Below are 115,343 nucleotides of genomic sequence, written 5' to 3' on the forward strand. Positions count from 1 at the left end.
CTTGTATTTTTATTGCATTCTATGTGTGAAAAGACGTCATAGAGGCACTTCTCCATGTAAATAAGGAGGACCATTTATGGAGGATGCAGTTAACGAGTACCTATTATCATTTATTGATCCGAAAGATAAATTAATTCTGGAAATGGAAGAATATGCAACAGAAAATCATGTGCCGATTATGGATCGACTTGGAATGGAATTTATGCTGCAATTTTTACGTTTAATTGGACCGAAAAGCATTTTAGAGCTTGGTACGGCAATTGGCTATTCTAGTATTCGTATGATGCAAGCTATTCCAAATTCACGTATTGTGACAGTTGAGCGCAATCGTGAACGATATGAAAAAGCACTTGAATATATAGAGCGTTCCCCAGTAAAAGAACGTATTTCAGTTATATACGGTGATGCGTTAGAAACGGGCGAACAAGTAAAAGAACACGGAACATTTGACGTTATTTTTATTGATGCAGCAAAAGGACAATATCGTCGCTTTTTTGACTTATATGAACCGTTATTAAATCCTGGTGGCGTAATTATTTCAGATAATGTTATGTATCATGGACTTGTAACGACTAAAGAGAAGATTGAAAACAGACGTACACGTGGTTTAATCCGTCGTATTAAGACGTACAATGAATGGCTTATGAACCATGAAGGATATGATACAACGATTTTCCCAATTGGTGATGGAGTAGCTGTTAGTAAAAAGAGAGGGTGACCGAGGTATGAAGAAACCTGAATTGTTAGTAACGCCAAAAACATTGGCGGATATCGAACCTCTTGCGAAAGCAGGGGCAGATGCGGTAATGATCGGTGAGCAAAAGTTTGGTTTACGTTTAGCAGGGGAATTTGCACGTGAAGACGTAAAACAAGCTGTTCATATTGCGCATGAAAATGGTGTGAAAGTATACGTAGCAATGAATGCTATGTTCCACAACGATAAAGTAGAAGAGTTAACAGATTATGTTGCATTTTTAAACGAAGTAAATGTAGATGCGATTGTTTTCGGAGATCCAGCGGTATTAATGGCCGTTCGCGAAGTAGCGCCAAATATGCAGTTGCACTGGAATACAGAAACGACAGCAACAAACTGGTTTACTTGTAACTACTGGGGACAAAGAGGAGCAAAACGTGCTGTATTAGCTCGTGAGCTTAGCTTAGATGAAATTGTTGAATTAAAAGAAAATGCTGAAGTGGAGCTTGAAGTACAAATTCACGGTATGACTTGCATGTTCCAATCGAAGCGTTCACTAGTAGGAAACTACTTTGAGTATCAAGGACGTAATCTTGACATTGAAAAGAAAAAATATGAAGAGAATATGTTCTTATATGATCCAGAGCGTAACAATAAATATCCAATTTATGAAGATGAAAATGGTACTCATATTATGAGCCCAAATGATATTTGTTTCATCGATGAATTAGAAGAACTAATCGATGGTGAAGTAGATAGCTTTAAAATCGACGGTGTACTAAAAAGTTCTGAATACATTATCGAAGTAACGAAAAAATATCGTAAAGCAATTGATTTATGTGTAGAAGATCGTGATGCGTATTATGACGTGAAAGACGACTTATATAAAGAGATAGAAGAAATGCAACCAGTAAATCGTCCGTTAGATACAGGATTCTTCTTTAAAGAAACGGTTTACTAAACGAGGAGGGTGTAGGACATGACTGTACAAGAAATTTCACGAGTGATCGATGGCAAACGCGTTATTGTGAAGAAACCTGAACTGTTAATCCCCGCGGGTAATTTAGAAAAATTAAAAGTAGCTATCCATTACGGGGCAGATGCTGTATATTTAGGTGGACAAGAATTTGGTCTTCGTTCGAATGCAGGTAACTTTACGCTGGAAGAAATGGCAGAAGGCGTTGAATTTGCAAAGAAATATGGAGCAAAAATATATGTAACGACAAATATCTTTGCACATAATGAGAATATGGACGGGCTAGAGGAATATTTAAAAGGGATTGAAAAAGCTGGCGTAACGGGAATTATCGTTGCCGATCCGCTTATTATTGAGACGTGTAAACGTGTAGCGCCTTCTGTTGAGGTGCATTTAAGTACACAGCAATCACTATCCAACTGGAAAGCAGCACAGTATTGGAAAGAAGAAGGTTTACATCGTCTTGTATTAGCTCGTGAAGCAAGCTATGAAGAAATGAAAGAAATTAAAGAAAAAGTGGATATTGAAATTGAAGCATTCGTCCATGGTGCAATGTGTATCGCTTATTCAGGAAGATGTACATTAAGTAACCATATGACAGCGCGTGACTCTAACCGTGGTGGTTGTTGTCAGTCTTGTCGCTGGGACTACGATTTAGTTCAAACAGTATCACAACATAAAGATGCAAAAGAGCTGCCTCTATTCCAAGAAGAAGATGCTCATTTTGCAATGAGTCCAAAAGATTTAAATTTAATTTTATCAATACCGAAAATGATTGAAATTGGAATTGATAGCTTAAAGGTTGAAGGACGTATGAAATCAATCCATTATGTAGCGACTGTAGCAACTGTATATCGCAAAGTAATTGATGCGTATTGTGCGGATCCAGATAACTTTGAGTTTAAACAAGAATGGTTAGATGAGCTTGATAAATGTGCAAACCGTGATACAGCTCCTGCATTCTTTGAAGGGGTTCCAGGACATCAAGAGCAAATGTTTGGAAATCATAGTAAGAAAACAACGTATGATTTTGCTGGTTTAGTGTTAGATTATAATGAAGAAACGGGCATCGTAACGATTGAGCAACGTAATCATTTCAAACCAGGACATGAAGTGGAGTTCTTTGGACCAGAAATAGAAAACTTTACGCAAACGGTGGAGAAAATTTGGGATGAGGATGGAAACGAATTAGATGCAGCGAGACATCCGTTGCAAATCGTGAAATTCAAAGTGGATCAACCAGTGTATGTGAATAATATGATGCGCAAAAGCATACTTCAATAAGAAAGAGTGATAGTCGAATGGGGACGAATAAGCCTGTTGTAATTGGAATTGCTGGTGGTTCGGGATCAGGTAAAACGAGTGTAACGAAAGCGATTTTTGACCATTTTAAAGGTCATTCTATTTTAATCTTAGAGCAAGATTATTATTACAAAGATCAAAGCCATTTACCAATGGAAGAGCGTTTAAAAACAAATTATGATCATCCGCTTGCGTTTGATAATGATCTGTTAATTGAACATTTGCAGCAGTTGCTTGCATATGAGCAAATTGATAAGCCTGTATATGACTATACATTGCATACGCGTTCAGAAGAAGTCATTCCAGTTGAGCCGAAAGATGTAATCATTTTAGAAGGAATTCTTATTTTAGAAGACCCACGTCTTTGTGAGTTAATGGACATTAAGCTATTTGTTGATACAGATGCGGACCTTCGTATCTTACGCCGCATGCAGCGCGACATTAAAGAGCGTGGTCGTACGATGGATTCAGTTATTGATCAATACGTAAATGTTGTACGTCCAATGCACAATCAATTTATTGAGCCTTCTAAGAAATTTGCGGATATTATTATTCCTGAAGGTGGACAAAACCACGTTGCAATTGATATTATGGTGACAAAAATTGCAACAATTCTTGAACAAAAAGTAAATTTGTAATAGCATAGTAAAAGATATACGATAGGAAGGGATTTTTTCCCTTCCTATCGAATACAATGAAACATGCAACCTCATCTATATATAGGTGAGGGCATATTTATATCAACTTTCCATACATATCTTCTTTATATAAAGAAGAATTGGAAATACGGGGTTGTATGTGACAACTCCGCTAGTGCAGGCGTGCTAGAAACCTCCGCTCTACATATAAGCGGGGGAGTTTTCATATGGAACTCCTCTTTTTTCGGGGGATTGGTATATAAAAGGAGTGGAAAATATGGCAACAGAAAAAACATACCCTATGACGCAAGAGGGTAAGCAAAAGCTAGAGAACGAACTTGAGGATTTAAAAACGGTAAAACGTAAAGAGGTTGTAGAGCGCATTAAGATTGCACGTAGCTTCGGAGATCTTTCTGAGAACTCTGAGTACGATGCGGCGAAAGATGAGCAAGCGTTCGTAGAAGGACGTATTACACAATTAGAAAACATGATTCGTAACGCAGTTATCATCACAGATAACGGCGAAGAATCTACTGTTGTTACATTAGGTAAAACAGTAACATTTAAAGAATTACCAGGTGGAGATGAAGAATCTTACACAATCGTAGGTAGCGCAGAAGCAGACCCATTTGAAGGAAGAATTTCTAACGATTCTCCAATCGCAAAAAGCTTATTAGGTAAGCAAATTGGTGAAAAAGTAGCAATTCAAACACCAGGTGGAGAAATGCAAGTAGAGATTATCTCTGTAAAATAAAAAAAGATTCTCCCTCGGGAGAATCTTTTTTTATTTTATCTGTAGAATGGAAAAATGTATGGACATTCGAATGATTCGACAGGAAATGTCAAAAAAATACTTTAAGCTTTGATATCATAATTAGGGACTATAGGTTTTAATAGGGAAAAGGGGCTAATTATGAAACATAAAATCTTTACAGGGCTGGTTTGTAGTATATCTATATTAGGGCTCGTTGCATGTGGAACGAATGAGGAAACTACATCATCAAAGGGCGAAAAAATAAAGCAAGAAGAAAAAAAGGATACTAGAGCAACTGAGGGTTCAAAAAGCGTAGAAAATCCACAAGATAAAAAGGAATTTGATGATTTTGATGTAGCATATCAATTAGCTATTGTGATGAAAATATTTCAAAATGTAACAATTAAGTATGATTATGCGATTGGGAATCCAGATTATTTATTGCGAGACTCAATGGACCAAAAAACAATAGATGACATGAAGAATATGTTGCAAGAACAGGCGAAGAATAATGATAAAATTTTAAAGAATGAAGTAAATCAAGCATATACATATTTGAAACAATCGAAAGTAAGTAATAAAGATGATATTCAAAAAATAATAGATGCAGAAAATAATTACTTACAAATTGTAGATAAAATGATTGCTTGTATTGATTCTGTAACAGTCGAGAATGCTAAAGAAAAAAGAAGTGAAATGAATAATTTAAGTGAGGAATATTTAAAAGTAGCGGCTAACGTAACCACTACTGTAATTGAAGTTGCCAAAAACACTGGGGTGAATGAAGCAGAATTTAAATCGCTTCTTATGAAATTTCTAGAGCAGCCAAAGAAGCAATAACAGCTTATGTAATATGTATTTTTGTTTTGTAGCTTGTATAAATAAAATGGTACCTCGTCTAAACTACAATAGACGAGGTGTTTTTTATGAAAATAAAACGGAGAATTACAATTGTATTAATTTGTTTTATATGTGTTATGTTTTTATTACTTTGTCGTTTAATTCAAATACAAATTATAGATACAGAATCATTTACAGATCGCAAGATTAATTTAATTGAAAAAAGTGTTACGCAACGGACGCAATCTATTACGATAGATGATGGAAGAGGGCGTTTTATATATCAGAACGGTAAGGAAATAGATGAGGAAAAGTATCCGGTATTAATTATTTTTCCATTTTTACAAATAAAAAATGGCATGTTAGAGAAAATTGCGCATATCATTGGTTTGTCGAGACAAGAGATCGAAAATCAAATGAAAGATAAGAAAAATGCCTTTGTATTGCAAAGAGGAACTGGTCCATTTCGATTGACACAAGAGCACATGGAAAAGGTGAATCAATTAAATGTATTAGGTGTTGTAGCAGCCGAAGTTCGATTAAAGCAAACTGGAGCGATGAATCATTTAATTGGCGATGTGGGAGAGAATGAACAAGAATTTCAAAAGCGATACGGAGAAGTGAAAAAAATTTCAAAGCAAATGCCAATCGGTATTTCTGGATTACAGCAATCATTTGATGAATTTCTATTGACTGATGGAGAGGCAAAAGTATTGTATCAAGTGGATCGACAAGGAGAACCGATTTTTGGAAAACAAGCAAAATATACTTCACCTGGAAATCCATTTTATCCAGTTACGATTCAAACTACGTTACATAAAGAATTGCAGCAAAAAGCAGAAGAGGCAATTGAAGAAAGTGAAATAAAGAAGGGGGGATTAGTATTACTTGATGTAAAGAAGAATGAAATTTTGGCGATGGTCAGCAAACCATCTGTACAGATGAAAGACAAAAATTTATATAAGACTACACTTGAGAATCAAATGTTAACACCACATTTTCCGGGCTCTGTTTTTAAAACAGTAGTTGCAGCAGCAGTGATTGATCAAAATGTGAATGTGTTTAACCGCACATTCAATTGTGATAAAGATTTATATGGTGAAAACCGTCCACAAGTTATGATGGGCACAATTAGTTTTAAAGAGAGCTTTGCTAGAAGCTGTAATAGGACATTTTCAGAGTTAGGTAATGAGCTAATGCAAAAGGATAGGGAGGTGCTAGAAACTTACGTAGCGGCTTTAGGGGGCGCTGAAAAGGTTGGATGGAAAGGTTCAGTGTTTCATACAGCGCATTTTGAGCAAATGCCTGAGGAGAAAGGTGCTACTATTTGGCGGAGTGAAGTAAATAAGAATAGTAATAAAGCGATAGCACAAACAGCAATTGGACAGAAAGATGTACGTATATCACCTTTAGCGATTGCAAATATGATGGCGACGATTGCTAGAAACGGAGAAAAGATGGAAGTGAAAGCTGTTGAGAAAATAGTGTATAAAAATGGAACGGATTTTTTTACATTTGAAAACCATACATTAAATGGAAAACAGCTTTCGTATGAAACAGTGAAAACATTACAGGAGTTATTAAGGAGTGTTGTAACGGCGGGAAAAGGAACAGGAGCAGCATTCAGGTCGTTACCATTAAGTGTCGCTGGAAAATCTGGGACAGCACAAACAGGAAAGGGAACGAAAGTGAATCGCTGGTTTGCAGGTTATTTTCCATATGAACACCCAAGATATGCTTTAGTTGTCGTTGATATAGAAACTGATAGTAATGTAAATAAAGTTACACCTGTTTTTAAAGATATTGTAGAGGAAATCTATCGATTAGAGAATGAAAAGTAATCTTGCAATTTATAGTAAAATGTTTTCATTTCATGAAAATATTATTGTAAATGTTCAACCTTTCTAGATTTAATGTTACAATAGCAAGTATGAAAAACTGCATGGAGGTTTGAAGAATGGCAGGAGGATCTAGATTCCAACAGAAACAACAAAAACGTCGTCAAAACGGTGTTTTAAATATTGCAATTGCTATTGTGTTACTGTTAGTAGCTATTGTAGCATATCAATTGTTTGTTCCTAATACGAAAGAGCAAGCAACTTCTACTGAAAAGAAAGTATCTCAGCAAACAACAAAGAATGAGAAATCTGGAAAATCAGAAGATAAAGAAGCTACTAAGAAAAAAGAGCAAGCAGAAGCTAAACAAAAGGCTGAAGAAGAGAAGTTAAAAGCTGAAGAAGAAAAGAAACAAGCTGAAGAAGAAGCTAAATCTAATGAAAAAGTAACAGCTGAAAAAACACAGCCAAAGGCAACAGATGCTTATACGAAATCTTCTTGGAAGCCAGTAGGTACAGAGCAAGGTGCAACACCTGCGATGACGTTTAAAAAAGGTACAGCAGATTGGAATGAGATGAATCAAGCGATTTCAGCTGCAATTGATGTTCCGGTAGAGCAATTAGTTATTCATAGAATCGGAAATAACGGTAAAAATAAAGCTTACGGCAACGTACAAGATAAGCAATCAGGTAAAAAATATTATGTAAATATTGATTGGGTAGACAATGAGGGCTGGAAACCAGTACTTGTTCAAACGCTAAACTAAAAAAGAGAAGCTCCTTAGGAGCTTCTTTTTTTTTAGTTAGCGTAATTTTTTTAACTTAAAATGAACAACGGCGCTATAATACGGTCTTTTGCTTTCGGGATCCATAACCATTTGATGTGAGATATGATGAACTTCAAGCATAAGTGCTTTATTATTATCGATTTGTTCACTAATTTTTCGTTCTAAAGAAGCCAAGTCTCCCGCTTCAAAAAATTCTACTTTATCTTCTAACATTTCAAAGGTAAATGACATGAAGACGACCCCTCTCCTATGTAATCACCTATAGTGTAACAAACAAAAGAAGGAAATACCATGTGCATTTCAATTGACATTTTTAGAAAGAGGGCATATTATACTGATAAAACCGATAAGAAAAAGGGGAATTTTTATGGGTACAGAATTTAATGGTTTATTTGATGAGTGGGCTCATACGTACGACTCATTCGTACAAGGTGAAGATATACAATATAAAGAAGTTTTCGCCCGTTATGAGGACATTTTAGAGGATGTAGTTAACAAGTCATTTGGTAATGTATTAGAATTTGGTGTTGGTACTGGCAATTTAACAAATAAATTATTGCTTGCTGGTCGCACAGTTTACGGTATAGAACCGTCACGTGAAATGCGCATGATTGCTAAAGAGAAGTTGCCAAAAGAGTTTTCCATTACAGAAGGTGATTTTCTTTCGTTTGAAGTCCCAAATTCAATTGATACCATAGTAAGCACCTATGCATTTCATCATTTAACAGATGATGAAAAAAATGTAGCGGTTGCGAAGTATAGTCAATTGCTAAACAAAGGTGGTAAAATAGTGTTTGCTGATACGATATTTGCAGATCAAGATGCATATGATAAAACTGTTGAAACAGCAAAACAAAGAGGTTTTCATCAGTTAGCGAACGATTTGCAAACAGAATACTATACACGTATTCCTATCATGCAGTCTATTTTTGAAAACAATGGCTTCCATGTAACGTTTACGAGATTAAATCATTTCGTTTGGGTAATGGAGGCAACTAAGCAATAGAAAGAGGGATTAGATTGAGAATTGCTGTAATTGGAGCAATGGAAGAAGAAGTACGTATTTTACGTGACAAATTAGAACAAGCAGAAACAGAAACGGTTGCAGGTTGTGAATTTACGAAAGGACTATTAGCGGGACATGAAGTAATCTTGTTAAAGTCTGGTATTGGTAAAGTAAATGCAGCGATGTCAACGACAATTTTATTAGAAAAATATAAGCCTGAAAAAGTAATCAATACTGGTTCAGCTGGTGGATTCCATCACTCTCTAAATGTTGGAGATGTCGTTATTTCAACAGAAGTTCGTCACCATGACGTAGACGTAACAGCATTTAACTATGAGTATGGTCAAGTACCAGGAATGCCGCCTGGATTCAAGGCTGATGAGGCATTAGTTGCATTAGCTGAAAAATGCATGCAAACAGAAGAAAATATTCAAGTTGTAAAAGGTATGATTGCAACAGGCGATTCATTTATGAGTGATCCGAACCGTGTTGCAGCCATTCGTGATAAATTTGAAGATCTTTATGCAGTAGAAATGGAAGCAGCAGCTGTTGCACAAGTATGCCACCAATATGAAGTTCCGTTTGTTATCATTCGTGCACTTTCTGATATTGCTGGTAAAGAATCCAATGTTTCATTTGATCAATTTTTAGATCAAGCAGCTCTTCATTCTACAAACTTTATCGTAAAAGTACTAGAAGAGTTAAAGTAATGTAACAAAAAGGCAACTGTCTCATATAAAGAAAATACATACAGTTGCCTTTTCTTTATTGGCAAATAAGGGGGAGAACACGATGAATGTATATCGTGGAGTTCATGAATTAATTGGTCATACACCAATTGTAGAAATTACTCGCTTTTCACTTCCTGAAGGGGTCCGTTTATTTGCAAAGCTTGAATTTTATAACCCAGGCGGAAGCGTTAAGGATCGTTTAGGAAGAGAATTAATCGAAGATGCGCTAGAAAAAGGGCTTGTTACCCAGGGCGGAACAATTATTGAACCGACAGCTGGAAATACTGGTATTGGACTGGCACTCGCAGCGTTACAACATGATTTACGCGTCATTGTTTGTGTACCAGAGAAATTTAGTATCGAAAAACAAGAATTGATGAAAGCACTAGGCGCAACGGTTGTGCATACACCGACTGAGCAAGGAATGACGGGTGCAATTGCAAAAGCAAAAGAATTAGTAAATGAAATACCGAATTCATACTCTCCAAGTCAGTTTGCGAATGAAGCAAACCCTCGTGCTTATTTCAAAACACTAGGTCCTGAACTTTGGTCGGCACTTAACGGAGAGATTAACATATTTGTTGCAGGAGCAGGAACTGGTGGTACATTCATGGGGACTGCATCTTATTTGAAAGAAAAAAATGTAGATATAAAAACCGTTATTGTGGAACCAGAAGGATCCATTTTAAATGGTGGTAAAGCTGGTTCTCATGAAACAGAAGGGATTGGCCTTGAATTCATTCCGCCATTTTTGAAAACATCTTATTTTGATGCAATTCATACAATCTCTGATCGAAATGCATTTTTACGAGTGAAGGAATTAGCGCAAAAAGAAGGACTGCTTGTTGGAAGCTCTTCAGGAGCAGCATTTCATGCGAGTTTACTTGAAGCAGAGAAAGCAGCGCCAGGTACAAATATTGTAACGATTTTTCCTGACAGTAGTGAGCGCTATTTAAGTAAAGACATATACAAAGGATGGGAATAAAAAATGAGAGCAAAGACAAAGTTAATTCATGGTATTCGCATAGGAGAACCTTCAACTGGATCTGTAAATGTACCGATTTATCAAACGAGTACGTACAAACAAGAAGCAGTTGGTAAGCATCAAGGATATGAATATTCACGTACAGGCAACCCAACACGTGCAGCTTTAGAAGAAATGATTGCTGTATTAGAAAACGGTCATGCTGGTTTTGCATTTGGTTCAGGAATGGCTGCTATTACAGCTACAATTATGTTGTTCTCAAAAGGTGACCACGTTATTTTAACAGATGATGTGTATGGTGGAACGTACCGCGTTATCACGAAAGTATTAAACCGCTTCGGTATTGAGCATACATTTGTAGATACAACAAACTTAGAGGAAGTTGCAGAAGCAATTCGTCCAAATACGAAAGCGGTTTATGTGGAAACACCAACGAACCCATTACTGAAAATTACTGATATTAAAAAAATATCTACTCTTGCGAAAGAGAACGATTTATTAACAATTATTGATAATACATTCATGACGCCATATTGGCAGTCGCCGATTTCTTTAGGAGCAGACATTGTACTTCACAGTGCAACAAAATATTTAGGAGGTCATAGTGACGTAGTTGCAGGTCTAGTAGTTGTAAATAGCCCGCAATTAGCAGAAGACCTTCACTTTGTACAAAACTCAACAGGAGGCATTCTTGGCCCGCAAGATAGCTTCTTACTACTACGTGGTTTAAAAACATTAGGAATTCGTATGGAAGAACATGAAACGAATTCACGCGCAATTGCTGAGTTTTTAAATAACCATCCAAAAGTAAATAAAGTATATTATCCAGGTCTTGAGTCACATCAAAACCATGGCTTAGCAACAGAACAAGCAAATGGATTTGGTGCCATTATCTCATTTGATGTAGATAGCGAAGAAACTTTAAATAAAGTACTTGAGAAATTACAATACTTTACACTGGCTGAAAGTTTAGGAGCAGTGGAAAGTTTAATTTCTATCCCATCTCAAATGACACATGCATCAATCCCAGCAGATCGTCGCAAAGAATTAGGTATTACAGATACATTAATTCGAATTTCTGTCGGTATTGAAGACGGCGAAGATTTAATTGAAGATTTAGCACAAGCGTTAGCATAAAAAAAATGCACTGCTAATATAGAGCAGTGCATTTTTTGAATTATTTTGTGAAAAATTTCACAAAATAGACATACACAAATGAAATGATTTCATGTATATTGAATTCATGAAGTGTTACTCACGAACAAACTTGTGAAAAGTTTCACAAACAATGAAGTTCATGTAGGAAAGCAACTCTATTTTTTTTGCGCTAATCGGGACTAATTATGACCTATAGGGTCTTATTTAGTCCAGGATAGCAGAATAGGAGGAATTTACATGGTAGTCAAAGAGAAAGTTGTAAATGAAATGCAGGAAGTAAAAGAGATGATTGATACGTTAGTGAATAACGGTCGGAAGGCTTTACAAGCATTAGAAAGTTTTACACAAGAGCAAATTGACAACATTGTTCATGAAATGGCATTAGCAGGTGTTGATCAACATATGCCACTTGCGAAGTTGGCTGTTGAAGAAACAGGTCGTGGTGTATACGAAGATAAATGCATTAAAAATATTTTTGCTACTGAATATATTTGGCATAGCATAAAGAAAGATAAAACAGTAGGGATTATTCACGAAGATCCTCATGAAGAAATAATAGAAATTGCGGAGCCCGTCGGTGTAGTAGCTGGGGTAACGCCAGTAACGAATCCAACATCGACAACAATGTTTAAAGCATTAATCGCGATAAAAACGAGAAATCCAATTATTTTCGCATTTCATCCTTCAGCACAAAACTGTTCTATTGCAGCGGCGAAAACAGTATATAATGCAGCGGTGAAGGCAGGGGCACCAAAACATTGTATTCAGTGGATTGAGAAACCTTCTGTCGAAGCAACAAAACAATTAATGAATCATGAAGGTGTTGCGCTTGTTTTGGCAACTGGAGGGGCTGGTATGGTGAAATCAGCATATTCTACTGGAAAACCAGCGCTAGGTGTAGGTCCTGGTAATGTACCATGTTATATAGAGAAATCAGCACATATAAAACGAGCTGTTAATGATTTAATTTTATCGAAAACATTTGATAACGGTATGATTTGTGCATCGGAACAAGCGATCATTGTCGATAAAGAAATCTATGATAGTGTGAAAGCAGAAATGATGGAGAACAGTTGTTACTTTGTAACAGAAGAAGAGAGAGAAAAATTAGAAAAACTTGTTATTAATGAAAATACATGTGCAGTAAATAGTGATATTGTTGGGAAATCGGCACAGTATATTGCTGAATTAGTAGGAATTACTGTACCTGCAGATACAAAAATGCTTGTAGCTGAAATACGAGGCATCGGAGCTGCGTATCCACTATCTCGTGAGAAGCTGAGCCCAGTATTAGCTTGTGTAAAAGCAAACTCATTAGAAGAAGGATTTACATATTGCGAAGAAATGTTGAATCTTGGTGGATTAGGCCATTCAGCAGTCATTCATTCGGCAAACAAAGAAGTGCAAAAACAATTTGGATTACGTATGAAAGCTTGCCGTCTTATTGTAAATGCACCTTCATCACAAGGTGGAATAGGGGATATATATAATGGATTTATTCCATCACTTACGCTTGGCTGTGGTTCCTACGGTAAAAACTCAGTTTCTCAAAACGTAACAGCGACGCATTTATTAAATATAAAAAGGTTGGCAAATAGAAAAAAGAATATGCAGTGGTTCAAATTACCACCAAAAATTTATTTTGAAAAACATGCGACAGCATATTTAGCAAATATGCCTAACATTTCACGTGCATTTATTGTAACGGATCCAGGAATGGTTGAGCACGGATATGTAGATACAGTCGCGCACTATTTACGTAAACATGCAAACGATGTGAAAGTTGAAGTTTTCTTTGAGGTCGAGCCAGATCCATCAGATGAAACTGTGTTTAAAGGTGCGGAAATGATGAGAAGTTTTCAGCCAGATGTAATTATCGCGCTTGGTGGTGGTTCAGCTATGGATGCAGCAAAAGGTATGTGGCTATTCTATGAGCATCCTGAAACAACATTTTATGGCATTAAACAGAAGTTTTTAGATATAAGAAAACGTACATGTAAATATCCGGGATTAGGAAGTAAGGCGCAGTTTGTTGCCATTCCAACAACATCTGGAACAGGATCAGAAGTGACACCATTTGCGGTTATTACAGATAAGAAAAATAATATAAAGTATCCACTCGCGGATTATGAGTTAACACCAGATGTAGCAATTGTTGACCCGCAATTTGTAATGACAGTACCACCTCATGTAACAGCAGACACTGGGATGGACGTATTAACGCATGCAATCGAGGCGTATGTGTCTGTTCTGGCAAATGACTATACAGATGGATTAGCATTAAAGGCAATTGATCTCGTATTTAAATATTTACCGAGAGCATATAAAGATGGAAATGATGAAGAAGCACGAGAAAAAATGCATAATGCTTCCGCAATCGCAGGGATGGCATTTGCAAATGCTTTCCTTGGTATTAATCACAGTTTAGCACATAAAATTGGACCGGAATTCCATATTCCACACGGACGTGCAAATGCCATTCTTATGCCGCACGTAGTCCGGTATAACGCTATTAAGCCAAGAAAACACGCATTGTTCCCAAAATATGAGCACTTTGTAGCGGATGAACGATATGCTCATATTGCGAGAATGCTGGGGCTTCCAGCAAGCTCAGCGGCAGAAGGTGTGGAATCACTCGTTCAAGCAATTATTGTACTTGGAAAAAGCTTGAATATTAATATGAGTATTGCAGGACAAGGGGTTGATAAAGCGCAATTTGAAGGTGCTGTTGGAGTATTAGCAGAAAGAGCTTTTGAAGATCAATGTACAACTGCGAACCCAAAATTACCGCTCATTTCAGAACTAAGAGAAATTTATATGGAAGCATATAAAGGTGTGTAATAGATATGAAAGAGTCGCAATGAAGCGACTCTTTTTCTTTTGGAAAACATCTCCCTCACTGGCTGTATTTACTTGTCTTTAAGTTTAATAGAATATGATACAGTGAAATGGAGGAGTGAGAATATAATGAAAGAATTACAAGACAAAATAGAAGATTACACAAGGTTTGGACAAATCCTTCTCGCTGTAAGTACATTGTTAATGGTTGGCTTATTGATTCCAAATGGAGCAAAAGAAACCATACAATTTTTCGTTATGATGGGGAGCATCGTTATATTTTTAAGTTCATCATTCTTTTTCTTTCAGCGTGTGAAAGTGATGCGAGACGAGTTAGAGGGAAACGAATGTGAATAATATTGATAAATAGAGCGTTACAAAAAGAAGGAATCTTTTTGTAACGCTTTTTGTTTTTTCTAGAAACTGTATGCGTTTTATATTGACAATGATAATCCTTATCAATTAAAGTATAATAGTAGTTAATGATTATCATTATCAATTAGAGGTGAAAGAATGAAAAAATCTATTGCGCTATTCACAGCGATTTTATCTATTTTTTTCTTATTAATAGGTTGCAGTGCAAAAGGAGACGAAAAATCATCTGCAACAAAAACAGAAAAAGGAAAAGAGAAAATCGAAGTTACCGACCTGTCAGGAAGAAAGGTAACATTCGATAAAGTACCAGAGAGTTTTGCAACATTAAGTATGGGAGATATGGATATTATTCATGCTTTAGGCGGAAAAATAGTAGGTCGTCCGGATGCAAAAATAACTCTTCCAGAGGATATAAAGAAAGTACAAGTAATCGGGAATGCACATCAGCCGAATTTTGAGCAAATTGCTAGTTTAAAGCCTGACGTACTTATTGCTAACAATGGGTTCCAAAAGAATGTTCCAACGGTTGAAGGACAAGGAACGAAAGTAATGATTTCTTCTGCGAATTCTGTACAAGATATTCAAAAGAATATTGAATTATACGGAACGATAATGAAGAAAGAAGATAAATCAAAAGAACTTAACCAAAAAATTAATGATCAAATGAAGAAATATGAGAAAAGGAGCGATGTGAAAGCATTGCTAGTGTATGGAGCACCAGGTACTTATTTAGCAGCATTACCAACATCTTTATCAGGTGATATTTTAGAAAAAACAGGCGGAAAAAATATTGCTGCTGATTTTCCAGAAATGAAGGAATATCCGCAATATGCGCAGCTAAGTGTAGAACGCATTATTGAGGCGAATCCTGATGTAATTTATTTAATTACACATGGGGATCCAAATAGTGTGAAAAAAGCATTCGAAGGCGAAATGATGAAAAATGAGGCGTGGAAAAATTTAGACGCAGTAAAACAAAATCGTGTAGTTATTTTGCCACCTGATTTATTTGGATCTAATCCTGGAACAAAAGTTACAGAAGCGATGGAATTTATGTATAAAAGTATACAAGATGTAAGGAAATGATAAGTATGGAAAGCAGTGAAGTAGTAAGGGAAAAGGAACATCCTTTTGCGAAAAAAAGATGGATCATAGCAGTTACTTTAGTTGTATTAACGATTTTAGGTCTTTTTTACGGCCTTTTCGCAGGAAGTTTATCCTTCTCTTTACGAGATATTCTGGTAGGGATGCAAGATGAAAGTTCGACAGTTCATCGAATTGTATGGGACCTTCGTATACCGAGAGTGCTCGTTGGATTTATAGTAGGAACATGTTTAGCGGCATCCGGTGCATTATTGCAAGGGGTTATGAGAAATCCTCTTGCAGACCCTGGTATTATAGGGGTTTCATCTGGAGCTGGTCTTGTAGCAATTGTAATTATGATTCTATTTCCACAGCATATGGCCTTTTTACCGCTAGGAGCATTTTTAGGAGCTTTCATCACAGCGATGATTATTTATGCTTTATCATGGCAAAAAGGGGCACCGCCTTCAAGAATTGTCTTAGTAGGTGTGTCAATTAATGCATTAATTGGTGCAGCAACGTCAGCGTTAATGTTATTACATAGTGACAAAGTACAATCCGTGTTACCGTGGTTAGCGGGTGGCATTGGTGGCGTGAGCTGGGCACATTTAAACATGATTATTTATTATGCAATATTCGCTATTATATTGGCCTTCTTTGGTATTAAACATATTCGGGTATTAATGCTTGGAGATGAAATGGCGAAATTATTAGGTTATAACGTGGAAAGAAGTCGGTTTTATTTAATAGTAGTAAGTACATTATTAGCTGGAATTGCGGTTAGTGTTTCTGGACTTATTGGATTTGTCGGCCTTGTTGTACCGCATATGCTACGTTTATTAGTCGGAAATGATTATAGATATTTGCTACCATTGTCATGTCTTGGTGGTGGGATATTACTTGTTTTCGCAGATGCGATAGCTCGAAGTTGGTTCGATCCAATCGAATTGCCTGTTGGTATTTTATTATCTTTCTTGGGCGGTCCGTTCTTCTTATATTTAATTCATAGAGGAGGCAAACAACGTGATTTCCGTTGAAAAAGTATTTTACGCACATTCCGAAAGATTTCAAATGCAAAATATGAATGTACATATTAAAGCTGGTGAAATCGTTAGTTTAATTGGACCGAATGGATCGGGGAAATCTACTTTGCTTCGTTTAATGGCAAGACTACTTAAACAAAGCGAAGGGGATATCATTTTAGATGGAAAAAGTATTCATACGATGAAAAGTGCCGATGTAGCGAAGCAATTAGCGATGTTACCACAAATGCATGATCATCAATTAGATTTAACAGTGAAAGAACTAATTGAATTCGGAAGAGGTCCCCATAAATCATGGAGTAGCCGCTTAAATAAAGAAGATGAAGAAATTGTTGATTGGGCATTGTCTGTTACAAATCTTGAAGGGTATGAATATCGCCTTTTACAATCTTTATCGGGAGGAGAAAGACAACGTGCCTGGATTGCAATGACGCTAGCACAACGTACAAATGTCTTATTATTGGATGAGCCAACAACCTTTTTAGATATCGTTCATCAGTTAGAAGTAATGGAACTTGTGAAACGATTAAATGAGGAGTTTGGGATGACAATTGTAATGGTTTTACATGATATTAACCAAGCGGCTCAATATAGCGATCGCTTACTCGTATTAAAGCGAGGAAAACTTCAGTATGACGGTGTACCAGAAGAAGTACTATGTCATGAAATGTTTCAACGTGTATTTGGCATAGATGTAGATATTTTTCAAGGAAGCGACAAGCCATTTTTCACACCGAAACGAATCTCTAAAAAAGGAGGAGTAAGATGCGAATCGAAGAACGTATTACCACTGAGTTAGTAAGGGAATTTGTTATGGCAGCCCACGGAGATTTAGAGAAAGTACAAGAATTGTTGGTTGAATCGCCAAGCTTACTGCATGCCGCTTACAATTGGGGCGGATCAGATTGGGAAAGTGCGTTAGGAGCAGCGGCACATGTAGGTCGTAAAGATATTGCTCTTTATTTACTAGAAAAGGGTGCTCGAATGGATATTTTTGCAGCAGCTATGCTGGGAGAATTAGAAGTTGTACAAGCTATTTTAGTAGCACAACCAGAAGCATTACGTGCATCTGGTCCACATGGTATTTCCCTTCTTCAGCATGCACGAATGGGTGGAGAAAAAGCACAGCGTGTATTTGATTACTTAACAGTGCTCTCTTAATGACCACAAAAGTTCTTATGTGCGGTAAACTTTTCACTTTCATATAATTGGAAAGTTTACCGCCCGTTAGAACGGGATAAGTATCTAGTGTATTTGAAAATCCTACCCCCCCCTCAATTGTAGTTTTCTTTATGCTAGTTATGATATGGATGCAGTAGATAATATTTGTCTACTGCTTTTTTTATTTTTCTTAAAGAATGAATATTCTGCACTTTGCGGCTGATTCATTTATAATAAATAGTAACATTTAGTATACATGCAAAATATGATCGTGTAATAAAGAACATAACGTTGGGAAGGAGTTTAAAAATGTTCCATACAGATCGCTTACAATTTCGTAAATATACAATGGATGATTTGCAGTTCTATGCTTCACTATGGGGGAATGAAAAGGTAATGCGCTATATTGGAAATGGGGCGTTAAAAACGTATACGCAATGTAAAAAAAGTTTGGAGGAGTGGGTGATTCCTAGTTATAAAAGTGGTCTCGGTTTATTCGTACTGATTGAAAAGGAAACAGGAATACGAATTGGTCATGCAGGGTTAGTAAAGCAGAATATAGATGGAAAAGAGGAAATTGAAATTGGGTATTGGTTACTTCCGCAGTATTGGGGAAAAGGATATGCGAAAGAAGCAGCGGCAGCATTTCGAGATTATGGTTTCCAAGCATTGCGAATAAATAGATTAATTTCTCTTATTAACCCGAACCATCCTGCTTCAATATTTGTTGCTAGAAAAACAGGGCTTAGTTATGAAAAAACAACTTCATTTCATGGGATGGATGTTCTCGTCTATTCCATTAAGCGGGTTGGATGAAAAAATATTTTTTAAAAGGTAAATTGCATCTTTTGAAGAATGGTATATAAAAATAAAGGGGGGATTAAATGTACATTTATCACAATGGATTGATTATTCGTGAGGGGACGAGTGGTGTACCAGCATATGCAATTAAAGCTTTGTTTGAAGATGCTGGTTGGAGCAATCATAATATCCCTTCTTGGCAAATTGAGAAATTCACGATAGCATTTGAAAATTCAACATGGGCTTTTACAATTTGGGATGAAGAAGAGATGATTGCTATGGTTAGAGTCATTTCTGATCAAATTATGGTCGCGAACATAGTAGATTTAGTTGTAAAGTGTGAGTATAGAGGAAAGGGATTAGGTAAGAAGCTTGTAGCTCTTTGCTTGCAAAAACTTCCTCACGGTGATTGGTTCGCACATACATCTGCGAATAATTTTGATTTTTATAGAAGTTGTGGTTTTGAGGTGAGAGAGTTATCAAGAAATGGAACATGTGCGTACTATGGATATCAAGGTGCAAAAAAAGACGGTCATCGATAAATGAGTGGAATGTAAAAAAATACAGTCGAGTAATACTAATTTTTTCATAATAGAAAATGAATTGAGACTCATTTTATGATAAAATGAAAGAAAATTCTGTTTATTATTAGGGGGATAAAAATGAGTATAACAGTTGGGGATGTATTTAAATATGAAAGAAGATTTACCGAGGAAGAAGTATTCGAGTTTGCAAATATTACAGGTGATAAAGGTAGGCATCATATGGAATATGATGAGAATGGACGATTAATGGTACATGGTTTATTGACTGCTAGCATTGGGACGAAAGTAGGCGAAGAGTTACATTACATAGCAAGAGAATTAGTAAGTGAGTTTATTAGACCAGTTTTTACAGGAGATACAATCACTTGTGAATTAACTTTAACAAGTATTGAACAAATGGAAGGATATAAAAAAGTTTCAATTGAGTCAGTATATCGCAATCAACATGAAAAGACTGTGCTAGTTGGGACAAGCTACGGGATAATACGAGAATAAAAAAGAAGCCTGTTTGAAGCAGGCTTCTTTTTTATCCCGCTTTAACAGGCAGTAAGACCCCCACCTCAAATCAGCGAAAGCAAAGAGGTAGGTGGGGGTCTTACTGCCTGTAAAAGTCCGATTGGTTCAACTAATAATCAGTGGGGGATGAATAAAACCCCCACTGATTAAAGTTTCACTTTATTGTTTAGTAAACGCGTTTTCGGTTTTCTGCATGACTAGAGATAAGTAATAATGCAGATTCTTCCCCTATATTACGAACAATATGAGGAACACATGCATTCCAGGAGAAAGAATCCCCTTCTTCTACAATTGCAATGTCTTCTCCATGTTGAACTTCTAGTTTTCCGCGTAATACAAGATGACACTCTTCTCCTTCATGAGCATTCGGTGAGTTTTCTTTCGGAAATCCAGCAGGAATTTCTACGAGATTTAGGCGAAGTCCACCTTGCTCTGCAACATGTTCAATTCTTTGTTCATCTTTTCCGTATACACTGTATTTACGCTCGACCTTTTTGACAACTTTCAATCGATCTTTTTGTTCTAACAATAAATAGGGAAGAGGAACGTTTAAAAAATTGGAGATTGTTTCTAAAGTTGAGATAGATGGTGATGTTTTATTATTTTCAACCTGACTCATAAATCCTTTAGAAAGACCTGTTCCTTCACAAATTTGTGCGATTGTTATGCCTCTACGTTGACGAATTTCACGTATTGCAGAACCAATATTCATAAAATCAAGCTCCTTTTTGTAAACAACTATTTGTATCATAGCAAAAAAAATATATTTTTTCCCAGTGAAAATGAATTGACGAATAAAAAAATTTAGTGTATGTTTTGTAATGTAAATAAAAGTTTTGTATAAGAAAACTATAAAGGAGAGAAAGAAATGAATCAACATATCGGTAACTTAATTATTCGTATCGTGTTAGGGGTAACGTTCTTTATGCACGGTTTAACAAAATTCCAATCGGGGATTGACAATATTGCAGGATGGTTCACAAGCATTGGTTTACCAGGAGGACTTGCATACGGTGTAGCAACAGCGGAATTAGTTGGTGGTCTATTGTTAATTCTAGGTTTAGGTGTAAGATATATTGGATTATTATTTGCACTTGTTATGGTTGGAGCGATTGTAAAAGTAAAATGGTCAGCTGGTTTATTAGGAGATGGAAAAAATCCTGGCTTCGAATTAGAACTTGCATTACTAGCAATGGGTGCGTACTTATTTGTTGCGAAAGCTGATGGTTTTGTAGATAATTTCTTAAAAGAGAAAATGTCAAAGAAGAACTAAATTAAATGGGGGGCTAACAAGATGAGTTTTCAACTTCATCCCGACACAACACTTGATGTTGTTCATTTATATGTATCAAATATAAAGAAATCACTAGAGTTTTATACAGAGGTACTAAGCATGAAAGTGCTAAAAGAAGAGGAAGCAGTCGTTACATTTGGGAATGAAAATGATGAACCACTCCTTATCATTGAAGAAAAGAAAGAAGCTTTTCCGAAACAAAGAGGAAGAACAGGGTTATATCATTACGCAATTTTATTACCAAATAGACAAGATTTAGCGAACATTCTCCGTCACCTTGTAGAGATGGTATATCCACTGCACGGTGGAGCCGATCATTACTTTAGTGAAGCTCTTTATTTAGCTGATCCAGATGGGAATGGGATTGAAATTTATCATGATCGTCAAAAAGAAGTTTGGCGTGATGAGAATGGAGAGCTACCATTTGTTAGTAACCCGTTAGCTGGTGAAGAATTATTACAGCAAGGAAGTGTATGGAATGGGTTCCCAGCTGGTACTGTGATGGGTCATATTCATTTACATGTGGCTGACTTAGAAGAAGCAAAACGTTTCTATGTGGATGGTCTTGGCTTTGAAGTGACGATCCCAGCTCGTAATGGAGCGCTGTTCGTATCGGCAGGTGGTTATCATCACCATATCGGTTTAAATACGTGGCAAGGTGAAGGGATACTACCGCAAATGCCAAATTCTGTTGGCTTGAAATATTTCACAATTGTATTAGCGGATGAAAAACAAAAAGAGCAAGTATGTGAAAGCTTAAAAAATATTGGCAAAATTGCTACGTACAAAGATGGAATATTACAAGCCCAGGATCCATTTGGACATTGTATCCATTTCAAAATTAAAGGAGAAGCCTAAAAAAGGCTTCTCTTTTTTACTTTCTTATAATTGCTTTTTCATTTTGAACAAATAGTTCATCAAATTGTTTTGCAAGCTCAAAATCTAGTTTCGTTAAACCTTTCGCATTCCAAGACGACAAAGTAATAATAACTGCTTTATACTGGATAAGGATAAAGGGGTGATGATTATGTTCTTCTGATAGTTTGGCAGCTTCAGAGACAAATTCGACTCCTTTTAAGTAATCGGAAAACATATATTTTCGTTCAATCCATTTCTCATCTTTTATCATCCATTTATCTAACTTCAATAATTCCTCTTGAACTTGTTCTTCAGTTAATCGTAGCATCATTTTTCACATCCTTTACCTTCAGTAACGCAAGCCCATTGTTAATAAGACGTGTTACAGCTTCGTCCGTTGTGAAAGTAGACAGTTGTTGTAATAATGCTGCTGATGTTTCGTGACCTTTGTTATGCTCTAAAAGTAATTCTAATGTTTCAAGGCGAAGTAACCATTCTTTCGGATAAAATGTATTTAATACCTCTTGAATTGCTATTAATTGATCGACATGGGTATCGTGTAAAATCCCTTCATTACGAATATCGCGAACTGTTTGATACAGACGATCTAGTTCAGTTAATGTAAGAGGTACTGGAGTTTCTTCTATTTCTTCATCCATTGGGAAAAACGATGCTGCATCTGCTGCACCTGGGAATACAGAAGTGATTGTTGAACCAACCGCCATATCAAATGCTCCCCATGAAGCGTCAAATAACAAACGATCTTGATGAGTAACTGTACAATCTGTAAATGAGATAAGAGCAATCTTATTATCATTCTTTACAATATCTGTTATTGTTCCTGTTACATGAATACCACTTGCGAAAGTAAGCTCTGCACTATTTCCAATTGTAATGCCTAGTAGTTGTAATTGTTCTGCTGTGCAATCTTCTAATGCAATATCTCCAGCTAATAATCCGACTGGTGTTCCGAATCCATCGCTATGCACGGAGGTAGAATGATTTGCTACCTGTTTATTATGAATTGCTAATGCGGTTGGAGAGCTTGTTCTCATGTAAATGATTTCACCAATATCATTTTTAATCGTCTCTGTAAATGTACCTGTAATTTGTAATCCACTACTTAGTTCAGCTGTTGCATGGTTTTCAGAGCGAATTGCTTTTTCTAGTCCTACTGTACCACCTGTTTTAAAGGCCATTGTTTCAGAGAATTTCTCAAGTGCTTCTGTTAGTTCTTCAAACGATTCACATACAAATAGTTGTGGTTGCATTTTTGTTACGTCATAAGTTGTTCCTGTACAAGCTTCAATGGAAAAAGGAACTTTTTCTACAGGGTCCGTTAAGCAATGTTTACTTTCGCCAACAGAAGAAAGGAGGCCAGCCCCATATATTTTTGGAGCGTCTATATTTCCAATTAATCCATATTCTACTGTCCACCAGAAAAGGCGTGAAATTTGCTCCGCTTCTGATAAGCCAGAAACTAATTTTTGTTTTTCGATTACCATATTTTCAGCAGCTTCAACTTCTTCAGGAGTAGAAGTAGGGCTTTCTTTTACAATCGTTAATGTACGAACGGCTTCAAATGCGTCATGCTCTTCTTTTGTAGAGAAAGCTTTTGCACCAATTTGTCCAAAGCGTTTTACATATTGTGCATATGTAGGGTCAAGTAGAATTGGTGCGTGTCCTGCAGCTTCATGAACGATATCAGGAGCCGGTGTATACTCGATATTTTCTATTTTGCGAATATCTGTTGCAATTGGTAATAATCCGTGACCTTGAAAATCAAAGAATGCTACGCCGGGAATGAGTCCGTCAATCGTTACAGCTCCCCAACCACTTGGTGCTAAACATTCATTCATTTCTTCTACCTTTGGAATCGCATCTATATTAATACCAGATGATTGCAGTCCATTCACATAGGATGGGTGAGCAACGTCTTTTAAGAAACTATGATTTTGTCTCATAATGTAACGCCAAACAGCGTGATTCACCGGTGTGTATTGATCGTAATGTTGCGTGGATACGAATGGTTTTAAATGTGATGGAATTTCTGTTTTCTTTGTCATTTAGACATCCTCCTTTTTTTCTATAAAATTGAATATCTGATTTGTATAGCTCGTACTAACCCCTTTTAAAATTGTAAGCGCTTATAATTTTATCATAAAATTCTGAATTATATAATATTTGTTTGCGTGAGAAATAGAAAAAGCCCCTATCGGAACATCCGGTAGGGGCGGAAGAATCGGGGTAATACCTTATTTCACTTCTAAATCAACATTTAACTTAGATGTATTTCCAGCTGCATCAGTTGCTACAATATGAATTGTATTCTTTCCTTCTTGTAATTGACTACGATCGAAATAAATGCTGTAATTTTTTTCCCAAGGATTTAAGAATGCACTTTCCCATACACCATTTCCGTTAATTTCATATTGCATGCTCACTGGAATACCAGGTGCTACCCAACCAGATTCTGTCATCCAATCTAGTAGGATATCCTCCACTTTTCCTGTGATTACAAGGTTTTCTTTGTCAACTTCGTATGTTAACTTAGGTGCAGTTCTATCAAGAAATACAGCAGCTGTTTGTTTTGTTTCCCCACCAGAATTAGAAGCAACTGCTTCAATTTGGTATAGACCGTCAGCTAACGGAGTACCATCTGCTTTTGTACCATTCCATTTGAAAGGTTTGTATCCAGCTGTTTCATTTTTAGCTTGATGGATAATCCCTTGGTATGTTACACGTTCTTTTGTAACTAAATTTGCATGCAATGTTACATCATCCACAGGTGCAACTAAATAGTAGTTGATGAGATTATCGTCTAATATTTGGTCACCATTTGGACTAAACGTAGAATTAATAATTTCGAGTCCATCTATACGTTTGTAATCTTTAGGATCGATACTAAATGTAAATGGAATGCGAGTTTCTTCCTTCTTACCTTGTTCTTTTACATACACATTCCCAGTATATACACCTTGGGGCAATGAGCTATCGACAGTGATAGTAAATGGTTTTTCGGTACTACTATTCGGCTGTATGCTAATCGATGAAGGTACAGAAGTTTTTACTTTTGTTTTTGTATTTGCATCTAGCAATTCCACACGAGTTGAAAAACTTTTCTTTTTACTAGATAGATTTTGTAATGTAATATTTTGCGTCAGTTTTACTTTGCCACTATTTGGCTTAATAAGACCGAAGCTGACATTGTTAGGTTTGATTAATACATCTGTTTGAGCTGCTTTCGGGATGTTAATTAGACCAGATCCTTGCGTCATAACAGGATATGTATTTTCATTCACATCTTTTAAGGTTTTTGCGGTATTGGCAAGGGATGCTTTTAATTGCTCTGTCGTCCAATCAGGATGCATTTGACGCAAGAGTGCAACCGCTCCAGCTACTTGAGGCGCAGCCATACTTGTCCCATTATGAGATTCATAGCCGCCTCTCGGTACGGTACTTGTAATTTGTACGCCAGGTGCAACGATATCTGGTTTTATAAGCCAACTTCCTTGTGAAGGTCCTCTGGAACTAAAGTTACCAATTAATTCAGTTGGAACTGGTTGTCCAATTTTTATATTTTTCTTACGCTTTGTAATTAAGTTTTTCAACTCTTCGCCATTTGCATTTGATAATTGCATAACTGGAAGGGCTAGGTTTTCACGTACGAAGTACTCAGGCATAATATTGATTTCTTTTTCATTAGAAATTAATAGTACACCAAGTGCACCAGCTTGCTTCGCTTGTTCTGCTTTTACTAGCGTACTAGAAGTTCCTTGTAGGACAAGGGCGAATTTTCCTTTTACATCTTGTTTTGCATAATCACTTGGCGAACCATATCCAACATATACAAGAGGCGAATCATTTCCTATTGGGAAATCAGATTTTGATAATGGTAACCCTTGATATGTTTTGCTAGAACCGGCTACTTGGAATGTTGGGAACGGGATAGAAACAGTAGATGCTCCAACTGATATAACACTACTTGCATTACCGGGTGCATCAACAGACCAAGGATGTGGTCCATCATTTCCATTTGAAACAACTGCAGTAACTCCAAGCTTTGCCGCACGCTCAAGCGTTAATGTTACAGGCTGATCAGGTGTATTTAAACTTTGTCCAATAGATAAATTTAAAACGTCAGCACCGTCTTGGATTGCTCGTTCAATACCTTGAATAATATCTTCTGTTGTACCAGTCCCACCATCATTCATTACGCGGTAAGCTAGAATAGAAGCATTTGGAGCAACGCCTTTAATTTTTCCGTTACCAGCAATAATTCCAGCTACATGAGTACCATGTACGTTACCATCCATCGGATCGTTATCTTCATCGACTGTGTCATATCCACCAATATAATTTGCTTTTAAGTCAGGATGCGTATAGTCTACACCAGAATCGATAATAGCCACTTTCATTCCTTTTCCATCAAGTGGTTTGCCAGATGGATCTTTTAAATTCCAAGCTTCAGGCGCACCAATTGTCGGTCCACCGATATTTGGTGCTTCTTCGTTAGTAGCACTTTTTGATGTTTCATGTAGTTTATATGTTAAGTTCGGATAGACTGCTTTTACTTCAGGTAAAGAAGCGAGAGCGGTAATTTGATCTCCAGGAACTGAAATAGAGAATCCAGAAAATAACGTATTATAAACTTCTTTAATTTTTGCACCAGGTGCTTTTTCTTTTATTTTCTTAGTCGTATCTTCTTGTGCTTTTTTTAGCTCAGCATGATAAGACTGCGCGTTACTATTTTGTAAATCTGGAGCATGCTGAATATTACCTTGTGCTGCGAGAGGTGCATGTTGCAATTCTACAATGACTGAAATTTCTTTTGCTGTTTTTGTTTCAACACTTTGAGCAATTTTATTTTCGCCCCACTGCTCAATTGTTGTTTTAAGTTGTGGACTAAATTGCTTCTCCTTTTGCAGTGATTCAGCATGGGCGCTTAAAGCTCCAAAACTTGAAAAAACGAGCGCCATACTTAATAGTGTAGATGTAGTTTTTTTCATTGAAACTCCCCCTAGTAAAAAAAGTGCCAATATTCCGAAAAGTCATCTTACAAATTTATTTCAAATTACATAATCGGATGTTAGCTAAACTATATTTTCGACATAATTCATACCAATCCTCTTTGAATTAAAAATTTCTTGGGAAATTTTTTCTGATTATGTCGAATGGTGATTTTTTACATATTGTAGATGAGAAGTGAGGAATGCTATGAGGGAAATGGAGGGGTGTTATGAAAAGGTTCATAGTAAGTGGTGGTGCAGTATTACTCATGTTTTTATGTTTAATCACTATTGTTAGCGCAGAAAATAATGAAGCGAAAATTGCTTTTATTCGTCATCATGACCTGTGGATTAAAGTGGATGGAAAAGAAAAACAACTTACAAAAGGAGAGTACATAACAGGGCCAAAGTGGTCACATGATGGAGAATGGATTGCCTATGCTAAAGGAAAGAAGCAAAACACATTGGAATTGTACCGACTGGAAGATGGAAAGAAAGTTAGGCCATTGCAATCTGAAGTATCAAATTATCAATGGTCACCGAAAGAGAATGTAATCGCATTTGTATTTGCGAATACACTAAATACATTTGACGTCCAAAAAAAGAATACTGATTTTGAAAATGTATCAGCTGGTGTAGGTGATTATGCATGGTATCCTGATGGGGAAAAGTTTCTTGTATCCTCTGAAGCATATTTACTTCCAACAGGATGGACGGGAGCTCAGTTATATGAAGTACAAAAAGATGCCCATATGAATCCGCATAAAATGAAACATTTATATGCATTACCAAATGCACATGATGATTTTTTAGCGCTAGTTGCAAGTGGATTTAAGTGGTCACCAGATCAAAAGTGGATCTCATTTTTAGCGGTACCGACAGCTTCATGGTCAGCTGATAGTAATACGCTTTGCTTAGTTCGTGCAGATGGCAGCCGATTTGAAAAAGTAGATCAAATGTTATTAAACACACAATGGTTCCAATGGGCACCATCAAAGAATATATTAGCCTATATTGAGGGAAGCGGGAGAGTGGCGTTAGAGAATAAACATTTAAAATTAAAAGAATTACCAGCACTTCAGCAGAGCATATTTACACCGAAAGGATTTGTCGATTGGGATTTCACATGGAAGAATGATCAAGTTATTGTCGTTTCAAGAGCAAAAGAGGCAGGGATAGAAACTCCGCCAGAAAAAAGGCCGCTACCATCTTTATATGAGGTCGATAGTACAAGCGATATACAACAACGAATCACAAAGCCACCTCATAAGCTAGGTGATTATCATCCGATTTTTATGAAGAAGAGCAATCAATTAATATGGATACGTTCTGACCGTAAAAAAGCTGACATATGGATAGCTCATAGCGATGGAAAACATGAAAAGAAGTGGATTGAAAATATAGATGTGCCAGAGTGGTACTATGAGAGATGGAATTGGGAAAATGTTATCTCGGTGAAAGAAGAATAAAAAACCTGCCTAAAAGATAATTTTAGGCAGGTTTTTTTATTGTTATTTATTTGTTTTATTTGGCTTTTTTTTCGCTGGGTTCCCGTTCCCTTGACGTTTTCTATTTTGTTCATCTTTTGCTTGTTTTTCATGCAGTGTATCTAAAAAATCATTCGAGTTACTCATTTTTATATCGCTCCTTTCATTTTGTCCTAATTACTATAACCATTTAGGAGGATAATCATGAGATAAAAGTTAAGCACTTAATTTTCTTCGATAATATATATAAAATATGCCATACGTAATAAATAGCATAAATAAAATTTGTAACTCTACATTTTCTTTTAAAATAGTTGCGACAGAAGATGGTAAGTAAGGTGATGTATTGTTTGTTCCTACACCTAACCATTTGTTTAAGAGGTTAATGATACAAAACATAAAGACACCAGATCAGCTTGCAATAATTGCTTTCTGCTTAATTTTTGTTTCCCGTTCATCATCTGTAATCCAAGGATTAGCAGCTTTATCACTACTGAAAAATCCGTTTATATATCCCCATATAATCGTTCCAATTAAGATGGTTAGCCATTTCATATTTGTGATTCCCTTCTCTCTTGTAAAAAGTATTTTACATATAAAAATTGTAATATTTTCCAACATGTTATGTCAAATGTTTTTTACACACTGGTTTTTTATATAGCAGGAATAATGGATGAAATAGGGAAGGAATTATGTTGAAAGATTTCATAGAGAGAGGAGGATGGGTATGAAACTCGTCTTTGTTCGGCACGGTGAAGGAGAACACACAAAGGACTTGCCGTCAAGTTTACAAGTGTTGAATCCCACATTAACGGAGGAGGGAAGGAATCAGGCTAAATTACTTCAATGCAATGTGCCATTGCAAGAAACGGATATATTAGTTGCTAGTCCTACCATTAGAACTTTACAAACGGCGACAATATGGAGTGAGAAAGTAGCTTGTCCAAAAATCGTCCATCCATATGTATCCCCGCGTATTTTTCCTTATCGAGAAGGGGCGAGAACATTACCATGTGATCGTATAGTAAATCAGGAAATGATAACAAAGTTATTTCCGCATTTTTCGATAGAGAAAAGCGCAAATAAGCAGTTGTGGATGGAAGGTATAAATATTATTTCAGAGAATCGTTTTCAGCAAATAGTAGAGGAATTTCTTATTTGGTGTTATGAGCTACGAGCTGAAAGGATTTGCATTGTATCTCACGACGGGACAATTACAGCGTATAGGCAATATTTACAGAAAGTCGTTTTAACTAGATCTGATTTTTTGAAAGAAACGGATATATATGAAATGGATGTACCTCTTAAAAGTCTGATTGAGGAGATCTAATTATAGGATGGAGGGTGTATGTTGAATGTTGCATTAGTAGTTGGATTTAATTCTGATTTAGAGGCGCAATCAATCCGAGCATCCCTTGAATATTTCGGGGCAAGAGTTGTAACATATTGGATTGGTAGACCGAAAGAATTTATCGATATTCTTTCTGGAAAGGGTTTATATAATGATATTAATTATGTTGTCTTTTGCTTTCATGGTGAGGAAGGAAAGTTTGTCATGGAAGAGTTAGGTGAAGATATATATGAACAAGATGAAACGAGGGGATACTTTGGTGCAGCCGAAATTTATAAATATGCAAAATTGCATAATACACATATTGTAAATAGTGGGTGTACGTTAGGGGAGCAAAAACTAGCAGAATCTTTTTTACGTAGTGGAGCGAAATCGTATATTGGATCGATAGATTATGTAGATGCGAATGCAGCACTTATGTTTACAATACGCTTATTTTACGGGGTTATTAACCATAAAAAAACGTTAGAAGAAGTATTTCAAGAAGCGAGTTTAATTGATAAGGAGACACGTACATTTCGATTCTATAAGTAGTGTGAAACACATTTGTTCTATATTCGAATAAATGTGTTTCACATTTAACTCACACTTTTTTTACATTTTTTTCAATGAAAATGATTATCAATTATGGTATGATATGTTCAAGTTTTTACAGGTAATAAAAGTTACTATATAAACGTTAGTTTGTAATATTTCATACGTATGTCACGAATTATTCATAATTAACGTTTGTAAAATAAGTAACTAATGTTATTATATTAACTGTAACTAACTTAATTACAACTTTAGGAGGAAGATATGGTTATTCAATTTTTAAGAGAAAACAAAGCAGTTTCTTTTGTGCTAGCAGTAATCCGAGTGTATCTTGGTTACACATGGTTAATGGCTGGAATTGGTAAACTACAAGGAAAAGGATTCGATGCAACGGGTTATTTACAAGGTGCAATTGAAAAATCTAAAGGAGCACAACCGGCTGTTCAATCCTGGTGGGCATCATTTCTACAAGATTTTGCAATTCCAAATGTCGATCTATTTAATACACTTGTAACGTGGGGAGAAATTTTAGTCGGAATCGGTTTAATTGTGGGCTGTTTAACAAAAACAGCGGTCTTTTTTGGCCTTGTAATGAACTTTTCCTATATGTTTAGTGGGTCAATTGGTGTGAACCCTGAAATGGTTATCTTATCTATGTTCGTTCTTGTTTCTGGTATGAATGCTGGAAAACTTGGACTTGACGGCTTTGTTATCCCAAAAGTTTTAGGATCAAAAACTCAAAAACGCCAAAAGCAAGCTGCTTAATATATGAAAACGGGTATCTCAAAATGAGATGCCCGTTTTATTTTTCAGTTATTATAGGATTTTTGTCGAAGAAATCTTTCACATACCCTACAAACTCCTGTGGTTCCTGACGAAATGGAGCATGATAACCTTTTTCGATAATATGGAAAGTACTATTTTTTAAGAATTGATGATATGTTTCTCCTTCTTTCCAAGAAACGCTACTATCATTCCTTCCCCATATAATTAAGGTTGGTTGTTTCATTTCATTTGCATTGATTTGAAGACGTCTAGGCCATAATTTCATTTTATTGTAATGCTCTTCATCATTACGTTTAAATTTCACTTTGCTCTCATCATAATCTGCAACATCAGAAACAGTATTTAAATCAGTTGATAATTGTGGCTTAGGAGACCCTTGTTTATTAACGAATGTATGAGGCCCGCCTGTAGCATCAGTTAAGATAAGGTGGGTAACTGCTTCAGGGTATAAATATGTTAAATTAAGAGAAATTTCTCCGCCCATTGAATGCCCCAGTATTGCGAATGAATCATAACCTAGTTTTTTCATTAATTTATAATACAAATTCGCATGAGTGGGGAAAGAATAATAAAAATCCATCGGCTTAGATGAGCGTCCGAATCCTAAAGCATCTACAGAAATAATTGTATGATCTTTTGCTAAGTCTGAGTAAATTTTTTGAAAACCATTTGACGATCCTCCAAATCCATGGATCATAAGTAAAGGTGGTTTTTCATTACCGATCTTTTTGAAGTAAATGGTTTGACCATCTATTTCTACCATTTTTTCCTCGGTAGCTAGTTTTGCTGTAAGTGTATTTTTAACTTGTTTTACTTGTTCTACTGGCTTTTCTGCTGCACTACATCCTACTAATAGTGTAAGAGTAAGACAACCTACCATAAAATAGCTAAATCGCTTCAATTAGGTGTCCCCTTTCTAACATAATGCTGTATCTATCATAGCAAATAGCATCTCACGATTTCCAGGAAGTTGGCTACCATTTTTTATCATAAGAGGTGAAAGGAGCGTTTCTTGGAAATTTTCTGTTTGAAGAAATTTGCGGAATGAAAATTGTGAATGTGGGACATCAATCCTTACTGTGCCATTCCAACATTCACATATGTTTTGTAGTAATTGAATAGCATCTTCTTCTCGTTTGGCGATAAGTGGATTGATACATAATATATTACCTTTTTGTATGCATAAGGAAAAAGCTTCTATACAGTTATGTCTTTCAATTTTAAAAGAGTGGCTCGTTCTTGGTAATAGTAATGAATAAAGTAAAGAACGATCGGCACCGGTTGTAATTTGATCGAGAGAAATAAGCGATATAAGGTCTTTCTCTTTTACTTGTTGTGTATGAGTGATATGTGTCTTAGTAGTTTGTTTTTCAAAACGATGAATCGTCGTTACTGTTTGAAATCCGCATGATGTATAAAGAGGCTCGCCAGCTTTTGTTGCAATCAGTGCAATTGGTTGTTTTGGGTGAGTGTGTTCTAAGCAGTGATTAAGCAAAATACGTCCGATGCCTCGGCCTTGAAAATTAGGATGGACGATTAACATACCAATAGTAGAAAAACTATTTTTAAAAGGAAATACTCCTCCAGCTGCAATCAGTTTATTTTCATACATATAACCGATAAATGTGCCGAGAGAAAGATACATTTCGAATTGTTTTTTCATAAATGCTTTATCTTGTAACCATCCAATAGCTTTGCAAAGGTCGAGTAAATCAAAAATAAAAGTTTCATCTAGCTTTATTATTTTCATAAATGTTCACCACATTTCTATTAATTTTCATAAAAGTAGATTAAAAATGTTAAATAAGAGATTTACGTTAAATGAAATCCAACTTGTTTATATTTTGATTGTAAAGGGGAAGATGGTTGGTATGAACAGACAAAGTTATACAAATTATAACTGATATTTACATAAGTTAACAAAAAATTTACATATAACTAATTTTCTCTTAATAGTCTTCTATTAAATTTGATAGTGGGAAATGAATAACCTAATTAGGGGGACAATACAGTGAAAAAGTTTGTAAAAAAAGCATGGCCATTTGCAGTTGTGGCATCATTAGCAGTTACTTCGGTAGCAGCATGGAATTTTACTCGTTCTAGCGAGGTTAATGCAGATGAGAATGGAAGCAATGCAAAGATTAAAAATGTTATCGTATTAATTGGAGATGGTATGGGTCCTTCATATATGACGGCTCATCGTTATATGAAAGATAATCCGAAAACATTCGAGATGGAATCTACAGAATTTGATAAGCATCTTGTAGGAACACAAAAAACATATCCAGAAGATGAACATGAAAATATTACGGACTCTGCATCAGCAGCAACAGCTATGTCTGCAGGGATTAAAACATATAATGCGGCAATTGCGGTTGATAACGATAAAGCGGAAGTGAAAACTGTTCTGGAGCAAGCGAAAGAAAAAGGAAAGTCAACAGGACTCGTTGCAACTTCTGAAATTACACATGCAACACCAGCTGCTTTCGGTGCGCATGATATTAGCCGTAAAAATATGGATGCAATTGCAAATGATTATTTTGATGAGAAAATTAAAGGGAAGCATAAAGTAGATGTTATGCTTGGCGGCGGCGTAAATAACTTTGTTAGAAAAGATCGTAACCTTACAGAAGAATTTAAGAAATCTGGTTATAGCTATGTAACAGATCGAAATCAATTGTTAAATGATAAAAATGATCAAATTCTTGGTTTATTTGCACCAGGTGGATTAGATAAAATGATCGATCGTAATGAGAAAACACCTTCATTAGAAGAAATGACAAATGCAGCAATTGAGCGTTTGAACAAAAATAAAAATGGTTTCTTCTTAATGGTTGAAGGAAGTCAAATTGACTGGGCTGGGCATGATAATGATATCGTTGGTGCAATGAGTGAAATGGAAGACTTCGAAAAAGCTTTTAAAGCAGCGATTGAGTTTGCGAAAAAAGATAAAAATACGTTAGTTGTTGCAACGGCAGACCACGCTACAGGTGGATTATCTCTAGGTGCGAATGGCGAGTATAACTTTAAAGTAGATCCAATTAAAGCTGCAAAACGCACACCAGACTTTATGGCGAATGAAATTGCAAAAGGTGCAAATGTAGAAGAAACATTGAAAAAATATATTGATTTACAATTAACACCAGAAGAAATTAAAGCTGTAAATGATATAGCTCCATCAAAAGATGTAACAAAGATTGATAATGCGATTGAAGATATTTTCAATAAGCGCTCGGTTACAGGATGGACAACTGGTGGACATACAGGTGAAGATGTAAACGTGTATGCATTTGGACCAGGTAAATACTTATTCTCTGGTGTTCAAGAGAATACAAATATCGCGAAACGTGTCTTTGATATTGTTGGCGGTGGCGATCCGAATAAAGGAAGACGCTAATTATAAATGAAAGTGAGGCGAAATGCCTCACTTTTCTTTTTAGGAGTTGGAAAGATGAAGATTTTCTTAGGGAAATTCAGATTGTTATTAGTAGTATTATTGTTAGTTGGATGTCAATCTCAAGAGGAAAATGTAGAACAAAAAACTACTACTAAGGAAACTGAAGAAAAGGTACAGATAACGAAAGAAGAAGAGAAGTCTATTCAAGATGTTATTGAGACATTTGTACGGACAACGAATGAAAAAAATCTTGCTGAACATATGGAGTTATTTTCAAAGAAGATGCCTAGTGCCGAAGACTTAAAAACACAAAAAGAAGCAGCTTTTCAAAAGGGAAATAAGAAAATTGAATTGGAACATCTAGATATGAAAGCTAGTAAAGCAGGCTATGTGATTGTTGAAACGAAAGAAAAGGAAACAGATGGGGAAGTCACCCTTCAGAAGAAAGTGCAGTATGCGCTTGGAAAAGAAGATGAGAAATGGAAAATTGAAGAGGTTCGCACGATAGAAAAGAAATAAAAAAGGTTCTCATAAGAGAGAACCTTTTTTAAAGTGGTAGTAAAATTTGATTTGAGCATGCTTCAATGTCATCAATATCTTGGCGAATTGTCGCCATTTTATTGTCAAGATCTTCAGCTTTCATTGCCGCATCGTGTAGCTCATCTTTTAAATACTCAGGTATATTGCCTTCGTATTTATAATAAAGTTTATGTTCTAAACTTGCCCAAAAATCCATAGCAAGTGTACGTAACTGAATTTCTGCAAATACATCTTTTGTACCAGAATTTAATGATAAAGGATATTTAATAATCATGTGCAAACTTTTATATCCGTTCCCTTTTGGATTAGCAATATAATCTTTTACATCTATGACTTCCATATCCTCACGCTTTTGAATTACTTCTTTTAAATGATAGATATCTTCTACGAAGCAGCATGTAATACGAATGCCAATGATATCTTGTAACTGTGTTTGAGCATTTTCCACTGTTGGTGATAAGTTTTTACGCTCTAGCTTTTTAATAATACTTTCAGGTTGTTTTAGTCTAGTTTTTATATGTTCAAACGGGTTGTAATCCTCTAGAAATTGAGCTTCCCGGTTCATAATTTCAAATTTAGTTTTTAACTCTTCTAAAGCAAATGTATACGGTAATACAAAAGCTTTCCAATAGTTAACTGTTGATTGATTATATTCCATTTATATACACACCTTTTCCTATTTACAAGTGAGGTTACTATACTAAATACCAAATCATATAAGCGCAAGCAGCAAATGATGAAACCATAAAACGATATTTAGTTTTCATACTTTCAACTCCTTTCGAATGAGATTCTATATGAATAAACGTGATTGTTAATAAGTTCACTATGTACAAGTTCTATAGTAATAGATTCGTGTGAATTTCGTATGAACTAATTGTTTCAGCTTTTTGTCTTTTTCTTGTAATTGACAAATTAAGTGAAGTTGTATATTATTTAAATCGTAATCATTACGTTTTAGTTGCGATTTTTGAACGAAAGGAGAATGACATATGCGTGTAAATATTACATTAGCTTGTACGGAGTGTGGTGATCGTAATTATATTTCTAAAAAGAATAAACGAAACAACCCAGAGCGCATCGAACTAAAAAAATATTGTCCACGATTAAAACGGGTAACGTTACATCGTGAAACGAAGTAGAAGACTAGAGATATCTCTAGTCTTTTTTTGTTAATATTTTTTTGGTTTTGTTTGTTATAATTACCTTAAATTGTAACAAAGGAGGGGTATGATGAATCAAAAAGATAAAGAAAGAAAAGAGAAAGTGGCACATATTATTGAAATTTCGGATGATTATAGACTCGTTGTAGATGATCAAGAAGGTGTGGATGACCCATATCATCTATTATGGTGGGAGCATAAAGAGGATGAGGAGAAAACGGTACAGATTACGCTGAATAGACATACCGGTAATTTAATTGAATTTAGTATAGGTGATGAAAATTATTTTTCAAGTAGTAAGGCAGCGATAGAGGAGAATAAGGCAAGAGAAATTGCAAATGTATTTATAAAGAAATATGTGAAAGAAGGATTAGAAAGTTATACATATGTGAAGGTCAAGGACGATAGGCGCGGTTGGAAAGAAGTAAATTATATGCAGGAAGTGAATAGCTATCCATTGCCGAATACAGGATGTGTTGTACGAGTCCATCCTTCAGGTAATGTTGTGAATTTCCATTATAATGGACAAAAAGCGATAGAGAAAAAACCGTTATGGCCAAGTGAAATTGTTGAGGAGAATATCGTTTTAGAAAATTTGAAAGCTAGACAAGATATGAGACTTGTATTTGTAGATTTAACATACTCTTCATGTAAATATGAAAAAGGGGAAGAAGTAAAAGGATACCGTCTCGTATATGAACCAGAGCCTGGTCATGCGTTTATTAATGCAAGTACAGGTAAAGATTTATATGGGCCAGACCATTATAAATTACCTTCTACAGTACTTGTTGATAAACCCCTAAAGAGTAGTCCAAAAAAAGATGTGCTTGATTTATTTGATTGGGACAAGGAGAAATTTGTAAAATTAGATGAAAAAGTAGATGAGGATGAAGTCTGGATAAAATTCGTATTAAAAGAAGAATTACAAAAAGAAGTAGAAGAGAAGGATTCCTATTCAATGGATGAGTTTTATAAAAAACATGTTCCAATGCTGAAGCATGATGAATTTGTTGTAATTACTCTAGATAAAGAAACAAATCAATTGCTTTCTTTTTTTATGTGGCAGGATGAGAAAAAAAGAAGAACAATCTTATCAAGAGAGCAATGTTTAAGCAAAGCACTTCAATTTTTAGAGCATACTATCCCAGATGTGACAAAGTATATTCAGCTTTGGGATGATTATGAAGAGGAAGAGGGGATAGAGAGGTTTTCCTTTTCAATGTATGTAAATGACATTCATGTAGAGCGGAAATATATTATGATCAACATCAATGCAGAAAATGGTGCAGTGATGCACTACTCTGGAGAGTCTAGCAAATTTATAAAAGAATTACTTACATATGAAACAACACCAAAAGTAACAAAAGAAAAAGCGTTAGAAATATATATAGAGGCCATGCGAGTTAATTTAGAATGGTTTTTAGAAAATGAGGAAGAGGAAACGAACTACGAACTACTGTATAAACAAACAACGGATGAAAATTATAAAGAATCCTTCGACTGTAGTCGAGAAATTCGTTACATAGATGCGTATACTGGGGAGAAAATTTGGAGTGAATATTAGTAAAAGCCAATCGATACATTTCGATTGGCTTTTACTATGTTCGTAGAATAATTTGTTAATTACCGTTAAGTGGTTGAAGAACACCATCTTGAGCTTTCGACCAGTTATATAGATTTCCATCAGATCCTACTGCAAAATTTAGAGCACGCGAGTTCTCAGGAGATTCGCGTACGTATAAGACGTCGTATAGTTTAATACCATTTATTGTGCCAATTAGTTTGTCTTCCCCAGATCCATAACGAATTTCCTCTGAGCGAGTTCCCATTCTTTTCTCGAGAACTCTCACAGCATCTTCACTTGTGAATTTAATAGTATCGGCTTGTTTATTTGGTTGTTTAGCTGGCTGTTGATCTTTCTGGGTGTTTTTAGATGTTGCTTCAGGTTTTGTATTATTTTCAGTTTTTGTGTTGTTTTTAGTTGTTGTGCTGTTCTCAGCTTTTGCGTTGTTCTCAGTTTTTGCGTTGTTCTCAGTTTTTGCGTTGTTCTCAGTTTTTGCGTTGTTCTCAGTTTTTGCGTTGTTCTCAGTTGTTGTGTTGTTTTTAGTTGTTGTGTTGTTCTCAGTTTTTACGTTGTTCTCAGTGTTTGCATTGTCTTCAGTTTTTTGGCTATCTTCCGTTTTTGTAATGTCTTTTGATGCGGCAGTATCCTGTTTAGTAGCCTCAGTTTTTGTAGGAGACGTTTGCTGTCCACAAGCTGAAAGTAAGAAAAATGATAATGTGAGTACTGCAAGGTTTCTGATTTGTGACGTAGCGTATCGCATGAAAACACCTCTTTCAAAATTTTGGAACTTAACATATTGTAATACATTGGAAAAAATATGCAAGGTATGAAAGACTTATTTCGTTCGACAAAAAGCTCAGGATTCCATATTTATATCGTACAGACACAAACAACCTCACGCCCACATACACTTAGTAAAGACCACTATTTTGGCGGAGGTGAAAGGTTTGAGTCTATTCGCCGCAATTGGATATATGGTTCGAGAAGTATTTGTCTTTGTTTCTTATGTGAAGAATAATGCGTTTCCACAGCCGTTATCATCAGATGATGAGAGAAAGTACTTAGAGTTAATGGAGCAAGGTGATGCTCAAGCGAGAAATCTTTTAATTGAACATAATTTACGGCTTGTAGCCCATATCGTTAAAAAATTTGAAAACACGGGTGAAGATGCAGAAGATTTAATTTCAATTGGTACAATTGGGCTTATTAAAGCGATCGAGAGTTATTCAGCAGGAAAAGGAACAAAGCTCGCAACGTATGCAGCACGCTGTATTGAAAATGAAATTTTGATGCATTTACGTGTGCTAAAAAAAACGAAAAAAGACGTTTCACTTCATGATCCGATCGGGCAAGATAAAGAGGGGAATGAAATATCGCTTATTGATATATTAAAATCAGAGTCTGAAGATGTAATCGATATGATTCAGCTTAGTATGGAGTTAGAAAAAATTAAAGAGTATATCGATATTTTAGATGAACGAGAAAAAGAAGTGATCGTGAAGCGTTTTGGGCTTGGACTGGATAAAGAAAAAACGCAGCGGGAGATTGCTAAGGCACTTGGTATTTCCAGAAGCTACGTATCAAGAATTGAAAAGCGCGCCTTAATGAAAATGTTTCATGAATTTGTGCGAGCTGAGAAAGAGAAAAAAGCAAAAGAATAATATATATTGCAAGCAGCCATATTTTAAAATTGGCTGCTTTTCTTTGTAAATAGGGAAAGAAAACGAGTTGTGATAAGAAGAAATACATGTTCACTGTTGAAAATGAAGGATTCTATCTGTAATATTAGAAGGTGCTAAACAATTTAAGGATAAGACTATACTTAGTTTTCTGTCTGTATAATGGGACAGCTCTATATGATATGTGGGAATAAGAACCAATTTTACATATGATATAGAAAGAAAAGAAGGGGAAACTAAAGTTATAGGCTGATTAGGAGGTTTCGCAATTTGCGACGTACATTATATCGACTTATGATCGAACTTACAAATGGTCGCTTTACTTCTTATATATTACGTAAATTTGCACAATCTCGTTTAAGCTCTATCATTATTCCATCATATGCGAAGGTTTTTAAACTTAATCAAGATGAGATGGAAAAGGGTTTGAAGGAATATAGAACATTGCATGAATTATTTACGCGTAGGCTAAAAGAAGGAAAGCGTAGTATTGATACAGATGCACGGAGTATCGTTAGCCCTGTTGATGGTGTTTTTGCTGATCACGGTCCGATTGAGGACACAAAAACATTTGATATTAAAGGAAAGCGTTATTCAATTGTGGATATGCTAGGTAATGAAGAGCGTGCAAAGCGATATGCAGGCGGTACATATATGGTTATTTATTTGAGCCCAAGTCATTATCATCGCATTCATAGCCCGCTTTCTGGTTCTGTGACTGAAAGATTTATACTCGGTAGAAAATCGTATCCGGTAAATGCTGCGGGTATGGAATATGGAAAAGAGCCGCTGTCAAAAAACTATCGTTCTGTTACAGAAGTGAATAGTGATGGCGAGCATATGGCGCTTGTAAAAGTAGGTGCTATGTTTGTGAATAGTATTGAGCTTTTGCATGAAAGAAGTACTGTTCAAAAAGGTGAAGAAATGGCATACTTTACATTTGGTTCAACAGTTGTGTTATTGTTTGAAAAAGATATGATAGAAGTAGTGCAGGGGTTGAAGAGTGGACAAGAACTTCGTCTTGGTGAAAAAATTGCTACTCGATTAGCTCATAAGTAAAGACATTATAACGGTAAGTAAGAGTTATGGACAAAGATGCTTAATGATGAAAGCCCCCTAGATGGGAGTACTTGTTTATTCGAGAGCCATCGCAGGATGGCTCTTTTTACAGGTACGGACTGATTAAAGTTATCACTTTATATGTAATCAAGACGTTTTGACAAGCTTGTCCTCTAATGAGCGTCTGATCATTTCTTGTTTTATAAGTAAAATGAAGTCGGGATTTAATTTTAGTTCTTTTGCTTTATAATAAGACTCAGTGAGTAACTCAGTAGATAACTGTTCCATATGTTTTGTTTTCAAGGTGAGTCACCTCCTAATAATATAAGGATTGATTCGTTGTTGCATTTAATGTACCAAAAAAATATGACAGTCACAAACAAGGGGTTATCCACATACCTAGGTGGATAAAGTGTGTATAGATTGTTAGTAAATTCCAAATTAACTGACAAATTAATGTGGAAAATGTGTACAATTTTATCCACAGGTTATATATCGAAAAATGTTGTCGAAAAATTTTATGAAAACTCCTCAAAGAGGTGAAAGAAATTGAAGTTATTTTTACCAAATGAATATGTGAAAAATGTATATCATGTTCAACCAGAAGATTTGAAAAAACGTGGAATTAAAGGCATTATTACAGATTTAGATAACACTTTAATTGAATGGGATCGCCCAAATGCAACGCCACAACTTGAAGAATGGTTTTTGAAAATGAAAGAGCAAGGCATCCAAGTAACAGTTGTTTCAAATAATAATGAACAACGTGTGAAAGACTTTGCTGATCCATTAGGTATTCCATTTATTCATAGCGCTCGTAAACCATTTGTTCGCGCATTTAAGCGTGCGATACAAGAGATGAGTTTACAGCCAGATGAAGTTGTAGTGATTGGAGATCAATTACTAACAGATGTGCTTGGTGGAAATCGAGTGGGACTTCATACAATTTTAGTTGTACCGGTAGCACAAACGGACGGGTTAGTGACGCGCTTTAATCGGAAAATTGAACGACGAATTATGAGAAATATGAAGAAAAAAGGTTTAATCAACTGGGAGGAATAAAGTTTGACTGAAACAATTAAATGTATTGGTTGCGGTGTAGAAATTCAAACAGAAAATAAAAATGAAGTGGGATATGCTCCTACCTCATCTTTAGAGAAAGAACAAGTAATTTGTCAACGTTGTTTTCGCTTGAAGCATTACAATGAAATTCAAGATGTATCATTAACGGACGATGACTTCCTACGTATTCTAAATGGAATTGGAAAATCGGATGCACTAGTAGTTAAGATTGTAGACATTTTTGATTTTAATGGTAGCTGGTTACCTGGTTTACATCGTTTCGTAGGAAATAATAAAGTATTACTTGTTGGAAATAAAGCGGATTTAATTCCTAAGTCAGTAAAACATGATAAAGTAAAGCATTGGATGCGATATAGTGCAAAGCAGCTAGGATTAAAGCCAGAAGATGTCTTTTTAATTAGTGCAGCGAAGGGACAAGGGATTGCTGAGCTTGCGGATGCTATTGAGTATTATCGCGGTGGTAAAGATGTTTATGTTGTTGGGTGTACAAATGTAGGGAAATCAACATTTATTAATCGTATGATTAAAGAATTTAGTGATGAGACTGAAAATGTAATTACAACATCTCATTTCCCTGGAACAACACTTGATTTAATTGATATTCCATTAGACGAAGAATCTTCTTTATATGATACGCCAGGTATTATTAATCACCATCAAATGGCTCATTATGTTGGAAAAGAAAGCTTAAAGCTTATTACACCAACAAAAGAAATTAAACCAATGGTGTTCCAATTAAATGAGGAACAAACGTTATTCTTTAGTGGATTGGCACGTTTTGATTATGTAAGTGGTGGTCGTCGTGCGTTTACTTGTCACTTCTCAAATCGTTTAACAATTCACCGTACGAAGCTTGAGAAAGCAGACGAATTGTATAAAAATCATGCTGGGGATTTACTAAGCCCGCCAACACCAGAAGAATTAGCGAATATGCCTGAACTAGTGAAATACGAGTTTAATATTCGTGAACCGAAAACGGATGTTGTATTTTCTGGATTAGGATGGGTTACTGTGAACGAACCAGGAGCAAAAATTGTTGCACACGTACCAAAAGGAGTAAGTGTTTCATTGCGTAAATCTTTAATTTAATATGGAGAGGGATTTATGAAACAATTATATGGTGTAATCGGAAATCCAATTGGACATTCATTATCACCCGTTATGCATAACGATGCATTTGAACACTTGAATATGGATGCCCATTATCATGCATTTCTTGTTGAAGAGGAAGTGCTAGGGGAAGCAGTAAGAGGTTTAAAAGCATTAGGTATTTCAGGATTTAATGTAACAACTCCGCACAAAGTTGCTATTATGGAGTATTTGGATGAGATTAATCCATTAGCGATGCAAATCGGTGCAGTAAATACAGTGGTTCATAAAGACGGGAAGTTGATTGGCTACAATACAGATGGAATTGGTTTTGTTCGAGCATTGCAATCCATTAGTAGTGAACCACTTCAAGGGAAACGTATTTTATTACTTGGCGCAGGTGGTGCTAGTCGAGCTATTTATTTTTCTCTTGCTGATATAGGTGTGAAAGAGATTGATGTAGCCAATCGCACAGTAGATAAGGCGGAAGAACTTATCGCTGCATGTAAGGCTCATGTTACTTCTGTTGCTTTATCGTTAGAAAAAGCAACAGAAGAACAAGAGAATTATGATATTATCATTCAGACGACAACAATAGGTATGCATCCATACGTCGAACATACGCCATTACAAATTTGTTCGTTAAAAAAAGGAACGATTGTATCAGATATAATTTATAATCCATTTGAAACGAAAATTTTATGTGAGGCAAAAGAGCAAGGTGCAATCATTCAAAATGGTATTGATATGTTTGTTTATCAAGGGGCACTTGCATTTGAAATGTGGACAGGACGCATACCAAATATTGATCGAATGAAACAATTAGTTATAAAAAAGCTTGGAGGCTAACATATATGTTAACAGGAAAACAAAAAAGATTTTTACGTGCACAAGCACATCATTTAACACCAATTTTTCAAGTAGGAAAAGGCGGCGTAAATGAGAATATGGTGAAACAAATTGGAGAAGCGTTAGAAGTTCGTGAACTATTTAAAGTGAGCGTATTACAAAACTGTGAATTTGATCGTCGTGAAGTTGCAGAAGAGCTTGCACAAGGCGCACGTGCTGAAATCGTTCAAGTAATTGGAAGCACAATTGTGTTATACAAAGAATCAAGAGAAAATAAACAAATTAAGCTTCCTCGATAAAAAAGGTTAGCATGCGCTATTTTTATCGCTGATGCGTAATGATGTAGAGATCGAAACCAATTGAACTTTTATTAACAGTGAGCTCTCTTCGGATAGGAATGAAGAGAGTTACTGTATGTAAAAGGAAGGGGCGTTTCTTTTGAGGAAAATTGGCATCATTGGCGGTACATTTGACCCGCCTCATTATGGGCATTTACTAATTGCGAATGAAGTGTATCACGCTTTGAATCTGGAGGAGGTATGGTTCTTACCAAACCAAATTCCACCGCATAAACAAGGACGAAATATTACAAGTGTAGAAAGTCGCTTACATATGTTAGAACTTGCGACTGAGGAAGAAACACACTTTTCTATTTGTTTAGAAGAGCTGAATAGGAAGGGCCCATCTTATACATATGACACTATGTTACAATTGACGAAGAAGTATCCGGATGTGCAGTTTCACTTTATTATTGGTGGAGATATGGTTGAGTATTTACCGAAGTGGTATAACATTGAAGCGTTACTCGAGCTGGTTACGTTTGTTGGTGTTGCAAGACCTGGTTATACATTGCATACGCCTTATAATATCACTACGGTGGAAATTCCGGAGTTTGCAGTTTCTTCATCTTTACTACGTGAGAGATATAAAGAGAAGAAAACATGTAAATATTTACTTCCTGAAAAAGTACAGGTATATATCGAGAGGAATGGGTTGTATGAATCGTGAGAATGCACTTCATATTGTCAAACAACAAATGCATGAAAAACGTTATATACACACAATTGGTGTAATGGAGACAGCGATTGAGCTCGCTCAATTATACGGTGTGGATGAGAAGAAAGCAGAAGTGGCAGCTATATTCCATGATTATGCGAAATGTAGAGCAATTTCAGAGATGGAAGAGATTATTAAATGTGAAGATTTGCCGAAAGATCTACTTTGTTATAACAAAGAGTTATGGCACGCACCTGTTGGGGCATACTTAGTAGAAAAAGAAGTAGGTATTACGGATCCTGAAATCCTGCAAGCTATTACATATCATACAAGTGGTCATGAGAAAATGACGATGTTAGATAAAGTGATTTATGTAGCTGATTACATTGAGCCTGGGCGAAAGTTTCCAGGGGTGGAAGAAGCTCGTAAACTCGCATATACGGATATAAATCAAGCTTTATTATTTGCGTTAAAGCGAACAATTCAATTTTTAATGGAAAAAGATCAAACGATTTATCCATTAACATTCCAAACATATAATGCAGTTATCAAGGAGGAAATTATTAAATGAAAGATAAAGATTTATTAGTATTAGCAGCGAAAGCAGCTGATGATAAGAGAGCAGAAGATATGGTTGTCCTAAATATGCAAGGTATTTCACCAATTGCAGATTATTTTATTATTTGTCACGGTAACTCAGATAAACAAGTGCAAGCAATTGCGCGTGAAATTAAAGCAAAAGCACACGAGTTCGAAATCGACGTACAACGTATGGAAGGTTTTGACGAAGCGCGCTGGGTATTAGTTGATCTTGGAGATGTAGTTGCTCATGTATTCCATAAGGATGAGCGTAATCACTATAATTTAGAGCGTCTATGGGGCGATGTGCCACGTGAAGATATTACAGACGAGCTAGACCAATGAAATATGAACAATTTGCATTGTTGTACGACGAACTAATGAATGATGTCCCTTATGAAAAATGGGTAGAATTCACAGAGGAAAGTCTGCAGCAAGCGGATATGAAAGAGGCAAAGATTCTTGACGTAGCATGCGGTACTGGTAATGTAACCCTTCCGCTCGTACAAAAGGGTTACGATTTAATCGGTGTCGATCTTTCAGAAGAAATGTTAACGGTCGCTCAGCAAAAGTTAGGAGGAGAGGGATACTTTATTCCTTTTTACCAACAAGACATGCGAGAGCTTGATGTTCCAGGTGAATTTGATTGCGTAACCATCTTTTGTGATTCATTAAATTATGTATTGCAAGAAGAGGGAGTACAAGAAACGTTTAGAAGAGTGTTTCACCATTTACGTCAAGATGGTTTGTTTTTATTTGATGTGCATTCTTTGTATAAAATACATCATGTATTTCAAAATGAAACATACACAGTGAATGGAGAAGAAATCTCTCTTATTTGGAATTGCTTCCCCGGTGAAGAATCAAATAGTGTAGAGCATGATTTAACATTCTTTGTTCAAGATCCAGAAGAAGATGTGTACCATCGTTTTGACGAATGTCACGTGCAACGTGCATATCAGGTTGAAGAGTTGACAAAATGGCTTGAAGAGGCTGGTTTCACAGTGCTTCGCGTGACTGGTGACTTTGAGAGGTTGGAAGTTACAGAACAAACAGAGCGTATTTTCTTCATGGCGAAGAAAAACGGATAAAACAAAAGCAACCGAGAAGGTTGCTTTTGTTTTGTAAAGAAGATGTAATTTTTGATTTAGAATTATACGGAAATGATCTGCATAAAGTGTGGAAATACTTGTGTAAGTGGACGTGTAGTATAAAAAAAGTAGGTATTTATAAAAAGGATTTGGAATGATAGTGACGTATTTATTATGTGTGTTTATTGAATTGCTGATCAACGCATTTTAAATCCTCATCAAATTTCTCGTGTGTCCGTTCGATTAATTTATGAAACATATCCCCAACATGTTCTTCTAAAACACGAATACCTTCTCCTGTAACGCCGCCTTTCACACATACCTTTTCTTGTAAAGTAGGTAGTGTGAAAATCTCTTTTTCGAGTAATTTCCCCATTCCAACGACCATTTCACTTACTAAAGTAGTGGCTTCTTCATGTGTAATATTTGTTTTATCTACAGCAGCGTTAATAAAACATTGTAATAAATAACTAAAGAATGCAGGGCCGCAGCTTGCTATATCAGATGAAACGCGCGTTATATCTTCTTCTATTACAAGGGGAGTGGAAATGTTTTTGAATAGACGAAATAGTTTTTGTTGCCACTCTTCAGAGCATTTACTTCCGAATGTAAATAGTGATGCACCAGACAGGGCGCGGTTTGTAATGCTTGGAATAATACGTGCGACGTGGCATGGCACAAGTGTCTCTAATTGTGATGGAGATATCGGACTTGTGATAGAAACTAAGCACTTTTCATCAGAAAAATGTTCAGCATATTTTTGTAGGATAGGGTAAATATCTATCGGTTTTACACAAATAAAAATAAGATGTGACCGTTCAATTACTTCATCGATAGTTTTGGCTATGTGAACAGAAGGGTGTTTTTCTTTTATATGATATGCTTTGGCGGGCGTTCGATTAATGATTGTAAGGCACGAAGGTTTGACAGCACGGGTTTCTAAAAATGCATCGATTAGTATATTCCCCATGTTTCCTGTCCCTATAATTCCTATGTTCAATGTTTCATCCCTCCTTCGTAACAGCTTTCTCCTAAACAATATGAATGATGTTATAAATTTATGATTAGAGGTGTAAAATGATGTGGGATTTTCCGAAGAAATGGTTAGGATTAGTAGCTATTATTGGTATTGCGCTTTTTCTATTTTTCTGGAAAACGAACCAGCATACAGAAGGGTCAGTCATTGCAACGGATGTTCAAGCGAAAGAGATAGAGAAAAAAGGTAAACCGAAAATATTGGATACAAAAGAGCAGAAAAAAATAATTGTAATTGATATGAAAGGGGCTGTTGCTAAAGAGGGGGTGTATGAAATGAAAGTAGGGGACCGGGTCAAGGATGCCATTGAAAAGGCAGGTGGTTTTTTGCCAGAAGCAGATAGGAATAAGGTGAACTTAGCGCAAATGGTACAAGACCAAATGATCCTTTATGTACCAAATAAAAATGAACAAGTGCAAGAAGTAGCTGCTGTCTCAAAGGGAGATGGGAAAGTTCAAATAAATGCAGCTACTAAAGAACAACTTGAAAAAATTACAGGCATCGGTTCCCGAAAAGCAGAAAGTATTTTGAAATATCGAGAGGAACATGGTCCGTTCCAGAAAATAGAAGATTTATTAGAGATTGATGGGATTGGGGCGAAGTCTCTGGAAAAAATAAAAGATCAAATTATTATTCCGTAAAAGATTGACGAAGTTTTTCTTCTTTCGCTACACTACAAGTAGACAAAAAAGAAGGTGAAAAATATGGAACGAATTTCATGGGATCAATATTTTATGACACAAAGCCATCTGCTATCTTTACGTAGTACATGTACAAGGCTGGCGGTAGGGGCGACAATCGTTCGTGATAAACGAATTATTGCTGGTGGATATAATGGTTCAATTAAAGGTGGCGTACATTGTATAGATGATGGGTGTTACGTAATTGATAATCATTGTGTTCGAACGATTCATGCTGAAATGAATGCTTTGTTACAATGTGCAAAGTTTGGTGTGAAAACAGAGGAAGCGGAAATTTATGTTACGCATTTCCCTTGTTTACAATGCTGTAAGGCGATTATTCAAAGTGGTATTACAGCGGTTTATTATGCGCAGGATTATAAAAACCATCCGTATGCTGTAGAGTTATTTGAAAAAGCGAATATCACAGTGAAGCACGTTCCGCTAGAATATGATATTGCAGCTCTAGAAGAACAAAAGCGTCATATGGAGTTAAAAGAACTATTTGCATCTTTAGAAAAAGAGAACTTATCAATGGAAGAATTACAACAGGTATTCACGCAGGCAAAAATGATGCTATAAGGAGTGAGTATGAGTTGCATGGACAATGGGGCTATGTTGCAATCTCGTTTGTGATGGGGATTGCAATTGCCTTTTCCACGTCGGCTTTGTTGAGTGTTTGTTGTCTAGCTTCCTACGTTTTATTCTGTTTATATCGTACTTCTCGTAAAACCTTCCTTTTATGCGTGATAGCGTGTTTTAGTGGCGCTATGCACACTTCCTGTATCCAAGAAGAAAACAAGGCTCTAGGAGAGTCCTACGAAGTTACAAGAGGAGTGATACGAAACATGCCTCTTATTAATGGTGATCGTCTATCATTTCAATTTGAAGATCAGTATGGAAATATAGTGCAGTTAAGCTACAAAATTAAATCATCCTTGGAAAAGAAACAATTGCAACAATTATATGCAGGGGTATCATGTGTCTTCAAAGGTGAGAGGAAAGAACCACAAACAGCCAGAAATTTTCACGGTTTTAATTACCGTGATTATTTATATGAGCAAAATATTCATTTCATATTTGATGTTACAAATATTTCTGAATGTCATAAAACATCATTGTCACCGATGCAATGGATTCTTCTTTTGAGACAGCAAGCAATTTCCAAAGTTACTGAAATGTTCCCAGAACAATCAGGTGCTTTTATGAATGCATTGTTATTTGGTGATAGACAACAAATGACGTTTGAAGTTGAAGAGCGATATCAACAATTTGGACTTGTACATTTATTGGCGATTTCAGGTTCGCATATTGTATTGTTAATGGTGATCGTGTACTTTATTTTGCTGAGAAGTGGTGTGACGAGAGAGGTAGCAACCGTATGTCTTATTGTATGCATTCCTTTGTATATGATTTTAGCAGGGGCGTCACCTTCTGTTATAAGAGCTTCTATAACAGGGGTTTTATTACTGATCGCATTCATGTGCTCTATTCGTATATCTAGCTTAGATGCTTTAAGTGTAACGGCTATATGTATGCTTATATATGATCCGTATCTTGTTTTTAATATTGGATTTCAGTTTTCTTTTGTAGGCAGTTTGGCTTTACTGTTATCTGCCCCGTTATTACTAGGGAGTAGCAACGGAGTAATCCGAAACTCGATTTACATTTCTATTATTTCACAGCTCGTTAGTACTCCAATTCTGTTATATCATTTCGGTTATTTTTCTCCATATAGTATTTTCCTCAATCTCCTATACGTTCCGTTTTTATCTATAATTGTATTACCGTGTAGCATTATTATTCTGATTTGTATGCCGATTATCCCATTTCTCGCAAAGGGACTTGCGAATGTACTTTCAATGGGTTTAAGTATTTCAAATGATTTTCTAAGTTACTGTGAAATTTTTCCGTTTACTCGGCTTGTTTTTGGACAAACATCTATACTTCTTGTAGCTATATATTTTGTAATTATTGTTAGTATATTGATAGTTTGGGAAAGGGGAATGTCGAAAAGGATTGTGTCCATAGTTGTGGGGGTATTTCTTTTCGTTTGTGCGTGTCATTATGCCTATCCATATTTTCGTGAAAGTGGTAGCGTTACATTTATTGATGTTGGACAAGGTGATGCAATCTTAATTCGTCTTCCATATGATAAAGGTGTTTATCTTATTGACACAGGTGGAACACTTCAACTCAATAAAGAAGAATGGCAAAGGAAAAAACATGAATTTTCTATTGGAAAAGATATTTTAATCCCTTTTTTACAAAAAGAAGGCATCAAAGCAATTGATAAATTAATCGTAACGCATGGAGATGCGGATCATATAGGTGCTGCGCAAGATTTATTATCATATATAACTGTAAAGGAAGTTGTATTTGGTCAGAAAGAACAAGATGCAATATTAGAAAAAGTATTAAAGAAAAAGGCGTTAGAAAAGAACGTGAAAATAAGTGAAGTGGCGGAAGGAGAAAGCTGGAGTGTGAATGGAGCGGAGTTTTTTGTACTAGCTCCAAATGGAAAGAAGTCTAATGAAAATGATGCCTCAATTGTAATATGGGCGAAATTTGGAGGGGTAACGTGGTTGTTTACAGGAGATTTAGAAGAAGGTGGAGAGAATCGTTTAGTATCAAACTATCCTGCATTGCGGGCAGATGTATTAAAGGTTGCTCATCATGGGAGTAATACGTCATCTATATCCTCTTTTTTAAGCCTCATACAGCCTAGTGTAGCGATTATTTCTGTAGGAGAACGCAATAGATATGGGCACCCGCATAAGGAAGTTATAGAGCGTTTTGAGAAGATGGGTATTGAAATATGGCGAACAGATCAGCAAGGTGCTATTTCTTATGTTTTTAAAGGGGGAAATGGAACCTTTAAAAGTAAAATCACATATGATGAAACACATACTAGATGAAAAAGAGAAGACTGCCATGAAGTGGCAGTCTTTAGGAACCAATAAATTTAATAACTGTGGCAATAATGAAAAGTGTTGCGAAAAAACCAAATGAGACGATAAATCCTACCCCTGAATCAATAGCGTCATTGCGTTTGCTTTGAACATTTTGTTCAAAATCATTCATTTAGAATCCCTCCCCAACATTCCACTTTAGTATAAAATATTGTCAGAAAAAAATCTACAATTTCCATGTGAAGAGAAATAGAGTGTTTTTATTACTTTTCATTCGTTAAGTGACGTGAGTTTTTTATTTCCAAGCATGTTAACAGTTGGCACTTATACTCGGATTTTTATTGTGAACAATAAAGGGAAGGTGATTACCGCACACCAATAAGAAACCCGGGGCTTATTGCGTGGCGTTTAATATAAATAAAGGGACGGGTTATACAGCCTGTTCCTTTGTACTTGTAAAACAAAAGCTAGGGCATTAGTATAAATATATATTGCCAAGTTAGGGAGTAGGAAAAAAGTATGAGTGATATACATAAAAAAATTAAAAAGAAGCAGTTTGCTCCGTTGTATTTACTGTATGGAACGGAAGCGTTTTTTATAAATGAAACGATTAAGCTTATTACAACAGAGGCGCTTGAAGAGGAAGATCGTGAGTTTAATGTTGTGACATATGATTTAGAAGAAGCGTATTTAGAAGATGTGGTTGAGGATGCACGTACACTTCCTTTTTTTGGAGAACGTAAAGTATTATTAATAAAATCACCACTATTTTTAACTTCACAAAAAGAAAAGTTAGAGCAAAATATAAAAATTTTAGAAGAATATATTGGGGAGCCTTCTCCATTTTCTATTCTTGTTTTTGTTGCGCCTTACGAAAAACTTGATGAACGAAAAAAAATTACAAAACTATTAAAGAAAACAGCGGATATAGTAGAAGCGAATGCGATGCAGGTGCAGGATGTTCAGAAGTGGATTGTTGCTCGTGCAGATGAAGTGCATGTACACATCGATAATGCAGCTCTTAGTTTGTTGTTAGAGCTGGTAGGAAGTAATGTAACGATGTTGGCGAAGGAAATGGACAAGTTAACGTTATATGTCGGTATGGGCGGAGAGATTACACCGAAACTTGTTACGGAACTTGTGCCGAAATCAGTAGAACAAAATGTGTTTGCTTTAACGGAAAAAGTGGTAAAAAAAGATATCGCGGGTGCGATGGAAATATTGGATGGGTTATTTACGCAACAGGAAGAACCGATTAAACTGCTTGCGTTATTAGTGAGTCAATTCCGCTTGCTACATCAAGTAAAAGAGTTACAACAGCGCGGTTATGGACAGAATCAAATCGCGTCTCATATTGGTGTACATCCGTATCGTGTAAAGTTAGCGATGAATCAAACGAAGTTTTTCTCTTTTGAAGAATTAAAAAAAGTAATTATAGAATTAGCGGAAGCTGATTATAGTATGAAAACGGGGAAAATGGATAAGAAACTTGTGCTTGAGTTTTTCTTAATGCGGTTAAATCATATGTGATGAAACAAAAAGTTCACGTGCTAAGCACGTGAACTTTTTGTATATAAAAAAACGATCCGAATGGATCGTTTTTTAAACGCCTTACGCGTTTACTTGTTTCGCTAAGCGAGATTTTTGACGAGCTGCAGCGTTTTGGTGGATAAGACCTTTACGAGCTGCTTTGTCAAGTTTTTTAGAAGCAGTTTTGAAAGCTTCTTTAGCATTTTCAAGATCGTTATTAGTAACTAAAGCTTCTACAGTTTTAACAGCAGAACGCATGTCAGACTTGATAGAAGCGTTATGTGCACGACGCTCTTCGCTAAGTTTAGCGCGTTTGATAGCAGATTTGATGTTTGCCATACTTTTCACCTCCCTGGTGCAATCGAATGACTCGATTCTTAACATAGAACAAGTGATATTCTATCAAACGGTGAAGAGAATTGCAATAGTATATCAATGAAATTTCACGTAAAGGAAAGAATGACCTTATATAACTTTGGGAAATCTAACGATATTTACTATGAATTACGGAGGAGATACGATGAAAGAACCATTAGATTTAAGTAAATATAGTATTAGAACTGACCTAGCTGTAGAGGCGCATCAAATGTTGCAAGAGCGTCAAGAAGAACAGAATGGGATACAAGGAGTTATTGTAAAAGAGAGGGAAGAAGAAGGTGTTACAGTTACAAAAGTAACGATTGATGAAGTTGCATCTGAATCGATGGGTAAAAAACCTGGGAATTATTTAACTCTTGAGGTGCAAGGTATACGCCAACAAGATACGGAACTGCAACAAAAGGTAGAGCGTATTTTTGCGAAAGAATTTTCTTATTTTTTAGAAGAAGTTGGTGTTACGAAAGAAGCGAGTTGTTTAATCGTCGGTCTTGGGAATTGGAATGTAACGCCAGATGCACTTGGACCTATAGTTGTAGAGAATGTATTGGTAACGAGACATTTGTTTCAATTGCAGCCTGAAAGTGTGGAAGAAGGATTTAGGCCTGTTAGTGCAATCAGGCCGGGAGTAATGGGGATTACAGGAATTGAAACAAGCGATGTTATTTATGGGATCATTGAGAAGACAAAGCCAGACTTTGTCATTGCAATCGATGCATTAGCTGCTCGTTCTATTGAAAGGGTAAATAGTACAATACAAATTTCTGATACAGGAATTCATCCAGGGTCTGGTGTTGGGAATAAACGTAAGGAGCTAAGTAAAGAAACGTTAGGTATTCCTGTTATCGCAATTGGTGTTCCAACTGTAGTTGATGCCGTTTCGATTACAAGTGATACGATTGATTTTATTTTGAAGCATTTTGGAAGAGAGATGAAAGAGGGACATAAGCCGTCACGATCTTTATTACCTGCGGGATTTTCATTTGGAGAAAAGAAAAAACTAACAGAAGAAGATATGCCGGATGAAAAGAGTCGGAATATGTTTTTAGGAGCTGTTGGTACGTTGGAAGATGAAGAGAAGAGGAAATTAATTTATGAGGTGCTATCTCCTCTTGGTCATAATTTAATGGTGACTCCAAAAGAGGTAGATGCCTTTATAGAAGATATGGCAAATGTAATAGCCAGTGGTTTAAATGCGGCGCTGCATCATCAAATTGACCAAGATAATACAGGGGCATATACACATTGATGGGAAGAGATGATAACAGTTTAAGTCGCTTTACACTTTTGTGTATATGTAGTGCATCCTTATGCTTACTTATGATGATAGCGGGGGTGGCGCTTGCTAATCATGGTTTGAAAAGTATGAAAGGTTATCAGCAGCTGTCGTACGAACAAGTAGCTCATATGACAGGAACGGAAGGTGAGGCTGCTGAATCAGAAATTTTGGGAAGTTCGTTTTCAACTGTTGAAAAACAAAAACAATTAGAAAGTTTAAGAAGTTTTAATGTCGTAGAAGGAATGGGTATGGCAATAGCGAGTGTTGCTTATGAAATGACAAAGTTTGGGACAGATATAGTTGTTGGGAAAGTAAAAGAAATTTTTAGTTAAGAGTCAAACGGAGGACGGTTGTTTTACATATTTGTAAGACAGCCGTTTTTTAATTTGAAAAAGGTTTGTCTCTTATGGTTTGTTCGCATAAGATATAGATAGAATGATTTGTATTGTAAGCAGCACGAGTTTTCATTGAATCTTTGCTGCTCTATTGATATAATCAGTGCTAGTGTATATTGGCGAGACTATTAGGAGTTGAGAACATAGATGAACAAAGAAGAAAGAGCAAAAAGACAGTCCAAAATCCGTAATTTCTCTATCATTGCTCATATTGACCACGGAAAGTCAACGTTAGCAGACCGTATTTTAGAGAAAACAAACGCGTTAACACAACGTGAAATGAAAGCTCAATTGCTTGACTCTATGGATTTAGAGCGTGAGCGTGGTATTACAATTAAATTAAACGCAGTACAATTAAACTATACAGCAAAAGACGGTGAAGAGTATATTCTTCACTTAATTGATACACCAGGACACGTCGACTTTACGTACGAAGTATCTCGTAGTTTAGCGGCTTGTGAAGGCGCGATTCTTGTAGTAGATGCAGCGCAAGGTATTGAAGCACAAACGTTAGCAAACGTATACTTAGCGCTTGATAATAATTTAGAAATCCTACCGGTTATTAATAAAATCGACTTACCAAGTGCAGACCCAGAACGTGTGCGCCAAGAGGTAGAAGATGTAATTGGTTTAGATGCATCAGAAGCAGTACTTGCTTCAGCAAAAGCTGGGATCGGTATTGAAGAAATTTTAGAACAAATCGTTGAAAAAGTACCAGCACCAACAGGTGATTCGGAAGATCCGTTACAATGTATGATTTTCGACTCTTTATATGACCCATACCGCGGTGTAATTGCTTACATCCGTGTTGTAAATGGAACGGTAAAAGTTGGCGATAAAGTACGTATGATGGCAACGGGTAAAGAATTTGAAGTAACAGAAGTAGGTGTATTTACGCCGAAAACAACGCAGCGTGACGAATTAACGGTAGGAGATGTAGGTTTCTTAGCAGCATCTATTAAAAACGTAGGCGATACACGTGTTGGTGATACGATTACACACGCGAAACGTCCGGCTACAGAGGCGTTAGCAGGTTACCGTAAATTAAACCCAATGGTATTCTGTGGTTTATATCCGATTGATTCTGCGCGTTACAACGACTTACGTGATGCATTAGAGAAACTAGAATTGAATGATTCTGCTCTTGAGTTTGAACCAGAAACATCTCAAGCGCTAGGATTTGGTTTCCGTTGTGGTTTCTTAGGACTTCTTCACATGGAAATCATTCAAGAACGTATTGAACGTGAATTTAAGATTGATTTAATTACAACAGCACCAAGCGTTATTTATAAAGTTTATTTAACAAACGGTGAAGATGTTATTGTTGATAATCCATCTAATATGCCAGATCCGCAGTCTATCGATCGTGTAGAAGAGCCGTTTGTGAAAGCTTCGATTATGGTTCCGAATGACTATGTTGGAGCTGTAATGGAAATTTGCCAAGGTAAACGTGGAACGTTTATTGATATGCAATATTTAGATGAAACACGTGTTACATTGACATATGACATCCCATTATCAGAGATCGTATATGATTTCTTCGATCAATTGAAATCAAATACGAAAGGATATGCATCATTTGATTACGAGTTAATTGGTTATAAACCATCTAAACTTGTGAAAATGGATATTCTTTTAAATAATGAACAAGTGGATGCTCTATCATTTATCGTACACCGTGATTCAGCGTATGACCGTGGTAAAGTGATTGTAGAGAAATTAAAAGAGTTAATTCCAAGACAACAGTTCGAAGTGCCAATTCAGGCGACTATCGGAAACAAAGTTGTAGCACGTTCTACAATTAAGGCGATGCGTAAAAACGTACTTGCGAAATGTTACGGCGGTGACATTTCTCGTAAGCGTAAACTTCTTGATAAGCAAAAAGAAGGTAAAAAACGTATGAAGTCTGTTGGTTCTGTAGAAGTACCGCAAGAGGCATTCATGGCTGTACTGAAAATGGATGACAACTAATATTTGAAATAAAAAAGAAGTCGTTTATGCGGCTTCTTTTTTCTGTATAATTACTTTTTAGACATCTTAGCATCTCTCATTTACAATAGTGAGAGAGCTTTTTAGTTCATACAGAGTTAGGAGATTGTTAATGTCCGAAAATATTCGAAAAGATATTCAAGAGAAAATACAAAATGGTAATTTTAATTGTGAAAAGGAATTGACGCTTTCTATTATTAGTGGAAAGTGGAAAGTTGTGATACTGTGGCATCTTGGTGTAGAAGGGCCTCATCGTTTTAGTGAATTACAACGATTATTCCCAAGCATTTCTCATAAAGTTTTGTCGAATCAATTAAAAGAGTTAATGGAGGATGGGATTGTTGATCGAACAGTGTATCCTGAAATTCCTCCTCGCGTTGAGTATTATATGACGGAACTAGGCATGTCACTGTTACCAATCGTTGAAATGATGTATGATTGGGGAAAAATGCGAATGGAACAAATTCGTAATACGTTAGAGAAGTAAAGAATCCTCCGGAGTGCGGAGGTTTTCTTTTTAGAAAGGTAGGAGTTATATTTGGTGCAAGCTGCATATATTCATATTCCGTTTTGTCAGCACATTTGTCACTATTGTGATTTTAATAAAGTGTTTATTGAACGCCAACCGGTTGATCAATATTTAGAGTATTTAGAGAAGGAAATAATAAACACGGTTCAAAAAGTGCCGTTTGATAGTATGAAAACGATTTTTGTGGGCGGTGGAACTCCGACAGCGTTAAATATGGAACAGACGAAAAAATTACTCGATATTATTAACCGTCGTTTACGTCCGTTTGCTCCGAATTGTGAACTAACATTTGAAGCGAATCCAGGTGATTTACCGAAAGAGAAGTTAAATGTATTGTTAGAAGGTGGAGTGAACAGAATTAGTTTTGGTGTACAAACGTTCCGTGATGAACTACTTGAGAAAATCGGACGCAAGCATACGAGGGAAGATGCGTTTGTAGCAATTCGAGAAGCGCAGGAAGTGGGCTTCAAAAATATAAATGTAGATATTATTTATGCTTTACCAGGACAAACGATAGAAGATGTAAAAGAAACATTAGACATTGCTTTTACGCTTGGTGTACAACATTTCTCGGCATATTCATTAATTGTGGAACCGAAAACTGTGTTTTATAACTTAATGAATAAAGGGAAATTAAGACTTCCAGGTGAAGACCATGAGGCGAAAATGTACGAAATGGTAATGGATGAAATGGAGAAACACGGCTATACCCAGTATGAAATTAGTAATTTCTCAAAAGGTGATAATGAAAGTAGACATAACCTCACATACTGGAATAATGAAGAGTATTATGGATTTGGAGCTGGAGCGCATAGTTATGTAAATGGAGAACGTATTCAAAATGTAGGGCCACTCAAGCAATATTTCAATAAAATTGATGAAACCGGATTTCCGTATTTAGATGTTCACGTGGTGACGGAGAAAGAAAAAATGGAAGAAGAGTTGTTCTTAGGACTTCGAAAAACAAAAGGTGTATCTAAAATAGCATTTCAAAAGAAATTTAAGATGGAGATGGATCAAGTTTTCGCGAAGCAGTTACAAAACAACCAAGAACAAGGATTGCTTGAAGAGAGCGATGGATATGTTCGTTTAACGCGAAAAGGAAAATTATTAGGGAATGAAGTATTCCAATCATTTTTGATTGACTAATTAAATGTTCCATTAACGTGAAAAAGTTTCATTATTTCGTGACGTTTCCGTTGACAATTGAATGTCAATTTTGGTAAGTTATTAATAGATTTAGCACTCGAAGACAAAGAGTGCTAACAGAGGTGATGATGAGATGCTTACGGAACGTCAGCTCTTAATTTTACAAACAATTATTGATGACTTTATTGGATCAGCGCAACCTGTTGGGTCGAGGACGTTGGCTAAGAAAGATGAAATTACGTTTAGTTCAGCTACTATTCGAAATGAAATGGCTGATTTAGAGGAGCTAGGGTTTATTGAGAAAACGCACAGTTCTTCTGGACGTGTTCCTTCTGAGAAAGGATACCGATTTTATGTAGACCATCTTTTAGCGCCGCAAAACTTACCAAAAGATGAAATTGTACAAATTAAAGATTTATTTGCTGAAAGAATTTTTGAAGCGGAAAAGATTGCACAGCAATCGGCTCAAATTTTATCAGAGCTTACAAATTATACGGCCATTGTTCTTGGACCGAAGTTAAGCACAAATAAACTTAAAAACGTACAAATTGTTCCGCTTGATCGTCAAACTGCAGTCGCTATTATTGTAACGGATACAGGGCATGTACAAAGCAAAACGATTACCGTTCCGGAATCTGTTGATTTATCAGATTTAGAAAAAATGGTTAATATTTTAAATGAAAAGCTATCAGGCGTACCAATGTCAGAACTCCATAATAAAATCTTTAAGGAGATTGTTACGGTATTGCGTGGGTATGTTCATAATTACGATAGTGCAATAAAAATGTTAGATGGTACATTTCAAGTTCCTTTATCGGAAAAGATATACTTTGGAGGAAAAGCAAATATGCTTTCGCAACCAGAGTTCCATGACATTCACAAAGTAAGATCCTTGCTGACGATGATTGATAACGAAGCTGAGTTTTATGATATTTTGCGTCATAAACAAGTAGGTATTCAAGTGAAAATTGGTAGGGAAAACTCTGCGACAGCCATGGAAGATTGTAGTTTAATTTCTGCAACATATTCGATTGGAGAAGAACAGCTTGGAACAATTGCTATTTTAGGTCCGACAAGAATGCAATACTCTCGGGTAATTAGTTTGTTACAATTATTTACGAGACAATTTACAGATGGACTTAAAAAGTAAATGAGAGTAATACATTCGCTCAAGTGATGAACTTTTCATTGCTGTGTGTAATATATAATGCTTAGGTAATTGTGTTTAACATGGTACCTAATACCTTTTAAGGAGGTGAATATTGTGGAAGAGCGTAACGAACAAGTGGTAGAAGAAGTAAAAGAAGCGCAAGTTGAAGAAGCTGTCACGCCAGAAAACAGTGAAGAAACTGTAGAAGCAAAAAGTGAGGCTGCTCTTTTACAAGAAAAAGTAGATGAGCTACAAGCGAAACTAACGGAAACGGAAGGTCGCACATTACGTCTACAAGCTGATTTTGAAAATTATAAGCGCCGTGTTCAAATGGATAAACAGGCTGCTGAAAAATATAGAGCACAAAGTCTAGTTTCAGATATTTTGCCAGCTCTTGATAATTTTGAAAGAGCAATGCAAGTGGAAGTAGCTGACGAGCAAACGAAGTCCTTATTACAAGGTATGGAAATGGTGCATCGTCAATTGCTAGAAGCGCTGACTAAAGAAGGTGTTGAAGTGATTGAAGCTGTTGGTAAACAGTTTGATCCTAATGAGCACCAAGCTATTATGCAAGTGGAAGACAGTGAATTTGAATCAAACGCGGTTGTGGAGGAATTCCAAAAAGGTTATAAACTAAAAGATCGTGTGATTCGCCCATCAATGGTAAAAGTAAATCAATAATTTACATAAAAGTAGGAGGATTCGCCATGAGTAAAATTATCGGTATTGACTTAGGTACAACAAACTCTTGTGTAGCTGTTATGGAAGGTGGAGAACCAAAGGTTATCCCAAATCCAGAAGGAAACCGTACAACACCTTCTGTTGTAGCTTTCAAAAATGAAGAGCGTCAAGTTGGGGAAGTTGCAAAGCGTCAAGCAATTACAAACCCAAATACAATCATGTCTGTTAAACGTCATATGGGTACAGACTACAAAGTAGAAGTTGAAGGTAAAGATTATACACCTCAAGAAATTTCTGCAATTATTTTACAAAACTTAAAAGCTTCTGCTGAAGCATACTTAGGTGAAACAGTAACGAAAGCTGTTATTACAGTACCTGCATACTTCAACGATGCAGAACGTCAAGCAACAAAAGATGCTGGTCGTATCGCTGGTTTAGAAGTTGAGCGTATCATTAACGAACCAACAGCTGCAGCGCTTGCTTACGGTTTAGAAAAACAAGATGAAGAGCAAAAAATCTTAGTATATGACTTAGGTGGCGGTACATTTGACGTATCTATCCTTGAGTTAGCAGACGGAACATTCGAAGTTATTTCAACTGCTGGTGATAACCGTCTTGGTGGAGATGACTTTGACCAAGTTATTATTGACCACTTAGTGGCTGAGTTCAAAAAAGAAAACAACATTGATTTAAGCCAAGATAAAATGGCACTTCAACGTTTGAAAGATGCAGCTGAAAAAGCGAAAAAAGATCTTTCTGGCGTAACACAAACACAAATTTCATTACCATTCATTAGTGCTGGAGCTGCTGGTCCATTACACTTAGAATTAACATTAACAAGAGCGAAATTCGAAGAGCTTTCAGCAGGACTTGTTGAAAGAACTCTAGAGCCAACTCGTCGTGCATTAAAAGATGCTGGTTTTGCTCCAAGCGAATTAGATAAAGTTATCCTTGTTGGTGGATCTACTCGTATCCCAGCTGTACAAGAAGCTATTAAACGTGAAACTGGTAAAGAACCATATAAAGGTGTAAACCCTGATGAAGTTGTAGCATTAGGTGCTGCAGTTCAAGGTGGCGTACTTACTGGTGATGTAGAAGGCGTACTATTATTAGACGTAACTCCACTTTCTTTAGGTATTGAAACTATGGGTGGTGTGTTCACGAAATTAATCGAGCGTAACACTACAATTCCAACAAGTAAGTCACAAGTATTCTCAACAGCTGCTGATAACCAACCAGCTGTAGACATTCACGTATTACAAGGTGAGCGTCCAATGTCAGCTGACAACAAAACGCTAGGTCGTTTCCAATTAACAGACCTTCCACCAGCACCACGTGGTATTCCACAAATCGAAGTAACATTCGATATTGATGCGAACGGTATCGTTAACGTGCGTGCAAAAGACTTAGGAACAAGCAAAGAGCAAGCTATTACAATCCAATCTTCTTCAGGTCTTTCTGATGAAGAAGTAGATCGTATGGTACAAGAAGCAGAAGCGAATGCTGACGCTGACCAAAAACGTAAGGAAGAAGTTGAACTTCGTAACGAAGCTGATCAACTTGTATTCCAAACAGACAAAGTTGTAAAAGATTTAGAAGGTAAAGTAGATGCAGCTGAAGTAGCAAAAGCAACAGAAGCAAAAGAAGCATTACAAGCGGCAATCGAGAAAAACGAACTTGAAGAAATCCGTGCGAAAAAAGACGCTTTACAAGAAATCGTACAACAATTAAGTGTTAAATTATACGAGCAAGCTCAAGCGGCTGCAGGGCAAGCGGAAGGTGCACAAGGAGCACAAGACGCTGGTGCGAAGAAAGACAATGTAGTTGATGCTGAGTTTGAAGAAGTAAAAGAAGACAAGTAATTCAACTGTAAACATAATAAGTAAGATGACAAAAAGTCAAAGTCAAGCGTGCCTTGGCTTTGGCTTTTTTCATGAATGAGGAGAAATGTGTGAGGAGCTTAAGTTTTTTATTTTGCATACTGTAAGTGAGGAAACTTTGTTGCAAAGCACTTTCTTTCGGTGTTAAAATTACGTTTATGTGAAAGATTCGGGGGTTGCAAATTTATGAATAAACGAGATTATTATGAGGTCCTTGGACTTAGCAAGGGCGCTTCAAAAGATGAAATTAAAAAAGCGTATCGTCGTTTGGCTAAAAAATACCATCCAGACGTAAGTAAAGAAGAGAATGCTATTGAAAAGTTCAAAGAAGTACAAGAAGCATATGAAGTATTAAGTGATGATCAAAAGCGTGCGCAGTACGATCAATTTGGTCATGCTGGTGCGAATCAAGGTTTCGGTGGCTTTGGCGGCGGAGGAGACTTCGGTGGTGGCTTCGGTTTTGAAGATATCTTTAGTTCATTCTTTGGCGGTGGCGGTGGCAGACGTCGTGATCCAAATGCTCCGCGCCAAGGTGATGACTTACAATATCAAGTTACTTTAGAGTTTGAAGAAGCTATTTTTGGTAAAGAGCTAAATGTCGAGATTCCAGTAGAAGATCCATGCGATACTTGTAAAGGTAGTGGAGCAAAACCAGGAACTTCAAAAGAAACATGTAAACATTGTTCAGGATCAGGGCAAGTAAGTGTAGAACAAAATACACCGTTTGGTCGTATTGTGAACCGTCAAGCTTGTGGTCATTGTTCAGGAACTGGTCAAATGATTAAAGAAAAATGTACGACATGTCACGGTTCTGGTAAAGTACGTAAACGTAAAAAAATTAACGTTAAAATTCCAGCGGGTATCGATAATGGCCAACAAATTCGTGTAACTGGAAAAGGTGAAGCGGGCGTAAATGGCGGACCAGCAGGAGATTTATATGTTGTCGTTCATGTACGAAATCATGAATTCTTCGAGCGTGAAGGAGATCACATTATTTGCGAAATGCCATTAACATTTGCGCAAATGGCACTTGGTGCGGAAGTAGAAGTTCCTACTGTTCATGGTAAAGTGAAGCTGAAAATTCCAGCAGGAACACAAACAGGAACAGAATTCCGCTTAAAAGGAAAAGGAGCTCCGAACGTACGTGGTTACGGTCAAGGGGATCAATATGTAGTCGTTCGTGTTGTTGTACCGACGAAATTAACTTCACATCAAAAAGATTTATTACGTGAATTCGCAGGACAAGAAGAGCAGGATGATAGTTTATTCGGAAAGCTTAAACGTGCTTTCAAAGGGGAATAATGGAAATAAAAAATGGAGTTGGTAAATTGTGAAATGGTCAGAAATTAGTATTCATACAACAGAAGAAGCAGTAGAAGCTGTCTCTCATATTTTACATGAAGCTGGTGCTAGCGGAGTTGCGATTGAGGACCCAGCGGAATTGACGAAAGAGCGCGAGCAACAATATGGTGAAATTTATGCGTTGAACCCAGATGAATATCCAGCGGAGGGTGTATTAATAAAAGCATACTTCCCGCAAACGGATTCTTTACATGAAACGATTGCAGGTGTAAAATCATCTATTGATATGCTTCCATCTTACGACATCGAAATTGGTACTGGAAATATTACCGTTAACGAAGTCAATGAAGAAGATTGGGCTACTGCTTGGAAAAAATATTACCATCCAGTACAAATTTCTGATACATTCACAATTGTGCCAACGTGGGAAGAATATACACCGTCTTCTCCGGATGAAAAAATCATTGAATTAGATCCAGGTATGGCGTTTGGAACAGGAACGCATCCAACAACAACGATGTGTATTCGTGCTTTAGAAAAAACAGTTCAGCCAGGTGACACTATCATTGATGTAGGAACAGGTTCTGGTGTACTTAGTATTGCAGCGGCAAAATTAGGTGCGTCTGCTGTTCAAGCATATGATTTAGATCCAGTTGCAGTGGAAAGTGCAGAAATGAATGTACGTTTAAATAAAACAGATGACATCGTGTCTGTTGGGCAAAATAGTCTTTTAGAGGGCATTGAAGGTCCTGTTGATTTAATCGTAGCTAATTTACTAGCAGAAATTATTCTTTTATTCCCTGAAGATGCAGCACGAGTTGTGAAGTCAGGCGGATTATTTATTACATCAGGCATTATTGCTGCGAAAGAAAAAGTGATTTCTGAAGCGTTAGAAAAAGCTGGATTTACAATTGAAGAAGTGTTACGAATGGAAGATTGGGTAGCAATTATTGCACGAAATGCGTAATATAGATTTTAGTTTATAATGAAAAGGGGAGTCTCTCACTATAAGGTGAGGGACTTGCCGTTTGTTATATGAAAAATGATAACGTTTCGTTCTTTTCGTAAGTGTTGGCTTACGAAAGGAACGAAACTCTACTAAGGTGATTATATGCAACGTTATTTTGTAGAAGAGAAATATGTAAATGAGACAAGTATTCGCATTGTAGGTGATGACGTACATCATATCGCAAGAGTGATGCGTATGTCAGCTGGTGATCATATTTATTGCTGTGTAAACGGAAAAACAGCAGTATGTTCAATTGATGAAATTACCAGTGAATTTATTAATACGGCTATTGTAGAATGGGTAGAGGCGTCAAGTGAACTTCCTGTTTTCGTGACGATTGCAAGTGGACTGCCAAAAGGAGACAAGTTAGAGTTAATTTTTCAAAAAGGAACTGAGCTTGGGGCAGCTGCATTCTTACCATTTCAAGCATCTCGTTCTATCGTAAAATGGGATGCGAAAAAAGCTGATAAAAAAGTTGAGCGTTTGAAAAAAATTGTGAAAGAAGCTGCGGAACAGTCACATAGAAGTGAGGTTCCAGAAGTACATGCTCCGGCATCGTTTAAGCAATTGCTTTCAATGAGTAATGAGTATGATGTTTGTCTTGTTGCCTATGAGGAGGAAGCAAAGCAAGGTGAGAAATCCAATTTTGCGAAAGCTTTAACGACGATGAAACCAGGCCAAAAACTATTAATTGTATTTGGACCAGAAGGTGGCTTAGCCGAGGAAGAGATTGCTATGCTTCGTGAACATAAATTTGTACCATGTAGTTTAGGACCGAGAATTTTAAGAACAGAGACAGCGCCGCTATATGCGCTAAGTGCTGCTTCGTATCATTTTGAATTGATGGGGTGATGATCAATGTCAACTGTTGCGTTCCATACGTTAGGTTGTAAAGTAAACCACTATGAAACAGAAGCCATTTGGCAATTGTTTAAACAAGGTGGTTATGAAAGAACTGAATATGAAAAGAAAGCTGATGTATATGTTATTAACACATGTACAGTAACGAATACTGGAGATAAGAAAAGCCGTCAAGTAATTAGACGTGCTGTGCGTCAAAATCCGGATGCGGTTATTTGTGTAACAGGATGTTATGCGCAAACATCTCCAGCGGAAATTATGGCGATTCCAGGTGTAGATATTGTAGTTGGTACACAAGATCGTGAAAAGATGTTAGGTTACATCGAAGAGTTCCGCCAAGAGCGTCAACCAATTAATGCTGTCCGCAACATTATGAAAACACGTGTATACGAAGAACTTGATGTACCTTATTTCACGGATCGTACACGTGCGTCTTTAAAAATCCAAGAGGGTTGCAATAACTTCTGTACATTCTGTATCATTCCTTGGGCGCGTGGTTTAATGCGTTCTCGTGATGGAAAAGAAGTTATTAAACAAGCGCAACAATTAGTAGATGCAGGCTATAAAGAAATCGTATTAACAGGTATTCATACGGGTGGATACGGTGAAGATATTAAAGATTATAATTTAGCTGGATTACTTCGTGATATGGAAGCGGAAGTAGGCGGATTAAAACGTCTTCGTATTTCTTCTATTGAAGCAAGTCAAATTTCAGATGAAGTAATTGAAGTGTTAGATAAGTCTGAAGTAGTTGTACGCCACCTGCACATTCCGTTGCAATCAGGATCTAATACTGTATTAAAACGTATGCGTCGTAAGTATACGATGGAATTTTTCCAAGAGCGTTTAGATCGTTTGAAAGAAGCATTACCAGGTCTTGCGATTACATCAGACGTAATCGTTGGCTTCCCAGGTGAAACAGAAGAAGAATTTATGGAAACATATAATTTCATTAAAGAGAATCGCTTCTCAGAGTTACACGTGTTCCCTTATTCAAAACGTACAGGAACACCTGCAGCACGTATGGAAGATCAAGTACCTGAAGATGTGAAGAACGATCGTGTCCATCGTTTGATTGAATTATCTAATCAATTAGCGAAAGAGTATGCGTCACAGTTTGAAGGTGAAGTGCTTGAAATTATTCCGGAAGAGCAATTTAAAGAGGGTGACCGTGAAGGGTTATATGTAGGTTATACAGATAACTACTTGAAAATTGTATTTGAAGGATCAGAAGACTTAATTGGTAAGCTAGTGAAAGTGAAAATTACGAAAGCTGGTTATCCATATAACGAAGCGCAATTTGTTCGTGTTCTTGAAGATGATGTAAAAAAAGAATCAGCAAGCGCATAAAGTGAAACTTTAATCAGTGGGATAAAAAAGCATGCAAACGGAGACAGTTTGCATGCTTTTTTTTATGAAAAAGTTAAATGTTTACAAGATGAGTGTGTTAAGTGAGCAGTTTTTTAGTGAATCCTTGTATTAAAAACGATGTAATGATAAAAATATGGTTGTCTTCAGGGGAAAAGGATAACCATATTTTAAAAAGGAAGAGCATCTATTCTTCTTTTATTCTGTCAAATAGTTGACCTGAAGTGATAAAATGTATTATAATCGTAAAAGACATGCTGAAGAAGTGTTTCTTTTTGCATGCTGAAGTTAGTATGTAAGTGTGATGTTTCGGAGGGAGGGAAAGAGAATGTCAAAAACAGTCGTTCGTAAAAACGAGTCTTTGGAGGATGCACTTCGCCGTTTTAAAAGATCGGTTTCTAAAACTGGTACACTTGCTGAAGCAAGAAAGCGCGAGTTTTATGAAAAACCAAGTGTAAAACGTAAGAAGAAATCTGAAGCGGCAAGAAAGCGTAAATTCTAAGAGAGGGTGTAAGTTATGAGTCTTCTCGGTCGTTTAAACGATGATATGAAACAAGCGATGAAGAATAAACAAAAAGAAAAATTAACCGTTATTCGTATGGTTAAGGCTGCTTTACAAAATGAAAGCATTAAACTGCAACATACTCTTACTGATGAAGAGGAATTAACAGTTTTAGCTCGTGAAGTAAAACAGTATAAGGACTCCCTCCTTGAATTTAAAAAAGCTGGTCGTGAAGACCTTGTTGATAAACTGCAAAGTGAAATTCAGATTTTAAGCGCATATTTGCCGGAGCAATTAACGGAAGAAGAATTAGCGAATGTAATTAAGCAAGTTATTTCTGAAGTTGGTGCTACATCTAAAGCAGATATGGGTAAAGTGATGACTGCTGTTATGCCGAAAGTAAAAGGTAAAACAGACGGATCACTAGTGAATAAGCTGGTTATCCAGCTATTAGCATAAAAAAACGTCTCATTTCGTATGAGACGTTTTTTTATGCTTTTTTTCAGTTTGGACGTGATATTGCAAGCTCTTTTTTCATACATATGGGATGAGAGGAGGTCTTTTGAGATGAAAAAATTAGAACAAATGAAGAATTGGTTAACGAAGCAAATAGACCTGCCAGTGGATGTGCTAATGGATCTACCTCGGATTACGCTTGTTGGGCAAGTGCATATCTATATAGAAAATCATCGAGGTTTATTAGTATTTTCAGATAAAGAAGTGAGATTGTTGTTAAAGCATGGTCAGTTATTAATTAAGGGGAAATCCTTTGTTATTAAAACAATCCTTCCAGAAGAACTTTTGCTTGAAGGGATAATTGAACAAGTGACTTTTTTAGAAAATGAAAAGAAAGAAGAGTGAGGGAAACTTCCATATGTGAAGTTTTTCTTCTTATTCTTGTGAGTCGACTTTTCTATTCAGTTTATCGTTTTATTTAGGGGCGATAAAATTCCATATTTCATTTTCGTACGAGCTATTTTGTTAATTAACTTGAAAAGTAGTGTGTCTACTTTTGGAAAGGTAGTGAAGGTAGTAGATGAAAAACAAATGGTTTATAAAGTGGCTTGGATATGTGAAAGTACGAATTGAAGGTAGAGGAGCGGAACGGTTCGTTAACGAATGTGTACGTAGAAAATTATTAGTTTGGGATGTTAAGAAGATTGCTGATGAAACGTTAGTCTTTTGTATGTTATTACGAGATGTGAAGAAAATAAAACCAATTTACAGAAAAAATGAATGTAAATTATATTTTATTGGACGTTACGGTTTTCCTTTTTGGAATAAGCGTTTAATTAAAAATAGTGGATTTTTAATTGGGTTTCTAATTTTCTTCTTTGGTATGATTGCATTATCAAATATGGTTTGGAAAATCGAAATTACAGGAGCGAAACCTGAAACGGAATATATATTGATGAAAGAATTGGACAAAATGGGTATTAAAAAAGGGAAATTACAGTTTCAAATGCCTAGTGTAGAAGATGTGCAACGTCATTTGACAGATAATATTAATGCAATTACATGGGCGGGGCTAGAAATAAGAGGAACGACATACCATTTTAAAATTGTTGAAAAAAATGAGCCAAAAAAAGAGAAAGAACAAAAAGCACAAAATTTAGTGGCGAAAAAAGAAGCGATTGTTACAAAAACATTTGTTGAAGTTGGAAAACCAGTCGTCCTGAAAAATGATCATGTAGAAAAGGGACAGCTTCTTGTATCAGGGATATATGGTAATGAAGAGGATCCGACGATTGTTTCAGCGAAAGGTATTGTATATGGAGAAACGTGGTACACATCTCAGGTGAATGTCCCACTCAAGACGCAATTTCAAGTATATACAGGTAATGCGTATAATGAATATTTTCTTACATTTGGGAGTGCGAAAATAAAAATATGGGGATTTCAACATGATAAGTATAAACGTTCTCGTACGGAAAATGTAAAACACGATGTGAAATTATTTGGTTTTACATTACCGATTGCATATGAAAAAGATATAGTGCGAGAAGAGGAAGAAGCGAATCGAGAATATACAGAAAAACAAGCGATGAAAGTAGCAAAAGAGATGGCAGAAAAAGAACTAAAGAAAAAATTGGATGAACATGCTATGATTGTAAGTGATAAGATTTTGAGTAAAGAGGTTGAGGCGGATCAACTAAAAGTTACATTGCATTATACGGTAATCGAAAATATTGCAGAGCCACAACCGATATCTGAATCCGATATTCAAGGAGACTGAGTAATGGCAGAACAATTAGTAGAAATGAACCAACAACTGGAAAATCCTAACGAAGCAATCGCTCTTTTTGGAGTAAATGATGCTCATTTAAAAGTAATTGAAAGAGAACTTAATGTATCGATTGTAACTAGAGGAGAAACTGTTCATGTATCTGGAGCAGATGAAACTGTGACACTCGTAGAAAAAATCTTGCAGCAATTACTTGTTGTGATCCGTAAAGGTGTATCAATTACAGAAAGAGATGTCGCGTATGCGATCCAGCTCGCGCAACAAGGGAAAATTGCTCAATTTGAAGAGTTATATGAAGAAGAAATCTTTAAAACTGCAAAAGGTAAATCGATTCGTGTAAAAACGATGGGGCAAAGACGATATATTCATGCAATGAAGAAGAATGATATTGTATTTGGAATAGGACCTGCAGGGACTGGTAAAACATACTTAGCTGTAGTAATGGCTGTTAGAGCTTTAAAGCAAGGGTATGTAAAGAAAATTATTTTAACGAGACCTGCTGTAGAAGCAGGGGAGAGCTTAGGTTTTTTACCAGGTGATTTAAAAGAGAAGGTAGATCCGTATTTACGTCCATTGTATGATGCACTGCACGACATTCTTGGACAAGAATATACGCAACGTATGATGGAGCGTGGAGTAATTGAAATCGCACCTCTTGCCTATATGAGAGGGCGTACGCTCGATGATTCATTTGTTATTTTAGATGAAGCACAAAATACAACGGGTGCCCAAATAAAAATGTTTTTAACAAGATTAGGTTTTAGTTCTAAAATGGTTATTACGGGAGACCCTTCACAAGTAGACTTGCCAAAAGGGGTAAAATCAGGACTTTCTCTTGCTTCTAACATTTTATCTGGTGTATCGGGGCTATCATTCATTACATTAGAACAAACGGACGTTGTAAGGCATCCACTGGTGCAACGTATTATTGAGGCATATGATAAAATGGAATGATCCTATTTGTCAGGATCATTTCTTTTTGTATGATAAGGTTGGCGAATGGCCAATTTTTTACTATCATGAAAGAAGAAGAAAATAAGCGATAGATGACGTGTTATTTCGAAAGCGTCGTTGGTTACAAGAAATGAAAGCTATAAATAGTTTCACTTTATTTCTGGAGAGGAGAAGGTATTGAAATCATGTCAAGATCTCAAGAAATTTCTAAGTGGTTTCGTAATTTACAACATTCGAAAAAACTAAGTTGGATTTCTTACGTTGTATTAGGAGCAGTGCTGTTTTTTGCACTTATGAATAATGTAAAACCGGAGCAATTAGATGTTGAAATATATTCTATTGCGAAAAAGACAATCCATTCTCCTATAAAAATTGAAGATAAAGTTACAACAGACAAAAAGAAAAAAGAAGCGGCTACAAAAGTTGAAGATCAATATACATATAAAAGTGAGTACAAACAAAATAAAGTGGATATTGTGAATGACGTCTTTGCAAAAGTAGATGAAGTGGTGCAAGAGATAAAAGCTACTGGACCAGATGAACAAAAGAAGATAACTGATGCTGAGAAAGTGGACAAGCTGAAAAAGAAATTACCTGTTGAATTAACGAAAGAGTTATCTGATTCAAACTTACTGAACTTGATTAATGCGGATCCTAGCCAGTTAGTATTAGCGAAAGATGCAGCGGTTACAGCTATTAATAGTATTATGAGCGGGCATATTAAAATGGACGAATTGAAGGATGCGAAAGATCGATATGTCAGTGAGATGAATAGTGTTAATGTCGATAATGGTTTAAAGGAATCTATTAAGGCATTAGGAAAGTATGCGATCTCAGCCAACTATTTTTATGATCCAACTTTAACGAAAGAGAAGAGAAAAGCGGAGGAAGACTTAGTTCCGCCCGTTTATATTCTTCAAGGACAAGTTCTTGTTAGAGAAGGTGAAACGATTTCAAGTGATATGTATAATCAGTTGAAATTAGTCGGCTTGTTAGAGAAAGGTAATAGCTTTCAACCTTATGTTGGTTTAGTGGTACTGATCGGTGTGCTACTATACTTTATGCATAAGCAATTTGAAGTGTTTTTACAGAGGAAACGAGAAGATAGACCGTACATTTTAGCGTATATTACGATTTTATCTATCACGATTGTTTTAATGAAGATCATTAGTTTATTTCAAAAGCTTGAATATGCAGGAATCGCATATGTTGTTCCAGTTGCGATGGGGACAATACTAGTAAAACTAATGATTGGTGATCGGTTTGTATTTTTAACAAGTATGATTTTCTCTGTGTGCGGAAGCATTATGTTTAATGAAGGGGTAACAAGTACACTGAATTATAGTGTAGGTATTTATGTGTTATTAAGTTCGTTATCAGTGAGTATTTTCTTGAGAGAGAAAAATCGTCGTACGATGATTTTACAAGCTGGTATACTCGTTTCTGTATTAAATGTGGTCGTATTGGCGGCGTTATTATTATTACGTAATGGGAATTTTTCACCTCTTGAAATTGGTACGCAATTATTAATGGCATCCCTTTCTGGAATTATCTCTTCGGTTCTTGCTATGGGGATTTTACCATATTTAGAGAGTGGGCTTGGAATTGTATCAAGTATGAAGCTGATGGAGCTATCCAGTCCGAATCATCCACTATTACGTAAAATTTTGTTAGAAGCGCCAGGGACATATCACCATAGTGTAATGGTGGCAAACTTGTCTGAATCGGCTTGTGAAGCGGTTGGAGCAAATGGTGTATTAGCTCGCGTAGGGGCATATTATCATGATGTAGGGAAAACAGTGCAACCACGATTCTTTATTGAAAATCAGATGGGGATTGAAAACCCGCATGATAAATTAGATCCTGTAACGAGTAAAGATATTATCATTGCTCATGTAACGGATGGGGTAAAGATGCTCGAAGAATACCATATTCCGCAAGAAATTATTGATATTGCGGGACAACATCATGGTACAACGTTACTTAAGTATTTTTATTATAAAGCGATTAAAGAAGATAAAGAAAAATATACAGAAGAGATGTTCCGTTATCCAGGGTCAAAAGCAACTTCTAAAGAGTCGGCAATTGTTGGTATAGCTGATAGCGTAGAGGCTGCGGTACGTTCCATGAATCATCCTACTCCAGATCAAATTAATAATTTAGTGCAAAGTATTATTAAAGATCGTCTGCAAGATGGACAATTTAGTGAATGTGATTTGACATTTAAGGAACTACAAATCGTTGGAAAAACGTTATGTGAAACGTTAAATGGTATTTTCCATTCGCGTATTACATATCCGGAACCACCGGAAGAGAAGGAGAAAGAATGAGTTTATTAATCGATTTTATTGATGAAACAGAAGAAGTGAAAGAAGAATATGTGAATTTAATTCGTGAGATATTAGGAAAAGCAGCTCAAATGGAAAAAATAGAGGATGGCGCGGAGTTATCAGTGACATTTGTAGATAACGAACGCATTCGTGAGATTAATCGTGATTATCGAGATAAGGATCAGCCTACTGATGTAATTTCCTTTGCAATGGAAGAAATGGGAGAAGGAGAACTGGAAATTGTAGGTGCAGAAATGCCGCGCATGTTAGGTGATCTTATTATTTCTATTCCGAGAGCGAAAGAACAAGCGGAAGAGTATGGACATTCTTTTGATCGTGAACTTGGCTTTTTAGCATTACATGGCTTTTTACATTTGCTTGGTTATGACCACATGACAGAAGAGGATGAAAAAGAAATGTTTGGAAGACAAAAAGAAATTTTAGAAGCATTTGGATTAGGACGATGAAAAAAGGAAAACTTATAGATAGTTTTGGATATGCTATAGCTGGTATATTCTTTTGTCTTCGTCAGGAACGAAATATGAAAATTCATTATTTAGCCGCAGTCATTGTTATGTGCTGCGGCTTTTATTTCCATATTACGAAAATAGAGTGGATAGTATTACTTATTGTAATAGGAATTGTAATGAGTTTAGAAATGGTAAATACGGCTGTGGAAAAAACAGTAGATTTAGCGACTACCGATATTCATCCGTTTGCAAAAATTGCAAAGGATGTTGCAGCGGGAGCGGTTTTATTGTTTGCAATAATAGCTGTTATAATTGGTGCTATTATCTTTTTACCGTATATGGTATAGTTGCATTCCAAAGCTTTTCTTAAGCCTTGGGAGCGCCATAAGGGCCTTTAATGAAAGAATGTATCTATTCACAGCTGTGAACAGGAAGGATGCGGGAATATGAATAGTAAACAATTAATTCAAGAAGCAATCGAAGCGCGTAAACAAGCGTACGTACCATATTCAAAATTTCAAGTAGGTGCAGCATTATTAACGCACGATGGAAAAGTATATCGTGGATGTAATGTTGAGAATGCGTCATATGGCTTATGTAACTGTGCAGAAAGAACAGCTTTATTTAAGGCAGTTTCTGAAGGAGATAGAGAGTTTGTAGCTATTGCGATTGTAGCAGACACAAAGCGTCCAGTACCTCCTTGTGGAGCATGTCGACAAGTTATGGTAGAATTATGTAAACAGGATACGAAAGTATACCTATCAAATTTACATGGTGACGTTCAAGAGACGACAGTTGGAGAATTGTTACCAGGAGCATTTTTAGCGGAGGATTTACATGAATAGAAAAGGTTATAAATCAGGTTTTGTCTCTATTATTGGCAGACCGAATGTTGGAAAATCTACATTTTTAAACCGTATTATCGGCCAAAAAATTGCTATTATGAGTGACAAGCCACAAACGACTCGTAATAAAATTCAAGGCGTATATACAGAAAATGATTCACAAGTAATTTTCATTGATACACCAGGAATACATAAACCTAAACATAAACTAGGTGACTTCATGGTGAAGATGGCTCAAACGACATTAAAAGAAGTTGATATTGTTCTGTTTATGGTTAATGCAGTTGAAGGATTTGGTCGTGGTGAGGAATTCATCATTGAGAAATTAAAAGAAACGAAACAACCAGTATTCTTAGTAATTAATAAAATTGACCAACTTCATCCAGAGCAATTATTAGAGTTAATTGATCAATACCGTAAACTACATGAGTTTGCAGAGATTGTACCAATTTCTGCATTAGACGGTAATAATGTGGACGCTTTAATTGGAACAATTAAAAAGTATTTACCAGAAGGGCCACAATACTATCCAGATAATCAAGTAACGGATCATCCAGAGAGATTTATTATTGCAGAGCTTATTCGTGAGAAAGTACTACATTTAACACGTGAAGAGGTCCCACATTCTGTGGCTGTTGTGATCGATGCGATTCAAAAGCGCGAGGGCGGGGCAGTTTATATAAATGCAACGATTGTTGTTGAACGTCCATCGCAAAAAGGAATCATTATCGGAAAGCAAGGGAAGATGTTAAAAGAAGTCGGTAAGCGCGCTCGTTTTGATATTGAATCGCTACTTGGTTCTAAAGTATTTTTAGAAGTATGGGTAAAAGTGCAAAAAGATTGGCGTAACAAGATGTCACAGCTTCGTGACCTTGGTTTCCGCGAAGACGAGTACTAAAATAGAGTAAGGCTGTAATCAGTGGATGGTTCGTTCGTCCGCTGATTATTGGTTTTTATGAACTTTGATAAATTAGGAAAAATTTTTCTCACATGAAAATGGACGAAATGGGTCAATTTAATAACAACAAAGGAAATTGGTTTATAGGCTACGCTTATTGAGAAAGGTGGATTCTTATGCTAGATTTTACCTGGAAGTTTTTCTCCAAAACAGGAAGCATTGAAACGTACTTGCTTTTGAAAGAGATGGAAAAAGACGTAAACGATGAGATGGATCAACATGAAGAGGAGCTAGCGCATCTAGACTCTCCAATTTCTTGACCCGTTTTGTTCAAACCTTGGATGGTGACGAACATGTTTCAAAAAGTTGAGGGCATCGTTATCCGTACGACAGATTACGGAGAAACGAACAAGATTGTTACAATATTCTCAAGAGAATTGGGTAAGGTAAGTGCAATGGCAAGAGGGGCGAAAAAACCGAAAAGTCGGTTAGCATCAGTTTCGCAACTTATGACACATGGTCAGTTTCTTATTCAAATGGGATCTGGACTTGGAACTTTACAACAAGGCGAGATTATTTCAACTATGAAAGAAATTCGCGAGGATATATTTTTAACTGCTTATGCATCATTTATTGTTGAGTTAACGGATAAAGCGACAGAAGATAAAAAACATAATCCATATTTATTTGAAATGTTATATCAAACGTTGCATTATATGTGTGAGGGTGTTGATCCAGAAGTATTATCATTAATTTATCAAACGAAAATGCTTCCGGTATTAGGGATGCGCCCGTACTTTGATACATGTGCGATTTGTCATCAAGAAACAGATTTTGTCGCCTTCTCTGTCCGAGAAGGCGGTTTTCTGTGCTCACGTCACGCTGAGCAAGATCAGTATCGTATACCAGTGGGAGAAGCCGTTCATAAATTATTGCGTCTTTTCTACCACTTTGATTTACATAGACTTGGCAATGTATCAGTGAAGGATAGCACAAAAAAACAAATGCGTTTAGTGTTGAATACATATTATGATGAATATTGCGGGATTTATTTGAAATCAAGACGTTTCTTAGAGCAACTTGATAAGTTTCAAATATAATTTTGGGCCGTATACGGTCCTTTTTACATACTTTCTTTTTCGAATAGCATATTTAGTATATAATATTTAAGAGATAGTATAACTTTTTTCGTTGTGCATTAAAGGTGGTGATTATCATAGAGCTGAATAAACGGCAAGAACATATCATTCAGATTGTAAAAGATCACGGTCCTATTACAGGGGAATCAATTGCAGCGCAATTGGGTTTAACACGTGCAACGCTAAGACCAGACTTAGCAATTTTAACGATGGCTGGTTATTTAGAAGCGCGTCCGCGCGTAGGTTATTTTTATACGGGTAAAACTGGGGGACAGCTATTATCTGAAGCTGTTAAGAAAATTAAAGTACAAGATTACCAATCTAGACCGGTTGTAATTGATAAAAATGTTTCTGTATACGATGCAATTTGTACGATGTTTTTAGAGGATGTTGGTACATTATTCGTTGTAGATCAATCGACTCTATTAGTTGGTGTTGTATCTCGTAAAGATTTATTAAGAGCTAGCTTAGGGAAGCAGGATTTAACCTCTCTTCCGGTTAATATTATCATGACAAGGATGCCAAACATTGCGATGTGTCGCAGGGAGGATTCTTTATATGATATTGCGATGGAATTAATAGAAAGACAGATTGATGCGATGCCAGTTGTAAAAGATACGAAGCAAGGACTAGAAGTAATTGGACGAATTACAAAAACAAATATTACACGTGCGTTTGTAAACTTAGTAAATAACGAATAAGTGTAATTTGTTTAAAGTGAGGTAATGTAATGGATAATAAAATCGTATATGTCGTATCTGACTCTGTGGGAGAAACGGCGGATTTAGTTGTTCGAGCAGCGATGGGCCAGTTCCCATTTGCTCCTGATATTAGACGTGTACCGTATGTAGAAGATACAGGGACATTAAAAGAAGTGATTTCAATTGCTAAGAGTAATCAAGCAATTATTTGTTTTACGTTAGTGAAGCCTGACATGCGTCAATATTTAGTAACAGAGGCTGCAAAAGAAGGTGTAGAGGCGTACGATATTATCGGACCTCTAATCGATCAAATTGAAAAAATTACAGGACAAGTGCCGAGATATGAGCCAGGTGTTGTTCGTAGGTTAGATGAAGAATACTTTAAAAAGATTGAAGCAATTGAATTTGCTGTGAAGTACGATGATGGTAGAGATGCACGTGGTATTTTGAAAGCTGATATCGTATTGATTGGAATTTCACGTACGTCGAAAACGCCACTTTCACAATATTTAGCGCATAACAAACGTTTGAAAGTTGCCAATGTACCGCTTGTACCAGAAGTGGATCCGCCTGAGGAATTATATCAAGTGGCAAAAGAAAAATGTTTCGGTTTGAAAATTACGCCAGATAAGTTGAATCATATTCGAAAAGAGCGATTAAAGTCACTTGGATTAAGTGATGGAGCGACATATGCAAACATTAATCGTATTAAAGAAGAAATTGATCACTTCGAGAATGTAGTTAGCAAAATAAATTGTCAAGTAATTGATGTATCGAATAAAGCGATTGAAGAAACAGCAAATATTATTGTGAATGCAGTGCAGAACCAAAAAATGTTTTAGCACATTTACCAAAGGTGAATGTGCTTTTTTCGCTCGCGAGAAATGTGGTACTTGTTATCTTCGTAATAGATTATGGCAGAGTGGTTATACTTATATTCTTCTGCTTTTTTATTATGTTAAAGGTAGGGTTTCGTTATCCTGAAATGTCAGATGAAAAAATAAAGGGATATGTAGCGTAGTTGAAGAAAATATATTATAATAAAAAATTGTGATAAAAACCTATATTTTACGTTTAGACTTTAATTTTTCAGAATAAACTAGGGATAGGATTTACAAAAAGACATGTAATTACGTTAAATCGACAAAATCTATACAAGAAAACGCACATTATGGAAGGATTCACAGAAGGGATGTAGAATACAGAAATATGCAAAACATCAATTAAGATATTAGTTGATGCAGATGCATGTCCCGTGAAGGCTGAAATTGTGCGAGTTGGAACGAAATTTTATGTCGAGATTTTGTTTGTCACATCGTATGCTCATCACTTAGGAAAACAGCAAGGCGATTGGATCTATGTAGATTCTGAACAAGATAAAGTTGATTTTTATATCGATCAACATATAAAAGTAACAGATCTCGTGATCACACAGGATATGTGGCTTGCTAGTCTTCTTGTAAAAAGGTGTATATGTATTGTCTCAAAGGAGGCACATTTGTAACGGGTGAGCAAATGAATACAATTTTATATAGTTAGTATGTATCTGCGCAGTTACGCAGATAAGGGACTGATGTGAAAGGTCCAAAATCGTTTATGAAACATAATCGACAACACTTTCTAACAAATTTAGAAAAAATATTGTCGAATTATAAAGGAATTTTTTAATTTATATCGAATACAAAATACGACACGGAGATGGAGTTATGGGGAACAGAATTCCCGAAGAAGTTGTTGAACAGATTCGGACATCATCCGATATTGTTGAAGTGATTGGTGAATACGTTCAACTTAGAAAGCAGGGGCGTAACTATTTCGGCCTTTGTCCATTTCATGGTGAGAATTCTCCTTCGTTCTCTGTTTCATCTGATAAGCAGATTTTTCATTGCTTCGGATGTGGAGAAGGTGGAAATGTATTTTCCTTTCTAATGAAAATGGAAGGACTGGCTTTTACTGAAGCTGTTCAAAAGCTTGGTGAAAGAAATGGAATTGCGGTTGCAGAATATACATCAGGGCAAGGACAACAAGAAGACATATCTGATGACACTGTCATCATGCAACAGGCTCATGAACTTTTGAAAAAGTATTATCATCATTTATTAGTAAATACAGAAGAGGGAAATGAAGCACTTTCGTATTTGTTAAAACGTGGTATTACGAAAGAAATGATTGAGAAGTTTGAAATTGGTTATGCGTCACCTGCTTGGGATGCGGCAACGAAAATTTTACAAAAAAGAGGTTTATCGCTATCTAGTATGGAACAAGCGGGTCTTCTCATAAGAAGTGAGAAGGATGGGAGTCATTACGATCGCTTCCGTGGAAGAGTTATGTTTCCAATCTATACGTTACAAGGCAAGGTGATAGCGTTTAGTGGAAGGGCGTTAGGAGATGATACTCCGAAATATTTAAATAGCCCTGAGACACCGATTTTTCACAAAAGTAAATTGTTGTATAACTTCCACCAAGCAAGACCGTTCATTAGAAAACGTGGGCAAGTAGTTCTTTTTGAAGGGTATGCTGACGTACTAGCTGCGGTAAAAAGCGGTGTGGAAGAAGCTGTTGCGACAATGGGAACAGCTTTAACTGAAGAACAAGCAAAACTTCTGCGACGTAACGTTGAAACTGTTGTTCTTTGCTATGATGGTGATAAAGCAGGACGAGAAGCAACGATGAAAGCAGGGCAATTATTATTGCAAGTTGGTTGCCAAGTGAAAGTTACATCTTTACCAGATAAGCTCGATCCTGATGAATATGTGCAACAATTTGGAACTACTGCTTTTGAAAATCTTGTGAAATCAAGTATAAGTTTTGTTGGTTTTAAAATAAATTATTTGCGTTTAGGGAAAAATTTGCAAGATGAGTCTGGCAAAGAAGAATATGTGAAAAGTGTTTTAAAAGAGTTATCGTTGTTACAGGATGCGATGCAGGCGGAATCCTATTTGAAGTCATTATCGCAAGAATTTTCGTATTCAATGGAAACACTTTTGAATCAATTGCACCAATATCGCAAAGAACAAAAGGTACAGCAAAAACAAGTAAAGCAGGTTTCTAAGCCGTCTCAAATTGTTCAAACAAAACCGAAGTTAACAGGTTTTGAAAGGGCAGAAAGAGAAATTATTTATCATATGTTGCAAAGTGCAGAAGTAGCCGTTCGTATGGAACCTCATATAGAAGATTTTCATACAGAAGAACATAAAGGGATTTTATATGAACTATACGCATATTATGAAAAGGGAAATGAACCTTCAGTCGGAACATTTTTAAGTTGGCTCTCTGATGAAAAGTTGAAAAATATTATTACTGATATTTCGACGGATGAATTTATTAATCCAGAATACACAGAAGAAGTGTTACAAGGCCATTTGGAGACGCTCAGCCGTCATCAGGAAAAACTGGAGAAGATGGAAATCATCTTTAAAGTAAAACAAATGGAAAAAACAGATCCTGTAGAGGCTGCTAAATATTATGTGGCATATTTACAAAATCAAAAAGCGAGAAAATAGCTTTTTTGACAAAGTTTTAGTATAATGAATGTTTGTATCTCGCGTAAGGAGGGGAACAGATGGCTGATAAACCAGCTCGTTCTAAACAAATTGAAACTGAAATGACCCTTGAGCAAGTGAAAGAACAACTCACTGAGCTCGGAAAAAAACGTGGCGTTCTTACATATGAAGAGATTGCAGAACGCATGAATGGATTTGAAATTGAATCCGATCAAATGGATGAATACTATGAATATTTAGGTGAACAAGGGATTGACTTAGTTGGCGACAATGACAACGACGAAGGCCCTAATAATCGCCAAATAGCAAAATCGGAAGAAGAATTTGATCTCAATGATTTAAGTGTACCACCTGGGGTTAAAATCAACGATCCTGTTCGTATGTACTTAAAAGAAATTGGTCGTGTAGATTTATTATCTGCAGAAGAAGAAATTCGACTTGCAACGCGTATTGAAGAAGGCGATGAAGAAGCGAAACGTCGTCTTGCAGAAGCAAACTTACGTCTTGTAGTAAGTATTGCAAAGCGCTACGTGGGCCGTGGTATGCTTTTCTTAGACTTAATTCAAGAAGGGAATATGGGTCTAATTAAAGCAGTTGAAAAGTTCGATTATCGTAAAGGTTTCAAATTTAGTACGTATGCAACTTGGTGGATTCGCCAAGCGATTACACGTGCCATTGCAGACCAAGCGCGAACAATTCGTATTCCAGTTCACATGGTTGAAACAATTAATAAGTTAATTCGTGTACAACGTCAATTATTACAAGATTTAGGACGCGAACCATCTCCAGAAGAGATTGGTGAAGAAATGGATCTTGCACCAGAAAAAGTACGTGAAATCTTAAAAATTGCACAGGAGCCAGTTTCTCTTGAAACACCAATCGGTGAAGAAGACGACTCCCATTTAGGTGACTTTATTGAAGACCAAGAAGCAACATCGCCTGCGGACCATGCAGCGTATGAATTGCTAAAAGAACAATTAGAAGATGTGTTAGATACACTAACAGATCGTGAAGAAAATGTTCTACGTCTTCGCTTTGGTTTAGATGATGGACGAACTCGTACGCTTGAAGAAGTTGGGAAAGTATTCGGCGTAACGAGAGAGCGTATCCGTCAAATCGAAGCAAAAGCACTTCGTAAGTTAAGACATCCGAGCCGTAGTAAACGTCTTAAAGATTTCTTAGAATAGGTTCTGTTTAAGTTTACTTCACTTTTGTGAAGTAAACTTTTTTATTTTGTTAATTTTTGTTAAAATTTAGCTATCGGCAACGATTACAATTTCTTGTAATTTATTTTACAGAATTGTCTTTTGATTTGCAAATGCTCATTTTTCGATTTTTCGATTAATTTTGTTTATTCTATACAAAATTATATGTAGAAAAGTGAAAAATATGATGAGAAACGTTAATAATTATCGAAATAATAAGCGATATGACAATAAAAAACAATAAACTGAATTTATGGAATATTTTTAACAAGTGGTAGTTTACTCTTTTCTGATAGAGCGTTTTCAAGTACAATGGAAATGACTGAATCATCTAACTATTTAGGGGTATAGAGGGGGGAGAAGAGATATGAAACGTAATCCGCTGATTCCGTTCGCTCTTATTGCAGCATTGGGTATTATCGTTATGTTTGTATTTTCATTTCAGGGGCTAAATAAATCTAAAGAGTTAGCTGATGCAAAAAATGGCGGGAAGCCAGCACAAACAGCATCAAAACCAGAGGATATTGTGAAGCAAAGCTGTACGAGCTGTCATGGTGATCAGTTACAAGGGGCAGTAGGACCTAATTTACAAAAAATTGGTGGAAAGCTTTCGAAAGAAGAGATTCAAGAAGTTATTTCGAAAGGAAAAGGAAATATGCCGCCAAACATAGTTCCGGCTGATCAAGCTGCTAAAGTAGCTGATTGGTTATCGAAGAAAAAATAAAGTTCCGTATGACAAGTCTTTTGCTTATGCAAAGGGCTTGTTTTTCTATATTTTCTAAAATACGATGAATGATAAAGAAGTGAATTGTTGTTATAGGCTTGCAACAACTACTATAAATTCATTATCATGGAGACAGACTGACAAGAGAAGGAGTAATGGAAATACATGAATGAAGTAAAGCTTTCAAAACGATTAGAAGAAGTTGTACGTGAAATACCGGTAGGGTCTACAGTTGCTGATATTGGATCGGATCATGCGTATTTACCGTGTTATACAATTATAAATAATATTGCTACAAAAGCAGTTGCTGGAGAGGTTGTAGATGGACCATTTCGCTCTGCACAAGCAACTGTAGCTGAAAGTGGCTTACAAGATAAAGTAGATGTACGTAAAGGGAATGGATTAGCAGTAATCACACCAGGAGAAGTAGATGTAATTACGGTTGCCGGAATGGGCGGAGCGTTAATTCGTGACATTTTAGAAAGTGGTAAAGAAAAATTAGAAGGTGTAACGCGTTTAATTTTACAGCCGAATATTGCAGCACATCACATTCGTGAATGGTTTATTGAAAATGGTTGGGAGCTTATCCATGAAAAAATCGTAAAAGAAGATGGGAAAATTTACGAGATTTTAGTAGGTGAGCGAGGAAATGTTGTAGCGCCTTACTCTGAAAATAAACAAGCTGAATTGTTTATGGGATCATTTTTAATAAAAGAAAAAAGTGAAGCTTTCGTTGAAAAATGGGAAGGAGAATTAAAAAACTTCCAAAATATTTTAAAACAGTTAGAACGTGCGGCTGATTCTGAAGAAACAAAAGCGAAGCGTGAGGAAGTAGAAGCGAAAATGAAAATGATAAGGGAGGTTTTATCATGAGTAAAATTCCAAATGGCCATGAAATTATTTCTTTATTTGAAAGTATGTATCCGAAGCATTTGGCAATGGAAGGAGATAAGATTGGCCTGCAGATTGGAGCACTTAATAAACCCGTGCAGCACGTATTAATTGCGTTAGATGTAACGGAAGAAGTTGTGGATGAAGCAATTCAATTAGGAGCGAATGTCATTATTGCTCATCATCCTTTAATTTTTAACCCGTTAAAAGCGATTCATACAGATAAGGCGTATGGGAAAATTATTGAAAAGTGTATTAAAAATGATATTGCAATCTATGCAGCACATACAAATGTGGATGTTGCTAAGGGCGGGGTAAATGATTTACTTGCTGAGGCGTTAGGATTGCAAAATACAGAAGTTTTGGCACCGACATACGCAGAAGAAATGAAAAAAATCGTTGTGTTTGTACCTGAAACTCATGCAGAAGAAGTAAGAAAAGCATTAGGAGATGCAGGAGCTGGTCATATCGGCAATTACAGCCACTGTACGTTTAATAGCGGGGGTACAGGCACGTTTGTACCTCAAGAGGGGACAAATCCTTATATCGGGGAAACTGGGCAGTTAGAACGCGTAAACGAAATGCGAATCGAAACGATTATTCCAGCTTCACTACAGCGAAAAGTGATTAAAGCAATATTAACGGCACATCCATATGAAGAAGTAGCGTATGATGTGTATCCACTGGATAATAAAGGCGAAACATTAGGGCTTGGAAAAATAGGATATTTACAAGAAGAAATGACACTTGGACAGTTTGCAGAGCATGTAAAGCAATCATTAGATGTAAAGGGTGCGCGCGTTGTTGGGAAATTAGATGATAAAGTGCGCAAAGTAGCTGTACTTGGTGGTGATGGTAACAAATATATCAATCAAGCTAAATTTAAAGGAGCGGATGTATATGTAACAGGTGACATGTATTATCATGTTGCTCATGATGCGATGATGCTCGGTTTAAATATAGTTGACCCAGGACATAACGTTGAAAAAGTAATGAAGCAAGGTGTGCAGAAGCAATTGCAAGAAAAAGTAGATGCAAAGAAAATGAATGTAAACATTCATGCTTCGCAGTTACATACAGATCCATTTACATTTGTATAAGAAAAGTAAAAACCGTTGCTCATATAGGCAACGGTTTTTATTATTGTTCTTTTTTCACTTTCACGCGAGGTAATATTTTTTGTAACGGTACTTTTCGAACTCTCTCCCATGTAGCGGGATTCATTGGGTCATATTGATCTAAGAAAGCGATAACTTCTTTTGTAATTGGTGTTGGAGTAGAAGCGCCTGCTGTAACAGCTACGTTTTCTACACCTTGTAGCCATTCTAATTTGATTTCACTTACGTCAGCAACGCGGTATGCTTTCGTACCAGCGATTTCTTGTGATACTTGTGCTAAACGGTTTGAGTTGTTACTTTTCGGATCACCAACAACAATTGTTAAGTCGGCAACATCTGCTTGTTTAGCGACAGCTTCTTGGCGAACTTGAGTTGCTAAGCAAATTTCTTTATGGAATTCTGCTGTTGGGAATTTCTTCTGAATGTCCTCCATTAAATGTTGAACATCCCATTGGCTCATCGTTGTTTGATTCGTAACTAAAATTTTATCAGTTGGAATTTCTAACGTTTTTAAATCATCAGCTCTTTCGATAAGATGAACGATATCAGGTGCAATACCAACCGCGCCTTCTGGTTCGGGATGGTTTTTTTTACCGATATAAATGACATGGTATCCTTCAGCCTTCTTTGCTTCAATAAGATCATGTGTTTTTGTAACGTCTGGACAAGTGGCATCGATTGTTGTTAAACCTTTTTCTTTTGCACGTTGTTTAACTTCTGGAGAAACACCGTGTGCAGTGAAAATAACAGTACCCGATTCGATTTTATCCAAAATTTCTAATCGACTTGGACCGTCTAATGTAATGATGCCATCTTCTTCGAATGCATCTGTTACATGTTTGTTGTGAACAATCATACCTAAAATATAAATAGGTCTTGGTAATGATGTATCTAATGCGGCGTTACGTGCAATAACCATCGCGTCCACAACACCGTAGCAATAACCACGAGGGGAAATTTTAACAATTTTCATATGAGTAATCCTCTCCTTCTAAACAAGGGATACTTTTGTGCATAGTCTTTTACATTATAAAGGAGGAGTGGATAGAAAACAAAGGATTGTTACACATATAGTTTTGGTTTTGTTGCTATTTTTTGAACAGGCTCCTCTCGTACTTCTTTTTCTATGACTGGCTCAATCACTATTTTTTTTCTTTTTCTTTTTTTTTGTGGAGGAGGTGAAGTTGCTACCTCAACCTTTTCTGCTACGTCTTCAGCCTGATTTTCAGCCTGATCTTCTTCCGTACTTTTTCCAGAGGTGAGGATTTTAACAATGCTTGGTAGGTTACGCATAATAGGACCGTACTGTTCGACGACAGGGCTTACAGATTGAACGACTTGGGATACTTTTTCAATATTGTTTATCATATTAGTTGGATTCGAAATTAAGTTCGCAAAAAAACTACCGATGCCGCTACTCGATTCTGCTGTAGTTGCTGCACCGCCGCGCGTTTCATTTGATTCATACATTTGGGGGGGCATCATTTGCTCAGGATGCTGCTGCATGTATGGCTGATATTGCTGTGAGTATTGCTGCGGATATTGTTGTTGGTATTGCTGTTGATATTGCTGCTGGTATTGTTGTTGATATTGGGGTGGCGGTTGCTGCTGATGTTGATGCATCATCGGAGGCCCTTCCATTTGTCGATAAGGTGGGACCATTTGCATGAAAGGCTCGGTTGGATCGTGTTTTTTAAAGAGTTTAGCAAGAAATCCTTTCTTTTTTTGTGCCATCGGTGGTAGTTGTGGAATTGGATATGGTGTGTAAGGTTGCTGTCCTGGATTCGGATACATTTGCCTTATAGGGGATTTCGGAAACATTTGAGAAATCCTCCTTTCTTCAGTTAGGTATATACACATACAATATGCAATGAAAGGGAAGAAGGTTAGTTTTTAAAGGAAAAACCTAAACTAAAGATGGATTTTACTTGTAGATTTCGATATAATGTAGACTTGACTGATTTGTGCGCGCAGTAGAAATTTAGAAAGAAGGTGTAACTTATGACACAACAAACTTTTACACAGTATGATTTTAAACCATTTTTAATAGATGCAGTTCGTGAACTACGCTTTACAGAGCCGACAGGAATTCAACAGAAAATTTTCCCGGTCGTGAAAAAAGGTGTAAGTGTAATTGGACAATCCCAAACAGGTTCTGGGAAAACACATGCATATTTACTTCCTACACTGAACAGAATTAATCCAAGTCGTGAAGAAGTACAACTTGTTATTACAGCGCCTACTCGTGAGTTGGCACAACAAATTTACGAGGAAATCGTGAAATTAACAAAGTTCTGTGCGGAAGATCAACTGATTACAGCGCGTTGTTTAATTGGTGGAACTGATAAACAACGATCAATTGAAAAGTTGAAAAAACAACCTCATATTGTAGTTGGAACACCAGGACGTATTAAAGACTTAGTAGAAGAACAAGCGTTATTTGTTCATAAAGCAAATACGATTATTGTCGATGAAGCAGACTTAATGCTTGATATGGGATTCATTCATGATGTAGATAAAATTGCAGCACGCATGCCTAAAAACTTGCAAATGCTAGTTTTCTCTGCAACAATTCCTCAAAAACTAAAACCGTTTCTGAAGAAATATATGGAGAATCCAGAGCATATTCATATCAATCCAAAACAAGTTGCGGCTGGAAATATTGAACATTATTTAGTACCTTCTAAACATCGTAACAAAATCGATTTAGTGAACAAAATGTTGCTACAATTTAAACCGTATTTAGCAGTTGTTTTTACGAATACGAAGAAGATGGCAGATCAGGTTGCTGACGGATTAATGGAACGTGGCTTAAAAGTTGGACGAATTCACGGAGATTTATCACCGCGTGATCGTAAAAAAATGATGAAACAAATTCGTGACCTTGAATTCCAATATATTGTTGCAACTGATTTAGCAGCACGTGGTATTGATATTGAAGGAATTAGCCATGTTATTAACTATGAGCTTCCATCAGATTTAGATTTCTTCGTTCACCGCGTTGGAAGAACAGCACGTGCAGGTCATTCAGGTATTGCTGTGACAATTTATGATCCAGCAAACGAAGAAGCGTTAGATAGCTTAGAAAAACAACGTCATATCGAGTTCAAACATGTAGATTTACGTGGAGATGAGTGGGCAGATTTAGGTGAACGTCGTCGTCGTAAGAGTCGTAAAAAACCAAATGATGAAATGGACGTTATGGCAACAAAAGTTGTTAAAAAGCCGAAAAAAGTAAAACCGAACTATAAACGCAAACTTGCAACAGAACGTGACAAAGTGAAGAGAAAATATAGCAATAAAAAAAGATAAGGGACTTCCCTTATCTTTTTTTATCCCGCTATTTGCGGGGGCAATAATCAGTGGAGAATGGAAAAAACAATTCACTACATATTTCTACAAATTATGCTATCATTATATCTATTGTATATTGAAGAGGTGATTGTATGTTAAAGATTGGATCTCATGTTTCCATGAGTGGTAAGAAAATGTTATTAGCAGCAAGTGAAGAGGCTGTTTCATACGGTGCAACGACGTTTATGATTTATACAGGTGCACCGCAAAATACAAGAAGAAAACCAATTGAAGAATTGAACATAGAAGCAGGAAGAAAACATATGGAATTAAACGGTATTGAAGAAATTATCGTACATGCGCCATATATTATTAATGTTGGGAATACGACGAAGCCAGAAACATTCCAATTAGGTGTAGACTTCCTTCGCATGGAAATTGAAAGAACATCAGCATTAGGTGTGGCGAAACAAATCGTCCTTCATCCAGGTGCGCACGTTGGTGCAGGAGCAGATGCTGGTATTCAACAAATTATTAAAGGACTTAATGAAGTATTAACGCCAGACCAGACGGTTAACATTGCGTTAGAAACGATGGCAGGAAAAGGAACAGAATGCGGCCGTAGTTTTGAAGAAATTGCAAAAATTATTGATGGTGTAAAATATAATGAAAAACTATCAGTATGTTTTGATACGTGTCATACGCACGATGCAGGATATGACATTGTAAATGACTTTGACGGTGTATTAAACGAATTTGATAAGATTGTTGGTATCGATCGTTTACAAGTACTTCATATTAATGATAGTAAAAATGTACGCGGCGCAGGAAAAGACCGTCATGAAAATATCGGTTTCGGTCATATCGGTTATAAAGCGTTGCATCACATTGTACATCATCCGCAGTTAATGAACGTGCCGAAAATTCTTGAAACACCGTATGTAGGTGAAGATAAAAAAGATAAGAAGCCACCATATAAATTTGAAATCGAAATGCTGAAAAATGGTACGTTTGATGAGGGGATTCTTGAAAAAATTAAAGCGCAATAATAATAAGGAGGGGGACTTTTCCCCTCCTTATTTTAGTAGTTGTTGAAATAAAGTATTTACTTGTTGAGCGGTAGTAGGAGAGGTTACTTTTGCGATTTGTTTTAAGAGCTCTAGTCGCTCATTGTTATCGTAAATGTTAATATTCTTTCCTTTTATAAGTACAACAATTTGATCAGCTTGTGCAGCCGTAATTGGGACTTCATATTCTTTACTATATTTCAATAACTCTTTTGTGGAAATGTGATTTAATTTTTTATTTACAAGTTGTTTAATGAGGTTCATCGAGTTATCCTCCTTCACACGTTCTTCTATCGAAATATATGAGTACGTAGCTTGTACATATTCGTATAGAGTTTCTTTTTTCATGAGAAAAAGAAGCGTATGTTATAATATAAGGACAAAACTATAGAAAAAGAGTATGGGGAGGATTTATGGAGCAAAAGCAACATCGAAAAGAAAGTGTTATTCATCTTATTTATCGTTTAGTTATGATTGTTTTTGGGGCAGCATGTGCGGCGGTAGCAATTGAACTATTTTTAATGCCAAATAAGATTATTGATGGTGGAATTATTGGTATTTCTCTTATTTTAGATTATCTTACTCCTAATATTTGGTGGTTAAGTTTCTCAACTTTGGTTGTTGTTCTCAATATTCCGTTTATGTATTCAGGTTATAAGCAAATCGGAAAAACATTCATGCTATCTTCGGCGTTCGGTATTGTAGCTTTAGCGTTTATTGAATCAACGTTACATGCTGTTCCGCCATTTACAACAGAGCCTATTTTAGCGACAGTGTTTGGTGGTCTTATTTTAGGGCTTGGTGTAGGACTCGTTATTCGTCATGGTGGATCAATGGACGGAACAGAAATTATGGGTATTTTATTAACGAAGAAATTACCTTTCTCCGTTGGCGAATTTGTAATGTTTGTGAACTTATTCATTTTTGCATGGGCAGCATTTGTATTTGGTGTTGAACAAGCTATGTATTCTGTTATGACGTACTACATCGCATTCAAAACGATTGATACAGTCATTCAAGGGTTAGATGAAACGAAAGCCGTTTTAATTGTATCAGATCAATATGAGGAAGTATCAAATGCGATTTTGCATCGTCTCGGTCGTGGAACTACAAAGCTTGTAGCGAAAGGCGGTTACACGGATAAAGAAAAAGAAGTGATCTATGCAGTTGTAACGCGTCTGGAAGTGACAAAGTTAAAATCAATTGTGTATGAAATTGATGCGAATGCGTTTGTTACGATTATGAGTACACAAGAGACAAATGGTGGTAAGTTTAAATCGGCAATTCACTAAAAATGTATCCGGTAAAAGCCCTCACCAATCGATAGAGGATGGCCTTATCTAATTAAGGTTTCACTTTATAGGAATATTTTTCGAAAGCAGAGAATTTTTCTCTGCTTTTTGTTATAATAGTAAGGTTTCTTGAAATAAATGATATATTTTAGGCAGATTGGTTTACAACTATAATAAGCTGTACTATAATTCAAATAGATATAAATCGGAATCATTCTGAATTAAAATAGGTGAGATGCTATGAATAATATATTGGAAATAGAAGGATTAACGTTTCGATACGAAGATCGCAACGTGTTAGAAGATATTAATTTGCAAGTTCCGAAGGGAGCTTTTTTAGGTTTAGTTGGGCCGAACGGTTCAGGGAAATCGACTTTACTTAAATGTTTATTGGGTGTTTTAAAGCCGAAACAAGGAAGCATTCGATTGTTTGGTATTGATAGTAAGAAGTTTAAAGAATGGAATAAAGTTGGTTATGTATCACAAAAGGCAAGTAGTTTTAACTCAGGTTTCCCAGCAACAGTTTTTGAGGTCGTGTCAATGGGACTTGTTTCGAAAAAAGGTCTTTTTCGCTTCTTTACGAAAGATGATAAGAAAAAAGTAGAAAAAGCAATTGCTGATGTCGGTATGAGTGAATTTCAAGGACGCAATATTGGAGAACTTTCTGGTGGACAACAACAACGTGTATTTATTGCTCGCGCACTTGTAAGTGATCCACAATTGCTTATTTTGGACGAGCCTACTGTTGGGATCGATGTGAAAAATGTAGAAAGCTTTTACGAGATATTAGAGGATTTAAACAAAAGGTTGGGCATCACGTTAATTCTTGTTACGCACGATATGGGAGCAGTTACCGAGAAGGTAACACATGTTGCATGCTTAAACCAACATCTACATTTCCATGGTAATGTAGAGAAATTCCGAGAGTTAGAAGATGCAGAAATGTCTATTTTATATGGGCATCATGTTCACCGTTTAGAACACGAACATGAGCATCACGGGAGGATATAATGATACAAGATTTTTTACAATATGACTTTTTACGTAACTCTTTATATGCAGGGATTTTAATAGGACTTGTCGCGCCACTTATTGGTGTGTTTGTTGTCATTCGCCGCATGTCGCTTATTGCAGATGCATTAAGCCATGTGACGTTATCAGGTATTGCGGCAAGTTTATTACTTGAAAAAACAATTTTTACAGGTGGATTTTTAAATCCTCTATATATGGGGATGATTTTCTCAATAGGTGGAGCGTTACTAATTGAGAAGTTGCGAACTGTATATAAGCATTATCAAGAATTAGCGATTCCAATTATTCTTTCAGCGGGAATGGGAATCGGTGTTATTTTCATTTCGCTTGCCAATGGATTTAACACAGATTTATTTAGTTATTTATTTGGTAGTGTAAGTGCTGTTACAAGTACGGATTTAATTATTATCGGTATTGTAGCAATTGTTGTTATTGCAACGATTATTTTATTATATAAAGAGTTGTTTTTACTATCATTTGATGAAGAATATGCTGTATCAACTGGTTTGAGTGCAAAGTGGATTCACTTTATTTTTATTATTTTAGTTGCGCTTGTTATCGCGGTATCAATGCGTGTTGTAGGTGTTCTTCTCGTATCATCTTTAATGACATTACCAGTTGCAGCAAGTATTCGTATTGCAAAAGGATTTAAACAAACCATTTTCTTTTCCATTTTATTTGGTGAAATTGCAGTAATTGGTGGAATGTTTGCTTCGTATCAACTTGATCTAGCACCAGGTGGTACAATTGTTATGATAGCAGTTCTTATTTTAATCGGTGCAATTTTATGGAAGAAGAAAAAAACTGCATAAAGTAGGGATAGGTATGAATCTAACAGAAGCTTTACGCCTAATGAAGGAAAAAGGATACAAACATACGGGGAAAAGGGAAGAGATGCTGAGATTATTCGCAGCTCATAATCGTTATTTAACTGCAAAAGATGTTTTAGAGCATATGAAGGATGATTATCCAGGACTCAGCTTCGATACGATTTATCGTAACTTAACGGTTTTTGCTGAAATTGGTGTTTTAGAGCAAACGGAATTAAATGGTGAAAAGCATTTTCGTTTTACATGTTCAATTATGGAACATCATCATCATTTTATTTGTTTAGATTGTGGAGGGACGAAAGAGATTACTTCCTGCCCAATGGATTTTATGAATAAAGATTTTAACGGTTATGAAGTAACGGGTCATAAGTTTGAAATATACGGCCGTTGTCCAAAATGTGCAAAATAAAAGCTCGTCGGTTATAGAACTGACGAGCTTTTTTGTATAGAAAAGAAGGTTGCTCACAAATGTTGTGGGCAACCTTCTTTTATTGTTCTTGTGTTTCTTTTTCTTTTTCTCGTTCAGCAGCCATTTCAGCAGCGATTACATCGATTTCTTTTTTCAGTTCTTCTACCATTGTTTCCTCTGGTACTTTACGAACGACTTGCCCTTTACGGAATAATAATCCTTCTCCGCGTGCACCAGCAATACCGATATCAGCTTCACGAGCTTCACCAGGACCGTTTACAGCGCAACCAAGTACTGCAACTTTAATTGGTACTTGAAGTGTAGAAATATATTCTTCTACTTCATTAGCGATGCTAATTAAATCAATTTCAATACGACCACAAGTTGGACAAGAGATCAGTGTTGCTGCATTAGATGCAAGACCGAATGACTTTAATAGTTCACGCGCAACCTTTACTTCTTCAACTGGATCAGCACTTAATGAAATACGTAGTGTATTTCCGATACCTTTGCTTAAGATTGCACCAAGACCAGCGGCACTCTTTACAGTTCCGGCAAATAATGTTCCAGATTCTGTAATACCTAAATGTAATGGATAATCAAAAGCGCGAGCAGCTTTCTCGTATGCTTCGATTGCTAAGTTAACATCAGAGGCTTTCATTGATACGATAATATCATGGAAATCTAGGTCCTCTAAAATTTTAATATGGTGTAGTGCGCTCTCAACCATACCATCAGCAGTTGGATAGCCATACTTCTCTAAAATATGGCGTTCTAATGAACCAGCGTTTACACCGATACGGATTGGAATACCGCGCTCTTTTGCCGCATTTACAACAGCTTCTACTTTATGGCGACGGCCAATGTTACCTGGATTGATACGTACTTTATCAATGCCACCTTCAATTGCTTTTAAAGCAAGGCGATAATCAAAATGAATATCAGCAACAAGTGGAATGTTGATTTGTTTTTTAATATCAGCAATAGCATTTGCTGCGCGTTCATCTGGAACGGCAACACGAACAACTTGACAGCCAGCTTCTTCTAAACGTTTAATTTCAGCAACTGTTGCTTCAACATCATGTGTTTTTGTTGTTGTCATACTTTGTATAATTAATTCATTATTACCGCCAATTGTTAAATTACCGACTTTAACTGGACGTGTTTTTGTACGATGAGTCATTTCATTCACGAATAGATCGCTCTCCTTATAAAAGAAGTTTCTTATTTAGTCCCTCATATCAATGATAGTATACGTGATACAGGGCTATAGAAACCGAAGTGCTCGGTTTCACTTTTACTATTGTATCAGCGCCTTTATGTAATTGACAAGGATTAAGTGATAGCTTATTGATATAACGGGAATTTATAAGACTTTCCAATTTGGATTTTTGTAGCAGTGGTACTTTTATTTAATTGTTTAAAATCATCAATCACTTTTTCAATAGAAGGAATTTTTTTCTTATTAATTTGTTCTGTAATCGAGAGGACTGTTTCACCAGTTTTTACTTCAATTGTTTTATAAGCTACATTAGTTTCTTTTTCTGCTTTAGTATCTTTATTTTGTTTTGTATCTGTATCTTCTTTTTTTATCGTTTGGGCAGCGGTTGTTTTTTTATATGAACTTAACATCGGTAAAGTGCCGATTTTTATGTCGTAATAAAATATATAGCCGAGAACAAGCACGAATAAGAATATACCTAATCTTTTCATATTCTTCACTCCTTTGCTAGGAATATATGCTTGTCCAAAAAAAAAATGCCTATTTAGGCATTTTTTATTTTTCTTTCGGTTTGGGTACTTCTTTAATCGTTAAGTATAGAACGATTAAAACAACGGCGATATAAACGAACGTTGCCCCAGGTACGACAATCTTGAATAAATCCATAATCATGAAGAAAATGGTTGGGATTGTGTAGCTGTATGCAGTTAGTGTCCAAACTTGTTTATAGGATAGTTTACGTTGACCGCTCATAGCAGAACCAATGAACGCAAGTAAAGTTACGCCTACAAAAGTGATGAATAATTGGAATAGGTACACTAAGAATCCGATAACAAATAATAAAATTGGATAAATATTATCGAATAAAGAAATAAATTCTTGTAGATCTTTTTTCTCGAGAGATGCACCTAACAAATCGTTATAAGAATACGTTTGTATTTGACCATTTCCCGTAGAGACTACCTTATCTTTTAAAACAAATAAACCTGTTTTATTTTGATACTTTTCTAAGTCTGTTGAATTTGGATCAAATACGAAAAGTGCATTTCCTTCTTCTTTTTCAATAGGTTGATCAATATCGGCTTTTAGTTCACCATTTTCAATTTTAAAATCAGGTAAATCTTTATCGATGACTTGATTTACCATGCTTACACCATCTTGGATGAAACTACCGTACAAAAAAGTTCTTGGAATAGTAGTAATTAAGCAAAGTAGCATAATATACAAAATGGTTTTACCGATTTTTTGAAAACGGAATAACGCCATATCTTTAGGCGAGTATACACTTTTTGCAAATTGGGTAAATATGGACATAGATTCACTTCCTTTATGTATGTATAAAATCATTGTAACGTACGAATCTAGGGAATCTCAAGTTATATTATATATAGCGGAGAGAACTGAATTTCTCTTTTATTAATTTTCTACTTTTAAAAGAGAAAAATACAATTGACACTTTTCTTTTGTATATGGTAAATTTATCTTACATTTCTTAAAGAATATATCCGATAGGAATTCAGTTATTTGATATATTGTTACATACATAATTGTGGACCCTTAGCTCAGCTGGTTAGAGCAGACGGCTCATAACCGTCCGGTCGTAGGTTCGAGTCCTACAGGGTCCATATCCATTTCATAAGTTTATTACGTTAGCAGGAAGCTTCCTTGTAGAAGGGAGCTTTTTTTTACGTAATATATGAGCATTTTAATTGAAAAGAAGTGGAAATTTTGCTACTTTAATGGTAGCAAGACAATGTGATTTATTTGTTTGCACCCTATGGCAATTAGGGTAGAATGAAGTTGTATGTCGCATATTAGTGGCAATACATAAACTGGGAGGAATATAACAATGGCAAAACACGAATTACCAAATTTACCTTATGCGTATGATGCATTAGAACCTCACTTTGACAAAGAAACAATGAACATCCATCATACAAAACATCACAACACGTACATTACAAACTTAAACGCTGCTTTAGAAGGTCATGCAGAATTAGCTGACAAAAGCGTTGAAGAATTAGTTGCAAACTTAAATGAAGTACCAGAAGCAATCCGTACAGCAGTACGTAACAATGGTGGCGGACATGCAAACCATACATTCTTCTGGACAATTCTATCTCCAAACGGTGGCGGACAACCAGTAGGCGAACTTGCAACTGCAATTGAAGCGAAATTTGGTAGCTTCGATGCATTCAAAGAAGAATTCGCAAAAGCTGGCGCAACTCGCTTCGGTTCTGGTTGGGCTTGGTTAGTAGTAAATAACGGTGAGATCGAAGTAACAAGCACTCCAAACCAAGATTCTCCTTTAACTGAAGGTAAAACTCCAGTTATCGGTTTAGATGTTTGGGAGCATGCTTACTACTTAAATTACCAAAACCGTCGCCCAGACTACATCGGTGCATTCTGGAACGTTGTAGATTGGAACGCTGCTGAAAAACGTTACCAAGAAGCAAAATAATTGTAACAATTATAGAAAAAAGCTAGGAGAATGCTCCTAGCTTTTTTTCTATGTTTTCCTTTTACATAATTGGGCCTGTCTTTGGAAGACTAGAACATGAAGTAAAGGAGAGTTGTGTATGAAGTGGAAACATATAATTGGTGACGTTGAAGTGAATCGGGATTTAGTGTTATTGCTCCTTATTGGAGGCTTATACACGCTCGCAATTTCTTTATCGAATACATTTGTTAACATTTATTTATGGAAACAAACACAAAATTATGTGAATCTTGGCTTGTATAATTTGGCCAGCGTTGTATTACAGCCTCTCACATTTCTTGTAGGTGGGAAATTTGCGAAACGTATTGATCGCTCGATCTTGTTACGAATAGGTGTGGGAACGTTAGCTGTGTTTTTTATCGTTGTTTTAGTGGCGGGAAAAAGCGCTTCTCACTATATTTTATTAATGGGAGCTCTCTTAGGAGTCGGATATGGTTTTTACTGGTTAGCGTTTAACTTATTGACATTTGAGATTACAGAACCAGAAACAAGAGATTTCTTTAACGGGTTTCTCGGGCTCCTTACATCCTTCTCTGGCATGATTGGACCAATAGCAGCAGGATATACAATTTCACGTATGGAAAAATGGAGTGGTTATACTGTCATATTCTTTCTTTCATTAGTGTTATTTGCAATTGCAGTCGTTTTAAGCTTTTTTTTATCTAAGAGAGAATGTGAAGGGCGTTATGAAGTCGTGGAAGTATTGAAAGAGCGACGGATTGATAAAAATTGGGGGAGAATTACACGGGCTCATTTCTTTCAAGGGTTGAGAGAAGGTACGTTTATTTTTGTCATTTCTGTATATGTGTATTTAGCAACCGATAGTGAGCTCGCATTAGGGAAATATAGCTTAGTAAATTCTACAGTATCATTTATATGTTACTACTTAGTCGCTCGTATGTTAAAGAAAGAGTGGCGAAAAAAAGCAATTTTATTTGGAGGCATTATTTTATATGCTGTCGTATTTTTAGTTATATTCAATGTTACATATACAAAATTACTTATTTATGCGGCATGTATCGCGATTGCATACCCTATTTTACTCGTTCCGTACGGATCAATGACATATGACGTAATTGGTAGAGCGAAAAATGCGAGAGAGTGGCGTGTAGAATATGTAGTTGTCCGAGAACTATGGTTAAATGCCGGTAGAATTTGTTCCATTTTAAGCTTTTTGTGTGCGGTTCTATTTTTCCCACCTGAGAAAAGTTTACCTTTCTTATTATGCATTTTAGGTGCTGGACATTTTCTTATCTATTTTGCAGTTAAAAATGTCAAATATGAAGAGGGAAATGCGGGGAAAACAAGTGTTGTAGCGCAAGGAAATGCGCAAAATCAAACAGAACCAGAAGGTTAACTTCTCGTTTGTTTTATGCTAGAATAGAAAAAGATGTAAGACAGCAGTGAGGACACCTGTATGAAGGTGTCCCTTTCACATTACATAGCTGTTGGTAGAGGGGGTTTGTATGAGTAAGAAGCAGAAGCAACAAAAGAAAAAGACCCACGTTCCATTTCGGTTAAACGTGCTGTTTTTTTGCGTGTTTTTAATGTTTTCCGCGGTTATTGTAAGGCTCGGGTATGTACAAATTGTTCGCGGCGAGGAATATAAGAATGAAGTGGAGAAGAAAGAGAACTCCACAGTAAGTAATCCAGTACCGCGTGGGAAAATATTTGATCGTTATGGGCGACCTGTAGTAGATAATGCAGCCGTTCGTACAATTACATTTACAAAGATGAAGGGATCAACTTCAGAAGATCGCTTAAAAACAGCGGAAAGATTAGCAGATTTGATTGAAGTACCGACAGATAAATTAACAGATCGTGATAAAAAAGATTATTGGCTTGCTATGCACAAAGAGGAAGCGAAAGAAAAAATTACGAATAAAGATCGTCAAGAATTGAAAGACAACAAAATTGACGATAAACAATTAGACGAGCGTCAAAGAAGTCGTGTGACAGAAGAAGAAGTGAATCAATTATCTGCAAAAGATCTAGAAATATTAGCGATTAAAAGCAAGATGGACGGCGGATATGCAATGACACCTCAAGTTATTAAAAAAGATGCTACAGAAGAAGAATATGCGATTATTAGTGAAAATCTAGCAACATTACCAGGTGTGGATACGAATGTTGATTGGGAACGAAAATATGCGTATGATGGTGATTTGTTCCGAAGTGTACTTGGGGGCGTAACAACTTCTGACGAAGGTTTACCGAAAGAGCGACTAGATTACTACCTTGTTCGTGATTATAACCGAAATGACCGAGTAGGAAAAAGTTATCTTGAACAGCAATATGAAGATAGCCTGCACGGTACGAAATCAGAAGTGAAAAATGTTACCGATAAAAATGGTAATATTTTAGAAACGATTAATGTATCACAAGGACAACGAGGCAATGACCTGAATTTAACAATCGACATGGAATTACAAAAACGTGTGGAAGAAATTATCACTAAAAATTTATTGAAATATAAAGGGGGACAACCTCTTTTAGATCGTGCATTCGTTGTAATGATGAATCCGAAAAATGGTGAAGTTTTATCTATGGCTGGGAAACAGTTAGTGAATGAAAATGGGGAAACGAAAGTACAAGATTTCGCACTAGGAACGATGACAAGTTCTTATCCGATGGGCTCGACTGTAAAAGGTGCGACAGTACTTACAGGATATCAAACAGGCGCGATTCAACCGGGATCAGTTCAACTCGATGAACCGATCGTATTAAAAGGAACGCCGAAAAAATCTTCTTGGAAGACAATGGGATATATTAATGATTTGACAGCATTAAAAATGTCTTCTAACGTATATATGTTTAAAACAGCGATGAATATTGCAGGTGTTCCATATGTAAGAGGCGGTACGTTAGATATACCACAAAAAGCATATGATACGATGCGTTATTATTTTGGACAGTTTGGACTTGGCGTGAAAACAGGTATTGATTTACCGAATGAATCTTCTGGACAACAAGGTAGAACAGACAATATTCCAGGTTTCTTATTAGATTTATCAATTGGACAGTATGATACGTATACACCGCTTCAATTAGCGCAGTATGTGTCAACAATTGCAAATGGTGGTTACCGTATGCAGCCGCAAGTTGTGAAGGAAATTCGTCAACCATCGGCGAAACCAGAAGAAGTTGGAAAAGTTGTTCAATCTATGGAACCGAAAGTATTAAATCGTGTTGATATGCCTGAATCACAAATTAAACGTGTGCAAGAAGGGTTTAAACAAGTATTTAACAGCCCGGGTGGTACGGCATTAAGTTACTTCTCGACTGCAAAATATACAGCTGCTGGTAAAACAGGTACAGCTCAAACAGTGTATGGCGGAGATAAAGAGATTGGTAGAAATGCAAAAGGTGAGCGTAAAGAGACATATAACTTAACATTAGTAGGCTATGCGCCAGCTGATGATCCAGAAGTAGCGTTCTCTGTAGTTGTACCTTGGGTAGATGATAAATCAGGTATTAACGGTTATATTAGCCGTGATATTATGGACGCTTACTTTGAGTTGAAAAAGCAAGAAAATGGCGAAGCTCCAAAAGATGAAAAAGATAATAAAAATAAAGAGCAAGATGCTGAATAAAATAGTTGTAAAAAAAGCACACTATCTGAAAAGATAGTGTGCTTTTTTTATAGTTTATGCATATCGTGTAATAAATGTGGACAAGTATAAACGATTGAAAAAAGTACGCAATCTCACAAATGATACTTGTATATTGTGTGATGGGAGGATAACGATTTTACGGGCTAATAATCAGTGTGGATGAACAGTTTGCTATGGATTAAAATTTCACCTTATGTTGGTTCTTGTGGAACTTTACAAAACTTTTACAAACAATTAAAACCGAATTAATAGTTTAGCAGTATTCTTATATCTGTAATCCTGTTATTTCCGGTTACTTCTAGGAGGAAGAACACGTGAAATGGATGAGTACGTCGATTAAAGTTTTCATATTACCGATATGTTTCCTTTGTTTTGGCATGACTACTGCATTTGCTGTGAGTGAAATGGGAGAAGTGAGAGTTGATGGATCCTCAACAGTTTTTCCTATTATAGAAGCAGTAGCGGAGGAATACACAAAGGTGCATCCAAATGTGAAAATTTCGATCAGTGTATCTGGAACAGGAGGAGGATTTAATCGTTTCAGTAAAGGAGAAGTAGATATAAATAATGCTTCAAGAGTAATGAAACAAGTGGAAGAAAATGAAATGAAGAAAAACTCCGTTCAGTTTACACCGTTTGAAGTGGCTTACGATGGTCTTACGATCGTTGTAAATCGTCAAAATCATTGGGTAGATGATATGTCAATAGACGAGTTACGTCTATTATGGAGTGAAGATGGAAGAGAGAAGCGATGGTCACAAATTCATTCATCATGGCCACGTGAACAAGTGAAGTTTTATGCGCCAGGTGTAGATTCTGGTACTTATGATTATTTTCAAAATGTCATCTTACAAAAAAGTCGCATTGTAAAAAAAGTCTCTTTGTCTGAAGATGATCAAGTTATTATGCAAGGAGTAATGAATGATAAAAATGCCATTGCTTTTGTAGGATATGCTTATTATATGGCCAATCGAGATAAGGTGAAAGCGATAAGAGTAAATGGTGTATTTCCGACGAAAGAGACCATTCAATCAGGTGAGTATAAGCCTTTATCTAGATCGCTATTTACTTATGTGAATGATGCATCAATCCGAAATAAAATGAATGTAGCAAGTTATGTTGAGTTTATGATTCATCGTGTTGGTAACCTCGCTGAAGAGGTAGGATATGTGAAATTACCAAAAGAAAAATATAATGAACAGCTGCGAATGTTAACAGAAATAAAAAGGTAATGTCAGGGTGGAAAGGGGTTTTCATCTTTGGCTCATAATGACAAAAGTCAAATTACATTTTCTGTACAACATTTGATTGAAAGAAATACAAAACAAAGAAAAAAAACGCAGCGAATCAATCGAATGGTTCCGTTATTACTAAAAATAATTGCTAGCGTGTCTATTGTGACGACACTTGGAATTATTTTTACGCTTGCCAATGAAACAATGATGTTTTTTCAAAAAATATCATTATACTCCTTTTTGACGGAGAAAGAATGGTTACCTTTTTTTGAAGATCCTAAGTTCGGTATATTACCACTTATATGTGGAACGTTCCTTGTAACAGTAATCGCTATGTTCGTAGCAATACCTATTGGTTTAGCTTGTGCCGTATTTTTAAGCGAATATGCTTCAAATAGTGCACGGAAAATATTAAAGCCAATGTTAGAGCTATTAGCAGGCATTCCGACAATTGTATATGGCTTTTTTGCATTAACAATTATCACGCCGCTTTTACAACGGATTATACCAGATTTACAGTTTTTTAATGCAATTAGTCCAGGGGTTGTTATTGGATTTATGCTGATACCTACAATTGCATCTCTGTCTGAAGACGCGATGAGAGCTGTAGCGAAAGGGACGAAAGCAGCTTCGTTAGCACTCGGAGCAACTCGATTTGAGATGGTAAAACAAGTCGTGTTTCCTTCGGCTTTTACAGGGATTATAGCGGCGATTATATTAGCAGCTTCCAGGGCAATTGGTGAAACGATGATCGTTGTAATTGCAGCGGGATCCACACCGAATATATCGCTCGATCCGACACATTCGATTCAAACGTTAACAGCCTATATTGTGCAAGTGAGTTTAGGTGATGCTCCGCATGGAACGATTACTTATTACAGTATGTACGCTGTAGGCGCAATGTTATTCTTGTTTACTTTTATAATGAACATCATTTCGCAGTCTATTATGCGCCGCTTTAGGAGGGTGACATAATATGCGAATGTTGAATCATAAAAAAATACAAGAAAATATGGCATCACGTTTTTTAAAAGACCGAATTTACAAATTGTCATTTTATATAGCAGTTTGGTTTTCAATAGTAATACTGTTTATTTTGCTTTTTCAAATCTTTGAAAAAGGTATAAGTTATCTTTCAATAGATTTTTTTACAAACTTTGCTTCACGTAATCCGAAGGAAGCTGGGATTGCTGCAGCTTTGTCAGGAACAATATTATTTATGAGTATTGTTATACCAGTCTCCTTTATATTTGGAGTCGGGACTGCTCTTTATTTAGAGCAATATGCGAAGGAATCTATATTTAAAAAGGTAATAGAAATTAATAATCAAACGTTAGCAGGGGTACCTTCCGTTGTATTTGGACTACTCGGCTTAACTATTTTTGTATATGCTCTTCATTTAGGAGAGAGTATCGTCGCAGCGGCATTGACGATGAGCTTACTCGTCTTACCGACAGTTGTTGTGGCTAGTCAAGAAGCAATTAGGTCTGTACCAAGTTCATTATTAGAGGCTTCTTACGGATTAGGTGCTACGAAGTGGCAAACGATGTATCGGGTTGTACTGCCGTATGCTTTCCCGGGAATTATAACGGGTTGTACGTTAGCCATATCAAGAGCAATTGGAGAAGCGGCACCGCTGTTAGTTATCGGAGCGCTTGCATTTGCAAACTATGTTCCATTTAGTATGTTTGACCGGTTTACAGTTTTACCAATTCAAATTTTTAATTGGATGAGTAGACCACAAGAAGAATTTCAGTACGTAGCAGCAGCTGGGATGATTGTTTTGTTAGGTTTGTTGCTCTTTATCAATATATTTGTCTTATGGTTACGAAATCGAAAATAAGTTGGAAGTGGATGAAAGGGGAATTCAAATGGTAGCAACAGTAGTAAATGTACAGGTGAAAAACGAAGAGAAAATCGAGACTGCACCAAAGAAGGTAGTATTTGATACGAAAAACTTAAATTTATGGTACGGCGAAGACCATGCTTTAAAGGATATTAACTTAAGTATTCATGAGAATGAAGTTACAGCAATTATCGGTCCAAGTGGTTGTGGTAAATCAACGTACTTAAAAACATTAAATCGTATGGTAGAGTTAGTACCGATCGTTCGAACTACAGGTGTAATTGAATATAGAGAACGCAACATATTTGATAAATCATATCCAGTTGAAGAATTACGAACGCATGTAGGAATGGTATTCCAAAAGCCAAATCCATTTCCAAAATCTATTTATGAAAATGTAGCATACGGCCCGAAAATTCATGGTATTCGTGATAAAAAAACATTGGATGAAATTGTTGAAAAAAGTTTACGTGGAGCAGCGATTTGGGATGAGTTGAAAGATCGTTTGCACGATAATGCATATGGTTTATCTGGTGGACAGCAACAACGTTTATGTATTGCACGTTGTTTAGCGATTGAGCCAGACGTTATTTTAATGGATGAGCCAACGTCGGCGTTAGATCCAATCTCAACATTAAAAGTAGAAGAACTAATTCAAGAGTTAAAGAAAGACTTTAGTATTGTTATCGTAACGCATAACATGCAACAAGCAGCTCGTATTTCAGACAAAACTGCTTTCTTCTTAAGTGGAGAAGTTGTGGAATATACAGATACAAACAAATTATTTACGACACCTTCAGATAAACGAACAGAAGATTATATTACAGGCCGATTTGGTTGATGTCGCTAGCAAGGCTAAGAGTAAATGCCCTCTTAACAGAGGGCATTTCTTATTTTTACCTCATTTAAATAGAGAATGAATACTTCTCCTATCTTTAAGCTTATTGCAGGCGTAAGGGGCTACGTAGGAGATTTATATATAATGGCACATAATATTGAGGGGGAAGAAACAATGGTAAGAGAACAGTTTCAATGGGATTTAAAAACGTTACAGCAAAAGGTGATTGAGCTTGGTGAGCTAGCGAGAGAAGCTTTATTACTTGCGATGGAAGGTTTGCATACAAGAGATGTAGAGAAAGCGTTAGAGGTTATAGACGGTGATTATCGTATGGATAATTTAGAAGAGGAAATAAATGATCTTGCACTTATGCTTATTACGAAGCAGCAGCCTGTAGCGAGTGATTTACGAAGAATTTTTATTTCAATTAAAACAGCAACAGATTTAGAGCGTATTGCAGATCATGCTGTAAATATTGCGAAATCTACAATTCGTCTCGGGGAAAAAGAAGTGACAGTTAGTTTGCAAAATCTTGACGAAATGTTTGAGATTGCTCATAAGATGTTAAATTTAGCACTGGAAGCATATGAGCAAGAGAATTTAACTATTGCAAAACAAATTGCTGAAATGGATGATTCAGTTGATGAAATATATGGAAAAGCAATCCGTGAATTTATCTCTTCAATTCCGGAACAACCAGAAACAATTACGCAAATTACACAGTTATCGTTTGTGGCGAGATACATTGAGCGTGTAGCAGATCATATTACGAATATTGCTGAAAATGTATTTTATTTAGTAAAAGGAAAGCATTATTTATTAAATGAATAAATAAAAAAGCAGGTGAAACATTACCTGCTTTTTTTAGTCAAAACATGACAAAAAAAGCTCGTTGTTTCCTTTAGTTTATGATGATAAGATGTATCATAATGTAATCGAAAAATTAGCACGTATAGGTTGGTTACATAGTAAACATTATTTTACTAAGTTAATAGTAAGCGCTTTCTTTTTTGGTGGAATGTAAAAGGTACATTTATATAAGAAATCTTAATCAGCGTTTCTCCCCAGTGGTGATTCGTTGAAACAATCAAACTTAAGCTAGTTAATGCGGGGTAGAAAATATACATAACGTATATGGAGTTACTGAACATTATATAAGTGGAGGCTGAAGTATATGAAGGGGGTTATTTTAGCTGGAGGAAAAGGAAGACGCCTTAGACCATTAACATGTAATACTCCAAAACCGATGTTGCCATTATTAGAAAAACCAGTATTGGAATACAATATTGAATTATTACGTCAGCATGGTATTCGTGAAATCGCAATTACAGTTCAATATATGAGTACAGCCATTAAGCAATATTTTGGTGATGGTAGTAAATGGGGAGTAAACTTGTACTATTTTGAAGATTCTCCTCCGCTTGGAACTGCCGGAAGTATTAAACAGGCGGAAAAATTTTTAGATGAAACATTTGTTGTGATAAGCGGGGATGCATTAACTGATTTTCAATTATCAGATGGAATTGCGTTTCATGAACAAAAGAAAAGAATGGTAACTATGTTTGTGAAGGAAGTAGAAAATCCGCTCTCCTTCGGTTTAGTTGTAATGAACAAAGAACAAGAAGTGACACGATATATAGAAAAACCGAGCTGGAATGAGGTAGTCTCTAATATTGTGAACACAGGGATTTATATTATGGAGCCAGATATTTTTTCTTACATACCGCCTAGGCAGTTTTTTGATTTCAGTCAAGATGTGTTTCCGTTATTGGCAAATAAAAACGCGTTATTTGCATATTTATCAGAAGGTTATTGGTTAGATATCGGTACATTTGATCAATATCGCCAAGCACAATTTGACTTGTTAACGAAAAAATTGCAAGTACCTATTCCATATACGGAAGTATTACCGCTGGTATGGATGGGAGAAGGTGTGACTATTGGGAAGGGAACGAAAATTCATGGCCCTTCTTTTATTGGAGAAGGAGCAACGATTGGTGCAGGAGCTGTAATTGAGCCCTATTCCATTATCGGAAAAAATAGTGTTATTTCAAGTTATTCTCATCTTCAAAAAAGCATTGTTTTTGCAAATACGCACATTGGAAAGTATTGTGAGCTATTAGAAACGACAATAGGAGAGCACACAATGGTTGAAGATGATGTCACACTGTTTCAGCGAAGCATTGTAGCGGATCGTTGTCATATAGGGAAAAGTACGATAATTAAGCAAAAGGGAAAACTATGGCCTTATAAGGCGATTGATAGTCATTCGATCGTAGCATCAGCTGGTGTGCAAGAAAGTGAAAAGGGTGCAGGGTGGTTACAAAAAAGTCGCATTGTAGGAAGAGGTAATGTTGAGATTACTCCTCAATTCATTGTGAAAGTTGCGATGGCGTATGGATCTCTTTTTGCAAAAGGGGAAAGTATATTAATTGGAAGCCAAGAAAATATAGAGACAACTTCTTATAAAAATTTATTCCTTCATGCTATTCATGGTATCGGGATTCATACGATGGAATGCAAAGAAATGAACGAGTCACTGTTTCAATATAGTATTCAAAATTTGCAATGTGCAGGTGGGGTTTTCGTTCAAGTGGAAAATGAGAAAGAGGTTGTTATAAAGTTGTATGGTAAGGATGGGATGCTGTTAACGTATAAGCAGCAAAAGGCAATAGAGCAAGTATATATGTCTGAGTCTTTTTATTACGTATGTGAGAAAGAAATGGGACGAAATAATTTGGTCCATGTTTCGTTACAGGATTATATAGAAGCAGTATTAGAGCACATTGATATTGAGAAAATACAAACACAGAAGTTCCATCTTTTAATTAATAAGAGAAATGACATGTTACAACAGTTAATTATGCTCTTTTTGCAAAGGCTTGGGTGCACAGTTACATGGATTTATGCGGGGGAACAAAAAGATCATGTGAAAGCTTTGATGAAATCAAGTAAAGCAAATATGGCACTTATGTTTTCAGAGCAAGGAAATTATTTTGAGTTATATGATAACCATAGTAATATTTACCAAGGTACAGATTTTGAGGAAGTAGATATTCCAGATTTATTACTTGAATCGACAGGAAATATTTACCCGATGTCTTTGAAATTAGGAGAGTGTTACCTACTATTTTATACACATGATGAAAAAAAGTCTTTTCAAGTAAGATGGAAGCGAGATATTTTATACCGAATTGGAAAATTATTCGAGTTAATAGCGCTGCAAGGAAAAACGTTTCGCAGCATAGTAGAGCAATCCCCTCCGCTCTATTTACTTTATGATGAAGTTGTATGTTCATGGAATGAAAAAGGGAAAGTAATGAGGAAATTATTGGCCGATATGGAAAGGCAGGAAGAAGGTATATTTGAAGGAGTACAATTCAAATATGCAGAAAAAGAGTGGTCGTATATCGTTTCTGACACAAAACAACCAAAATTTTTAGTGTATTCACATGCTAGAAACCCAGTGATAGCAAGGGAAAACATGAAAAATCTTATAGAAAAAATTAGACAATATCAAAAGGTGTAGAATTTTTATTTTAAAAGTGGTATTATAGTATAGTCTGATTTAAGTTATTAGTACTGGAGGGAAATAAGAATGCGTGTGAATATTACTCTAGCATGTACAGAATGCGGAGATCGTAACTATATCTCAAAGAAAAACAAACGTAACAACGCTGAGCGTATCGAGCTTAAAAAGTATTGCAAGCGTGACAAGAAGTCTACGTTACACCGTGAAACAAAGTAAGCAGTAGGAATATTTTCCTACTGTTTCTTTTTTTATTCGATTCCTCTCTTAAAAGTGATACACTATCATCGTAGAGCAAAGTATCACTGTGAGGGGGAAAATGTGTGAGAGAAGAGAAACTACGTTTACGTAAACAAATAATAGAGCACATGAATTCTTTATCAGAAGAACGGTATACAACTTTATCAGAGCAAATTGCATTTTCGTTGTATGCGCAAAAAGAGTGGGCTGAAGCTAAAACAATTGGAATCACTCTTTCAATGGAAAATGAAGTGAATACATATCCTATTATCGAAAAAGCTTGGGAAGAAGGAAAGAAAGTTGTTGTTCCGAAGTGTAACAAAGAAACAAGAACAATGTCTTTCCGACAAATTAGTAATTTTGATCAATTAGAAACGGTGTATATGAATTTACGGGAGCCAATTCCAGTACTTACAGAAGAATTGGATGCGGATGAAATCGACCTTCAAATCGTGCCAGGTGTAGCTTATACAGAGCGAGGAGAACGGATTGGATACGGCGGTGGCTATTATGATCGTTATCTCGTGCATTATAAAGGGAAAACGCTATCATTAGCCTATGAATTTCAAATGGTACAACATATTCCAGTAGAGCCATTTGATAAAAATGTAGAAAAAATTATTACAGAAAAAGGAACAATAGTCATAAATGGGCTTGTATAGACAAATAAAAATTGACGAGACTTTTTCTTCTTGATTATAATAAAATATGTGAACGTTTTCTTATTATAATTTTTTTATAGTAAGTGAGCATAGAGGGTGATGAAATGGTATCTATTTATGATATTCAGCAATTGCTAAAGAAATTTGGTACGATTATTTATACGGGTGATCGAATTGCAGATTTACAATTAATGCAAGATGAATTGCGTGAATTAAATCAATCACAGCTAATCGATCCGCAAGACTATCAAACAGCTTTATTTTTATTGAAGCAAGAAATTCAAAAAGAGCTAAATAAGAATTAGATAAAGGTAGGTAAGCAATATGGAAGAGAAATGGTTAGTTGGTGTTGACCTTGGTGGTACAACGATTAAATTAGCATTTATTAATATGTACGGTGAAATTTTACATAAGTGGGAAATCCCTACGAATACAAATGAGCAAGGAAAACATATTACACTTGATGTAGCGAAAGCTATTGATAAGAAGTTAGAAGAGTTAGGCGAATTAAAAAGTAAGTTAATCGGTATTGGCATGGGAGCTCCTGGTCCTGTACATGTGGCGTCTGGAATGATTTATGAAGCGGTTAACTTAGGATGGAAAAACTATCCGTTAAAAGATTTATTAGAAGTAGAAACAGGATTACCTGTTGTGATTGATAATGATGCAAACTTAGCGGCGCTTGGTGAAATGTGGAAAGGTGCTGGTGAAGGAGCAAAAGATTTAATTTGTATGACACTTGGTACAGGTGTTGGTGGCGGCGTAATTACTAATGGTGAGATTGTACACGGCATAAGTGGTGCTGCTGGTGAGATTGGACATATTACAGTCGTTACAGAGAATGCTTTCCCATGTAATTGCGGAAAGTCTGGTTGCTTAGAAACAGTAACATCTGCAACAGGTATTGTACGTGTTGCTATGCAAAAAATACAAGAGACTGATAAAGAGAGCATGTTACGTTCTATGTTAGCAGAAGAAGGGCGTATTACATCAAAAGATGTGTTTGAAGCGCATGGCCAAGGTGATGAACTAGCAGGCGAAGTAGTAGAGAAAGTAGCTTCTTATTTAGGATTAGCTGTAGCGAACCTTTCTAGTACGTTGAACCCAGAGAAAATTGTTATTGGTGGAGGCGTATCTAAAGCTGGAGATGCACTATTAGAGCCAATTCAACGTTATTTCGAGCAATATGCGTTCTCACGCGCTGTAAAGAGCACGAAGTTAGCTATTGCGACACTTGGTAATGATGCAGGTGTTATCGGAGGAGCTTGGCTTGTAAAAAAGCACAAATACGAAGCGAAGATGATATAAGTTGTGAAATATAAAAAAGGAAGGGGGAAGCCCTTCCTTTTTTTTGTGCAAAATCTTGATGAAGAATAACATGTACATGAATTAAGCTGCTGGAGGGTACCCGTTATAGAGAACAGTCATAATCGTAAACCATCCGAAAACGAGTACAGTTGCAATTGCAAAGCCGCCCGCGAAAAAGTTCTTCTCGCGAAGTGTTCTAAGCGTAGCAAATACAGCTAACAGAGTGACAAGCGCAAAAATAATAACAAGGCCCATACAATATCCTCCTCTGTCTACCCATTCCTTAATATGAGTTTTTGGAATATTTACTCTTTTATATTGTACATGTTTTAAAAATGATTGTCGAGATAACATCCTTTCTTTTCCTAAGAGAAAGAAATGTTGTATCATTAAAAGTAAGTTTAATAACTGGAGGAGATTTTCATATGAAATGGACACAAATGCCATTAGGCCCATTACAAACAAATGCTTATATTTTAACGAACGATCAAAATGAGTGTATTATCTTTGATCCTGGTCACGAAGGAGAAAAGCTCGTGACATATTTGCAAGAAGAACAATTAAAACCTCTTGCGGTTTTATTAACACATGCTCACTTTGATCATATTGGTGCTGTCGATGCGGTAAGAGACGCTTTCCATATTCCTGTATACGTACATAAAGAAGAAGCAGATTGGCTAGGGGATGCAACTGTAAATGGCTCTCAAATTTTTATGATGAACCGCAGTATTACAGCAAAGCCAGCCGATCATATTATTGATGCAGAAGGTGCATTAACAATTGGTTCATTTAATTTTGAAATCTTTGAGACGCCAGGACATTCTCCAGGAAGTATTTCTTATTATTGTAAAGAGGCGAATGCGGTGTTCTCTGGAGATGTATTGTTCCAAATGAGTATTGGAAGAACGGATTTACCTGGTGGAAGTTTTGCTGAATTAATTGGAAGTATTGAAGAGAAGTTATTTGTCTTACCAGATGAAACAGCGGTGCTATGTGGACACGGTCCTGAAACAAGTATTGGTTTTGAAAAAGAAAATAATCCATTTTTACAATAAGGAGTCATGATGGGGATGGAGCTCATTTTAAGAGAATGGATGGGGAAAGAAAAAGATTATTCTATTTCATATAGTACGTATATGAACCTTGTATTATATACAGAAGGACATGGTTATTATATGAAAGAGCGTAAAAAGATTGGAAGACAAGGGGATTTTTTTACAAGTAGCAATGTATCCTCTGTTTTTGCAAAAACTTTTGCTAAGTTTTTTATTCGTCTTGTGGAAAATGGTGAAGTTGCTCCAAATATTTGTGAGATTGGTGGGGGAACAGGTAAGTTTGCCTATGACGTTTTACAAGAATGGAAGCAACTATCTCCGGAAACCTTTATTGATGTAAACTATTCAATGATCGAAGTGAGCCCTTTTCATAAAAAATTACAGCAGGAAAATCTTTGTTCGTTTTCTAATGTGTCATATTATACGTCGCATAGTGAAATGGGAGATTTGTTCGAAGGGATTCTTTTTTCGAATGAGTTATTTGATGCATTTCCTGTTGAAGTAATTGAGAAGAGAAATGGAATATTGTATGAAGTACGTATTACGTATACAGAGGAAGGGAAACTTACAGAAGTATGTAGACCTTTAGAAAAAAGAATCGGTCAATATTTATTGAAATATAATATTCATATTGCTGAAGGGCAGCGTTTTGAAGTACCGATTGCGATGGAAGGTTATATAAAAGAAATTGCGAAATGGTTTCAAAAGGGAATATGTATTACAGTTGATTATGGATACACAAAAGAAGAGTGGATGCACCCTGCGCATCACGAAGGAAGTTTACGAGGGTATTACGAGCATAAGCTAATACGTAATCCTTTAGCATATCCGGGGGAAATGGACCTTACTACTCATATTCATTGGGATGAGCTGAAGGAGATCTTTAGCTTACAAGGAATGCATGCAGTATGGCATAAGAAGCAATCTGAATTTTTGTTAGCAGCAGGAATATTAGAGCAGCTTACGAGTCATCAAGACCGGGATCCTTTTTCAGAAGCTCAAAAACAAAATCGAGCAGTTCGTTCTATGATTTTGAACGGAGGATTAGGGAGTGCCTTTGATGTTGTGATACATACGAAAGATATGCAACATTTACAGTTGAATCGGTATGTGACCATATAAAAAAACAAGACACAGTATATATTTCTGTGTCTTGTTTTTTAATACGACTGTTAATTATGTAGCATCATATATTTTCTCTCATGATATATATATATTAAAGATATGAGATGAAAAATATAGAATACGTCCTTTTTCTCTGTCTATTAGTCCCTAACCTAATAATACGCGAACGAGTTGAATAATTGTTTCGTTTTCTACTTTGTAGTAAATTTCTAATCCTTTTCTTTCACTAGAAACGATTTTAGCGCTTTTTAACTTTGCTAAATGCTGTGAAATTGTAGATTGTGGCATGTTTAAGCCAGTGTACATTGTAGAAACGTTGCTTGGACCACGCTCGATTAATCCTTTTACGATACATAAACGAACAGGGTGAGCAAGTACTTTCAATAATTCTGCATTGCTTTCATATAGTTCTAATTCTTTTTGAAAGGTTTCTAACATGTTCTTTTCCACCTCCGTGTGAGCTGTTATACCATACTATACATACCAAAAAATTAACGAAAAGAAAACAGTTGTTGCAGAAAAAAAGTCCTAAAGTAAAGAAATTGTAAGAAAAGAGACCCTGATGTAAATAAAGTAGATAAAATTGCATGGTTTTGTAAAATGACATTTTTGGGTGAAAATTTCGATGCGTTTTAAAAATTGAAAGATATAGATATATTTGTAACACAATTTTATCATGATTTTCTTATTCTTTCAAATGAATATACTAAATTTTTAAAATAATATGACAAAGGAATTATAATGATATATATAGAATATAAAACAGGTTAAAAGAAAAGAAGCTGAATGTACTCAGCTTCTTTTTTTCATTTATGCATTTACGGGTTCTTCTACATAAGAAAGGGCATTTTCGAAATCGGATATTAAATCGTTAACATTTTCCAGGCCGACGGATAACCGAAGTAATGAATTGGAAATACCTCTTTCATCACGAGCTTCTTGCGACAGTGCTGCATGTGACATTTTAGCTGGATAGGAAAGGATCGATTCGACAGCTCCTAAACTAACCGCAAAGACCGGTAATTTTACTTTTGATAAAAATTGGCGGAGTGCATCTTCTGACTGCAAAGTAAATGATAAGACCGCTCCAGCTGACGTTGCTTGTGATTGCTGAATATCAAAACCAAGATGTGTTTGTAATCCTGGATAATAGACATTTTTAACTTTAGCGTGCTCTTGTAAATAATGTGCAATTTTATTGGCATTTGCAGCGGAATGTTCGAGACGTACATGCAATGTTTTTAGACCGCGAAGCACGAGAGAACAATCTTGTGGTCCTAAAATAGCACCGAATGCATTTTGTAAAAAACCAAGTTTTTGAGCGAGTTCGGCATCTTTTACAACCGCTAATCCGGCAGTAACATCACTATGACCAGCAATAAACTTTGTGGCACTATGAAGAACGACATCAGCGCCAAGGTCAAGTGGCTTCTGAAATAATGGTGTTAAAAATGTATTATCAACAAAAGTAAGAGCGCCAATAGATTTTGCGAGTTTAGAAACCTCGCGAATATCTGTCACTTTTAAAAGTGGGTTGGAAGGTGTTTCTACATAAAAGAGCTTCGTATTCGGTTTAATATTCTGCTTTATTTCTTCTAGATTGGTCATATCAACAAAGGTATGTGAAACACCGTATCGAGAGAGCACTTCAGTTATAATTCGGTAAGTGCCTCCATATACGTCTTCTGAAATAAGTACATGATCGCCTTGTGAAAGGAGGAGAAATGCAGTAGAAATTGCCGCAATGCCGGATGCAAAGGCGAATCCCTTTGTTCCGCTTTCTAGTAAAGCGATAATATCTTCAAGAGCTTCACGAGTTGGATTCCCGGATCGGCTATAGTCATATTTTCCAAATGTATCTACATCAAATTGGTGGAATGTTGATGTATTATAGATGGGAACGTTAACAGCTCCTGTTTGCGGGTCATGTTTATATTGGTTGTGCAGTAAGAGTGTATCTATAGAATAACTCATATTCTTACACCTTCTTTTACAAGTTTAATGGCTTGCTTTAAGTCTTGAATTAAATCGTTACTATTTTCAATACCGACGGAGAATCGAAGAAGACGATTGCACACACCGTTTGCTGTTCTGATTTCTTCAGGAATATCAGCATGTGTTTGTGTTGCTGGATATGTCATTAAACTTTCCACACCACCAAGACTTTCAGCAAATGTAATTAAGGATAAAGATTGTAAGAATGGATTAACCCAGGCTTCATCTTTAAGACGAAATGAAATCATACCGCCTCTTCCTGGATAAAATACATCTGTCACACCATCTTCATTGTTTAAATAAGCAACAACAGCTTTCGCATTTTCTTCATGTTGTCTCATGCGAAGCGCTAACGTTTTCATACCGCGAATTAATAGCCATGAGTCAAATGGGCTTAAGACAGCACCAGAGGCATTATGATAATGAGCGATTTCCTCACAAAGTTCCTTTCCTTTTGCAACGACAAGTCCGCTTAGTACATCGTTATGCCCACCTAAATATTTCGTTGCACTATGAAGTACGATGTCGGCACCTTCCGTTAATGGTTGCTGTATATACGGCGTGTAGAAGGTGTTGTCTACAATAAGGAGTAGTCCATGCCTTTTCGCTACAGTTGCGACAGCGGCAATATCAGTAACTTGCATTAATGGATTAGTTGGAGTTTCTATGAAAATAGCCTTCGTTTCAGTGGTGATAGCTTTTTCGATTTGTTTAATAGATTGTGTATTTACGTATCTACATCGAACATTCCACTTTTTTTCGTGCTCAGAGAATAATCGATAAGTGCCCCCGTATAAATCTTCGGATACAATAAGTTCGTCTCCAGAGCGGAATAAAGAAAGGACGAGGAGAACAGCAGCCATCCCTGAACTACAGGCATAACCTTGTTCGCCATATTCTAAGTCCGCGATTGCCTGTTCTAAAAGACCACGAGTTGGGTTACCAGTTCGTGAGTAGTCAAAACCAGTAGATTGACCAATCCCCTCGTGACGATAAGCGGTTGAGAAATAAACAGGTGGATTAACGGTTCCTGTTGTAGTTTCGCTACGATTTCCGATTTGTGCTAGTTTTGTTTCGATAGTTGACATGTAAAAATTCCTCCTTTTTAAATTAACAATTAAGTGAATATAAAGTGAAACTTTAATCAGTGAGGGATTCATCCCCACTGATTATCAGCCCTCACCGATCGGGCTTTTACGGGCAGTTCGATTCCAAGCTAACTTCTTTGTTCCAGCTGAATTTTGAGGTGGGAATCTTACTGCCCTCAAATAGCGGGGTAAAATAAAAAAAGCCTTCTAAGAAGAAGGCTTTCGGTTTGAATAGAGTCTTCTTCTCATCTGTCAAATCGTTCACAATTTGCTGGAATTAGCACCTTATTAACAAATGTTAATGGTTGCTGAGGCGTCATAGGGCCAGTCCCTCTACCTCTCTAGATAAGAAAGTTCGTATGAAATTTTATTATGGTTTTAACTTTACAACAAAAGATAATTGAATTGCAACTTTATTTTAAATAATTTTTATTTTTCCGCAAGTGTCATTGACTTTTGCATTTGTGCATGCTAAATTTATTAAAAAATTAACAAACATTGTTAAAAGGGGAACGCATTTCCTTTTAGCTACATAAATAAAATATATAGACAAACTCTTATTGAGAGCGGTGGAGGGAAAGGCCCTGTGAAACCCGGCAACCTTCAAACAATATGTTTGAAACGGTGCTAATACCTGCAAAACGAATGTTTTGCATAATAAGAGGAGGATCGATTATGTCCCCCTCTTCAAAGTGAAGAGGGGGTTTTTATATTGATAGAAATGAGGGAGATTCGTGAAATTACTAGATTTATTATCAAAAGGAACTGTAATAGGTGATGGTGCAGTTGGAACGTTATTGCATTCACATGGTTTGCAAAGTAGTTTTGAAGAATTGAATATATCAGATCCAGATTTAATTATATCGATTCATAAGCAATATGTAGCTGCTGGGGCAGATGTAATTCAAACAAATACGTACGGTGCAAATGAAGCGAAATTACGTATGTATGGTTTAGAAAATCAAGTTACTGAAATTAATAGAGCGGCAGTAAAACTGGCGAAAGCATCTGTAACAGAAAGAAATGCAATTTTAG

The 115,343-nt window shown here is 36.2% G+C and carries 123 protein-coding genes, 1 tRNA gene, 1 pseudogene and 2 riboswitches (1 of these 127 running past the window's edge); of the genes and pseudogenes, 100 read left to right on the plus strand and 25 right to left on the minus strand.

Going from position 1 to position 115,343, the window contains the following annotated elements:
• The first annotated feature begins 76 nt into the window (after positions 1-76).
• The 8 genes from EUC40_RS05170 (at position 77) to EUC40_RS05205 (ending at position 7,806) form a co-directional block, all read left to right on the plus strand.
• Positions 77-718, plus strand: coding sequence for an O-methyltransferase (locus tag EUC40_RS05170; RefSeq protein ID WP_000389100.1), 642 nt, complete (start codon positions 77-79; stop codon positions 716-718).
• 7 nt (positions 719-725) lie between these two features.
• Positions 726-1,655: a peptidase U32 family protein gene (locus tag EUC40_RS05175; RefSeq protein WP_071712928.1), complete on the plus strand. Its 930-nt coding sequence runs from the start codon at positions 726-728 to the stop codon at positions 1,653-1,655.
• 18 nt (positions 1,656-1,673) lie between these two features.
• The gene (locus EUC40_RS05180) at positions 1,674-2,954 is read left to right on the plus strand and encodes a peptidase U32 family protein (protein ID WP_000217969.1); all 1,281 of its coding nucleotides are present in this window, start codon (positions 1,674-1,676) and stop codon (positions 2,952-2,954) included.
• A gap of 17 nt (positions 2,955-2,971) precedes the next feature.
• On the plus strand, positions 2,972-3,610 hold the full coding sequence (gene udk, locus EUC40_RS05185) for a uridine kinase (RefSeq protein WP_000537081.1): 639 nt from the start codon (positions 2,972-2,974) through the stop codon (positions 3,608-3,610).
• 277 nt (positions 3,611-3,887) lie between these two features.
• Positions 3,888-4,364, plus strand: coding sequence for a transcription elongation factor GreA (gene greA, locus EUC40_RS05190; protein ID WP_000179964.1), 477 nt, complete (start codon positions 3,888-3,890; stop codon positions 4,362-4,364).
• Between the two features lie 159 nt (positions 4,365-4,523).
• Positions 4,524-5,204 (plus strand): hypothetical protein, encoded by a 681-nt coding sequence (locus EUC40_RS05195; RefSeq protein ID WP_156573958.1) that lies wholly within the window; start codon positions 4,524-4,526, stop codon positions 5,202-5,204.
• A gap of 86 nt (positions 5,205-5,290) precedes the next feature.
• On the plus strand, positions 5,291-7,045 hold the full coding sequence (locus tag EUC40_RS05200; RefSeq protein WP_156573960.1) for a peptidoglycan D,D-transpeptidase FtsI family protein: 1,755 nt from the start codon (positions 5,291-5,293) through the stop codon (positions 7,043-7,045).
• Between the two features lie 116 nt (positions 7,046-7,161).
• Positions 7,162-7,806 (plus strand): YrrS family protein, encoded by a 645-nt coding sequence (locus EUC40_RS05205; protein WP_156573962.1) that lies wholly within the window; start codon positions 7,162-7,164, stop codon positions 7,804-7,806.
• 36 nt (positions 7,807-7,842) lie between these two features.
• Here EUC40_RS05205 and EUC40_RS05210 read toward each other — a convergent pair whose 3' ends face one another.
• Positions 7,843-8,058 carry a YrzA family protein gene (locus EUC40_RS05210; protein ID WP_000010984.1) on the minus strand — a complete coding sequence of 72 codons (216 nt, stop codon included), beginning with the start codon at positions 8,056-8,058 and terminating at the stop codon, positions 7,843-7,845.
• A 136-nt stretch (positions 8,059-8,194) separates the two neighbouring features.
• Here EUC40_RS05210 and EUC40_RS05215 point away from each other — a divergent pair, with 136 nt between their 5' ends.
• The 13 genes from EUC40_RS05215 to EUC40_RS05275 all read left to right on the plus strand — a co-directional run bounded on the left by EUC40_RS05215 (position 8,195) and on the right by EUC40_RS05275 (position 20,048).
• A complete protein-coding gene (locus tag EUC40_RS05215; protein ID WP_071712932.1) occupies positions 8,195-8,833 on the plus strand; it encodes a class I SAM-dependent DNA methyltransferase in 639 nt (212 codons plus the stop codon).
• A gap of 14 nt (positions 8,834-8,847) precedes the next feature.
• Positions 8,848-9,543, plus strand: a complete 696-nt coding sequence (mtnN, locus tag EUC40_RS05220; RefSeq protein ID WP_071712933.1) for a 5'-methylthioadenosine/S-adenosylhomocysteine nucleosidase — start codon at positions 8,848-8,850, stop codon at positions 9,541-9,543.
• An 82-nt stretch (positions 9,544-9,625) separates the two neighbouring features.
• Positions 9,626-10,549 carry an O-acetylserine dependent cystathionine beta-synthase gene (locus EUC40_RS05225; protein ID WP_001103872.1) on the plus strand — a complete coding sequence of 308 codons (924 nt, stop codon included), beginning with the start codon at positions 9,626-9,628 and terminating at the stop codon, positions 10,547-10,549.
• A 3-nt stretch (positions 10,550-10,552) separates the two neighbouring features.
• Positions 10,553-11,686, plus strand: coding sequence for a bifunctional cystathionine gamma-lyase/homocysteine desulfhydrase (locus EUC40_RS05230; RefSeq protein WP_071712934.1), 1,134 nt, complete (start codon positions 10,553-10,555; stop codon positions 11,684-11,686).
• Positions 11,687-11,944: 258 nt separating this feature from the next.
• Positions 11,945-14,548 (plus strand): bifunctional acetaldehyde-CoA/alcohol dehydrogenase, encoded by a 2,604-nt coding sequence (gene adhE, locus EUC40_RS05235; protein WP_156573964.1) that lies wholly within the window; start codon positions 11,945-11,947, stop codon positions 14,546-14,548.
• Between the two features lie 126 nt (positions 14,549-14,674).
• Positions 14,675-14,902 carry a YrhC family protein gene (locus tag EUC40_RS05240; protein WP_156573966.1) on the plus strand — a complete coding sequence of 76 codons (228 nt, stop codon included), beginning with the start codon at positions 14,675-14,677 and terminating at the stop codon, positions 14,900-14,902.
• Between the two features lie 156 nt (positions 14,903-15,058).
• The gene (locus EUC40_RS05245; protein WP_156573969.1) at positions 15,059-16,006 is read left to right on the plus strand and encodes an ABC transporter substrate-binding protein; all 948 of its coding nucleotides are present in this window, start codon (positions 15,059-15,061) and stop codon (positions 16,004-16,006) included.
• A 5-nt stretch (positions 16,007-16,011) separates the two neighbouring features.
• The gene (locus EUC40_RS05250; RefSeq protein WP_000445958.1) at positions 16,012-17,040 is read left to right on the plus strand and encodes a FecCD family ABC transporter permease; all 1,029 of its coding nucleotides are present in this window, start codon (positions 16,012-16,014) and stop codon (positions 17,038-17,040) included.
• Positions 17,027-17,845, plus strand: coding sequence for an ABC transporter ATP-binding protein (locus EUC40_RS05255; RefSeq protein WP_156573971.1), 819 nt, complete (start codon positions 17,027-17,029; stop codon positions 17,843-17,845). Before EUC40_RS05250 ends, EUC40_RS05255 begins: the two co-directional genes overlap by 14 nt.
• Complete coding sequence (locus EUC40_RS05260; RefSeq protein WP_156573973.1) at positions 17,812-18,207, plus strand: ankyrin repeat domain-containing protein; 396 nt, start codon at positions 17,812-17,814, stop codon at positions 18,205-18,207. Before EUC40_RS05255 ends, EUC40_RS05260 begins: the two co-directional genes overlap by 34 nt.
• A gap of 237 nt (positions 18,208-18,444) precedes the next feature.
• Entirely contained in the window at positions 18,445-19,023 is a 579-nt protein-coding gene (locus EUC40_RS05265) for a GNAT family N-acetyltransferase (RefSeq protein WP_167520163.1), read from the plus strand.
• 68 nt (positions 19,024-19,091) lie between these two features.
• Positions 19,092-19,550 carry a GNAT family N-acetyltransferase gene (locus tag EUC40_RS05270; RefSeq protein ID WP_156573977.1) on the plus strand — a complete coding sequence of 153 codons (459 nt, stop codon included), beginning with the start codon at positions 19,092-19,094 and terminating at the stop codon, positions 19,548-19,550.
• Positions 19,551-19,670: 120 nt separating this feature from the next.
• Complete coding sequence (locus tag EUC40_RS05275) at positions 19,671-20,048, plus strand: hotdog family protein (RefSeq protein WP_000029174.1); 378 nt, start codon at positions 19,671-19,673, stop codon at positions 20,046-20,048.
• 187 nt (positions 20,049-20,235) lie between these two features.
• Here EUC40_RS05275 and EUC40_RS05280 read toward each other — a convergent pair whose 3' ends face one another.
• Positions 20,236-20,781, minus strand: a complete 546-nt coding sequence (locus EUC40_RS05280; protein WP_151624805.1) for a helix-turn-helix domain-containing protein — start codon at positions 20,779-20,781, stop codon at positions 20,236-20,238.
• 156 nt (positions 20,782-20,937) lie between these two features.
• Here EUC40_RS05280 and EUC40_RS05285 point away from each other — a divergent pair, with 156 nt between their 5' ends.
• Together EUC40_RS05285 and EUC40_RS05290 are read left to right on the plus strand one after the other, a co-directional pair.
• Entirely contained in the window at positions 20,938-21,342 is a 405-nt protein-coding gene (locus EUC40_RS05285) for a DoxX family protein (protein ID WP_001071549.1), read from the plus strand.
• 21 nt (positions 21,343-21,363) lie between these two features.
• Positions 21,364-22,221 (plus strand): VOC family protein, encoded by an 858-nt coding sequence (locus EUC40_RS05290; RefSeq protein WP_071712943.1) that lies wholly within the window; start codon positions 21,364-21,366, stop codon positions 22,219-22,221.
• A gap of 16 nt (positions 22,222-22,237) precedes the next feature.
• Here EUC40_RS05290 and EUC40_RS05295 read toward each other — a convergent pair whose 3' ends face one another.
• From EUC40_RS05295 to EUC40_RS05305, 3 genes are all read right to left on the minus strand, one after another.
• Positions 22,238-22,552 (minus strand): 4a-hydroxytetrahydrobiopterin dehydratase, encoded by a 315-nt coding sequence (locus EUC40_RS05295; RefSeq protein ID WP_071712944.1) that lies wholly within the window; start codon positions 22,550-22,552, stop codon positions 22,238-22,240.
• Complete coding sequence (locus EUC40_RS05300) at positions 22,533-24,287, minus strand: aromatic amino acid hydroxylase (protein WP_156573979.1); 1,755 nt, start codon at positions 24,285-24,287, stop codon at positions 22,533-22,535. Before EUC40_RS05300 ends, EUC40_RS05295 begins: the two co-directional genes overlap by 20 nt.
• Before the next feature lie 189 nt (positions 24,288-24,476).
• Complete coding sequence (locus EUC40_RS05305) at positions 24,477-27,230, minus strand: S8 family serine peptidase (RefSeq protein WP_156573981.1); 2,754 nt, start codon at positions 27,228-27,230, stop codon at positions 24,477-24,479.
• Between the two features lie 230 nt (positions 27,231-27,460).
• Between EUC40_RS05305 and EUC40_RS05310 the strand changes: the two genes are divergently transcribed.
• Positions 27,461-28,699 (plus strand): TolB family protein, encoded by a 1,239-nt coding sequence (locus tag EUC40_RS05310; protein WP_156573983.1) that lies wholly within the window; start codon positions 27,461-27,463, stop codon positions 28,697-28,699.
• A gap of 42 nt (positions 28,700-28,741) precedes the next feature.
• Here EUC40_RS05310 and EUC40_RS05315 read toward each other — a convergent pair whose 3' ends face one another.
• Positions 28,742-28,864 carry a DUF4023 domain-containing protein gene (locus EUC40_RS05315; RefSeq protein ID WP_048562257.1) on the minus strand — a complete coding sequence of 41 codons (123 nt, stop codon included), beginning with the start codon at positions 28,862-28,864 and terminating at the stop codon, positions 28,742-28,744.
• Positions 28,865-28,933: 69 nt separating this feature from the next.
• Positions 28,934-29,272: pseudogene (locus EUC40_RS05320) on the minus strand (phosphoglycerate mutase).
• A 166-nt stretch (positions 29,273-29,438) separates the two neighbouring features.
• On the opposite strand from EUC40_RS05320, the gene EUC40_RS05325 reads away from it, so the two are divergent.
• The 3 genes from EUC40_RS05325 (at position 29,439) to EUC40_RS05335 (ending at position 31,367) form a co-directional block, all read left to right on the plus strand.
• On the plus strand, positions 29,439-30,047 hold the full coding sequence (locus EUC40_RS05325; RefSeq protein WP_156573985.1) for a histidine phosphatase family protein: 609 nt from the start codon (positions 29,439-29,441) through the stop codon (positions 30,045-30,047).
• Between the two features lie 18 nt (positions 30,048-30,065).
• Positions 30,066-30,602 carry a delta-aminolevulinic acid dehydratase gene (locus tag EUC40_RS05330; RefSeq protein WP_071712950.1) on the plus strand — a complete coding sequence of 179 codons (537 nt, stop codon included), beginning with the start codon at positions 30,066-30,068 and terminating at the stop codon, positions 30,600-30,602.
• Between the two features lie 264 nt (positions 30,603-30,866).
• Complete coding sequence (locus EUC40_RS05335) at positions 30,867-31,367, plus strand: DoxX family protein (RefSeq protein ID WP_048550927.1); 501 nt, start codon at positions 30,867-30,869, stop codon at positions 31,365-31,367.
• Between the two features lie 37 nt (positions 31,368-31,404).
• On the opposite strand, the gene EUC40_RS05340 is transcribed toward EUC40_RS05335, so the two are convergent.
• Entirely contained in the window at positions 31,405-32,289 is an 885-nt protein-coding gene (locus EUC40_RS05340; protein WP_071712951.1) for an alpha/beta fold hydrolase, read from the minus strand.
• 15 nt (positions 32,290-32,304) lie between these two features.
• Positions 32,305-33,138: a GNAT family N-acetyltransferase gene (locus tag EUC40_RS05345; RefSeq protein WP_156573987.1), complete on the minus strand. Its 834-nt coding sequence runs from the start codon at positions 33,136-33,138 to the stop codon at positions 32,305-32,307.
• A gap of 261 nt (positions 33,139-33,399) precedes the next feature.
• Between EUC40_RS05345 and EUC40_RS05350 the strand changes: the two genes are divergently transcribed.
• Complete coding sequence (locus tag EUC40_RS05350) at positions 33,400-34,785, plus strand: alkaline phosphatase (protein ID WP_098663541.1); 1,386 nt, start codon at positions 33,400-33,402, stop codon at positions 34,783-34,785.
• Between the two features lie 6 nt (positions 34,786-34,791).
• Positions 34,792-35,304 (plus strand): hypothetical protein, encoded by a 513-nt coding sequence (locus EUC40_RS05355; RefSeq protein ID WP_156573989.1) that lies wholly within the window; start codon positions 34,792-34,794, stop codon positions 35,302-35,304.
• Between the two features lie 28 nt (positions 35,305-35,332).
• Here EUC40_RS05355 and EUC40_RS05360 read toward each other — a convergent pair whose 3' ends face one another.
• A complete protein-coding gene (locus EUC40_RS05360) occupies positions 35,333-35,983 on the minus strand; it encodes a GTP pyrophosphokinase (protein ID WP_000456227.1) in 651 nt (216 codons plus the stop codon).
• Positions 35,984-36,317: 334 nt separating this feature from the next.
• Here EUC40_RS05360 and rpmG (EUC40_RS05365) point away from each other — a divergent pair, with 334 nt between their 5' ends.
• Both rpmG (EUC40_RS05365) and EUC40_RS05370 read left to right on the plus strand, forming a co-directional pair.
• Complete coding sequence (gene rpmG / locus EUC40_RS05365; protein WP_001265617.1) at positions 36,318-36,467, plus strand: 50S ribosomal protein L33; 150 nt, start codon at positions 36,318-36,320, stop codon at positions 36,465-36,467.
• Between the two features lie 88 nt (positions 36,468-36,555).
• A complete protein-coding gene (locus EUC40_RS05370; RefSeq protein WP_156573991.1) occupies positions 36,556-38,052 on the plus strand; it encodes a YcdB/YcdC domain-containing protein in 1,497 nt (498 codons plus the stop codon).
• A gap of 55 nt (positions 38,053-38,107) precedes the next feature.
• Here the strand turns inward: EUC40_RS05370 and EUC40_RS05375 are convergent, their stop codons facing one another.
• Positions 38,108-38,812 (minus strand): hypothetical protein, encoded by a 705-nt coding sequence (locus tag EUC40_RS05375; RefSeq protein WP_156573993.1) that lies wholly within the window; start codon positions 38,810-38,812, stop codon positions 38,108-38,110.
• A 187-nt stretch (positions 38,813-38,999) separates the two neighbouring features.
• Between EUC40_RS05375 and sigK the strand changes: the two genes are divergently transcribed.
• Both sigK and EUC40_RS05385 read left to right on the plus strand, forming a co-directional pair.
• Positions 39,000-39,713, plus strand: a complete 714-nt coding sequence (gene sigK, locus EUC40_RS05380) for an RNA polymerase sporulation sigma factor SigK (RefSeq protein WP_000051382.1) — start codon at positions 39,000-39,002, stop codon at positions 39,711-39,713.
• Positions 39,714-40,001: 288 nt separating this feature from the next.
• A complete protein-coding gene (locus EUC40_RS05385; protein WP_001254983.1) occupies positions 40,002-40,790 on the plus strand; it encodes a phosphatidylserine decarboxylase in 789 nt (262 codons plus the stop codon).
• 147 nt (positions 40,791-40,937) lie between these two features.
• Here the strand turns inward: EUC40_RS05385 and sda are convergent, their stop codons facing one another.
• Complete coding sequence (gene sda, locus EUC40_RS05390) at positions 40,938-41,093, minus strand: sporulation histidine kinase inhibitor Sda (RefSeq protein ID WP_000850098.1); 156 nt, start codon at positions 41,091-41,093, stop codon at positions 40,938-40,940.
• A 246-nt stretch (positions 41,094-41,339) separates the two neighbouring features.
• Between sda and EUC40_RS05395 the strand changes: the two genes are divergently transcribed.
• The 8 genes from EUC40_RS05395 (at position 41,340) to EUC40_RS05430 (ending at position 46,477) form a co-directional block, all read left to right on the plus strand.
• Positions 41,340-41,852 (plus strand): YqeG family HAD IIIA-type phosphatase, encoded by a 513-nt coding sequence (locus EUC40_RS05395; RefSeq protein WP_000765302.1) that lies wholly within the window; start codon positions 41,340-41,342, stop codon positions 41,850-41,852.
• Between the two features lie 3 nt (positions 41,853-41,855).
• Positions 41,856-42,962: a ribosome biogenesis GTPase YqeH gene (gene yqeH, locus EUC40_RS05400; RefSeq protein WP_071712957.1), complete on the plus strand. Its 1,107-nt coding sequence runs from the start codon at positions 41,856-41,858 to the stop codon at positions 42,960-42,962.
• A gap of 15 nt (positions 42,963-42,977) precedes the next feature.
• A complete protein-coding gene (gene aroE / locus EUC40_RS05405) occupies positions 42,978-43,811 on the plus strand; it encodes a shikimate dehydrogenase (RefSeq protein ID WP_156573995.1) in 834 nt (277 codons plus the stop codon).
• A gap of 5 nt (positions 43,812-43,816) precedes the next feature.
• Positions 43,817-44,110, plus strand: a complete 294-nt coding sequence (yhbY, locus tag EUC40_RS05410; protein ID WP_000955228.1) for a ribosome assembly RNA-binding protein YhbY — start codon at positions 43,817-43,819, stop codon at positions 44,108-44,110.
• Between the two features lie 139 nt (positions 44,111-44,249).
• Positions 44,250-44,819 carry a nicotinate-nucleotide adenylyltransferase gene (gene nadD, locus EUC40_RS05415; RefSeq protein WP_071712959.1) on the plus strand — a complete coding sequence of 190 codons (570 nt, stop codon included), beginning with the start codon at positions 44,250-44,252 and terminating at the stop codon, positions 44,817-44,819.
• Positions 44,809-45,378, plus strand: a complete 570-nt coding sequence (gene yqeK, locus EUC40_RS05420) for a bis(5'-nucleosyl)-tetraphosphatase (symmetrical) YqeK (protein WP_071712960.1) — start codon at positions 44,809-44,811, stop codon at positions 45,376-45,378. Before nadD ends, yqeK begins: the two co-directional genes overlap by 11 nt.
• A complete protein-coding gene (gene rsfS, locus EUC40_RS05425; RefSeq protein WP_071712961.1) occupies positions 45,375-45,731 on the plus strand; it encodes a ribosome silencing factor in 357 nt (118 codons plus the stop codon). Before yqeK ends, rsfS begins: the two co-directional genes overlap by 4 nt.
• Entirely contained in the window at positions 45,728-46,477 is a 750-nt protein-coding gene (locus EUC40_RS05430; RefSeq protein WP_071712962.1) for a class I SAM-dependent methyltransferase, read from the plus strand. Before rsfS ends, EUC40_RS05430 begins: the two co-directional genes overlap by 4 nt.
• A 172-nt stretch (positions 46,478-46,649) precedes the next feature.
• Here EUC40_RS05430 and comER read toward each other — a convergent pair whose 3' ends face one another.
• Complete coding sequence (gene comER / locus EUC40_RS05435) at positions 46,650-47,477, minus strand: late competence protein ComER (protein ID WP_071712963.1); 828 nt, start codon at positions 47,475-47,477, stop codon at positions 46,650-46,652.
• A gap of 77 nt (positions 47,478-47,554) precedes the next feature.
• Between comER and EUC40_RS05440 the strand changes: the two genes are divergently transcribed.
• From EUC40_RS05440 to EUC40_RS05450, 3 genes are all read left to right on the plus strand, one after another.
• Entirely contained in the window at positions 47,555-48,154 is a 600-nt protein-coding gene (locus tag EUC40_RS05440) for a helix-hairpin-helix domain-containing protein (RefSeq protein WP_156573997.1), read from the plus strand.
• A gap of 63 nt (positions 48,155-48,217) precedes the next feature.
• Positions 48,218-48,775 carry a ComE operon protein 2 gene (locus EUC40_RS05445; protein WP_156573999.1) on the plus strand — a complete coding sequence of 186 codons (558 nt, stop codon included), beginning with the start codon at positions 48,218-48,220 and terminating at the stop codon, positions 48,773-48,775.
• A 14-nt stretch (positions 48,776-48,789) separates the two neighbouring features.
• Positions 48,790-51,111: a DNA internalization-related competence protein ComEC/Rec2 gene (locus tag EUC40_RS05450; protein WP_156574001.1), complete on the plus strand. Its 2,322-nt coding sequence runs from the start codon at positions 48,790-48,792 to the stop codon at positions 51,109-51,111.
• A 31-nt stretch (positions 51,112-51,142) separates the two neighbouring features.
• Here EUC40_RS05450 and EUC40_RS05455 read toward each other — a convergent pair whose 3' ends face one another.
• Positions 51,143-51,277 carry a YqzM family protein gene (locus EUC40_RS05455; protein ID WP_000997609.1) on the minus strand — a complete coding sequence of 45 codons (135 nt, stop codon included), beginning with the start codon at positions 51,275-51,277 and terminating at the stop codon, positions 51,143-51,145.
• Between the two features lie 347 nt (positions 51,278-51,624).
• Here EUC40_RS05455 and holA point away from each other — a divergent pair, with 347 nt between their 5' ends.
• Positions 51,625-52,635 (plus strand): DNA polymerase III subunit delta, encoded by a 1,011-nt coding sequence (gene holA / locus EUC40_RS05460; RefSeq protein ID WP_156574003.1) that lies wholly within the window; start codon positions 51,625-51,627, stop codon positions 52,633-52,635.
• A gap of 81 nt (positions 52,636-52,716) precedes the next feature.
• Here holA and rpsT read toward each other — a convergent pair whose 3' ends face one another.
• Positions 52,717-52,974 (minus strand): 30S ribosomal protein S20, encoded by a 258-nt coding sequence (gene rpsT / locus EUC40_RS05465; protein WP_001274011.1) that lies wholly within the window; start codon positions 52,972-52,974, stop codon positions 52,717-52,719.
• Positions 52,975-53,155: 181 nt separating this feature from the next.
• Between rpsT and gpr the strand changes: the two genes are divergently transcribed.
• The 32 genes from gpr (at position 53,156) to EUC40_RS05625 (ending at position 84,109) form a co-directional block, all read left to right on the plus strand.
• Positions 53,156-54,259, plus strand: coding sequence for a GPR endopeptidase (gene gpr, locus EUC40_RS05470; protein WP_000662613.1), 1,104 nt, complete (start codon positions 53,156-53,158; stop codon positions 54,257-54,259).
• The gene (locus tag EUC40_RS05475; protein WP_079999681.1) at positions 54,256-54,621 is read left to right on the plus strand and encodes a YqxA family protein; all 366 of its coding nucleotides are present in this window, start codon (positions 54,256-54,258) and stop codon (positions 54,619-54,621) included. Before gpr ends, EUC40_RS05475 begins: the two co-directional genes overlap by 4 nt.
• Positions 54,622-54,831: 210 nt before the next feature.
• Positions 54,832-56,655 carry an elongation factor 4 gene (lepA, locus tag EUC40_RS05480; protein WP_001030958.1) on the plus strand — a complete coding sequence of 608 codons (1,824 nt, stop codon included), beginning with the start codon at positions 54,832-54,834 and terminating at the stop codon, positions 56,653-56,655.
• 130 nt (positions 56,656-56,785) lie between these two features.
• Positions 56,786-57,160, plus strand: coding sequence for a winged helix-turn-helix transcriptional regulator (locus EUC40_RS05485; RefSeq protein WP_001293546.1), 375 nt, complete (start codon positions 56,786-56,788; stop codon positions 57,158-57,160).
• Between the two features lie 51 nt (positions 57,161-57,211).
• Positions 57,212-58,351: a radical SAM family heme chaperone HemW gene (gene hemW / locus EUC40_RS05490; RefSeq protein ID WP_071712968.1), complete on the plus strand. Its 1,140-nt coding sequence runs from the start codon at positions 57,212-57,214 to the stop codon at positions 58,349-58,351.
• A 133-nt stretch (positions 58,352-58,484) separates the two neighbouring features.
• Positions 58,485-59,501, plus strand: coding sequence for a heat-inducible transcriptional repressor HrcA (gene hrcA / locus EUC40_RS05495; protein ID WP_061687119.1), 1,017 nt, complete (start codon positions 58,485-58,487; stop codon positions 59,499-59,501).
• A 114-nt stretch (positions 59,502-59,615) separates the two neighbouring features.
• The gene (grpE, locus tag EUC40_RS05500; RefSeq protein ID WP_156574005.1) at positions 59,616-60,182 is read left to right on the plus strand and encodes a nucleotide exchange factor GrpE; all 567 of its coding nucleotides are present in this window, start codon (positions 59,616-59,618) and stop codon (positions 60,180-60,182) included.
• 26 nt (positions 60,183-60,208) lie between these two features.
• The gene (gene dnaK / locus EUC40_RS05505) at positions 60,209-62,044 is read left to right on the plus strand and encodes a chaperone protein DnaK (RefSeq protein WP_000034698.1); all 1,836 of its coding nucleotides are present in this window, start codon (positions 60,209-60,211) and stop codon (positions 62,042-62,044) included.
• Between the two features lie 204 nt (positions 62,045-62,248).
• Positions 62,249-63,364, plus strand: a complete 1,116-nt coding sequence (gene dnaJ, locus EUC40_RS05510; RefSeq protein ID WP_156574008.1) for a molecular chaperone DnaJ — start codon at positions 62,249-62,251, stop codon at positions 63,362-63,364.
• A 28-nt stretch (positions 63,365-63,392) separates the two neighbouring features.
• Positions 63,393-64,331, plus strand: a complete 939-nt coding sequence (prmA, locus tag EUC40_RS05515) for a 50S ribosomal protein L11 methyltransferase (RefSeq protein ID WP_000872095.1) — start codon at positions 63,393-63,395, stop codon at positions 64,329-64,331.
• 144 nt (positions 64,332-64,475) lie between these two features.
• Positions 64,476-65,225 (plus strand): 16S rRNA (uracil(1498)-N(3))-methyltransferase, encoded by a 750-nt coding sequence (locus tag EUC40_RS05520; RefSeq protein ID WP_071712970.1) that lies wholly within the window; start codon positions 64,476-64,478, stop codon positions 65,223-65,225.
• Between the two features lie 6 nt (positions 65,226-65,231).
• The gene (gene mtaB, locus EUC40_RS05525; RefSeq protein WP_071712972.1) at positions 65,232-66,584 is read left to right on the plus strand and encodes a tRNA (N(6)-L-threonylcarbamoyladenosine(37)-C(2))-methylthiotransferase MtaB; all 1,353 of its coding nucleotides are present in this window, start codon (positions 65,232-65,234) and stop codon (positions 66,582-66,584) included.
• Positions 66,585-66,930: 346 nt separating this feature from the next.
• Positions 66,931-67,104 carry a 30S ribosomal protein S21 gene (gene rpsU / locus EUC40_RS05530; RefSeq protein WP_000048061.1) on the plus strand — a complete coding sequence of 58 codons (174 nt, stop codon included), beginning with the start codon at positions 66,931-66,933 and terminating at the stop codon, positions 67,102-67,104.
• A gap of 15 nt (positions 67,105-67,119) precedes the next feature.
• Positions 67,120-67,563 carry a GatB/YqeY domain-containing protein gene (locus EUC40_RS05535; RefSeq protein ID WP_000054584.1) on the plus strand — a complete coding sequence of 148 codons (444 nt, stop codon included), beginning with the start codon at positions 67,120-67,122 and terminating at the stop codon, positions 67,561-67,563.
• 108 nt (positions 67,564-67,671) lie between these two features.
• Positions 67,672-67,965, plus strand: coding sequence for a sporulation protein YqfC (gene yqfC, locus EUC40_RS05540; RefSeq protein WP_000732263.1), 294 nt, complete (start codon positions 67,672-67,674; stop codon positions 67,963-67,965).
• A gap of 175 nt (positions 67,966-68,140) precedes the next feature.
• The gene (gene yqfD, locus EUC40_RS05545; RefSeq protein WP_071712975.1) at positions 68,141-69,340 is read left to right on the plus strand and encodes a sporulation protein YqfD; all 1,200 of its coding nucleotides are present in this window, start codon (positions 68,141-68,143) and stop codon (positions 69,338-69,340) included.
• A gap of 3 nt (positions 69,341-69,343) precedes the next feature.
• A complete protein-coding gene (locus EUC40_RS05550; protein WP_071712976.1) occupies positions 69,344-70,303 on the plus strand; it encodes a PhoH family protein in 960 nt (319 codons plus the stop codon).
• A gap of 185 nt (positions 70,304-70,488) precedes the next feature.
• Positions 70,489-72,633 carry an HD family phosphohydrolase gene (locus EUC40_RS05555; RefSeq protein WP_156574010.1) on the plus strand — a complete coding sequence of 715 codons (2,145 nt, stop codon included), beginning with the start codon at positions 70,489-70,491 and terminating at the stop codon, positions 72,631-72,633.
• Positions 72,630-73,100, plus strand: a complete 471-nt coding sequence (gene ybeY, locus EUC40_RS05560; RefSeq protein ID WP_071712978.1) for an rRNA maturation RNase YbeY — start codon at positions 72,630-72,632, stop codon at positions 73,098-73,100. Before EUC40_RS05555 ends, ybeY begins: the two co-directional genes overlap by 4 nt.
• Positions 73,097-73,450: a diacylglycerol kinase family protein gene (locus tag EUC40_RS05565; protein ID WP_151624754.1), complete on the plus strand. Its 354-nt coding sequence runs from the start codon at positions 73,097-73,099 to the stop codon at positions 73,448-73,450. The genes ybeY and EUC40_RS05565 overlap by 4 nt, the downstream gene beginning before the upstream one ends.
• A gap of 99 nt (positions 73,451-73,549) precedes the next feature.
• Positions 73,550-73,948, plus strand: a complete 399-nt coding sequence (locus EUC40_RS05570; protein WP_156574012.1) for a cytidine deaminase — start codon at positions 73,550-73,552, stop codon at positions 73,946-73,948.
• Positions 73,941-74,846 carry a GTPase Era gene (gene era, locus EUC40_RS05575; protein ID WP_001080238.1) on the plus strand — a complete coding sequence of 302 codons (906 nt, stop codon included), beginning with the start codon at positions 73,941-73,943 and terminating at the stop codon, positions 74,844-74,846. Before EUC40_RS05570 ends, era begins: the two co-directional genes overlap by 8 nt.
• Positions 74,847-75,022: 176 nt before the next feature.
• The gene (locus tag EUC40_RS05580; protein WP_000883924.1) at positions 75,023-75,166 is read left to right on the plus strand and encodes a YqzL family protein; all 144 of its coding nucleotides are present in this window, start codon (positions 75,023-75,025) and stop codon (positions 75,164-75,166) included.
• Between the two features lie 33 nt (positions 75,167-75,199).
• Positions 75,200-75,946 (plus strand): DNA repair protein RecO, encoded by a 747-nt coding sequence (gene recO / locus EUC40_RS05585; RefSeq protein WP_071712981.1) that lies wholly within the window; start codon positions 75,200-75,202, stop codon positions 75,944-75,946.
• Between the two features lie 107 nt (positions 75,947-76,053).
• Positions 76,054-76,686, plus strand: coding sequence for a transcriptional regulator CcpN (gene ccpN / locus EUC40_RS05590; RefSeq protein WP_000583758.1), 633 nt, complete (start codon positions 76,054-76,056; stop codon positions 76,684-76,686).
• A 29-nt stretch (positions 76,687-76,715) separates the two neighbouring features.
• Entirely contained in the window at positions 76,716-77,528 is an 813-nt protein-coding gene (locus EUC40_RS05595) for a pyruvate, water dikinase regulatory protein (RefSeq protein WP_000368934.1), read from the plus strand.
• A gap of 413 nt (positions 77,529-77,941) precedes the next feature.
• On the plus strand, positions 77,942-78,190 hold the full coding sequence (locus tag EUC40_RS05600; protein ID WP_244322181.1) for a DUF188 domain-containing protein: 249 nt from the start codon (positions 77,942-77,944) through the stop codon (positions 78,188-78,190).
• A 202-nt stretch (positions 78,191-78,392) separates the two neighbouring features.
• Positions 78,393-80,189 carry a DNA primase gene (dnaG, locus tag EUC40_RS05605; RefSeq protein WP_071712983.1) on the plus strand — a complete coding sequence of 599 codons (1,797 nt, stop codon included), beginning with the start codon at positions 78,393-78,395 and terminating at the stop codon, positions 80,187-80,189.
• Between the two features lie 59 nt (positions 80,190-80,248).
• Positions 80,249-81,376 carry an RNA polymerase sigma factor RpoD gene (rpoD, locus tag EUC40_RS05610; protein WP_000764060.1) on the plus strand — a complete coding sequence of 376 codons (1,128 nt, stop codon included), beginning with the start codon at positions 80,249-80,251 and terminating at the stop codon, positions 81,374-81,376.
• A 385-nt stretch (positions 81,377-81,761) separates the two neighbouring features.
• Positions 81,762-82,118 carry a cytochrome c550 gene (gene cccA, locus EUC40_RS05615; protein ID WP_000828147.1) on the plus strand — a complete coding sequence of 119 codons (357 nt, stop codon included), beginning with the start codon at positions 81,762-81,764 and terminating at the stop codon, positions 82,116-82,118.
• A 165-nt stretch (positions 82,119-82,283) separates the two neighbouring features.
• Positions 82,284-82,991 (plus strand): tRNA (adenine(22)-N(1))-methyltransferase, encoded by a 708-nt coding sequence (locus EUC40_RS05620; protein WP_071712984.1) that lies wholly within the window; start codon positions 82,284-82,286, stop codon positions 82,989-82,991.
• Entirely contained in the window at positions 82,988-84,109 is a 1,122-nt protein-coding gene (locus tag EUC40_RS05625; protein WP_071712985.1) for a Nif3-like dinuclear metal center hexameric protein, read from the plus strand. The genes EUC40_RS05620 and EUC40_RS05625 overlap by 4 nt, the downstream gene beginning before the upstream one ends.
• 40 nt (positions 84,110-84,149) lie before the next feature.
• Here EUC40_RS05625 and EUC40_RS05630 read toward each other — a convergent pair whose 3' ends face one another.
• Entirely contained in the window at positions 84,150-85,100 is a 951-nt protein-coding gene (locus EUC40_RS05630; protein WP_000706674.1) for a 4-hydroxy-3-methylbut-2-enyl diphosphate reductase, read from the minus strand.
• A gap of 89 nt (positions 85,101-85,189) precedes the next feature.
• Complete coding sequence (vrrA, locus tag EUC40_RS05635; RefSeq protein ID WP_156574017.1) at positions 85,190-85,948, minus strand: VrrA/YqfQ family protein; 759 nt, start codon at positions 85,946-85,948, stop codon at positions 85,190-85,192.
• A 180-nt stretch (positions 85,949-86,128) separates the two neighbouring features.
• Between vrrA and EUC40_RS05640 the strand changes: the two genes are divergently transcribed.
• Together EUC40_RS05640 and EUC40_RS05645 are read left to right on the plus strand one after the other, a co-directional pair.
• Positions 86,129-87,439 carry a DEAD/DEAH box helicase gene (locus tag EUC40_RS05640; protein ID WP_000194033.1) on the plus strand — a complete coding sequence of 437 codons (1,311 nt, stop codon included), beginning with the start codon at positions 86,129-86,131 and terminating at the stop codon, positions 87,437-87,439.
• A gap of 134 nt (positions 87,440-87,573) precedes the next feature.
• Positions 87,574-88,470 (plus strand): deoxyribonuclease IV, encoded by an 897-nt coding sequence (locus tag EUC40_RS05645; protein WP_000912452.1) that lies wholly within the window; start codon positions 87,574-87,576, stop codon positions 88,468-88,470.
• A gap of 27 nt (positions 88,471-88,497) precedes the next feature.
• Here the strand turns inward: EUC40_RS05645 and EUC40_RS05650 are convergent, their stop codons facing one another.
• Complete coding sequence (locus EUC40_RS05650; RefSeq protein WP_001048964.1) at positions 88,498-88,752, minus strand: DUF2624 domain-containing protein; 255 nt, start codon at positions 88,750-88,752, stop codon at positions 88,498-88,500.
• A 149-nt stretch (positions 88,753-88,901) separates the two neighbouring features.
• Here EUC40_RS05650 and EUC40_RS05655 point away from each other — a divergent pair, with 149 nt between their 5' ends.
• From EUC40_RS05655 to EUC40_RS05670, 4 genes are all read left to right on the plus strand, one after another.
• A complete protein-coding gene (locus EUC40_RS05655) occupies positions 88,902-89,780 on the plus strand; it encodes a YitT family protein (RefSeq protein WP_000435965.1) in 879 nt (292 codons plus the stop codon).
• 240 nt (positions 89,781-90,020) lie between these two features.
• Positions 90,021-90,791, plus strand: a complete 771-nt coding sequence (locus EUC40_RS05660; RefSeq protein ID WP_071712987.1) for a metal ABC transporter ATP-binding protein — start codon at positions 90,021-90,023, stop codon at positions 90,789-90,791.
• A complete protein-coding gene (locus EUC40_RS05665; protein WP_071712988.1) occupies positions 90,791-91,624 on the plus strand; it encodes a metal ABC transporter permease in 834 nt (277 codons plus the stop codon). Before EUC40_RS05660 ends, EUC40_RS05665 begins: the two co-directional genes overlap by 1 nt.
• A 13-nt stretch (positions 91,625-91,637) precedes the next feature.
• On the plus strand, positions 91,638-92,051 hold the full coding sequence (locus EUC40_RS05670) for a Fur family transcriptional regulator (RefSeq protein WP_001054515.1): 414 nt from the start codon (positions 91,638-91,640) through the stop codon (positions 92,049-92,051).
• A gap of 79 nt (positions 92,052-92,130) precedes the next feature.
• Here EUC40_RS05670 and ispG read toward each other — a convergent pair whose 3' ends face one another.
• From ispG to yqgB, 3 genes are all read right to left on the minus strand, one after another.
• On the minus strand, positions 92,131-93,234 hold the full coding sequence (gene ispG, locus EUC40_RS05675; protein ID WP_161114734.1) for a flavodoxin-dependent (E)-4-hydroxy-3-methylbut-2-enyl-diphosphate synthase: 1,104 nt from the start codon (positions 93,232-93,234) through the stop codon (positions 92,131-92,133).
• A 164-nt stretch (positions 93,235-93,398) separates the two neighbouring features.
• Positions 93,399-93,764, minus strand: coding sequence for a hypothetical protein (locus tag EUC40_RS05680; protein WP_156574019.1), 366 nt, complete (start codon positions 93,762-93,764; stop codon positions 93,399-93,401).
• A 64-nt stretch (positions 93,765-93,828) separates the two neighbouring features.
• Positions 93,829-94,587, minus strand: coding sequence for a protein YqgB (gene yqgB / locus EUC40_RS05685; protein WP_156574021.1), 759 nt, complete (start codon positions 94,585-94,587; stop codon positions 93,829-93,831).
• Between the two features lie 237 nt (positions 94,588-94,824).
• Here yqgB and EUC40_RS05690 point away from each other — a divergent pair.
• The 14 genes from EUC40_RS05690 to glcK all read left to right on the plus strand — a co-directional run bounded on the left by EUC40_RS05690 (position 94,825) and on the right by glcK (position 109,045).
• Positions 94,825-94,898 (plus strand) — tRNA-Ile (locus EUC40_RS05690).
• 224 nt (positions 94,899-95,122) lie between these two features.
• Complete coding sequence (sodA, locus tag EUC40_RS05695) at positions 95,123-95,734, plus strand: superoxide dismutase [Mn] (RefSeq protein ID WP_156574023.1); 612 nt, start codon at positions 95,123-95,125, stop codon at positions 95,732-95,734.
• 118 nt (positions 95,735-95,852) lie between these two features.
• A complete protein-coding gene (locus EUC40_RS05700; protein ID WP_156574026.1) occupies positions 95,853-97,130 on the plus strand; it encodes an MFS transporter in 1,278 nt (425 codons plus the stop codon).
• 109 nt (positions 97,131-97,239) lie between these two features.
• On the plus strand, positions 97,240-99,366 hold the full coding sequence (locus EUC40_RS05705) for a peptidoglycan D,D-transpeptidase FtsI family protein (RefSeq protein WP_156574028.1): 2,127 nt from the start codon (positions 97,240-97,242) through the stop codon (positions 99,364-99,366).
• Between the two features lie 335 nt (positions 99,367-99,701).
• Entirely contained in the window at positions 99,702-100,619 is a 918-nt protein-coding gene (locus EUC40_RS05710; protein WP_156574031.1) for a PstS family phosphate ABC transporter substrate-binding protein, read from the plus strand.
• Between the two features lie 27 nt (positions 100,620-100,646).
• Positions 100,647-101,597, plus strand: coding sequence for a phosphate ABC transporter permease subunit PstC (gene pstC, locus EUC40_RS05715; RefSeq protein ID WP_156574033.1), 951 nt, complete (start codon positions 100,647-100,649; stop codon positions 101,595-101,597).
• Position 101,598: 1 nt separating this feature from the next.
• Entirely contained in the window at positions 101,599-102,465 is an 867-nt protein-coding gene (gene pstA / locus EUC40_RS05720) for a phosphate ABC transporter permease PstA (RefSeq protein ID WP_156574035.1), read from the plus strand.
• Positions 102,466-102,493: 28 nt separating this feature from the next.
• On the plus strand, positions 102,494-103,309 hold the full coding sequence (gene pstB, locus EUC40_RS05725; RefSeq protein ID WP_000226681.1) for a phosphate ABC transporter ATP-binding protein: 816 nt from the start codon (positions 102,494-102,496) through the stop codon (positions 103,307-103,309).
• 171 nt (positions 103,310-103,480) lie between these two features.
• Positions 103,481-104,137 carry a phosphate signaling complex protein PhoU gene (gene phoU / locus EUC40_RS05730; protein WP_033665537.1) on the plus strand — a complete coding sequence of 219 codons (657 nt, stop codon included), beginning with the start codon at positions 103,481-103,483 and terminating at the stop codon, positions 104,135-104,137.
• Between the two features lie 343 nt (positions 104,138-104,480).
• Complete coding sequence (locus EUC40_RS05735; RefSeq protein ID WP_071712996.1) at positions 104,481-106,835, plus strand: sugar phosphate nucleotidyltransferase; 2,355 nt, start codon at positions 104,481-104,483, stop codon at positions 106,833-106,835.
• A gap of 69 nt (positions 106,836-106,904) precedes the next feature.
• On the plus strand, positions 106,905-107,054 hold the full coding sequence (gene rpmG, locus EUC40_RS05740) for a 50S ribosomal protein L33 (protein WP_001265616.1): 150 nt from the start codon (positions 106,905-106,907) through the stop codon (positions 107,052-107,054).
• 104 nt (positions 107,055-107,158) lie between these two features.
• Entirely contained in the window at positions 107,159-107,737 is a 579-nt protein-coding gene (locus EUC40_RS05745) for a 5-formyltetrahydrofolate cyclo-ligase (protein ID WP_156574037.1), read from the plus strand.
• Between the two features lie 104 nt (positions 107,738-107,841).
• Entirely contained in the window at positions 107,842-108,042 is a 201-nt protein-coding gene (locus EUC40_RS05750; RefSeq protein WP_000253699.1) for a YqgQ family protein, read from the plus strand.
• A gap of 19 nt (positions 108,043-108,061) precedes the next feature.
• Positions 108,062-109,045, plus strand: coding sequence for a glucokinase (glcK, locus tag EUC40_RS05755; protein WP_156574039.1), 984 nt, complete (start codon positions 108,062-108,064; stop codon positions 109,043-109,045).
• A gap of 81 nt (positions 109,046-109,126) precedes the next feature.
• On the opposite strand, the gene EUC40_RS05760 is transcribed toward glcK, so the two are convergent.
• The gene (locus tag EUC40_RS05760) at positions 109,127-109,300 is read right to left on the minus strand and encodes a DUF2759 domain-containing protein (RefSeq protein ID WP_000524846.1); all 174 of its coding nucleotides are present in this window, start codon (positions 109,298-109,300) and stop codon (positions 109,127-109,129) included.
• 170 nt (positions 109,301-109,470) lie between these two features.
• Here EUC40_RS05760 and EUC40_RS05765 point away from each other — a divergent pair, with 170 nt between their 5' ends.
• Both EUC40_RS05765 and EUC40_RS05770 read left to right on the plus strand, forming a co-directional pair.
• A complete protein-coding gene (locus tag EUC40_RS05765; protein ID WP_151624713.1) occupies positions 109,471-110,100 on the plus strand; it encodes an MBL fold metallo-hydrolase in 630 nt (209 codons plus the stop codon).
• A 9-nt stretch (positions 110,101-110,109) separates the two neighbouring features.
• Positions 110,110-111,222, plus strand: coding sequence for a class I SAM-dependent methyltransferase (locus EUC40_RS05770; protein ID WP_156574041.1), 1,113 nt, complete (start codon positions 110,110-110,112; stop codon positions 111,220-111,222).
• A 150-nt stretch (positions 111,223-111,372) separates the two neighbouring features.
• On the opposite strand, the gene EUC40_RS05775 is transcribed toward EUC40_RS05770, so the two are convergent.
• From EUC40_RS05775 to metI, 3 genes are all read right to left on the minus strand, one after another.
• Complete coding sequence (locus EUC40_RS05775) at positions 111,373-111,663, minus strand: ArsR/SmtB family transcription factor (protein ID WP_000894377.1); 291 nt, start codon at positions 111,661-111,663, stop codon at positions 111,373-111,375.
• 372 nt (positions 111,664-112,035) lie between these two features.
• Positions 112,036-113,199: a cystathionine beta-lyase gene (metC, locus tag EUC40_RS05780; protein ID WP_071713000.1), complete on the minus strand. Its 1,164-nt coding sequence runs from the start codon at positions 113,197-113,199 to the stop codon at positions 112,036-112,038.
• Positions 113,196-114,308 carry a cystathionine gamma-synthase/O-acetylhomoserine thiolyase gene (gene metI / locus EUC40_RS05785; protein ID WP_071713001.1) on the minus strand — a complete coding sequence of 371 codons (1,113 nt, stop codon included), beginning with the start codon at positions 114,306-114,308 and terminating at the stop codon, positions 113,196-113,198. Before metI ends, metC begins: the two co-directional genes overlap by 4 nt.
• A 242-nt stretch (positions 114,309-114,550) precedes the next feature.
• A riboswitch (SAM riboswitch) is annotated at positions 114,551-114,660 on the minus strand.
• Positions 114,661-114,862: 202 nt separating this feature from the next.
• A riboswitch (SAM riboswitch) is annotated at positions 114,863-114,972 on the plus strand.
• A gap of 70 nt (positions 114,973-115,042) precedes the next feature.
• On the opposite strand from metI, the gene EUC40_RS05790 reads away from it, so the two are divergent.
• Positions 115,043-115,343: the 5' end (the start) of a bifunctional homocysteine S-methyltransferase/methylenetetrahydrofolate reductase gene (locus tag EUC40_RS05790; protein WP_156574043.1), read on the plus strand. Its footprint extends 1,532 nt past the window's final position; only the first 301 of its 1,833 coding nucleotides appear in the window; it begins with the start codon at positions 115,043-115,045; its stop codon lies off the right edge, out of view.

The sequence above is a fragment of the Bacillus luti genome (assembly GCF_009739945.1).
Lineage (GTDB): Bacteria > Bacillota > Bacilli > Bacillales > Bacillaceae_G > Bacillus_A > Bacillus_A luti.

Excerpts from the sequence above, each read along its gene's own strand:
- ybeY (WP_071712978.1), top strand. The coding sequence starts at position 72,630 with ATGAGTTTATTAATCGATTTTATTGATGAAACAGAAGAAGTGAAAGAA.
- EUC40_RS05325 (WP_156573985.1), top strand. The coding sequence starts at position 29,439 with ATGGGTATGAAACTCGTCTTTGTTCGGCACGGTGAAGGAGAACACACA.
- yqfD (WP_071712975.1), top strand. The coding sequence starts at position 68,141 with ATGAAAAACAAATGGTTTATAAAGTGGCTTGGATATGTGAAAGTACGA.
- EUC40_RS05650 (WP_001048964.1), bottom strand. The coding sequence starts at position 88,752 with ATGAACCTCATTAAACAACTTGTAAATAAAAAATTAAATCACATTTCC.
- EUC40_RS05655 (WP_000435965.1), top strand. The coding sequence starts at position 88,902 with ATGGAGCAAAAGCAACATCGAAAAGAAAGTGTTATTCATCTTATTTAT.
- EUC40_RS05305 (WP_156573981.1), bottom strand. The coding sequence starts at position 27,230 with ATGAAAAAAACTACATCTACACTATTAAGTATGGCGCTCGTTTTTTCA.
- rpsU (WP_000048061.1), top strand. The coding sequence starts at position 66,931 with ATGTCAAAAACAGTCGTTCGTAAAAACGAGTCTTTGGAGGATGCACTT.
- lepA (WP_001030958.1), top strand. The coding sequence starts at position 54,832 with ATGAACAAAGAAGAAAGAGCAAAAAGACAGTCCAAAATCCGTAATTTC.
- holA (WP_156574003.1), top strand. The coding sequence starts at position 51,625 with ATGAGTGATATACATAAAAAAATTAAAAAGAAGCAGTTTGCTCCGTTG.
- EUC40_RS05455 (WP_000997609.1), bottom strand. The coding sequence starts at position 51,277 with ATGAATGATTTTGAACAAAATGTTCAAAGCAAACGCAATGACGCTATT.
- EUC40_RS05760 (WP_000524846.1), bottom strand. The coding sequence starts at position 109,300 with ATGGGCCTTGTTATTATTTTTGCGCTTGTCACTCTGTTAGCTGTATTT.
- metC (WP_071713000.1), bottom strand. The coding sequence starts at position 113,199 with ATGAGTTATTCTATAGATACACTCTTACTGCACAACCAATATAAACAT.
- phoU (WP_033665537.1), top strand. The coding sequence starts at position 103,481 with ATGGTAAGAGAACAGTTTCAATGGGATTTAAAAACGTTACAGCAAAAG.
- EUC40_RS05770 (WP_156574041.1), top strand. The coding sequence starts at position 110,110 with ATGGGGATGGAGCTCATTTTAAGAGAATGGATGGGGAAAGAAAAAGAT.
- EUC40_RS05565 (WP_151624754.1), top strand. The coding sequence starts at position 73,097 with ATGAAAAAAGGAAAACTTATAGATAGTTTTGGATATGCTATAGCTGGT.
- metI (WP_071713001.1), bottom strand. The coding sequence starts at position 114,308 with ATGTCAACTATCGAAACAAAACTAGCACAAATCGGAAATCGTAGCGAA.
- EUC40_RS05555 (WP_156574010.1), top strand. The coding sequence starts at position 70,489 with ATGTCAAGATCTCAAGAAATTTCTAAGTGGTTTCGTAATTTACAACAT.
- EUC40_RS05445 (WP_156573999.1), top strand. The coding sequence starts at position 48,218 with ATGGAACGAATTTCATGGGATCAATATTTTATGACACAAAGCCATCTG.
- EUC40_RS05360 (WP_000456227.1), bottom strand. The coding sequence starts at position 35,983 with ATGGAATATAATCAATCAACAGTTAACTATTGGAAAGCTTTTGTATTA.
- yqgB (WP_156574021.1), bottom strand. The coding sequence starts at position 94,587 with ATGTCCATATTTACCCAATTTGCAAAAAGTGTATACTCGCCTAAAGAT.
- EUC40_RS05750 (WP_000253699.1), top strand. The coding sequence starts at position 107,842 with ATGGTATCTATTTATGATATTCAGCAATTGCTAAAGAAATTTGGTACG.
- hrcA (WP_061687119.1), top strand. The coding sequence starts at position 58,485 with ATGCTTACGGAACGTCAGCTCTTAATTTTACAAACAATTATTGATGAC.
- recO (WP_071712981.1), top strand. The coding sequence starts at position 75,200 with ATGTTTCAAAAAGTTGAGGGCATCGTTATCCGTACGACAGATTACGGA.
- EUC40_RS05310 (WP_156573983.1), top strand. The coding sequence starts at position 27,461 with ATGAAAAGGTTCATAGTAAGTGGTGGTGCAGTATTACTCATGTTTTTA.
- EUC40_RS05645 (WP_000912452.1), top strand. The coding sequence starts at position 87,574 with ATGTTAAAGATTGGATCTCATGTTTCCATGAGTGGTAAGAAAATGTTA.
- cccA (WP_000828147.1), top strand. The coding sequence starts at position 81,762 with ATGAAACGTAATCCGCTGATTCCGTTCGCTCTTATTGCAGCATTGGGT.
- EUC40_RS05210 (WP_000010984.1), bottom strand. The coding sequence starts at position 8,058 with ATGTCATTTACCTTTGAAATGTTAGAAGATAAAGTAGAATTTTTTGAA.
- greA (WP_000179964.1), top strand. The coding sequence starts at position 3,888 with ATGGCAACAGAAAAAACATACCCTATGACGCAAGAGGGTAAGCAAAAG.
- EUC40_RS05705 (WP_156574028.1), top strand. The coding sequence starts at position 97,240 with ATGAGTAAGAAGCAGAAGCAACAAAAGAAAAAGACCCACGTTCCATTT.
- EUC40_RS05260 (WP_156573973.1), top strand. The coding sequence starts at position 17,812 with ATGCGAATCGAAGAACGTATTACCACTGAGTTAGTAAGGGAATTTGTT.
- EUC40_RS05295 (WP_071712944.1), bottom strand. The coding sequence starts at position 22,552 with ATGATGCTACGATTAACTGAAGAACAAGTTCAAGAGGAATTATTGAAG.
- rsfS (WP_071712961.1), top strand. The coding sequence starts at position 45,375 with ATGAAAGATAAAGATTTATTAGTATTAGCAGCGAAAGCAGCTGATGAT.
- EUC40_RS05765 (WP_151624713.1), top strand. The coding sequence starts at position 109,471 with ATGAAATGGACACAAATGCCATTAGGCCCATTACAAACAAATGCTTAT.
- dnaJ (WP_156574008.1), top strand. The coding sequence starts at position 62,249 with ATGAATAAACGAGATTATTATGAGGTCCTTGGACTTAGCAAGGGCGCT.
- EUC40_RS05735 (WP_071712996.1), top strand. The coding sequence starts at position 104,481 with ATGAAGGGGGTTATTTTAGCTGGAGGAAAAGGAAGACGCCTTAGACCA.
- yhbY (WP_000955228.1), top strand. The coding sequence starts at position 43,817 with ATGTTAACAGGAAAACAAAAAAGATTTTTACGTGCACAAGCACATCAT.
- EUC40_RS05300 (WP_156573979.1), bottom strand. The coding sequence starts at position 24,287 with ATGACAAAGAAAACAGAAATTCCATCACATTTAAAACCATTCGTATCC.
- EUC40_RS05250 (WP_000445958.1), top strand. The coding sequence starts at position 16,012 with ATGGAAAGCAGTGAAGTAGTAAGGGAAAAGGAACATCCTTTTGCGAAA.
- EUC40_RS05225 (WP_001103872.1), top strand. The coding sequence starts at position 9,626 with ATGAATGTATATCGTGGAGTTCATGAATTAATTGGTCATACACCAATT.
- EUC40_RS05240 (WP_156573966.1), top strand. The coding sequence starts at position 14,675 with ATGAAAGAATTACAAGACAAAATAGAAGATTACACAAGGTTTGGACAA.
- EUC40_RS05630 (WP_000706674.1), bottom strand. The coding sequence starts at position 85,100 with ATGAAAATTGTTAAAATTTCCCCTCGTGGTTATTGCTACGGTGTTGTG.
- EUC40_RS05205 (WP_156573962.1), top strand. The coding sequence starts at position 7,162 with ATGGCAGGAGGATCTAGATTCCAACAGAAACAACAAAAACGTCGTCAA.
- EUC40_RS05285 (WP_001071549.1), top strand. The coding sequence starts at position 20,938 with ATGAATCAACATATCGGTAACTTAATTATTCGTATCGTGTTAGGGGTA.
- dnaG (WP_071712983.1), top strand. The coding sequence starts at position 78,393 with ATGGGGAACAGAATTCCCGAAGAAGTTGTTGAACAGATTCGGACATCA.
- rpsT (WP_001274011.1), bottom strand. The coding sequence starts at position 52,974 with ATGGCAAACATCAAATCTGCTATCAAACGCGCTAAACTTAGCGAAGAG.
- EUC40_RS05200 (WP_156573960.1), top strand. The coding sequence starts at position 5,291 with ATGAAAATAAAACGGAGAATTACAATTGTATTAATTTGTTTTATATGT.
- EUC40_RS05595 (WP_000368934.1), top strand. The coding sequence starts at position 76,716 with ATGGATAATAAAATCGTATATGTCGTATCTGACTCTGTGGGAGAAACG.
- EUC40_RS05700 (WP_156574026.1), top strand. The coding sequence starts at position 95,853 with ATGAAGTGGAAACATATAATTGGTGACGTTGAAGTGAATCGGGATTTA.
- EUC40_RS05625 (WP_071712985.1), top strand. The coding sequence starts at position 82,988 with ATGAGTAAAATTCCAAATGGCCATGAAATTATTTCTTTATTTGAAAGT.
- EUC40_RS05290 (WP_071712943.1), top strand. The coding sequence starts at position 21,364 with ATGAGTTTTCAACTTCATCCCGACACAACACTTGATGTTGTTCATTTA.
- EUC40_RS05195 (WP_156573958.1), top strand. The coding sequence starts at position 4,524 with ATGAAACATAAAATCTTTACAGGGCTGGTTTGTAGTATATCTATATTA.
- EUC40_RS05660 (WP_071712987.1), top strand. The coding sequence starts at position 90,021 with ATGAATAATATATTGGAAATAGAAGGATTAACGTTTCGATACGAAGAT.
- EUC40_RS05535 (WP_000054584.1), top strand. The coding sequence starts at position 67,120 with ATGAGTCTTCTCGGTCGTTTAAACGATGATATGAAACAAGCGATGAAG.
- EUC40_RS05620 (WP_071712984.1), top strand. The coding sequence starts at position 82,284 with ATGAATGAAGTAAAGCTTTCAAAACGATTAGAAGAAGTTGTACGTGAA.
- dnaK (WP_000034698.1), top strand. The coding sequence starts at position 60,209 with ATGAGTAAAATTATCGGTATTGACTTAGGTACAACAAACTCTTGTGTA.
- udk (WP_000537081.1), top strand. The coding sequence starts at position 2,972 with ATGGGGACGAATAAGCCTGTTGTAATTGGAATTGCTGGTGGTTCGGGA.
- EUC40_RS05670 (WP_001054515.1), top strand. The coding sequence starts at position 91,638 with ATGAATCTAACAGAAGCTTTACGCCTAATGAAGGAAAAAGGATACAAA.
- EUC40_RS05355 (WP_156573989.1), top strand. The coding sequence starts at position 34,792 with ATGAAAGTGAGGCGAAATGCCTCACTTTTCTTTTTAGGAGTTGGAAAG.
- yqfC (WP_000732263.1), top strand. The coding sequence starts at position 67,672 with ATGAAAAAATTAGAACAAATGAAGAATTGGTTAACGAAGCAAATAGAC.
- adhE (WP_156573964.1), top strand. The coding sequence starts at position 11,945 with ATGGTAGTCAAAGAGAAAGTTGTAAATGAAATGCAGGAAGTAAAAGAG.
- sodA (WP_156574023.1), top strand. The coding sequence starts at position 95,123 with ATGGCAAAACACGAATTACCAAATTTACCTTATGCGTATGATGCATTA.
- rpmG (WP_001265616.1), top strand. The coding sequence starts at position 106,905 with ATGCGTGTGAATATTACTCTAGCATGTACAGAATGCGGAGATCGTAAC.
- EUC40_RS05275 (WP_000029174.1), top strand. The coding sequence starts at position 19,671 with ATGAGTATAACAGTTGGGGATGTATTTAAATATGAAAGAAGATTTACC.
- pstB (WP_000226681.1), top strand. The coding sequence starts at position 102,494 with ATGGTAGCAACAGTAGTAAATGTACAGGTGAAAAACGAAGAGAAAATC.
- EUC40_RS05170 (WP_000389100.1), top strand. The coding sequence starts at position 77 with ATGGAGGATGCAGTTAACGAGTACCTATTATCATTTATTGATCCGAAA.
- EUC40_RS05680 (WP_156574019.1), bottom strand. The coding sequence starts at position 93,764 with ATGAAAAGATTAGGTATATTCTTATTCGTGCTTGTTCTCGGCTATATA.
- EUC40_RS05570 (WP_156574012.1), top strand. The coding sequence starts at position 73,550 with ATGAATAGTAAACAATTAATTCAAGAAGCAATCGAAGCGCGTAAACAA.
- mtaB (WP_071712972.1), top strand. The coding sequence starts at position 65,232 with ATGTCAACTGTTGCGTTCCATACGTTAGGTTGTAAAGTAAACCACTAT.
- EUC40_RS05580 (WP_000883924.1), top strand. The coding sequence starts at position 75,023 with ATGCTAGATTTTACCTGGAAGTTTTTCTCCAAAACAGGAAGCATTGAA.
- EUC40_RS05315 (WP_048562257.1), bottom strand. The coding sequence starts at position 28,864 with ATGAGTAACTCGAATGATTTTTTAGATACACTGCATGAAAAACAAGCA.
- pstA (WP_156574035.1), top strand. The coding sequence starts at position 101,599 with ATGCGAATGTTGAATCATAAAAAAATACAAGAAAATATGGCATCACGT.
- EUC40_RS05775 (WP_000894377.1), bottom strand. The coding sequence starts at position 111,663 with ATGTTAGAAACCTTTCAAAAAGAATTAGAACTATATGAAAGCAATGCA.
- vrrA (WP_156574017.1), bottom strand. The coding sequence starts at position 85,948 with ATGTTTCCGAAATCCCCTATAAGGCAAATGTATCCGAATCCAGGACAG.
- EUC40_RS05520 (WP_071712970.1), top strand. The coding sequence starts at position 64,476 with ATGCAACGTTATTTTGTAGAAGAGAAATATGTAAATGAGACAAGTATT.
- EUC40_RS05245 (WP_156573969.1), top strand. The coding sequence starts at position 15,059 with ATGAAAAAATCTATTGCGCTATTCACAGCGATTTTATCTATTTTTTTC.
- EUC40_RS05485 (WP_001293546.1), top strand. The coding sequence starts at position 56,786 with ATGTCCGAAAATATTCGAAAAGATATTCAAGAGAAAATACAAAATGGT.
- EUC40_RS05230 (WP_071712934.1), top strand. The coding sequence starts at position 10,553 with ATGAGAGCAAAGACAAAGTTAATTCATGGTATTCGCATAGGAGAACCT.
- era (WP_001080238.1), top strand. The coding sequence starts at position 73,941 with ATGAATAGAAAAGGTTATAAATCAGGTTTTGTCTCTATTATTGGCAGA.
- ispG (WP_161114734.1), bottom strand. The coding sequence starts at position 93,234 with ATGACTCATCGTACAAAAACACGTCCAGTTAAAGTCGGTAATTTAACA.
- EUC40_RS05180 (WP_000217969.1), top strand. The coding sequence starts at position 1,674 with ATGACTGTACAAGAAATTTCACGAGTGATCGATGGCAAACGCGTTATT.
- EUC40_RS05550 (WP_071712976.1), top strand. The coding sequence starts at position 69,344 with ATGGCAGAACAATTAGTAGAAATGAACCAACAACTGGAAAATCCTAAC.
- aroE (WP_156573995.1), top strand. The coding sequence starts at position 42,978 with ATGAAACAATTATATGGTGTAATCGGAAATCCAATTGGACATTCATTA.
- EUC40_RS05440 (WP_156573997.1), top strand. The coding sequence starts at position 47,555 with ATGATGTGGGATTTTCCGAAGAAATGGTTAGGATTAGTAGCTATTATT.
- EUC40_RS05335 (WP_048550927.1), top strand. The coding sequence starts at position 30,867 with ATGGTTATTCAATTTTTAAGAGAAAACAAAGCAGTTTCTTTTGTGCTA.
- yqeK (WP_071712960.1), top strand. The coding sequence starts at position 44,809 with ATGAATCGTGAGAATGCACTTCATATTGTCAAACAACAAATGCATGAA.
- rpoD (WP_000764060.1), top strand. The coding sequence starts at position 80,249 with ATGGCTGATAAACCAGCTCGTTCTAAACAAATTGAAACTGAAATGACC.
- EUC40_RS05330 (WP_071712950.1), top strand. The coding sequence starts at position 30,066 with ATGTTGAATGTTGCATTAGTAGTTGGATTTAATTCTGATTTAGAGGCG.
- EUC40_RS05280 (WP_151624805.1), bottom strand. The coding sequence starts at position 20,781 with ATGAATATTGGTTCTGCAATACGTGAAATTCGTCAACGTAGAGGCATA.
- EUC40_RS05345 (WP_156573987.1), bottom strand. The coding sequence starts at position 33,138 with ATGAAAATAATAAAGCTAGATGAAACTTTTATTTTTGATTTACTCGAC.
- gpr (WP_000662613.1), top strand. The coding sequence starts at position 53,156 with ATGAAAGAACCATTAGATTTAAGTAAATATAGTATTAGAACTGACCTA.
- EUC40_RS05270 (WP_156573977.1), top strand. The coding sequence starts at position 19,092 with ATGTACATTTATCACAATGGATTGATTATTCGTGAGGGGACGAGTGGT.
- EUC40_RS05640 (WP_000194033.1), top strand. The coding sequence starts at position 86,129 with ATGACACAACAAACTTTTACACAGTATGATTTTAAACCATTTTTAATA.
- glcK (WP_156574039.1), top strand. The coding sequence starts at position 108,062 with ATGGAAGAGAAATGGTTAGTTGGTGTTGACCTTGGTGGTACAACGATT.
- EUC40_RS05665 (WP_071712988.1), top strand. The coding sequence starts at position 90,791 with ATGATACAAGATTTTTTACAATATGACTTTTTACGTAACTCTTTATAT.
- EUC40_RS05430 (WP_071712962.1), top strand. The coding sequence starts at position 45,728 with ATGAAATATGAACAATTTGCATTGTTGTACGACGAACTAATGAATGAT.
- rpmG (WP_001265617.1), top strand. The coding sequence starts at position 36,318 with ATGCGTGTAAATATTACATTAGCTTGTACGGAGTGTGGTGATCGTAAT.
- EUC40_RS05175 (WP_071712928.1), top strand. The coding sequence starts at position 726 with ATGAAGAAACCTGAATTGTTAGTAACGCCAAAAACATTGGCGGATATC.
- EUC40_RS05375 (WP_156573993.1), bottom strand. The coding sequence starts at position 38,812 with ATGCGATACGCTACGTCACAAATCAGAAACCTTGCAGTACTCACATTA.
- EUC40_RS05370 (WP_156573991.1), top strand. The coding sequence starts at position 36,556 with ATGATGAATCAAAAAGATAAAGAAAGAAAAGAGAAAGTGGCACATATT.
- EUC40_RS05215 (WP_071712932.1), top strand. The coding sequence starts at position 8,195 with ATGGGTACAGAATTTAATGGTTTATTTGATGAGTGGGCTCATACGTAC.